Origin of the sequence: Streptomyces cyanogenus, assembly GCF_017526105.1 — a bacterium.
GTDB classification, from domain to species: Bacteria; Actinomycetota; Actinomycetes; order Streptomycetales; family Streptomycetaceae; genus Streptomyces; species Streptomyces cyanogenus.
Genome location: NZ_CP071839.1, coordinates 4975001 through 5088358, shown reverse-complemented (window position 1 = coordinate 5088358; position 113358 = coordinate 4975001). Strand labels below are relative to the sequence as shown.

The following is a 113358-nucleotide window of genomic DNA, read 5'->3' as shown; positions in this document are numbered from 1 at the left end:
GGCCAAGAAGAAGGCCCAGGAGACCGCCCGCAAGGAGGCCGCCGCCCGCGCCTCGCGCAACGCGGACCGGACCACGCTCTCCACCACGGCGAGCACCGGCTCCACCTCGACCTCCACCAGCACCTCCACGGCCACCGGTTCGGCCGCGGCCGTCATCAGCTTCGTCAAGGCGCAGGTCGGCAAGGCGTACGTCTCCGGCGCCACCGGCCCGTCCGCCTACGACTGCTCCGGCCTGGTGCAGACGGCCTTCAAGCAGGTCGGCATCAGCCTGCCGCGCGTCTCCCAGGACCAGTCGACCGCCGGCACCCAGGTCTCGCTCAGCAACCTGCAGCCGGGCGACATCCTGTACTGGGGCAGCGCGGGCAGCGCGTACCACGTCGCGGTGTACGTCGGCGACGGGATGTTCGTGGGCGCCCAGAACCCCTCCAGCGGCGTCGTGGAGCGCCCGCTGTCGTACGACCCGCCCACCGGCGCCGTGCGGGTGCTCTGAGCGCACTCCGCACCTCTTACGCACGCAGGGCCGCAGCCGCTCGGGGGCAGCGGCCCTCGCGTCGTCCCTGGAATGCTCTGCTCGGGCCGCCGTCCGGCGGCCCGACGCCGAGTGAAGGGGTTCACGCGATGCCACGCGTGTTCGTTCAGGGAACTCCCGCCGACTACTACCCGCGCCACGCCCCCGAGGCCGGGCGGGGTGCGGTGCGCCGGGTCACCGAGGTCGGCGAGCAGGTGCTGCACAAGCCGTGCCGGGACGTCACGGAGTTCGGGCCCGACCTCGCCGCGCTCATCGACGACATGTTCCGCACCATGTATGTCGCCGAGGGTGCGGGACTGGCGGCGAATCAGGTCGGGGTCGATCTGCGGATCTTCGTGTACGACTGCCCTGATGACGACGGTGTCCGACATGTCGGACACATTGTCAACCCTGTGCTGGACGCGCCCACGAGCGGGCGACGGCTGCTGGAGGAGAGCGAGGGCTGCCTGTCGGTGCCCGGCGCCGTGATGGCCGTACCGCGGCCGGACCGGGCCGTCGTCCGCGGGCAGGACAAGGACGGCCGTCCGGTCGTCGTGGAGGGCACGGGGTACTTCGCGCGGTGTCTGGTCCACGAGACCGACCACACCAACGGGTACGTCTATCTGGACCGGCTCTCCAAACGGGACAAGAAGGACGCGCTGCGGCAGATGGCGGCCCGGCGGGACGAGGTGTACGCCCGCCGGGCCGCCAACGCCGCGGCTCTCAGTGCCTAGTCACGCCTTCGGGGCCACCTTGCTCAGGCCGTTGATGATCCGGTCCATCGCGTCGCCGCCCGTGGGGTCGGTGAGGTTCGCGAGGAGCTTGAGGGTGAACTTCATCAGCAGCGGGTGGGTCAGGCCGCGCTGGGTGGCGATCTGCATGACCTTCGGGTTGCCGATGAGCTTCACGAAGGCGCGGCCGAGCGTGTAGTAGCCGCCGTAGGTGTCCTTGAGGACGCGCGGGTAGCGCTGGAGGGCGATCTCGCGCTGGGCGGGCGTCGCGCGCGCGTGGGCCTGCACGATGACGTCGGCGGCGATCTGGCCGGACTCCATGGCGTAGGCGATGCCCTCGCCGTTGAAGGGGTTCACCAGGCCGCCGGCGTCGCCGACGAGGAGCAGCCCGCGCGTGTAGTGCGGCTGGCGGTTGAAGGCCATGGGGAGGGCGGCGCCGCGGATCGGGCCGGTCATGTTCTCGGGGGTGTAGCCCCAGTCCTCCGGCATGGAGGCGCACCACGCCTTGAGGACCTCGCGCCAGTCCAGCTCCTTGAAGGAGGCGGAGGTGTTGAGCACGCCGAGGCCCACGTTCGAGGTGCCGTCGCCCATGCCGAAGATCCAGCCGTAGCCGGGCAGCAGCCGGTCCTGCGGGCCGCGCCGGTCCCACAGCTCCAGCCAGGACTCCAGGTAGTCGTCGTCGTGGCGGGGGCTCTCGAAGTACGTCCGGACCGCGACGCCCATCGGGCGGTCCTCTCGGCGGTTCAGGCCCATGGCCAGGGACAGCCGGGTGGAGTTGCCGTCGGCGGCCACCACCAGGGGTGCGTGGAAGGTGACCTCGCGCTTCTCCTCGCCGAGCTTGGCGGTGACGCCCGTGATGCGGCCGGTGCGGTCGTCGACGACGGGGCCGCTCACGTTGCAGCGCTCGTACAACCGCGCCCCCGCCTTCTGGGCGTTGCGGGCGAGCTGCTCGTCGAAGTCGTCCCGCTTGCGGACGAGCCCGTAGTTCGGGTAGGCGGCGAGGTCCGGCCAGTCCAGCTGGAGGCGGGAGCCGCCGCCGATGATGCGCAGACCCTTGTTGCGCAGCCAGCCGGCCTCCTCGGAGATGTCGATCCCCATGGCGACGAGCTGCTTCACCGCGCGCGGGGTGAGGCCGTCGCCGCAGACCTTCTCGCGCGGGAACTCGGTCTTCTCCAGGAGCAGCACATCGAGACCGGCCTTGGCGAGGTGGTACGCGGTCGTGGAGCCGGCCGGCCCCGCGCCCACGACGATCACGTCGGCGGTGTTCTCGGAGAGGGGCTCGGTCACGACGGTCACGGCGGGATCTCCCCAAGTTCGAAATCAGTGTGCCGAGCGGCACTGGACATGGGCAGTCTATTCAGCAGAATTGATCACCCGGCTGAAGGGCTGCCCTGTGAACCGACCTCTCCCCGCGGTACGGCTGCGCGTTCCCACGCACGAGGACGCGGTCGCCTGGCACCGGGTCTTCGCCGACCCGGAGGTCATGGAGTTCCACGGCGGCAGGCCCGCGGCGCTGTCCGTGTACGAGGAACTCACCGCACGCCAGCGGCGGCACGACGCGGAGCACGGTTTCTGCCTGTGGACCCTGCTGGACGAGTCCGGGGAGGTCATCGGCTTCACCGGCGCGCAGCCGTGGCCGAGGGACTGGGGCCCGGTCGGCGAGATCGAGATCGGCTGGCGGCTCGGGCGGGCGCACTGGGGGAAGGGGTACGCCACCGCGGCGGCGCGGGAGACGCTCGGGCGGGTGCGGGCGGCCGGGGTGCCGGGTGTGGTGGCGATGGTCCGGCCGGGCAACGAGCGGTCCCTGGCGGTGGTCCGGCGGCTCGGCATGGAACAGGCGGAGACCTACACGCATCCCACGCTGAACGAGCCGGCGCTCTGCTTCCGGCTCAACCTCACCAGTGACCACGGAAAGTAATCGTCTGTTGCAGAAAGACACCGGCGCCTTCCGGGCGGACCGGGTGGGAGTTACCCTGCCAGTACCGCTGGGGGTGACATCTGTGCGCATAACACCCAACACACCCGAAGTGCGCGTCCCGCGTCTGGTCGGTCTGATGGCCATGGACGCGCGCGAAACGGCCCGGGCGCGGGGCCTGTTCCTCAACGCGCCGGACCGCCCGGACTTCCACCGCGCCGTCGTCGACTACGTCGTGCGCCAGTATCCGCAGCCCGGCGCCGAGGTGCCGGCGGACTCGATGGTGTACGTGTGGTTCGACCTCGGTGAGGGCGAGGGGGGCGGAGGCGTGCGGGAGCCACGCGTGCCGCGGCCCCCGACGGGCGGACTGAAACGGGAACTGGACCAGCCCGGCGACCCTTGCGCGGTGGCCGGATTCAGCTCTCCTTGAAGCCCCGGTGCAGCGTGACCACACCGCCGGTGAGGTTGCGCCACGCGACCTTCGACCAGCCCGCCTTGCGCAGCCGTTCGGCGAGGGCGGGCTGGTCGGGCCAGGCCCGGATCGACTCGGCGAGGTAGACGTACGCGTCCGGGTTCGAGGACACCGCGCGCGCGACCGAGGGCAGCGCCCGCATCAGGTACTCGGTGTAGACGGTGCGGAAGGGCGCCCAGGTCGGGTGGGAGAACTCGCAGATCACCACGCGTCCGCCGGGCCGGGTGACCCGGTACATCTCCCGCAGGGCCGCGTCCGTGTCCTGCACGTTGCGCAGCCCGAAGGAGATCGTCACCGCGTCGAAGGTGTCGTCCTTGAAGGGCAGCTTCGTCGCGTCGCCCGCGGTGAACGGCAGCCAGGTGTGCTTCTTCTTGCCGACCTGGAGCATGCCGAGGGAGAAGTCGCAGGGGACGACGTACGCGCCCGTCCGCGCGAAGGGCAGCGAGGAGGTGGCCGTGCCGGCGGCCAGGTCCAGGACCTTCTGCGCGGGGCGCGCGTCGACCGCCTTCGCCACCTCCTTGCGCCAGCGCCGGTCCTGGCCGAGCGACAGCACGTCGTTCGTCAGGTCGTACCGTTCCGCCACGTCGTCGAACATCGAGGCGACTTCGTGCGGCTGCTTGTTCAGGGAAGCGCGGGTCACCCGCCCATTCTTGCAGCCCGCCCTCACGGCGGGAGCGTCGGCTTCCTGCGTGCCGCGACGTCCTCCACGTCGAGCGGCTGAGGGAACCGCCGAGGTGCACGGTCCGGTGTGAGATGTTCCCCCTCATGAGGAGCTCATGAGGAGACCGCCGAGGCCGATCGCCGCGTTCACCTGTGCCGTCGCCCTCGCGGTGACCGGTTGCGCCCAGGGCGCCGGGAGCACGCAGGCCGAGAACACGCGGGCCGGGAGCACGTCCCGCGCCGCCGGCCACTCCCCCGGTTACGCGCCCTACGTCAGCGCCACCGAGGCCGCCCCGACCGACTCCGCCGGTTCCCCGGGGGCGTACAACCTGGCCTTCGTCGTCTCCGGCGGCAGCGGCTGCACCCCGAAGTGGAACGGCACCGAGGCGGTCACCGACTCCGCCGTGGCCTCCCGGATATCTGCGCTGAAGAAGGACGGCGCCACCGTCCGCGTCTCCTTCGGCGGAGCCTCCGGAAAGGAGTTGGCGGCCGCCTGCGACGGCGCCGGGGAACTCGCCGCCGCCTATGCCGAGGCGCTGGACGCGGCCGGATCCACCGCCGCCGATTTCGACATCGAGGGCGACGAACTGGCCGACTCCGCGTCCGTCGACCTGCGTTCGCGGGCGATAGCCCGGCTGCAGAGGGCACGGCCGGAGCTGGACGTCTCCTTCACGCTTCCGGTGATGCCGTCCGGGCTCGACGCGGACAGCCTCGCGCTGCTGGAGTCGGCGAACACGTATGACGTCGAGGTGTCCACGGTCAATCTGATGACCATGAATTACGGCGAGTCGTACGGCGGTGACATGGGTGACTACGCGGTGACGTCCGCGAAGGCCGCGCACGCGCAGTTGAGGAAGGTGTTCGGGCTGCCGGACGCCGGGGCGTGGCGGGGGATGGCGCTCACGTCGATGATCGGCGTCAATGACGTGGCCGGTGAGACGTTCACGCTTGCCGACGCCGGTCAGGTACGGGCGTTCGCGCAGGAGACGGGGATCGCGTGGGTGTCCATGTGGTCCGCTTTCCGCGACCGGCCGTGCGAGGGCTCCTCCTCCGGGGGGCACGCGCCGACCGTGTGCAGCGGGGTGAAGCAGGAGAAGGGGGCGTTCGGAAAGGCGTTCGCGGGGTGACGTACGGGTGGTGAACCGCTGGGCGTCCGTGGCCGGGCGCGCCCACGCGGCCCAGCAGCACGGGGACACGGCCCCGCGTACCTCCTCAGCGGCGCCGGAACACCAGCCTCCCCGCCACCACCGTGGCCACGCACGTCGCCGCCCCCCGCTCGGCCAGCTCCGCCTCGTCGTGGACGTCGAAGACGGCGAAGCGGGCCGGGGAGCCCGGGGCCGGGGCGGGTGCGGTCGTGGGCGGGAGGGCGGAGGCGAGGGGGTCCAGCGCGGGGACGCCGGCGGAAACCGGCCCGCGGGGCAGGAGTTCGAGGCCGGTGCGGAGTACGGCGTCCCGCACCGCGCGGTTGCGCAGCGGTGCGCAGGCCGCCGCGACCGTGCCGTGGGCGAACATGCGCTGCACCCCGCGCCGGGCGCTCCCGCCCCAGCGGGCGTCGTCGAGGGCGAGGTCCGTCAGCGCGTCCCCGGTCAGCGGCTCGGTGCCGAGGGCCTCGGCCTCCCGCGGGTCGGGGTGGTACGCCTCCTCCAGCAGTTCGGTGCCGTGGGGGTTGACGAATCCGGGCGTGAGGATGCCGGGCCAGCTGCGCACGCGCGCGTGCGGGTGCGCGGCGGCCAGCTCCTCCAGGGGCCCCACGGCCTCGATCCGATCGCCCCTGACGAGGACGGCGTGGCCCCGGGAGTCCGCGTGAATCGTCAGCAAGGCGCCCCTAGTTCGACGCGAGCAGCTTCAGCTCGGGATGGGCGGTGCCGCCCTCGATGGCCGTGGAGGAGATGTGCGAGACCACGCGGTCGTCGACGGGGTCGTTCGCCGGGTCGTCGTGCACGACGAGGTGCTCGTACGTCGTGGAGCGCTGGGCCGGGACCCGGTCGGCCTTGCGGATCAGGTCGATGATCTCCAGGCGGTTGGAGCGGTGCTTGGCGCCGGCCGAGGAGACCACGTTCTCCTCCAGCATGATGGAGCCGAGGTCGTCGGCGCCGTAGTGCAGGGACAGCTGGCCGACCTCCTTGCCGGTGGTGAGCCAGGAGCCCTGGATGTGCTGGACGTTGTCCAGGAAGAGGCGGGCGATGGCGATCATCCTCAGGTACTCGAAGATGGTCGCCTGGGTGCGGCCCTTCAGGTGGTTGTTCTCGGGCTGGTAGGTGTACGGGATGAAGGCGCGGAAGCCGCCCGTACGGTCCTGCACGTCCCGGATCATCCGCAGATGCTCGATCCGCTCGGCGTTGGTCTCGCCGGTGCCCATCAGCATGGTGGAGGTGGACTCGACGCCCAGCCGGTGCGCGGTCTCCATGATCTCCAGCCAGCGCTCGCCGCTCTCCTTGAGGGGCGCGATGGCCTTGCGGGGGCGTTCGGGGAGCAGTTCCGCGCCGGCGCCCGCGAAGGAGTCCAGGCCCGCCTCGTGGATGCGGGTGATGGCCTCCTCGACCGACACCCCGCTGATCCGGGCCATGTGCTCGACCTCGGACGCGCCCAGGGAGTGGATCACCAGCTGCGGGAAGGCGTCCTTGATGGCCTTGAAGTGCTTCTCGTAGTACTCGACGCCGTAGTCGGGGTGGTGGCCGCCCTGGAACATGATCTGGGTGCCGCCCAGCTCGACGGTCTCCGCGCAGCGGCGCAGGATGTCGTCGAGGTCGCGGGTCCAGCCCTTCTCCATGTCCTTGGGGGCCGCGTAGAAGGCGCAGAACTTGCACGCGGTGACGCACACGTTCGTGTAGTTGATGTTCCGCTCGATGATGTACGTGGCGATGTGCTCGGTGCCCGCGTACTTGCGGCGGCGTACGGCGTCGGCGGCGGCGCCCAGGGCGTGCAGCGGGGCGTCACGGTAGAGGGCCAGCGCCTCTTCCGGGGTGATCCGCCCACCGGCAGCGGCACGGTCGAGGACAGACGTGAGGTCGGCCTTCTCGGTCACCAGGGCGTCCCTTTCGTCAAGGCAGTGGGAAGGTGTGCGCGAAGCGCTCGGTACAAGGGTGGTGGGAGACGGGTGGGCGGACCGAACCAGCCTACGCCAGCCGTTTCGGCCCAAAGACCTCAGGCCGCGTACGCGCCGATCAGCAGCCCGGCGAGGGCACCGGCCAGGAGGAACGGGCCGAACGGCACGGCCGTCTTGCGGTTCGCGCGCCGGGCCAGGACGAGCGCGCCGCCGTAGAGCGCGCCGAGCAGGAACCCGGCGAAGGTGCCGAGCAGCACGGTGGGCCAGCCGTACCAGCCGAGTACCGCGCCCATGCCCACGGCGAGTTTCACGTCGCCGAAGCCCATGCCGCCCGGGTTGAGCCGGTACAGCGCGTAGTAGCCGGCGCCGAGGGCGAGGGCGCCGTAGAGGGCGGTGCGCCAGTGGCCGGCGTGTTCGGGGAGCAGGGCGGCGAGGCCGAGCAGGGCGAGAGCGGCGGCGGCGAGCGGGAGGGTCAGCGGGTCGGGCAGCCGCTGCACGCGCAGGTCGACGGCGGCGAGCAGGACGCCGACGGGCGCGAGCAGCAGCCAGACCGCCAGTTCGGGCCGGGTGCCCGTGGCGGCGGCGAGAGCGGCGCAGACGAGGGCGCCGACGGTGGCGAGGAGGAGCGCCGAGGGGGCGTGCGGCCGGTACGACATGACAGGCACGCGCCCCTGACCACCCGCGCGTTCACCGGAACCTCCCTGATCACCCACGCGTTCACCGGAGCGCCCCTTGGCGCCCCCGCGTTCGCCGGCTTTCGCGCACTCCCCGCACCGGGCCCCGCCCAGCCAGCCCCGGACCGGATGGTGGCCGCCCGGGCAGCGGTCGCGCCAGGGTTCGCCGGACGGGACGGCGAAGCGGTAGGCGGCGCGGGGCAGCAGCGTGCCCGTCAGCGCACCCCACACCGCGGCGACGAGCACCAGCACCCCCGTGGTCACCCCGCTCACACTCCCCACCCCCATCTCCCGCCCCGTCGGGCTTGCCCCTGTCCTACCCGGTTCGGACGGCCGGCATCGCGCCGGAGTGCCCGTCCCGGGAGGAAAAGGGGAAGCAAGCGGTCAGGGCCGCAGCAACTCGACCCGCACGTCGGCCGGGAAACCGGTGGTCGGCCCGACCCGGCGGGCGAACTCCGCGACGGCCTCCAGCTGCGGGGCACCGAAGCTGAAGTCGAGGGTGGTGAAGTACCGCTCCAGGGTGGCCTCGTCGAACGCCTCCCAGCGGGCGGCCTGTTCGGCGACCTTGTGGACCTCTTCCAGGGAGAGGTTGCGGGACTCCAGGAAGGCCTCGTGCACCTTGCGGGTGATGAACGGCTCGCGTTCGAGGTAGTCGCGGCGGGCCGCCCACACCGCGAAGACGAACGGCAGGCCGGTCCACTCCTTCCAGAGCGTGCCGAGGTCGTGCACCTCGAGGCCGTAGCGGGGACCGTCGAGCAGGTTGGCGCGCAGGGCCGCGTCGCCGATGAGGACGGCGGCCTCCGCCTCCTGCATCATCAGGCTGAGGTCGGGCGGGCAGGTGTAGTACTCGGGCTGTACGCCGTAGCGGTCGGCGAGCAGGAGCTGGGCCAGCCGGACCGAGGTGCGCGAGGTCGAGCCGAGGGCGACCCGGGAGCCGTCCAGCCGGTCCAGCGGGACCTGCGAGACGATCACGCAGGACATGACCGGGCCGTCGCAGCCGACGGCGATGTCGGGGAAGGCGACGAGATCGTCCGCGTTGCGCAGGAACTCGACCAGGGTGACGGGGCCGATGTCGAGGTCCCCGCGCACGATCTGCTCGCTGAGCTTCTCCGGGGTGTCCTTGGTCAGCTCGAAGTCGAGGAGCGTGCCGGTTCTCGCGAGCCCCCAGTAGAGGGGCAGGCAGTTCAGGAACTGGATGTGGCCGACACGCGGCCGGGTGCGAGAATTGTCCACATCGCGAGACTAGACCCCGTGCGCTACGGTGCTGGGACCGGCCCTACCCCCAAACGGGCTAGCGGACGTTCAAACCTCCGGGTGAAGTGATCTTGACCTCTATTGCTTTCGGCTGCCCGGATGCTAGGCTTGCCGCAAGTTGCAGTTTGGTTTCCCTTGCAGTACAGAGCCTGCGGAGCATGTAACCGCGGGCTCTCGTCGTTTTCAGACGAATGCAGTCGTGCAGCACCGTTTCGCACTTGCAGGTTCTGGAGGCAGGGCAACCCTTTTGAGCCCAAGGAGGGCTTATGGCTACCGGAACCGTGAAGTGGTTCAACGCCGAAAAGGGCTTTGGCTTCATCGCCCAGGAGGGCGGCGGCCCCGACGTCTTCGTTCACTACTCCGCGATCAACGCCTCCGGCTTCCGCTCCCTCGAGGAGAACCAGCAGGTGAGCTTCGACGTGACGCAGGGTCCGAAGGGCCCGCAGGCGGAGAACGTCACTCCCGTCTGATCACTGCCTGATCGCAGAACCTGAGTGCAGTACCCAAGGAGCCCCGCGCCACCCGGCGACGGGGCTCCTGCCTTTCCCTGTTCATTTCGTGTTCACGCACACTCACACGTGCTGCATGATCAGTACGAACCTGGTCCCGGCCGCGAGCGCCTCGTACGCGTGAGGCACATCTCCCCGGTACGACATGTAGTCCCCGGGGCCGAGTTCCACGGCCTCTCCGTGCGGACCGGCTTTCACGGTCCCGGCGCTGACCACGATGTGCTCGACGGTCCCCGGAATGTGGGGGTCCGAGTCCCGTACGGTCCCGGGTTCCAGCCACACGTGATAAATGTCCCGGCGCGCTCCCGGCGGGCTCGCCGACAGCAGCGCGGCCACATAGCTGGACTGCTCCGAGCCGACCGTGGGCCCCTCGCCGGCCCGGATCACCTGCACGCCGGGCGCCGGTGACTCCACCAGCGCGCTGAACGGCACGCCGAGCGCGACCGCGAGCGCCCAGATGGTCTCCATGCTCGGGTTCCCGCCGGCCGCCTCCAGCTGGGACAGCGTCGACTTGGCGATTCCGGCGCGTTTGGCCAGCTCGGACAGGGACAGACCGGCGCGGGCGCGCTCGCGCTTGAGGGACGCGGCGATCCACTCCATCGGGAGCCGGGCGGGCACCTCGGACATCGGCGTTCGCTCCATCGGTACGATCGTTCGGCTTGACGGACGGTGTGCTCGCTGTCCATTGTAGAAAACATGCGTTCGGTACAACGAACACCCACGAGGGACACCCACGCCTCACTCGTCCGCGACAGCTCGCTCGTCTGGCTGGCCAGCGGTGTCGTCGGCGTCTCCTTCGGTGCCGTCTCCGTCGCCGGCGGCCTGCCGGTGTGGGTCCCGGTGCTGATGTCCCTGGTGGTGTACGCGGGCTCGGCCCAGTTCAGCGCGGTGGGCGTGCTGCTCGCCGGGGGCGGCCCGGTCGCCGCCGTGGCCACCGGGCTGCTGCTCAACACCCGGACGGCGGCCTTCAGCCTGGCCGTGGCCGAGATCCTCGGCACCGGCCGCGCGACCCGCTTCCTCGGCGCGCACCTGGTCACCGACGAGACGGTGGCCTTCGCCCTCGCCCAGCCGGACCCCGTACGGCAGCGGCGGGCGTTCTGGATATCCGGGCTCGGCCTGTTCGCCGTGTGGAACCTCGGCGTCCTGGCCGGGGCCGTGGCGGGCAGCGCGCTCGGCGACACCGCCCGCTACGGCCTGGACGCCGCCTTTCCCGCCGTCCTGGTCGCCCTGGTCCTGCCCGCCCTCCGCGCCGACGCGACGGTACGGCGGTGTGCCCTGCCCGGCGCCGCGCTGGCCCTGGCGGTCACGCCCGCCGTCCCGGCCGGTGTCCCGGTGCTGCTGGCCCTCGCCGGGCTCCTCCTCCACCGCCGCCCGGCCGCGGAGGGGGACACCGCATGAACACCACACTCGCCGTGATCCTCGCCCTGGCCGTCGGCACGTACGCCTTCCGGCTGGTCGGCCCGGTCCTGCACGGCCGGGTCACGGTCCCGCCGCGCGTCCAGGAACTGGCCGGCGCGGGCGCCGTGGTCCTCCTCGTCGCCCTGCTGGCCACCGGCGCCCTCACCGAGTCGGGCGGATTCGCCGGCTGGGCCCGCCCCGCCGGGGTGCTGGTGGGCGCCGCCCTGGCCTGGCGCCGGGCACCGTTCGCCGTGGTGGTCCTGGCCGCGGCGGCGACGACGGCGCTGCTGCGGCTGGCGGGGGTGGGTTAGGCGGCGTTCCGCCAGACGGTCAGGTCGCCGGTCAGGAAGGCGATGTCCGGCACGGCGGTGGACTTCGTCTGGATCACGTACAGCCCGATGTTCCCCTCGGTGTCCTTCACGCAGAACTCGCTCCCGGGCGCCGCCCCGGCCAGCGTCCAGCTGTGCCTGTCGGCGCTCTTCAGCAGCAGCCGGCACTGGTCCAGGGTGGTGCCGTGGGCGCCGTACATCTGGAGGAACACCACGCTGTCGCTCCTCAGTTCACAGCCGGACGCCCGGCAGTCGAAGCGGATGTCGCCCTTGCGGTCCTTCCGCGCGGGATTGCGGTCCTTGAGGCTCAGCGAAGTCTTCGCGTCCAGCCACACCTGGGCGAAGTCCTGCGGCTGCGGGGCCCGGGGCGAGGCCGAGGGCGCACTGCCACCGGCTCCCCGGTCCGACGCACGGGAGGAGCCCGGCGCGGACGCCGACGCGGACGCCGGCCCCCGTGCGGACGCCGACCCCTCGACCGGCGAGGAACCGGTCGCCGCGTCCCGCCCGCTCTTGCGGCCCTGGGCGTCCATCACCGACCACGCCAGCAGCGCCACCAGCAGCGCACCGCCCAGCACGCCGGCCACCGAGATCAGCGCGGCGCGCCGCCTGCGGGCCGTGCGCTCCTCCGGCGTCGGCTGCGGCCACCCGGTCGGTGGCTGCGGGTACGTGACGAGCGGCTGCGGGTACGCCGGGGTGGGCGCGGGCACCGGCGCCGGGACCGCGACCTCCGGCCCGGTGATCTCCCGCCACGCGGCCGGTCCACCGCCCGCGCCGGCCTCCGTCCCCAGCCGCTGCCGGCACCACTCCACGACCTCCGCCGGGGTCGCCCGCTCCGCCGGGTCGGCGGCCAGACACCGGGCGAGCAGCGGACGCAGCGGCTCGGGCAGCAGGTCCAGGTCGGGTGCGGAGTGCACGATGCGGTACAGCACGTTCACGGCCGGGCCTTCGCCGTACAGCGGCCTGCCCAGGGCGGCGAACGCGGCCGTCTGCCCGAGCGCGAAGACGTCCGTCGCCGCCGTCACCTCGTCCCCGGCCGCCTGTTCGGGCGCCATGAACGACGGCGTGCCGATCATGCTCCCGGTGGCCGTGTACGACGTTCCGTCGGCGGCCAGCGCGATACCGAAGTCGATCACCCGGGGCCCGTCGGCGGCCAGCAGCACGTTCGACGGCTTCAGGTCCCGGTGCACGATCCCCTCGGCGTGGATCGCCTGCAACGCCTCGGCCACCCCCGCCATCAGCCACAGCACCGCCGACACCGGCAACGGCCCCCGCCGGGCCACCGCCTCGGCCAGCGACGGCCCCGGCACGTAGAGCGTGGCCAGCCACGGCGGCACGCCGTCCGCGTCCGCGTCGATCAGCTCGGCCGTGTACGCTCCCCGGACCCGCCGGGCCGCCGTGATCTCCCGCCGGAACCGCCGCCGGAAGTCCGGATCGTCCGCCAGCTCCGGCCGTACGACCTTCAGCGCCACGGGCCGCCCGCCCTGCGTGTGCGACAGGTAGACCCGGCCCATACCGCCCGCGCCCAGCCTGGCGGCGAGCCGGTAACCGGCCACCACCGAAGGGTCGTCCGTCTGAAGTGGCTGGAAGACGTCCGTCGCTTGGTCCATCGACCTGTACCCCCGTTGTGATGCTTTGGCCAAGGGCAGCAGCCTAGAGGGCGGTGTCAGTGCCGCCCGCTACGGTCCCTCCATGACCGACGCCCGCACCTTCTACGACGCCATCGCCGAGGACTACGCCGCGCACTTCCGCGACCCGCTCGCCGAACGGCCCCTGGAGCGCGCGCTGCTCGCCGCGTACGCCGAGCAGGTCGGACCGGGCGGCCAGGTCGCCGACCTCGGCTGCGGGCCGGGCGCGGTCACCGCGTACCTGGCCGAACTGGGGCTGTCCGTCTTCGGCCTGGACCTCTCCGCGTCCATGGTCGCCGTCGCCCGCCGCGATTTTCCCGGGCTGCGGTTCGAGCAGGGCTCCATGCGGGAGCTGCCCCTGGCCGACGGTTCGCTGGCCGGGGTCGTGTCCTGGTACTCCAGCATCCACACGCCTGTGGACGAACTCCCGGACCTGTTCGCCGAGTTCCACCGCGTGCTGGCGCCCGGCGGGCGGCTCCTGCTCGCCTTCCAGGTGGGTGACGTGCCGCTCCGCCTCGACCGTCCGTTCGGCCACGACGTGATCCTGGACTTCCACCGGCGCCACCCCGAGCAGATGGCCGAGCTGCTGGTCCAGGCGGGTTTCACCCTCCGCTCCAGCACCGTGCGCGAACCGGAGGTGACACGCGGCGAATCCCCGGTCCCACAGGCCTTCCTCCTCGCCCAGAAGGAAGCCTGACCAGGAGGAGGGTCCCACCCCTGCCCTCAGCGCTCGTACATCGCCTCCACCTGGGGAGCGAAGTCCCGGAGGATGTGGTCGCGGCGGAGTTTCATCGACGGGGTGAGGTGGCCGGCCGTTTCCGTGAAGTCCACCGGGAGGACGGTGAAGCGGCGGATGGACTCGGGGCGGGAGACCATGCGGTTCGCCTCGTCGATCGCCCGCTGGAGGACGGCCGTCAGTTCCTCGTCGCCGACGAGGAGTTCCGGCGGTACCGGGTGTTTGCCGATCATCTGGCGCCAGTGCGTGATGCCGTCGGGGTCGAGGGTGATGAGGGCGGCCACGAACGGGCGGGCGTCGCCCACCAGCATCACCTGGGAGATCAGCGGGTGCTGGCGCAGCCAGTTCTCCAGCGGGGCCGGGGCCACCGACTTGCCGCCCGCCGTGATCAGCAGTTCCTTCTTGCGGCCGGTGATGGTGAGGTAGCCCTCGTCGTCCAGTTCGCCGATGTCGCCCGTGGGCAGCCAGCCGTCGCGGGTCGCCGGCACCACCCCGCCCGCCTGCGGGTCCCAGTAGCCGCGCAGCACATGGTCGCCGGCGAGCAGGATCTCGCCGTCCGCCGCGATCCGCACCCGCGTGCCCGGCAGCGGCCAGCCGACCGTGCCGAGGCGGGGCTTCAGGGGCGGGGTGACCGTCGAGGCGCCGGTGGTCTCCGTGAGGCCGTAGCCCTCGAAGACCTGGATGCCGGCGCCGGCGTAGAACACGGCGAGGCGCCGGCCGAGCGGGGAGCCGCCGCAGATGACGTAGCGGACACGACCGCCCATGGCGGCGCGGATGCGGCGGTAGACGAGGGGGTCGTAGAAGGTGCGCTGTGTCTTCAGGGCACGGCTCGGACCGCTGCCGGTGCCGGTCTGCCGGGCCTCCAGCGCCTCGCCGTAGCGCCGGGCCACGGCTGCCGCGCGGTCGAAGGCGGACGCCCGGCCGCCCGCCTCCGCCTGGGCGCGCGCGGAGTTGTAGATCTTCTCCAGCATGTAGGGGATGGTCAGCAGGCAGGTCGGCTTGAAGGCGGCCAGGTCGGGGAGGAGGTCGCCCGGGGCCAGGCTGGGCGCGTGGCCGAGGCGGACCCGGGCGCGGACGCAGGCGATGGCCACCATCCGGCCGAAGACGTGGGACATGGGGAGGAAGAGGAGGACCGACGGCTCCTCGTCCTTCGCCTTGAAGACGGGGTGGAGGAGTTCGACCGCGTTGTCGACCTCGGCGAAGAAGTTGCCGTGCGAGAGGGCGCAGCCCTTGGGGCGGCCGGTGGTCCCCGAGGTGTAGATCAGCGTGGCGAGCGTGTCGGGACCGAGCATGCCCCGGCGTACGCCGACCTCCCCCTCCGGCACCGGCGCGCCCGCCTCGGCGAGCCGGTCCACATGCCCCTTCTCCATCACCCACACGTGGCGCAGGTCGGGCAGGTGTGCCAGTTCCGGGCCGATGGCGGCGGCCTGGGCGGCGGTCTCGGTGACCAGGGCGACCGCGCCGGAGTCGTGCAGGATCCAGCGGGTCTGGAAGACGGAGGAGGTCGGATAGACGGGGACCGTGACCAGGCCGGCGGCCCAGGCCGCGAAGTCGAGCAGGGTCCACTCGTAGGTCGTACGGGCCATGACGGCGATCCGGTCGCCGGGCATCAGGCCCTCGGCGATCAGGCCCATGGCCACCGCCTGGACCTCGGCGGCGAACCGGGCAGCCGTCACGTCCGTCCAGCCGCCGTCGGTCCGCTTGCGGCCGAGTACGACCTTGCCGGGTGCCGCCTCCGCGTTCTCGTACGGCAGGTCGGCCAGGGAGCCGTGGGTGACCGGGGGCGCGAACGGCGGGACCGACGCCTCACGCACCACGCCGTCCAGCCGGCGTATCTCGGGTTCCACGAGGACCGGGCGGCCGTCGTAGTCGGTGGCGGAGACGTGGGCGCCGGAGGAGGCGGGCGGGGTCGGGTACGGCGTGGACACGGGCGGCTCCTCTGGCGTGCGCGCACCTGCGGTCGGCCCCGGCGGAGAAAGGGGGTTACCGCTGGTTAGGCAGGTGATCGTACGACTCCCCTGTGAGGGGGTTGTGCGGGTTCGGGGATGGTCCGGGGTCGGGGATGTGCAACCTCGCGGCTGAGGTGACGGGTGTTCAACTTCGCCTGAGAGGAGGGTGGCGGATGCGTACGGCCACCCCCTCGGCCGCGGTCGCCCACCGGCTTCACGGTGACGCACCGACCCGCCGCCGGCCATGGCCCGCCCAGACTTACCTCCGGTAACCTTACTCCCGAGTAAGCAATGTCGTCGGGACCGAGACACGCGGGAGTCGCACATGGCCGACCTCGGCTTGACCGGCACGGCATCCACCCTGAGCGCGCCCCCCGCGCTGGCTCCGCTGCTGGCCCGGGGCGCCCTGTGCTCGCCCTTCAAACGCCCCGCGCCCGACGCGGCCTTCCCGCGCACCCGTCTGGTGCTGCCCGGCGTGCGCGTGCACCTGACGAAGCTGGCCGCGTACGAACGGGTCTGCGGCTTCCCGACCGGCGAGCCCGACCTGCCGGTCACCTACCCGCACGTGCTCGGCTTCCCGCTGGCCATGCGGCTGATGAGCGGCCGGCGTTTCCCGCTGCCGCTGCTGGGCCTGGTCCACACGTCCATCGGGATCGTGCGGCGCGCCGCGCTGGCGGCCGGCGGGGAGTACGAACTGTCCGTGTGGGTGGAGGGGTTGGCTCCGCACCGGCGCGGGACGGAGGCCGTGGTGGTGACGGAGCTTCGCTCGGGCGGGACGGCGGTGTGGGAGTCCCGGAGCACGTATCTGGCCCGGCACCGCACAGGACCGGGCCCGTCACCCGAGCCGCGGCAGGACACCGGCGCGGCCCTGTCCGTCGTCGCCGAGTGGAGCCTCGCCGGGGACGTGGGGCGGCGGTACGGGGCCGCGTCCGGCGACCGCAACCCCATCCACCTCCACCCGCTCACCGCCCGCCTCTTCGGCTTCCCCCGGACCATCGCGCACGGCATGTGGACCCTGGCCCGCTGCCTGGCCGCCCACGGCACACCGGACGCCACCGAGGTACGGGCGCGGTTCCGGTCCCCCGTGCTGTTGCCGGGGACGGTGGCGTACGGGGCGGACGGTAGCGGGCGGTTCGAGTTGCGCGGTGCCGGCGGGCGCGTGTGTGTGGACGGGGACGTGCGGGGGCGGTGAGCCCGGTCACCGGTGCGGGCGGACGGGGACGTGCGGGGGCGGTGAGCGGGTGGACGGGAGTGCTCGCGCCCACGCGGCTGAGCCGCCTGTCGGATACGGCTCCGTGCCCCTAGACCGGCTCGGCCGGCGGTGTCCACACGCGGCCCTGCATCAGGTCGCCCAAGCCCGCCCACGCGAAGTTCATCAGCGTGAGCGCCGCCTGCCGGGCGGTGACCCCCGGCGTGGCGTTGGCCCACGTGGCGAGGGACTCGGCGGCGCCCACCAGCGCCTCGGCCAGCCCGGCCACCTCGTCTTCGGGCAGGTCGGGGTCCCGGTGGGCCTCCCGGGCCGCCACCGCGACCAGCCGGGTCACGAACGCGACGATCTCCGCGCGCATCGCGGCGACCTCGGCCGCGAAGGGCTCCCCGTGCGTACGCGCCTGGAGATGCAGCACCGACCAGCCGTCGGGACGCTCGGCGGTGTGCGCGAAGAACGCCTGCACGCCGTCCCAGAGTTGCCGGTCGGCGGGCAGCCCCGGCCGGACACCCGCGCGGACGGCCTCCGTGAGCGCGGCGGCCTCACGGCGGATGCAGGCGGTGAAGAGGTCTTCCTTGGAGTTCAGGTACAGGTAGACCAACGGCTTGGACACGCCCGCGAGTTCGGCGATCTCGTCCATCGAGGCGGCCATGTACCCGCGTTGCCCGAAGGTCCGTACGGCGGCGTCGAGCATCTGCTGCTCGCGCACCGCCCTCGGCATCCGTTTGGTCTTGACGGCACCCATGAGGGCAAGACTAGTTGGGCGCGGGCCCGCACTAGTGGGGCGCGGCGGCCCCGCCCTGTGCCCGCGAGGCGTCGTCGGCCCCGTCCTCCCGGCTGCGGCTGGCGTCCAGGTTGGCCTTCATCCGGTCGACCTTGCCCACGATCTGCACGGACGCCCGGTCCCGCTCCTTGCGCAGCACCACCCAGCTGATCGGCGCCGAGAGGACCAGGGCGAGCAGCAGGACCCACAGTCCGTTGGAGTCGCCGAAGCCGCGCGGGAAGATGCCCGAGTAGACGGCACCCCAGACGACCACGAGGCAGCCCGCGAAAATACCGAGGCGCATCAGCGTGTAGCGGAGCATCTCAATCCACTCGTCCGATTCCAAAAGGGGTCATCGTCCAGTGAAGCACGGACCGCAGGCGATCACGCAGGGGGGTGGGGTCAGCCGAGCGGCAGCAGCATGACCACTTCGTCACGGTCGTCGCCGGGCGCGGCCCGGATGGCGTCCGGGATGCGGCCGACCTCCTTGTAACCGCAGGAGGCGTAGAACCGCTCCAGTCCGTGGCCGCCCCGGCAGGTCAGCCGGATCGCCCGGATGCCCTCGATCCCGCGGGCCACGTCCGCGGCTGCGGCGAGCAGGTCGCGGCCGTAGCCCCGGCCCTGGTGCCGGGGGTGGACCATCGCCGTGTACAGCCACACCCAGTGCGTCATCAGCCGGTGCGTGTTGTGGGTGAGGAAGGCGGTCGCCGCGACCTCGCCGGCCTCGTCGTGGCCGACCAGCAGCCGGGTGCGCCCCTCGGCCATCTGCACGAAGTGGCGCACCAGCTCCGGCCGGATGTCCTCGCGGGTCACCGTCGGGACGAAGCCGACGGCGCCGCCCGCGTGGGAGACGTCCGTCCACAGGTCGAGGATGCCGTCGCGCAGGGTGGGGGTGATCGGCGGGTCCAGGGTGAAGGTAAGAGGCACGCGGCCAGCTTACTCATTACCCCAGGGCGCGTGCAGCCACCTTCAGGTCGTCCACCAGGCCCTGGTAGGCCGCCTTGCGGTCCTCGTCGTCCTGCGCGCGCAGCACCGAGGACGGGTGCACGGTCGGTACCAGCCGCTCCGGCCGGCCGTGGATCTCCCGTTCGAGTACGGTCCCGCGGACCTCACCCACCCGGAACGACGACCCCAGCAGGGCCTTGCCGGCCGTCGCGCCCAGGATCACGATCAGCTCCGGCTCCACCAGCGCCAGCTCCGCCGCCAGCCAGGGGCCGCAGGCCGTCATCTCCCTGAGGCTGGGCGCCTTGTGGATACGGCGCTTGCGGGGTTCGGCCTGGGTGAACTTGAAGTGCTTCACCGCGTTGGTCACGTAGGCCTCGGCGGGATCGATGCCGGCGTCCCCCAGCGCCCGGTCCAGGAGCTTGCCCGCCGGGCCGACGAACGGCCTGCCCTGCCGGTCCTCCTGATCGCCGGGCTGCTCCCCCACGAGCATCACGCGGGCGTCGGTGCTTCCGGCGCCGAAGACCGTGCGGGTGGCGGCGCGGTGGAGGGGGCAGCCGCGGCAGCCCGCGGCGGCTTGGCGCAGGGCCTGGAGGTCGGCGCCCTCGGGCACGAAGGGCTCCGCGGTGTACGCGTCCTCAGGCGCTCGGGTGGTCACCATGGCGCCCGAGTACCCGCCGCGGGGGTTCGAACGCCATGGCGTCCGCGGCTGCGTCGTGGCTTGTCGCGCGGTTCCCCGCCCCCCGGGGCCGGGACGCCGGCCCCGCGCTCCTCGGCCGGCCGAGTCGGGTGGGTGGGAGGAGTCAGACCCGCATCGGCTGCGGGGAGTCCCGGCGCGCCGGGTCGGGGCCCTCGTACTCGCGGATGATCTCGTACCGCGTGTTCCGCTCCACCGGGCGGAAGCCGGCGTCGCGGATCAGTTCCAGGAGGTCCTCGCGGGTCAGCTTGTTCGGCGTGCCGAAGTTGTCCGCGTCATGGGTGATCTTGTACTCGACGACCGAGCCGTCCATGTCGTCGGCGCCGTGCTGGAGGGCGAGCTGGGCGGTCTGCACGCCGTGCATGACCCAGAAGACCTTGACGTGCGGGACGTTGTCGAACAGGAGCCGGGAGACGGCGAAGGTCTTCAGGGCCTCGGCGCCGGTGGCCATCTGCGTCCGCGCCTGGAGGCGGTTGCGGATCTTGCCGTCCTTCATGTCCACGAAGTCGTGCTGGTAGCGCAGCGGGATGAAGACCTGGAAGCCGCCGGTCTCGTCCTGGAGCTCGCGCAGCCGCAGGACGTGGTCGACGCGGTGGCGGGGCTCCTCGATGTGGCCGTACAGCATGGTGCACGGGGTCTTCAGACCCTTCTCGTGCGCCAGGCGGTGGATGCGGGACCAGTCCTCCCAGTGGGTCCTGTGGTCCACGATGTGCTGCCGGACCTCCCAGTCGAAGATCTCCGCGCCACCGCCGGTCAGCGACTCCAGGCCCGCGTCGATCAGCTCGTCCAGGATCTCCGAGGCGGACAGACCGCTGATGGTCTCGAAGTGGTGGATCTCGGTGGCGGTGAACGCCTTGAGCGAGACGTCCGGCAGGGCCGCCTTCAGCTCGCGCAGGGACCGGGGGTAGTAGCGCCACGGCAGGTTCGGGTGCAGGCCGTTGACGATGTGCAGCTCGGTGAGGTTCTCCGACTCCATCGCCTTGGCGAGCTTGACGGCCTCCTCGATGCGCATCGTGTACGCGTCCTTCTCGCCCGGCTTGCGCTGGAACGAGCAGTAGGCGCAGGAGGCCGTGCACACGTTGGTCATGTTCAGGTGCCGGTTGACGTTGAAGTGGACGACGTCACCGTTCTTGCGGGTCCGCACCTCGTGGGCCAGCCCGCCGAGCCAGGCCAGGTCGTCCGACTCGTACAGCGCGATGCCGTCCTCGCGAGTCAGCCGCTCACCGGAGCGGACCTTCTCCTCCAGCTCGCGCTTGAGCCCGACGTCCATGCCAACACCTTTCTACGACAGCCCCGCCAACGTTACGCCCCCGCCGTCCGGGCGGGGGCACCCCCATACGGCGTTCCGCGCCTACACCTCTTCCGGCAGCTCCCCGACCCGGTTCTCCCACTTCGTGGACAGCACGATCGTGGTACGGGTGCGGGAGACGCCCTTGGTCCCGCTGAGCCGGCGGATGATCTTCTCCAGGCCGTCCACGTCCGCCGCCCGCACCTTGAGCATGAAGGAGTCGTCGCCGGCGATGAACCAGCAGTCCTCGATCTCCGGCAGGTCCCGCAGCCGCTGGGCGACGTCCTCGTGGTCGGCGGCGTCGGAGAGCGAGATGCCGATCAGCGCGGTGACGCCGAGGCCGAGGGAGGCCGCGTCCACCGTCGCGCGGTAACCGGTGATGACACCGGCCGCCTCCAGACGGTTGATGCGGTCGGTGACGCTGGGGCCCGACAGGCCGACGAGACGCCCCAGCTCCGCGTACGAGGCCCGGCCGTTCTCCCTCAGGGCCTGGATGAGCTGCCTGTCCACCGCGTCCATGCGATCGAAGCCTTCCGGTGAAAGTTCCTGAAGTGATGAGAGGTACTGCTGCTTGCCTTACTCGCCCGCCGTGCCGCCGCCGAGTTCACCCTTCCACCGCCGGTACAGGCCGTGCTCGACGCCGGCCGCGTCCAGGACCCGGCCGGCGACGAAGTCCACCAGGTCCTGGATGTGGGTGGCGCCCGCGTAGAAGGCGGGCGAGGCCGGCACGACCGTGGCGCCGGCGTCGTCCAGGGCGACGAGGTGGCGCAGCGTCTGCCCGTTCAGCGGTGTCTCCCGTACGGCCACGACCAGCGTCCGGCGCTCCTTCAGCGTGACGCTCGCCGCGCGCTGGAGCAGATCCTTGGACAGGCCGAGCGCCACACCGGCCACGCAGGCGGTGGAGGCGGGCACGATGAGCATGCCCTTCACCGGGTACGACCCCGAGGACGGACCGGCGGCGAGGTCGCCCGCGCTCCAGTACCGCACCCCGCTGACGTCCGCCTCGAAGGTGCCCGGCTTGCCGTCGGCGCCGCGGGCCAGCCATTCCCGCAGGTCGTCCTGCCAGTGGGCGTCCCGGAACGAGATACCCGTCTCGTCCAGCAGCGTCAGCCGCGAGGCCCGGCTGACCACCAGGTCCACCGCTTCCCCCGCCTCCAGCAGCGCCCGCAGCACCGCAGCGGCGTACGGCGTCCCGGAAGCTCCGGACACCCCCACGATCCAAGGCACCCGCTGCGTTTCTCCTGCGTTCACATCTTGAGCGTACCGGTGGGTCGGGCAGGGCTCAGGCCGGGTGGGGCGCCTTGGGGTCGACGGGGAGGGAGGCGGTGGGGACGGTCAGCTTGCCGAGGGGGGAGTCGACGGTCAGCTCGGGGCCGTAGGGGATCGTGTCCTGGCCTCGGTAGCCGTCGGGGCCTGGGTTCCACAGGGTGACGACGTGGCCCTTGAGCGGGTCCAGCACCAGGTCACCCTCGACGGTCGTCCAGAGGTTGGTGATCGTCCTCCCGTGGAAGGGCCGGACCGGGTTCATCACGATGCTGCCCTCGACAATCTCCGTGACACAGCCGGGGAACATGTCCTCCAGCTTGCTGAGCTGCGAGTGCAGGCGATCCATGCCCGAGACGGTCACGCCGGCCTCCCTGGGATCCTGCACCCGATGGCAGGCCGACCGTACTCAGACGGTCAGACCCCGGACCAGGAGATCGAGAAGCGCGCACACGAACAGGGCAATCCCGATGAAGCCGTTGACCGAGAAGAAGGCGCGGTCGAGACGGGACAGGTCGTGGGGGCGGACGATGCGGTGTTCGTAGACGAAGGCACCGGCGACGATCAGCAGGCCCAGCCAGAAGAACGCGCCGGCGTGGGTGGCCACGCCGTACCAGACGAACAGGGCCGTCGTGAGGGCGTGGCAGACCCGCGCGCCCCAGATCGCGGCCGGGACGCCGAAGCGGGCCGGGACCGACCTGACGCCGATCTCGCGGTCGGCCTCCACGTCCTGGCAGGCGTAGATCAGGTCGAAGCCGCCGATCCAGATGCCGACGGCCAGGCCCAGGACCACCGCCGTCCAGGACCACTCGCCGCTGATCGCCAGCCAGCCGCCGATCGGGCCCATGGCCTGGGCGAGGCCGAGGATGGCCTGCGGGAAGTTGGTGAAGCGCTTCCCGTAGGGGTAGACCACCATCGGGATCACCGCGACCGGGGCCAGGGCCAGGCAGAGCGGATTGAGCAGGGCGGCCGCGCCCAGGAAGACCACCACGGCGATCAGGGCGCCCGTCCAGGCGTGCCTGACCGACATCGCGCCGGTCACCAGCTCGCGGTGGGCGGTGCGCGGGTTCCGGGCGTCGATCTCGCGGTCGATGATCCGGTTGACGGCCATGGCGAAGGTGCGCAGGCCGACCATGCAGACCGTGACCAGCAGCAGGCGGCCCCAGTGGATGTTCCGGTCCCACTCGTACATCGCCGTCAGCGAGGCGATGTAGGCGAAGGGCAGCGCGAAGACCGAGTGCTCGATCATCACCAGGCGCAGGAAGGCTCTGGTGCGTCCCGGCTGGGGGATGGCGGCGGATGCCGACGTCACAGTCCGTACTCCTTCCAGCGGCGGTCCACCAGGGCCGCCGTATCCGGGTCCGACAGGACCATGTCCGGCCAGCCCCCGTCCCGGGTGTAACCCTCCTCCGGCCACTTCTTCGTCGCGTCGATGCCCGCCTTGCCACCCCAGAACTGCTGGTAGGAGGCGTGGTCCAGGTGGTCGACGGGGCCCTCCACGACCGTGAGGTCGCGGGCGTAGTCGGTGTTGCCGAGGGCCCGCCAGGCGACTTCGTGCAGATCGTGCACGTCACAGTCGGAGTCCACGACCACGATCAGCTTGGTCAGGGACATCATGTGCGCGCCCCAGATCGCGTGCATCACCTTCTGCGCGTGCTTCGGGTACTTCTTGTCGATCGAGACGATCGCGCAGTTGTGGAAGCCGCCGGCCTCCGGCAGGTGGTAGTCCACGATGTCCGGGACGATGATCTTGAGCAGCGGGAGGAAGAAGCGTTCCGTGGCGCGGCCGAGGGGGCCGTCCTCCGTGGGGGGCCTGCCGACGACGATCGACTGGAGCAGGGGGCGCCTGCGCATCGTCACGCAGTCGATCCTCAGGGCCGGGAAGGGCTCCTGCGGGGTGTAGAAGCCGGTGTGGTCGCCGAAGGGGCCCTCGGGCAGCATCTCGCCCGGCTCCAGCCAGCCCTCCAGGACCACCTCGGCGCCTGCCGGCACCTGGAGCGGGACGGTCTTGCAGTCGACCATCTCGATGCGCTTGCCGGCGAGGAACCCGGCGAAGAGGTACTCGTCGATGTCGCCGGGGAGGGGGGCGGTGGAGGCGTACGTCACGGCGGGCGGGCACCCGAAGGCGATGGCGACCGGCAGGCGTTCGCCCCTGCGCGCGGCCACCTGGTAGTGGTTCCGGCTGTCCTTGTGGATCTGCCAGTGCATGCCGATCGTGCGCTTGTCGTGGCGCTGCAGCCGGTACAGGCCCAGGTTCCGGATGCCGGTCTCGGGGTCCTTGGTGTGGGTCAGGCCCAGGTTGAAGAAGGAGCCGCCGTCCTTCGGCCAGGTGAACAGTGCCGGGAGCCGGTCGAGGTCGACGTCGTCGCCGCGCAGGACGACCTCCTGCACCGGCGCCTCCTTGACCTTCCGCGGCGGGACGTGGGTCATCGCGCCCAGCTTGCCGAAGGCCTCGCGCACGCCGACGAAGCCGTGCGGCAGCTCGGGCCGCAGCAGGCCGCCGATCTTCTCGGAGATATCGCCGTACGACTTCAGGCCCAGCGCCTTCAGCAGGCGGCGGTCGGTGCCGTACACGTTCATGGCGAGGGGCATGTCCGAGCCGCGCACGTTCTCGAAGAGGAGCGCCGGGCCGCCGGCCTTCTGCACCCGGTCGACGATCTCCCCCACTTCCAGATGTGGGTCGACCTCGGCCTTGATGCGTGTGAGGTCTCCCTCGCGCTCCAGCGCCCGCAGCAGGGAGCGAAGATCGTCATAAGCCATGTGTCCCAGTATCTGCCACCCGCTACTCTGGCCGGGTCACCAGGGTCGAATCACGGCGTGGGGAGTACGCGCGGCCATGCTCAGGTATCTGCCGTTCCTGCTGGTCATGGCGCTGTTGATCTACTCCGTCGGCTGGCTGTTCACCGGCCGGACCCGGCGCGGTCCGGCGGGCGGCTCCACTCCGGCCGAGTGGCACCGCAACGCCGCCGCGGGCTGGGTCGCCCCGGACGACAATCCGGAGTTCCTGAAGTCCCTGGACGAGAGGTCCCGGGGCGGGGACGACGACCCCCGGCGCGACTAGCGGCCGACCGGAGCCCGATCTGCCGGGCCGGGGTGGTGAGGATCCGTCAGATTCCTTCGTGCTCCTGCCATATCGGCTTGCCACTGCCGACCCCGGGTGGGGTTAATGGTCGGCATCGAGACACGAGGGATCTTCTGACCTCTGGGGGACCACATGGAGACCGGCCAGCCGCCCGAGCGCCCGGCCCACACACCGCCTTCCGCACCGGCCGCGCCGCCGCTCGCGCCGCCGGCCGAACCGCCCTCCGGCCCGCCGCCCGAACCGGCGGCCACGGTGTACTCCGGGCCGCCCATGCCGGACGTGCCGCCGCCGGCCCGGACCGCTCCGCCGGCCACCGTGGAACTGCGGGTCAGCAAGCGGATCCTGTGGATCGGCTCAGCCGTCTACCCGCTGCACAACATCGCCCGCGTCTACACCTTCACGATGCGCCCGAAGCGCAAGGAGGCGGTACTGCGGTTCCTGCGGTACGCCGCCGGAACCCTGGTGGTCGGGTTCATCGCCATGCTGCCGGGGCTGCCCTCGCTGACGTTCGAGGGCGCCGACTCCGGCGGGGCCAGTTACGTCGCCTGGGTCTGGCTCCTGGCGCTCGCCGCGGCCGTCTACTTCTTCATCGACATGATGTCCGTCCTGACGGCCCAGCCGCACCACGTCCTCGCCGTGGAGACGTCCGGCGCCTCCACCGGCCTGGTCACCAGCCGCGACGAACGCTATCTGGACCAGCTCGTGGGCCAGATCTCGTACGCCATCGACCACCCCGACACCGAGTTCCGGGTGACGGTGGAGCGCCTCACCGTCTCGCCGAACCACTACTACTTCGGCGACAACGTCAACATGTACGGCGGCAACGGAAACGTGGGGATCTCGGGATGACCGGCAACAACTACTACTACGGCGACAACGTGAACATGTACGGCGGCCAGGGCAACCAGGGCATCGTCAGGAACCAGGTGACCCCCGGCGCCGAACCGGACCCGGCGCTGGTCGCGGCCCTCGCCGAACTGCACCGGATGATCGTCGAGTTGCGCGCCCAGGTGCCGGCCGCCAGCGCCCGGCTGCTCGACGAGTCCCTGCCCGCCCTCGGTACCGACGCCGCCGTCCCCGCGCAGGAGCGGCACCGCGCGCTGATGGCGATCGCCGGGATCGCCGCCACCGTGGGCGCGGTCGGCCAGCCGGTGGCCCAGGCCGTCCAGGCGGTCGTCGGCCTGCTGGGCGGCTAGAAACGCCCGCCGAGGGATGGAAGCATGAGAGCAGGTACCCCGGCTCCGGGAAGAGGCCAGTGTGAGTGACGCGCGCATTCCCACCGTCGATCTTCGGGTCTGGACCGAGGGGGACGCGGTGCCGCGGGCCCGGCTCGCCCGCACCGTCGACCAGGCGCTCCAGACCGCCGGGTTCCTGCTGGTCACCGGGCACGGCGTGGCACCGCAGCTGCGGGCCGGGATCCGGTCGGCCGCGCGGGAGTTCTTCCTGCTGCCCGACCGGGTCAAGCAGCGGTACGCGGCGAAGGTCGGCGGACGCGGCTGGCTCGGCCCGGGCACCGAGGCCAACGGGTACGCGGAGGGCACCCGGACCCCGCCGGACCTGAAGGAGTCGCTCACCTTCGCGACCGCCGAGCCGTTCGGGGACCCGGCCGTCGACGCCGAGTGGTACGCGCCCAACGTGTGGCCCGCCGAGGTGCCCGCGCTGCGCGGGCTGTGCGAGGAGTACCTGGGCCGGATGGCAGCGCTGGAGAAGGAGCTGCTGTCCCTGCTGGCCTGCGCGCTCGGCCTGGGCGCCGACTTCTTCGCCCGGCACATGGACCACCCGACCTACGGCTTCAACATCAACTGGTACCCGGGGACGGACGTCGTCGGTGCGCCGCAGCCGGGGCAGTTCCGGATCGGGCCGCACACCGACTTCGGGACCGTCACCATCCTCGACCGGCAGGCCGGCCGGGGCGGCCTCCAGGTGTACACCGACGCCGACGGCTGGCAGGACGCGCCGTACGACCCGGCCGCGTTCACCGTCAACATCGGGGACCTGCTGGCCCGTTGGACCGGGGACCGGTGGCGGTCGGGCCGGCACCGGGTGCTGCCGCCGCCCGTCGACGCGCCCGCCGAGGAGCTGATGTCGCTGGTCTACTTCGGCGAGTGCACCCCGGGCACGCTGGTGGAGTCCCTGCCGGCGCCGGTGGGACGGGTGGCGTACCCGCCCGTCGACTCGCACGTGTACCTCCGCGCCAAGCTGGACTCGATCACCGTGGGCTGACCTCGGCGGCGAGGACCCGGCGGCTGTACGGGGAGCGGCTGCGGGGCCGGGCCGTCCCGGTGGCCGGCAGGAGCACCTCCGCGTCTCCCGGGCGTTCCGCCGGGCCCGGCTAGGCCCGGTCCCGTTCCAGCGCCTCGATCAGGCGTTCGAACCGATCGCGCCAGCGCTGCTCGGAGTCCTCCTCGCCCTGGAACTCGTGCGTGAAGCGGAGCACGCTGCCGTCCTCCCCCTCCCGCTCCAGGTGGAACCGGATCCGGCCGGCGCCCTCCAGCGTGTACTCCGCGACCCGGTCGACGTCCCACGCGGTCACCCGCCCGCTGCCCAGGCCGCGCAGGGTGACCGCGCCGCCCAGCCGGTGTTCGAGCACCTCGGCGGCGGTGAACCAGGACGCCAGCCCCTCGGCCGTGGCCACCGCGGCCCAGACGTCCTCCATCGGCTGCGGGAGCTGCACCACGAAGTGCAGGATGTGCATGTTCCCGTGCGTCTGGCTGGTGCCCTGTGCGATGGAACCGCTCATGACACCAGCCTGCCCCCGTCCCGGGGCACCCGCATGTGGTTGCGACGCGGCGGCTACACGCCGGCGTAGGAGTGCTTGCCGCTCACGAAGATGTTGACGCCGTAGTAGTTGAACAGCCAGCAGCCGAAGGCGATCATCGCCAGGTAGGCGGCCTTGCGGCCCTTCCAGCCGGCCGTGGCCCGGGCGTGCAGGTAGCAGGCGTAGGCGATCCAGGTGATGAAGGACCAGGTCTCCTTCGGGTCCCAGTTCCAGTACCGGCCCCAGGCGTCGCCCGCCCAGATCGCGCCCGCGATGATCGTGAACGTCCACAGCGGGAAGACCGCCGCGTTGACGCGGTAGGCGAACTTGTCCAGGGACGCGGACGCGGGCAGCCGCTCCAGCACGGAGGACGCGAACCTGCCGGGCTTGCCGCCGGCCTCCAGCTTGCTCTCGTACGAGTCCTTGAACAGGTACAGGATCGTGGCGACCGCGCCGACGTAGAACACCGCGCCGCAGAAGATCGCGGTGGAGACGTGGATGTACAGCCAGTACGAGTGCAGGGCCGGCACCAGCTGGTCGCTGGCCGTGTACAGGACGGTGACCGCGAGACCCAGGTCCAGCAGGACCGTCGTGACGAGGAACAGGCCGAGCCAGCGCACGTTCTTCTTCAGGCCCAGCAGCCCGAGGTACACGCCGACGGCGACCGTGGAGAAGGTGATGTTGAACTCGTACATGTTGCCCCACGGCGCCCGCTCCACGGAGGCCGCGCGGGTGACGACGCCGCCCAGCTCCACGAGGAACGCGAGCACGGTGAGGGAGATGGCGATCCGGCCGTACAGGTCGCCCTGCTCGTCGCCGCCGTGCGCGCCCGGCCCGTCCGGCACGTCCCGCGCACCCGACGCCGAGCGGACGACGACCTTGGGCCGCTCCAGCACGGCGGTGCCGCCGGCCTGCCGCACGGTGACGGCGGGGGCGCTCGCCGTGCGCCCGCGGTCGGCGGTGAGCGCGGCGGCCGTACGGGCCACCTTGCTGCGGCTGCCGAACAGCCACTCGGCGATGTAGGCGAAGAAGGCCAGGGTGTAGACGGCCATCGACGAGTAGATCAGCGTGTTGCTGATGCTCGCGAGGTGTTCGTTGGTTGCGGCGGCGAGAGTCACTTCTCAGCCCCTTCGGCAGGTACGACTGGGGATTCGGAGGCGTCGTCGTCGGGGTCGGGGGCCCCCGGCGCCTGGTCGTAGAGGATTCCGGCGAGGTCGCCGAGCTCCTCGGGCACCTTCGCGGACTCGCTGCGGCCGAGCCCGGCCATCTCGACCACCGTGACACCGTCGGCACCGCGCACCGCGCGCACCCACACGCGGCGGCGCTGGATGAACAGGGACGCGGCCAGGCCGAGGATCGCGGCGAGGGCACCGCCGAGCGCCCAGCCGCCGCCCGGCTCCTGGACGACCTCGAAGCCGGCCCACTCCTTGATGTCCTTCTCGAAGGTGATGGATCCGGCGCCGTTCGGCAGCGTGAGCGTGTCGCCCGGCTTCAGCAGCTTCTTCAGCAGCTGGCCCTTGCCGTCCTGGAACGCCTTCATGTGCTTCTTGTCGAGCTGGTACACGCTCTGCGGGACGCCGGAGTTCACGCCGAGGTCGCCGTGGTAGGCGTTCACCGCGAGGAGCGGGTTCACCAGCGCCGGGAACTGGGAGAGCATCGTGCCGCTGCGCGCGTCGAACGTCGGCACGAAGAAGGCCTGGAAGCCGAGCTGCTCCTTGTTGCCCTTCGCGTCGCGGTAGCCGTCCATCACCTTCACCACGCCGTTGGAGGTGACGTTGCCGTCGAGCGGCAGCAGCGGTACGGCGTCGTGGTAGACGACCCTGCCCTTGCCGTCGCGGACGGTGACGACGGGGGCGTAGCCGTGGCTGACCAGGTAGACCTTGGCGTCGTCGATCTTCAGCGGCTCGTTGACCTTGACGGTGGTCGTCCGGTCCTTGCCGTACGCGCCCGCGCTGTAGCGGATCCGCGCCTCGAAGGTGCGCGGCGTGCCCTTGTTGGGCCCGGTCAGCTCGTAGGTGCCCTTGAAGTCCTTCAGGTCGAAGCTGAACGGGACCAGGTCGTCGCTCTGGAACAGGCTGCCGGACTTGAAGTCGTCGTACATGGGCAGCGCGTTGGAGAAGCCGTCGCCCTCCACCATCAGCTTGGTGCCGTCGGACTTGTACAGCTGGCCCGAGGCGAAGGCGACGAGCAGCACGATCAGGGCGATGTGGAAGACCAGGTTGCCCAGCTCGCGCAGGTAGCCCTTCTCGGCCGCCACGGCGTCATCTGCGAGGTGCGCGCGGAAGCGGCGCTTCCGCAGCAGGGCGAGCGCGGCCTCGCGGACCTGCTCCGGGTCGGCCTCGGTCCGCCACGTCGTGTACGCGGGCAGCCGGGTCAGCCGCTTGGGCGCGCCCGGCGGACGACCGCGCAGCTGGCCGGCGAACTGCCAGGTGCGCGGGACGATGCAGCCGATCAGGGAGACGAACAGCAGGATGTAGATCGCGGAGAACCACACCGAGCTGTAGACGTGGAACAGGCCGAGCTTGTCGTAGACCGGCGCCAGCGTCCTGTGCGCGGCGCGGAAGTCCTCGACCTTGCCCGCGTCCGCGCCGGTCTGCGGGATCAGCGAGCCGGGGATGGCGGCCAGCGAGAGCAGCAGGAGCAGCAGCAGCGCGACCCGCATGGAGGTCAGCTGCCGCCAGAACCAGCGCACCCAGCCGGTGACGCCGAGGGACGGGGGGGCGGAGATCTCCTCCTGCGGGGCCGTGGACAGCTGGGAGCCTGCGGCCCCGAGGTCCTCCTGGTCCCGGCCGGTGTCGGTTTCGGTCTTGCTCATCGATCAGATCCCCACAGTGAAGCCGTCGGACCAGGTCTGCATCTGCTGGATCAGACCGCTCCAGGCGCCCGTCAGCAGCAGCACACCGGTCACGATCATCATCGAGCCGCCGATGCGCATCACCCACACATAGTGGCGCTTGACCCAGGCGAAGGCACCGAGCGCCTTGCGGAAGGCGAGCGCGGTGATGACGAAAGGGACACCGAGACCGAGGCAGTAGACGACCATCAGCAGCGAGCCGCGCGCGGCGCTCGACTCCTGGAAGGAGAGGAAGTTCACCGCGGAGAGCGTCGGGCCCATGCAGGGCGTCCAGCCGACGCCGAAGAGGGCGCCGAGGACGGGGGCACCCAGCAGGCCGCCCGTCGGCCGCTTGTGGAAGCGGAACTCGCGCATGGTGAACCAGGGCAGCAGCCCCATGAAGAAGACGCCCATGACGATCATGAGCAGGCCGAGCACCCTGGACAGGGTCTCCTGGTACTCCAGCAGGTTGGAGCCGAAGTAGCCGAAGAGCGCGCCGGTGGAGACGAACACGGTGCTGAAGCCGAGCACGAACAGGGAGGCGCCGGTGATCATCCGGCCCCGTCTGGCCTCGGCGAGGTCGGTGCCTGCGACGCCCGTCACATAGGAGAGGTAGCCGGGGACCAGCGGCAGCACGCAGGGCGAGAAGAACGAGACGAGCCCGGCGAGCAGCGCGATCGGCAGGGAGACCAGCAGCGCTCCGTGCAGGACCGTCTGGTTCCGTCCCGGCCCCGTCTCCGCGGCCAGCGTCAGCAGTGCGCTCACGTCACTTCTCCGCCAGGACCGGCTCGACCATCTTCAGCAGGGTCGTGTCGTCGAGCGCCTCAAGGGCCCGTGCGGCGACCTTCCCGTGCTTGTCGATGACGAGGGTGGAGGGGATGAGCTGCGGGTTGAGCGTGCCCTTCTCGAAGCGGAGCATCAGCTTGCCCGTGGGGTCGTACAGGCTCGGGAACCCGACGCCGTGCTCCTTCTCGAAGGCGACCGCGGGGATGGTGCTGGAGTCCCGGGTGTTGACGCCGACGAACTGCACGCCCTTGCCCTGGTACTGCTGGGAGACCATGGCGAAGTACTGCGCCTCCTCCCGGCAGGGCCCGCACCACGAGCCCCAGAAGTTGAGGACGACGACCTTGCCCCTGTAGTCGGCGACGTCGAGGGCCTTGCCGTCGATGGTCTTGCCGGACAGGTCCGGGGCGGTGGCGCGCTTGCCCGCCGGCACGGTGTCGATGCCGAGCTTGCCGGTGACGAAGTTGGTGTCGCCACCGCCACCGGAGATGCCGCCCTTTCCGCACGCGGACAGGGAGAGGGCCGCGACGGCGGCCACAGCGGTGAGCAGGACGGCGCGGCTGCGGGTACTCATGTGAAAAGTTTCGCATGCCTGTTCCGGGAATCTCGCGCGCCCCCCTGCCGGGCGGAAAACCCCATTTCAGGGCGTATTTACACGGGACATTCCGGACATCGGTGGGGATCAGGCCGCATCGGAGGAGGCGGACTTCGTGCCCCGCAGGAACTCCTTCCAGCCCCCCGTCGGCTGCTGCCCCACACCGAGCGTGCGCAGCTTCGCGAGCACCTCGGGCTTCTGCACGTCCATCCAGTCCACGAACTGCCGGAAGGAGACCAGCCGTACGTCGCCGCCCTTCTCCTTCTCGCGCGCGATGTGCTTGAAGGCCTCCTCGACGGCGTCCATGTAGATGCCGCCGTTCCACTGCTCGAAGTGGTTGCCGATGAAGAACGGCGCCCGATTCGTCTCGTATGCCCGCTGGAATCCCTGGATGTAGGCCTGCGCGGACTGCTTGCGCCAGCCCGGGTAGTTGTAGGCGGGCGCCTTGGTGGAGTTCACGGACTGGTTGGCGAGCATGTTGTAGTCCATGGACAGCACCTCGAAGGAACGTCCGGGGAAAGGTATCTGCTGCAAGGGCAGGTCCCAGATCCCCAGCTTCTTGTCCGGCCACGTCTGACGGCCGCCCGGCGAGGAGGCGTCGTAGCGCCAGCCCAGCTTGCGGGCGGTGGGCAGCAGGTTGTTCTGGCCGAGCAGACAGGGCGTACGGCCGCCGACCAGTTCCTTGTCGTAGTCGAACGGCAGCGAGGGCAGGTTCGTCCACCCGGTGTTGGTCCGCCACTCCTTCACGAACGCCTTGGCCTGCCGGATCTCGCTCGCCCACTGCTGCGGGGTCCAGTTGCCGACCGTGCCGGTGCCGCCGCAGAAGTGCCCGTTGAAGTGGGTGCCGATCTCGTGGCCCTCCAGCCAGGCCCGGCGCACGTTCGTCAGCGTGGCCTTGATGTGCGGGTCGCTGAGGTAGCCGATGTCGGAGGCGCCGCGCGGGTTGTTCGGGGGCTCGTACAGCCGCTTCTTCGACTCGGGCAGCAGGTACAGCCCCGAGAGGAAGAAGGTCATGCTCGCGCCGTGCTCCTTGGCCAGGTCCAGGAAGCGCGGGAAGAGGCCGTTGCCGACCTCGCCGGCGCCGTCCCAGGAGAAGATCACGAACTGCGGCGGGGTCTGCCCCGGCTCCAGCGGCTCGGGCTTGCGCGGCTGGTGCGGCTGCTTGCCGGTGAAGGAGGTCGAGCCGTCGCCGATGGGCCGCGCGGGGCGCGCACCGCTCCCCTTCCCATCCCCGTGACCGGGCTTGCCCCGGCCGGAACCGTTCGGGTGCCCGTCGCCGTCCGAGGACGTGAGGCTTCCGCAGCCGGCGAGCGAGGCGGCGGCGGCCGCGCCCGCGCCGAGGCCGAGAACTCCCCGCCGGGAGAGGGTCCGGGAGAAGGTGCGCATGGAAATCCCCGATTCGTCGCGCCTGCTGTTCGTCACCCAGACAGAGGGCACGGCGATCGGGGAGGTTCCGCTCATTCTTATGTTTTTCGCAAGGTTTCCGGCAAAGGCACCCTAAGTCACGCCAAACGGACTGTCAGTGCACCGGAGTCCGGCCGGTCAGGCGCCGAAGGCCTTTCCCTGCGCGGTTCCCTTGCCCTTCTGGGGCTTGGCGCCGGCCCGCAGATGGACCGGGACCAGATCGATGGCGGGCTCGCTGTAGCCCACGGACACGATCTTGTCACCCAGATATGTGAAAGTCGTCAGGGAGGCGAGCGTGCACTGCCGCTTGCGCGGGTCGTGCCACAGCCGCCGCCGCTCGACGTACGACCGCACGATCCAGATCGGCAGCTGATGGCTGACCAGCACCGCCTCGTGCCCGCGCGCCCGGTCCCTGGCCGCGTTCAGCGCGCCCATCATCCGCACGACCTGGTCCACGTACGGCTCGCCCCACGACGGCCGGAACGGGTTGACGAGGTGCTTCCAGTTGTCCGGCTTGCGCAGCGCGCCGTCGCCGACGCCGAACGTCTTGCCCTGGAACACGTTCTCGGCCTCGATCAGCCGCGCGTCGGTGTCCAGGTCCAGCCCGTGCGCCTTGGCGATCGGGGTGGCCGTCTCCTGCGCCCGCTCCAGCGGGGAGGAGCACACATAGGTGACGTCCCGTGAGGCGAGGTGCTCGGCGACCCGCTCGGCCATCTGCCGGCCCAGCTCGGACAGGTGGTAGCCGGGCAGCCGCCCGTACAGGACGCCGTCCGGGTTGTCCACCTCGCCGTGCCGCATGAGGTGGACGACGGTGATGTCCTTGTTCTCGGGTGAGGTGCTCATTCCGCCGTGGCCTCCGCAGCCGCCCGGGCCGCCGCCGGAAGGGCGTCGGCGATCTTCTGAACGGCCCGCTCGTCATGGGCCGTGGACACGAACCAGGACTCGAAGGACGACGGCGGCAGGTACACGCCGTTCGCCAGCAGCGAGTGGAAGAACGCGGTGAAGCGGTACGACTCCTGCCGCTTGGCGTCCTCGTAGGTGCGCACCTGCCGGTCCGTGAAGAACACGGAGAACATGTTGGACGCGGTCTGCACCCGGTGCGCGACTCCCTCCTTCGACAGCGCCTCGCCGACGAGGGTGCGGATCTGCTCGGAGACGGCGTCGATCCTGTCGTAGGCCGCGTCGTCGAGCAGCCGCAGCTGGGCGAGACCGGCCGCGGTGGCGACGGGGTTGCCGGAGAGGGTGCCGGCCTGGTACACGGGCCCGGCGGGGGCGAGGTGCGCCATGACGTCGGCGCGACCGCCGAAGGCCGCGGCGGGGAACCCGCCGCCCATGACCTTCCCGAAGGTCATGAGGTCCGGCTTCACGCCCTCCACGCCGTACCACCCGGCGCGGCTGGTGCGGAACCCGGTCATCACCTCGTCGGAGATGAACAGGGCGCCGTTCTTCTGGCAGGCGTCCTTCAGGCCCTGGTTGAACCCGGGGTCCGGCGGCACGACGCCCATGTTCCCGGGCGACGCCTCGGTGATCACACAGGCGATCTCGCCGGGGTGCCGGTGGAAGGCCTCCTGCACGGCCTCCAGGTCGTTGTACGGCAGCACGATCGTGTCGCCGGCCTGGGCCCCGGTGACACCGGGGGTGTCCGGCAGCGCGAAGGTGGCGACACCGCTGCCGGCCGCGGCGAGCAGCGAGTCCACGTGTCCGTGGTAGCAGCCGGCGAACTTGATCACCTTGGACCGCCGGGTGAACCCGCGGGCGAGCCGGATCGCGGACATGGTCGCCTCGGTGCCGCTGCTGACGAGCCGTACCTGCTCGACGGGCTCGACCCGGGCGACGATCTCCTCGGCGAGCGCGACCTCGCCCTCGCCGGGCGTGCCGAAGGACGTACCGCGGGCGACGGCCTCCTGGACGGCGGCGATGACCTCGGGGTGGGAGTGCCCGAGGATCATGGGCCCCCAGGAGCAGACCAGGTCGACGTACTCGCGGCCGTCGGCGTCGGTGAGGTAGGCCCCCTTGCCCGACACCATGAACCGGGGCGTGCCGCCGACGGCGCGGAAGGCGCGCACCGGGGAGTTCACTCCGCCCGGGGTGACGACGGAGGCGCGGTCGAAGAGCGCCTGTGAGGCGGGCGCGTCGTAGGGATAGGGCGTTTCGCTCATGGCACTCATGACGTGCGGCTTCTCCGGCTTCTCGGACTCCGGTTGCGGGGTGACCTCCTCAGGGTAGGCCGCGGCCCGGGCGGACCGCGGTCGGCCTCGGTATCAGAGCGGCGCCATTCCTCATCTGCGAGACTGAGACCTGATACACACAGCGCATACGCACGTAATGATCAGAGGCCGGGAATTTCCCGCGCGGACTGTTGTTCCACCGTACGTTTCGGCGGGCGGCCGTGGGGGAGGTCACTGACACGATGATCGGGTTGCGTGGCGGGGGCCACGCGTCCTAGAAAAGCAGTCGGGTGGAGATATGCATCGCGGTGGCGGACTGGGCGAGGGGACTGATGACCTGGGTCCTCGACGTGCCCGGCGGGGAAGGCACCGGCGCGACGCGGAGGAAACCGAAGCACGTCAGACACAGGGTGTACCGAGTGAGCCCGAGCGGTACGACCGGCAGATCGACAGCCGGCTCGACCACCGGGCCGACCGCCTCCGGGCGGGGAGCAGGAATGGTGGTCGGGTGGGGGTGACGTACAAATACTTCGGCGCGCCGGACGGCGCGACCGCGGCCCGCGTCCCCATCTCGATGCGTCCCGAGGAACTCGGCGGCGACGAGCTGGGCATGAACGGCATGTTCACCAAGATCAAGCCGGAGACGATGGCCGCGATGGTCCTGACCGGCATCGAGGGCGTCCCCCTGCACAAGGTGCCGCCCCTGGAACTGGTCGTCCTGCACCCCGACTACGCGGTCGTCAAACTCCCCATGACGGTCGTCGACCCCCTCCGCGGCATCGGCGAGGAAGCGGTGGGCGCGGCGGCGTTCATCTGGTCGACGGTCCCGGACCGGGGCGGCCCGCGGGACGCGTTCAACGTGTACCAGCTGCTGCACGAGTGGCAGGACTTCAGCCATCGGCTGCATGAGGCGGGGCATCAGCCTTATTGCCTTGTGTGGCCCTGAGCTGCGGCTTCGTGGGGTTTGGGCGAGGTTTTCGGTCCCGCTCTCGCCCCGGCCCAGCCCGCAGCCGAGGTGAGTTCGCCGCCGGCCTGAAGCGTTTCGGCAGTCCGGCTATGACGGCGCGGACGCGCTTCAGCGACCAAGGGTGATCTTCCTCTTGGTCGCGGTCAGCAGCTCGGTGCCGCGCAGGCGCGTAGCGGAGCACGGCGCCGAGACGGTTCCGGCCACGGGGCAGCAACGCCGGTGACTCCACAACCGCCGCAAGCACGGCGGCGGTGATCACGATCCGCAACGAGCCACGCGTCGCCGGCCGTCACGGTCGGCGACGCCAATGCCGCCTCCTACGGTGCGGCCCTGCTACGCGGCTTCGGCTTCACAGGCGACGCACAAGGCATCAGCCCGTGCGACCCAGGCCAGCACCTCGACCAGGTGCTCGGCCAACAGCCCGACCTGGGGATCAGGCTGAACAAGGGCGGTCTCCTGACCGCGAGCGGTGCGCTCCCTCGCCCACTCGTGATCGAGGTCGGTGAAGTCGTCGTCGATCCAGACGGCTGGTGCATCGCCGAGCCAGGCGTCGACGTGGTCGCGTTTCCACAGGTAGCCGTTTGGGTGGCTGGTCGTGATCTGCGGACGCGGCAGGTCGACGTGAGGCAGGGGCGGGATACCGAGGAGCGGGCCGAGGAGCGTGGTGGCGTCCTGGCGCCAACTGGTGCACCAGACAGGGATGACCAGGCCGGTCCGGATCACGTGCATGAGCAGGGGGCCGTGCGCAGGATTGAGCCAGATGGTGACCGGGTTGTCGGCGGTCCGGCCGGTGGGTACCACGTCGTGGCGCGTATGGGTCTCGGGGCCGGCTCCTTCCGCGTCCGGGAAGGGGATGAAGACACCGTCGACGTCGAGAAGCAGGTAGGGCGGGCGCATCGGGTTCTCCCAGGGGGCCGGGGGCTGGGGGCTGGGGTCAGAGCTTGCGCGCGGTGATCAGCAGGGTGGTGGGCCGGAGGCCGTGACGGGCGTCGTGGAATTCCTTGGCCGAGGCGAGCCAGAGACCCGCTCGCCCGAGGTGTTCCTCCCACCGTTCGGCGTCGAACTCCCAGCGCGCGATGGGCAGGCGCGTGCGGTCGGGGAGGGTGAGGTGGTCCCGGCTCGGCCGGTCATCGGTGGAAGGGCGCCTGCCGCCCCGCTGAGGGTGGGGGACGGAGAAGGCGAGGGTGCATCCGGGTTTGAGGTGCTGGGCGATGGCCGGGAGCAGAAGCTCAGGGGCAACGAGACCGATCGCTCCGAAGACGGAGTAGATCGCGTCGAAGAGCTCGTCGGAGGCTTGCAGGTAGTGCAGGGCGTGGCCGGCGACGAAGGTCAGGTTGTTCAGCCGGCCGTAGTGCGAGCGGGCTCGGCGGACCTGAAGGCCGACGAGGTCGACGCCGGTGACGTGGGCACCGTAGCGGGTGGCGAGGTGGGCGGCGTTGTGACCGGGGCCGCAGCCGAGTTCCAGCAGTCGCTTGCGGCGCAGATCCGGTCCGAGGATCTCGGCGCCGGGTCCGCTGCCGGGCCGTGTGGTCCATGCCATCCGCGCGGGGACGGACAGGGGCTCGGCGGGGCTGGCCGTAGTGCGCTGGAGCGCGTGGACGTACCAGGGGGATGCCTGGGCGAGCACGTCAGACCTCCAGGAGGTGCAGCACGTCAGTGAGGTGTCGGCGCACGGCCTTGATGTAGGCGGGGTCGGTGGCCGGGTCGTTGATCCAGCGAACGGACTGCTCCATGAACCACTCGACGGCCCAGACGCGATGCCAGCCCAGCGCCCACTTCTCCGCCGGAAGCCCGCCACGCTCGGCGAGGGCGTCAGGGGTGCCGCCCTCGGTGACGTACGTCTCCAGGAAGACGCGCAGACGTACGGGGTCGGGGTCGTCGATGGTGCCGTGCCAGCTGGCGAGGTCGAGCAGGCCGGGGCCGGTGAAGGCGCGGGCGAAGTCCAGCAGACGCCAGCCGCGCCGGCCGATGTGGAGGCTGGTGGGGTGGAACTCGGAGTGCACCCAGCCGAACGGGCCGACCGTGGCGCCGGCCGAGCGCGCTTCGGCGGCTTGGGCGATGCGGTCGAGAGCGCCCTCGATGTCGTGGGTGTCCTCCCACCGGTCGGCCTTGCGCAGGTGGCCGAGGTGTTCCAAGGCTCGCGCCGGGAGGTCGCGCAGACCTTCGTGATCGAGGACAGGCAGGGCCGCGGCCGGGCGGGTGCGGTGCAGGACCATGGCTGTGGCGGCGCCGTCGAGGTCGTCGGCTTCGCGGATGGGAGCGCCGAGGTCTTCCAGCAGCATCCCGAGCCAGCCGTCCAGGACTGCGGAGGCGTGAACGGAAGGGACGGGGACGCCGACCGTTTTTGCCAACCGGAGTGCCTGGTCCTCCCTGTCGAAGGGCCTCCTGGCGTACTTGAAGATGGCGGTGCTGCCGTCGGTGAAGGTCAGGCGCTCGACGGCGGACATGGACCAGACGCGCACCTCCTCACGCGATGCGCAGGTCTGGTTGGCGAGGGTCAGGAGGTTGTCCAGGAGTTCGGCATTGAGGGTCGCGTCCATGAAGGGCTCTCCAGTGTGGTGGTGGCGTCCGGGGCGGGCGAGAAGTGCTGGCCCGCCCCGGAGCCGGGTGCGTGCGGTGTGCTGCTACGCGGCAGGGCTGACGCGGTGGGCGTAGACCTGCTCGATCCAGCCGGCCTTGAAGGCCGCGAGGTCGTCGCGGAAGGCGGCCATCGAAGCACCGTAGGGCGCGACGACGCCGCCGGACTGGTCCGGCACGGACTGGCAGCCGTGCACGAGCCGGCCGCCGAGGGCGGCGTGGGCCTTGATGGACTCGATGCGGCGGTGCTCGTTGAACCAGCCGCCGTGGTAGACCTCGTCCAGCATCCCGCCCATCTCGTCGTCCAGGTCGAAGACGACCGAGGTGGCGGCCGGGAAGAACCAGCACGGGCCGACGTTGGAGATGTGTCCGTCCAGCTCGACCTTGTTGAGCGCCATCAGCGTGGCTGCCTCGCGGAGCATCCGAAGGTGATCGGCGGTGATCTGCGGCAGGCCGAGGCCGGCGAGGTGCTCGTCGCGGAACAGGTAGGCGTACACCTCGTAAGCGGTGGCCAGCACGCGGGCGGCGTCCGGGGTGGACTCGCCGTGAGCCTTGATGAAGTCCAGCGCAAGCTGCTCGACCGCGCTTTCGGTCGTCTCCTCCACGTCCAGGAGCTGGGACTTGACCAGCCCCCACTCGGCGACGAGCCAGGTGTGGGACTCGAAGCGGAAGAAGTACTCGGCCGGGTCGATGGTGATGCGCCGGCCGTCGACCTGGATGCCCGGCAGTCGGCTCCAGCGCTCGTCGAACGCCTGGGGCAGCTCGACCGTGATGGCCGTGGTGTCGATGGTGGTCACCGTGTCTCCGTCTCTGATCGGCCGGGTTCGGGCACAGGCATGCCCGAACCCGGATCGGGCGTACGGAACTTCAGGGAGCCGCCCGGCCGAAGGGGGAGCCTGGTCTCGGTGTCGGACCGGGCCGGGCGGCTGATATTCAGTGAACACGCCGTCACGCACAGTGGGTACGGTGAGAGGCGGTCGAGGCGGTATACGCGGTTTACAGCTCTGGAGCGGAGGCGATCGTGGCAGCGCAGAGAGAACCCAACTCCCGCCTGCGCGAGACCATCGGAGCGATGGGCTGCACCTACGAGGCTCTGGCGAGGGATATCCGACGCATCGCCGCAGAGAACGGCGACACCCTCCAGACCAACAAGTCGGCTGTCTCCCATTGGGTGAACGGCATCCGCCAACCGACCGTCCGGACCGCCCGGTACCTTGCCGAGGCACTGTCCCGGCGAGCAGGCCGCACGGTCACCGAGACGGAGATTGGTCTCCGCGGAGGCGAGGCACCGACCGAGCAGGCGGATCCAGTCCTCGCCGCGACCGACCTGGGCCGTGCCGACGTCGAACGCCGACGCTTCCTGGCCGTGGCCGCTTTCACCGCAGCCGGCGTCGCCATGCCCCTTGCCTATGACCACGAAGCCACAGCGCGCATGCTCCGAGCCCGCACCGGCAGCTCCCTGGTCGGTGCGGAGGACGTGGACGTCGTACGCCAGATCACAGCAGCTTTCAGTGCCGCCGACGAACGTCTCGGCGGCGGCCATGGACTCACCACCGTCACCGCGTATCTCGCCGACACCGCTGCCCCCATGCTCCGCGGACGGTTCCCGAACGAAGCCTTACGCGAGGCAGCCTTCGGAGCGGTCGCAGAACTCGCCTACCTCGCAGGGTGGAAGCACCACGACCTCGGCCAGGAAGGCGCCGCCCAGCGTTACTACCAGGTTGGCTACCAACTCGCCTGCGCCGACCCGCACGGCCACGCCGCCTGGATGATGCGCGCCCTCGCCCACCAAGCCCTCAGCCTCAAGCAGCCCCACCACTGCGTCGACCTCGTCGAGGGCGCACTGATGCGCGGCCTGGGCCGCGTCGACGGCCAGACCGAGGCGCTGCTCCACATCACCCGTGCCCGCGCGTACGCCGCTGTGGGCGAGAAGCCGGCAGCGGCCCGCGCCCTGCTCGCCGCCGAAGATGCCCTCCTACGCGAAGACGGCCCACAGCCCAGTTACTCCCGCGTCAGCGGCCCGGCAGCCGGCACCGTCGCCAGCCACACCGCCCGCACCCTGACCGACCTTGCCGACCACGTCGGCACCCAGCAACAACACCGCGACGCCCTGGTGCGCTGGGATCCCGAGAAGTACAAGAGGGTCCACGCGCTCACCTACGCCGACCTCGGCGACAGTCTCGCCGCCCAAGCCCGAGCCGACGAAGCCGTCGCCGCCTGGTCCCAGGCCATGTCCCTCATGGAGGGCATGACCTCAGACCGCACCCGCAAGGCGATCACCTCACTCCGTTCCACCCTCGCCATCTACCAGCGTCGCAGAGTGCCCGGAGCTGGCGAACTCGCCCGTCGCGCACGCGAAGCACTGGCCTAAGCTGCCCATCAACCGGCCGACGAAGGGACACAACCCGTGGCTCAGCGGACAACCGACGACCAGCCCACAGCTCTCAAGCCCGCCCTCGAATCCATGACTCTGCTGGTCGCCGCCGTCATCGTCCACGACAAGGCCACCAACCGCGTCGTCCTCCTCCAGCGCAGCCAGAACGCCAAGTTCGCACAGGGTATGTGGGACCTGCCCGTCGGCAAGAGCGAGCCCGGCGAGCCGATCACCGAGACCGCCGTACGCGAGCTGTACGAGGAAACCGGCCTCACTGTGAAGCCTGAAGCCCTGCAGGTCGCCCACATCATCCATGGCGCCTGGGGAGTCGAGGCACCCAACGGCTTTCTCACCGTCGTCTTCGCCGCCCACGAATGGACCGGCGAACCAGAAAACCGCGAGTCGGGCAAGCACGCCCAGGTCTGCTGGGTTGACGCCGGTGCCATCCCGGAGGAATTCGTGGACACCACCGCCAGCGCTCTGCACCGATATCTCGCCGATGGTCCGCAGGTGTCGCTGAACGGCTGGAAGTAAGCACTCGAGGCCCCCCCACGCCGACTGGCTTCGTACTTCATGCCTGGCTGCCACGGCGAACCGCTTCAATGTGCCGCGCCTGCGCGGCAGCTGGTATGTCGGCCTGACCGTCTCCCTCCAGATGCGCTATCACCGCCCGGTCCCGCTGGAAACACCCCTGCGCATCCTCGCGCGCGTCACCGGCACAGCCGACCGCAAGATCTCGGTGAGCGGTTCGTTCACCAGCCGGGCAGCCCCTGACACAAGCCTCGTCACGGCTGACGGAACCTTCGTCGGCCCCGACCCGCACCGCGCCCGTGCACCCTCTGGTGAACCGGTCCACCAGGGCACACCCAGGGCACATGAGCACGGGAAACGGCGTTGACCCGTGAAAACTGCCGAGGAGAGTTCGCGCAGGTCAACGCACATTTCACCGAGAAGCCCCAGGTCAGCATCCTGCCCCTCCCATTCACGAGGCAGGACTTCAGTCATCGGCTGCATGAGGCGGGGCATCAGCCCTATTGCCTTGTGTGGCCCTGAGCCGCGCCTGGGGCGTCGCGTCCTCGGCTGAGGAGGGTGGCGATCGGGAGGGCCGCCGTCAGGCCGCTCAGGAGGATCGCGGCGAGGGCGCCCAGGACGGCGGGCTGGTCGGCGAAGGCCAGGCCGATGGCGGCCAGAGCGGGGCCCGCGTTGCGCACCGAGGCGACGCCTCCCATGGTGGTGCGGCGTGCCATCGGGCCGCTGGCCAGCAGCGTGCCCGCGGCGAACGCGAGCACCGCGAGCAGGAATCCCGCGAGCAGGGCCAGTGAGCCGAAGAGGGCGGCGACGTCCTGCCAGCTGCCCAGCAGCATGCCCGCCAGCACGATCAGGAACGTGACGTTGGAGACCGCGGTCGCCCCGGGCTGCCACGACTGGGCGGTGGGCTCGGCGTAGCGGCGCAGGAGCAGGCCGACGGCGAACGGGACGAGTTGCAGCAGCGCCACCGTCCGTACCAGTGCGCCGACGTCGAGGGAGACCTCGGTGCCGATGTCGGCGGCGGCGAGGATGGCGTTGGCGGTGGGCGCGAAGGTGAGGCTGCCGACGGAGGCGAGCAGTACCTGCATGGCCGCGCCCGCGACGAGGTCGCCCTGCTGCACCGCCGCCAGCTTCGCCCCGAAGGGGCCGCCCGGGGACGAGGCGATCAGGACGAGGGCCACGAAGGAGGCCGAGGGGAGACCGAACAGCGCGCCGATGCCCCAGCCGAGCAGCGGGACGACCACCATGTTGGCGATCAGTGCCGGCAGCAGGAGGGGGACGTCGGTGAAGACGCCGCGCAGTGCCGGGACGGTGGCTCGCAGACCGGCGGCGAACATCGTGGCCGCGATGAAGACGACGGTGACCGCGTTGAGGACGAGATGCAGGGTGTCCATGGCGCTTCCCCTCAGGCGACAGCCCGCCTCGCGGGCGTACCACGGCCCGCGCCGCCGCGCCGTTCAGTCGCGCAGGTCCCCGAGCCAGCGCAGGGCGGTGAGACCGGGCAGGAAGCAGTACTCGCCTCCTCGGGTGGTGACGAACCGGGGCAGCGCGGCCAGTCGGCGCCGCACCGGCCGCCGGGGAATGGTGTAGCCGGTCTCCTCGTCGGCGGCTCCGACGACGGGGTCCCTCACGTTGCCGGCTCCGAAGAAGACGCCGTCGTTCATCCACTCCGACTGGACGAACTCGAACTGCCGGCCCAGGTGGGCGCCGATGAACGCGAACATCAGGCCGCGGTCCACACCGTCGTCCTCCAGTACCCCCTCGGGCAGCGGCGGGCCGTAGACGGCGCCGCGCCGGATCATGCGGTGGAGCCGGACCTCCCCGGCCACCGAGGCGTCGCGCGGGTTGGCCCGGCGGATGTGGCAGCCGCCGGGGGTGAGGAATCCGGTCGGGTCGTTCTCCTCGTACAGGAAGGTGTTGCGGCGGTGCGGGTCGGTGCCGAGGGCCGGGTCGTCGTGCCGCGGGGCGAGGGCCAGCGGGGCACCGCTGCGCCAGCGGCCCATGATCTTGGCCGCGATCAGTTCCTCGTCCTCGGGCCCCGTGGCGTTGTCCCGCAGGTAACGCCTGAACGCGGCGGCGTTCTGGTGGAGTTTGCGGAAGACCGCGTAACTGCCGTTGCGTCCCAGCACATCCGGCTGCGGCGCCTGGACACCGCCGAGCTCGTCCGGGTAGCCGAGGACGAACTCCCCGCTCTTCAGGGGCACCTCCAGCTCGTTGGACCCCGGGATGCCGCTGCCTTCGACGGCCGGATGGCTGACGCCGTCGAGGTAACCGAAGTGTTCCTTCTCGGTGGGCAGCGCGTAGCAGTCCTGCCGCCAGATCGCCGTCACGCCGGGGAGGCGGTCGTAGGCGGGGCGGGCGCGGTCGATGGCCGCCTCCAGGCGCGGGGGGTCGGGGGCGACCGCCGTGATCACCACATGGACGTCGTGCGTGCCGAGCGGTGCCTCCCACTGCTGCGGACTGCTCGCTCCCTCGTCGCGCAGCGCCCGTGCCCGGGCCGCCATGCCCTGCCGGAACTCCCAGGCGAAGGTGTCCAGCGAGGAGCGTGGCACCCCCAGTGCCGCCAGGCCCCAGTACGTGACGGCGACACTGACCCAGGTGTCCCCGAGGGGGCTGGCGGTGTCGGCGGCGGAGGTCGCCACCGCGCTCGTCCGCCGCATCAGCTCCCGGCCCTGGGAGCGGTCGTCGATGCGGAAGACCAGGTACGTCGCCGCGTAGGGGGTCGGCCGGGAACTGAGGACCCCGCGCTGGATGTCGTCCAGCTCCAGTGTGACGTCCGCGGGTGCGCTCACCTCGGCCTCCCTGGGGCATCGCTACGAGACGAGGTTGCGCCAGAAGTTGCGCAGGCTGTCGTCGGCGCCGAAGAGCGTGCTGAAGATCGTCGAGTCGGCCAGCAGCACGTCCGCCGCGCGGTCTCCGCTCGGCGGCATCCACAGGAACATGTTGAACTCGGTGTTCCCCTCCTCGGTGAACGGATGGGGCCGGGACAGGTCGATCGGCTGCCGGGCCAGCACGTGGATGTCCTTCGGCTGGTCGGTCGTCACCGCGTAGTGCGGCAGGTGCATGTGGAAGTTGAAGTTCGTGACACCGTTCAGCCATCCCCTCTCGTCCAGGTCCCCGACGGTCGACAGAGGGGCGATCCGCTTGTCCTCACCGGTGGCGGGGCGCAGTCCGTACCGGTTGACGACCGGCACCCCCAGGCCCTTCATCACGTCCCTGACGTAGGTCGCGAACCGCTGCTGGCGAGGGACCAGGGGGTCGCCGTGGTGGCGGTGCTCCACCTCGCGCACGGACAGGTCGTCCGACGCGCCGACGTCGTGGTGGGGCCCCAGCACGAGGCGGGCGTCCTCCCGGGCGAGGAAGGACCGCAGCGCCTCGATCTCGCCGGGCTCGGCCTCCTGGCCGGTGACCATGTGGTCGAGTCCGAAGACGAACAGCACGTCCGTGTCGGCCAGCACCCGTTCGTCGAGCGGTGTGCGGAAGCCCGCCTGGTCGATGCGCTGGTAGACCGGGACGGTATGTCCCGTCACCTCCTCGACGAAGTCCTGGAACGGCACCCAGGCCCAGAAGAACAGCTCCAGGGAGCCCGCGATGGTCTGCTGGAACCGGTACGGGTCGGACCACTGCGGGTCCTCGTAGGCCGGCCACGCCACCCGCCTCACCTCGGTCAGCGTGGAGAACCGGTTGTCCAGCTCGGCCGGGTTCCGGCCCGCCTCGGCGGGATAACTCCACGAGACGTAGATGCTCACGCGTCGCCCCGCGGGGGTGTACGTCCGGGGAACGTGCCTCTGGTTGTAGGTCCGCGCGGTTTCGGCCCCGCTCATCGCCCAGCCCTCACTGCATCTGATCGAGCATCTCCGACAGAGCGCCCCTGATCCGCAAAGCCTTCTTGATCTCGTCCGCCGTCACGTACGGGTACTCGCCGTACTCGATGAAACTCGGACAGTGGTGTGCCCGGACGAACCTGACGAACGCCTCCGGGTTGGTCCGCCAGTCCTCCGGGAAACCTTCCAGGTGCTCGAACGCCGTGCTCACGCCTGCTTTCGAGAAGAGCGCGACGGCGTCCTCGGTGTACTTGTCGAAGTCGGTGTCGAAGATCCCCTGGTACATGAAGCGCGTGTCGTCGTCGAAGAGGACCCAGCGCAGGTAGTGCAGCTTCAGGGGCGCGAGAAGGTACGGATCCTGTTCCAGCGCCTCGGCCAGCGCATAGCCGTACTGGCGCATCGCGTCGGCGTGGCCGGGCTTGACCGGTGCGACGATGGTGAACCCGTAGCACGCCGGAGTCCTGGGAAAGACCGGCCCGTACTTCCCCTGTTCGAGATGGTCCGTCTCCTTGGGGAGGACGACCGCCTGAGGCTTGATCTCCATGCCCGCTCCTCCCGCCATCGAGTGGCCGGTACGGATCCATTCTGCTGCCCGGCCGGGGGGCGCGCCCGCTGGGCGGGAGGAGATCAGGTCCTGCGCGGCGGCGGCTGCTCAGGCGGTCCGCTCGCCTGTTCCGGGTGAGGGGCGCACCCGGCGTGGCCGCCCCTCCCGGCCTGGCTCAGTTCGCGTGGGGCCGGCCGTCCCGCACCCACGCCACCAGGACCAGGGCGGCGGTGACGTACATGACGACGCTGAAGGTGGCCACGGACTCCACGTACTGCTCATAGCCCGCCGAGCGCAGTTGCAGCGCGAGCGAGCCGAGCGCCGTCCCCAGCGCGGCGGTGGCGGCGGACACGGCCACGAACGGTGCCTTGGTCATGGGCACTTCCTTCCTCACCTGACAAGTGATCAGGCCCGAGCGTACTCCTTCGTCACTGGTCGGCCACGATGAGCCGGTAACCGACGTCGAGGGATGCGAGCGTGAGCAGCTCGGCGTAGCGGGTGTGCCAGCGGCCGGTCCTCACGTCGTCCGCGAGCCGGGTCAGGCCCGGCGCGAGTGCGGCGTCGCCGGTCTGGGCCAGCATGGAGATCCCCGCACGCACGTGGGGGTCGAGGTAGGCGTGTGGGCGGCGCCAGTACGCGGCACCGAAGCCGTCGACGCAGTCGTGCGGGACGTGGACCGCTTCCTGGCGGCCCCCGCCGAGCAGGTCGATCAGCCGGTCGGTGGGGACGGCCCGGCTGTCGTCGAACGCGGCTGCCTCCGGGAGGTAGTCCCGTACGAGCCAGAACCGCTCGCGGAAGACGTGCTGGTCCCACGTGAGGACGACGACGCGGCGGCGGGCGACCCTGCGCAGCTCTCCGATGCCGGCCGCCAGGTCGGCCCAGTGGTGCACGGTCAGCAGCGCCATGACGGCATCGGTGGCGTCGTCGCGCAGCGGAAGGTGCTCCGCGACGGCCTGCACCGCGGGAGCGGAACCCGGCGGACGCTGGCCGATCATGACCCGGCTGGGTTCGACCGCGAGGACCGTCTGCGGCGGTTCGTACGAACCGGTGCCCGCTCCGACGTTGAGCACGTCCGCCGCGTCCCCGATCGCCGCGCTGATCCGGGCGGCGATCCGCGGATCGGGCCGGCGCGTCCGGGCGTACGTCGCGCCGAGTGTGTCGTAGACGGCCATGGCGGTCAGTATGCAGGGCGCCCGCGGTCGGCGTCGGCCCAACAGCCCTGTCAGGGCTCACCGTTCGGGCGGCGTGTCAGCGCACGCGGTCGAGCAGTTCCAGGGCCTCCTCCCAGCGGAAGCGGTCGCCCGTCCCGGAGTCGTACGGTTCCTGGGAGCCGATCAGGACGCCCATCGACCGCAGCCGCTCCAGGCTCTGCCGGTAGGCGGGGTGGGCGGCCTGGGCGGCGTTCAGGCAGGGCAGGGCGACCGTCGGGATGCCCATGCCGTACGCCTCGCACAGGATGCCCAGCGCGAGGGTGTCGGAGATCCCGGCGGCCCACTTGTTGAGGGTGTTGAAGGTGGCCGGGGCGACCGCGATGGCGTCCGCGGGCGGCAGCGGGCGCGGGTCCCCCGGCCTGCGCCAGGCGGAGCGGATCGGGTAACCGGTCTGTGCCTCGACCGCCTTGGCGTCGATGAAGCCGAGGCCCTGGGGTGTGGCGACGACACCGACGTCCCAGTTCGCCTCCTGGGCGACGGTGATCAGTTTGCCGACGTCGGGGGCGATGCCGCTCGCGCAGACGACGACGTACAGGAAGGGTTTCTTGTCCGGGGCGGTCGGCTCGGTCACGCGGGCACTCCCAGTCGGCGGCTGATGCGGCGAGGTTCCGGCAGGTTACGTCGGCGGTGCCGGCAAGGGGAGCCGGGTGCGTGCTCACCACCGCGGGCCCTTCACGTGCCCTCGGGCACCGCACGGCGGCCGGCGGCTCCCGCGGCTCAGGCCTCGGCGGCGTGGGCGACCGTGATGTGGTGGTCCCGGCCGGGGGTCTCCAACTCGTCCACGGCCGCAACCGCCAGGTCCTCCGCGCTGATCCAGGAACGGCCGTCGGGCGCGGTCAGGAGGGTGGTCGTACCGCGGCGGTAGCGGGCGGTGCGCGGGCCGGGTTCCAGGACGGCCGGGGGGCTGAGGTAGACCCAGTCGGTGTGGGGGTGGGTCCGGCAGGTGCGGAGCTGGGCCACTCCCGCCGCCGCGACCGGCTGCCACTGCGCCGGAACGTAGACGGGGTTGTCGGCCACGAGGACGTCGGGGGCGCCGGGGCTGCGCAGGGCACCGGCGCCGCCGATCACCAGGACGCGGATGCCCAGCCGTGCGGCCGCGTCCAGAACCGTCCGGGTGGTGGCGAGCAGGAAGTCCTCGTCCACGGGATGGGTGCGTACGGTCAGCACGGCGGCGTCCGCGCCCGAACCCGCCAGCGCCCTGTGGACGGCGTCCGGGTCGTTCGCGTCGACCGGGACAGGCGTCACGCACGGATGCTCGCTCGTCGGCTTGCGGGACAGGGCCAGGACCTGGTGTCCACGGGCGGCGGCCTCGGCGGTCACCCGGCCGCCGACCATGCCGGTGGCGCCGAGGACGGCGATGGTCAGGCGTGGGCTCATCGGTGTCGATCCCCTTGTCTTCGTGGGCTTCTTCGGTGGGTCCAGTTGTGCGGCGAGCATGGCTGTGAGGGCCAGGGCGAAGCCGGCCGTCCGGAGCGGGCTCAGGGACTCGCCCCGGAGCGTGCCGATGACCGTGGCGACCAGCGGCGAGAGCAGGACGAGCGGGGCGGAGGCGCCGACCGGGAGGCGGGCTATCCCACGGAACCAGAGCGTGTACGCGATCAGGCCGCCCATGCTGCCGAGCCACAGGTAGCCGACGGCCGCACCGGCGTCGATCCGCGGCGGCAGCCCCTCGACCGTCAGTGCCGGCAGGAGCAGGAGCAGTCCGCCGGCCGTGAGTTGCCAGGCGGCCAGGGTGAGCGGGCCCGCGCCCGGGGGACGGCCCCAGCGCTTGGTGAGGACGACCCCGGTGGCCATGGCGGCCGTGCCACCGAGGCCGGCGAGTACGCCGACGGCGTCCAGGCGGGCCTGCGGGCCGAGGACGACCAGTCCGACGCCGGCCACGCCGAGCACGCCCCAGGCCCAGCGCCGGACGGTCGGCCGGTCCTGGAGCACCGGGACCGCGAGGGCGGCGACCAGCAGTGGCTGCGTGGCACCGAGGGTGGCGGCGACCCCGCCGGGGAGTCGTTCGGCCGCCAGGAACAGCAGCGGGAAGAGGACGCCGATGTTGAGCGCGCCGAGGACGCCCGCCTTCCACCACCAGGCGCCCTGCGGGAGGGCACGGGTGAGCACCAGGCCGAGCAGCCCGGCGGGCAGGGCGCGCATGAGGCCGGCGAACAGGGGGTGGCCGGGCGGGAGGAGCGCGGTGGTGACGACGTAGGTCGTGCCCCATGCCGCGGGGGCGAGGGCGGTCAGGAGGACGGTTGCCGCTCTGTCGGCGTAGGCAGGCATGTGACGAGTCTCGGCAGTGAACCGGTCATGCGTCCAAGACATGCTTGCCATCGCAGCCATGCACGAGAACGATGGATGGGTGGACCTCCAGCAGATGCGGTACGTCGTCGCCGTCGCCGAGACCCGTAACTTCACCCGTGCCGCCGAGCGGTGCTTCGTGGTGCAGTCCTCGCTCAGCCACCGGATCGCCAATCTGGAGCGGGAGTTGGGGGTACGGCTGTTCGCGCGGTCCAGCCGGCGGGTGGAACTCACCGGTGCGGGCGAGGCGTTCGTGGCCCGGGCGCGGGAGGCCCTGGCCGCCGCGGACCTCGCCGTGGCCGACGCGGCCGCCGCGAACGGGGTGGTACGGGGGCGGCTTTCCGTCGGCGTGATCGTGACCGCAGCCGCCGTGGACGTACCGGAGCTGTTGCAGCGGTACCGGGCCCGGCACCCGGAGGTCCGGGTCATGCTCCGCTCCGGGCGCAGTGACGAACTGGCGGCGGGCATCCGGAACGGGGACGTGGACATCGCCTTCCTCGGGCTGCCGGAGGGCGAGCTGCCCTCCGGGGTGGAGAGCGTGGTGCTCGACCGCGACGAGCATGTGCTGGTGGCGGCGGCCGGACACCGGCTGGCCGGGGCGGACCGGGTCACGCTGGAGGACATCGCCGGCGAGACATTCGTGGACTTCGTGGCCGGGACGCCGGCCCGGGCCCAGTCGGACCGGGCGTTCGCCGCGGCCGGCCTGGCCCGGGACGTCGCGTACGAGGCCGGGGTCGTCGAGCTGATCACCCGGCTGATCGCGCGCGGACTCGGCATCGCGCTGCTCCCCTCGGCGTTCATCCGCCCGCTGGCCGCCGCCGACCCCGGCCTGGCGCTGGTCCCGGTGGTCGACGGACCGCGCCGAGCCGAGCACCTGGCCTGGAGCCGCTTCGACCCGAGCCCGGCCACCCGCGCGATGCTCGACGTCCTCGGGGTGCGGCCGGGGGCGTAGGCCGCCGGACGACGCGGGTGGTCAGTGCGCGTCCAGGGTGGGCCGTTCCGGCTCGGTGGGGGCCGTGGTGGCGGCCAGGAGACGCAGGGCCGCGTCGGAGGGGGTGCCCGGCTCGGCGGTGTAGGCGATGAGGCGCTGGTCCGCGGTGCCGGGCAGGCACAGGTTCTCGAAGCTCAGCTCCAGGGTGCCGACGGCCGGGTGGTGCAGGGACTTGGTCCCGGAGGTGCAGGTGCGGACCGGGTGCCGGGCCCACAGGGCGGTGAACTCGTCGCTCTGGATGGACAGGTGGCCGATCAGTTCGGCCAGGGCGCGGTCGTCGGGGTGCCGGCCGGCGACCAGGCGCAGGGAGGCGACCGCGAGGTGGGCCTCCTCCTGCCAGTCGGTGTACCGGGCCCGGTAGCGCTCGTCCAGGAACAGCATGCGGACGAGGTTGGGGCGGGCGGCGGGGGTGTCCGGGCCGTCCCACGGCAGGTGCGGGGCGAGCAGGGCGTGGCCGAGCCGGTTCCAGGCCAGGACGTCGCTCCGCCGGTCCAGGAGGAGTGCGGGTACGTCCGTCATGGCGGCGAGCAACTGGCGGGCCGACCGTGTCGCGTGGGCGGCGCGGGTCGCGGGCGGGCGGCGCCGGGCGGCGGGCCGGGCCAGGTCCCTGAGGTGGGCGGTCTCGTCCTCGGTGAGCCGGAGGGTGCGGGCGATGGCGTCCAGCACGGAGTCGGAGACGCCGGCCGCGCGGCCCTGTTCCAGGCGGGTGTAGTGGGTGATGCTGACGCCCGCGAGCAGGGCCAGTTCCTCGCGGCGCAGTCCGGCGACCCGGCGGCGGGCCGGCGCGGCCGGGAGGCCGACGTCCTGCGGCCGCAGCGCGGCACGGCGGGACTTCAGGAAGTCTCCCAGCTCGGACGACGCGTCCATGTCTGCCTCCGGGGAAAGGGGCGTACGCCCTCCGGGTGTGCGGCGGTCGTCGTCCATCCTGCCCGGCGGACGGCGGGAACGGGATGCCCGAGGGTGGTCGTGCGATGACCACCCTCGCGGGGGCCGGTCGCACGGGGGTGCTGGCTGGGGCGGCCGGCACGGAGGAGGTTCATGACCGTCAGCTTCGCCGTACGCCGGTGACGTGGCCGCACGCCGACCGCTTCGCCGCACGCCGGTGACCTGGCCGTACGCCGGCCGCCAGCCGCACGCCGGTGACTTCCGCCGAACAGAGGGGACCGTCTCGTCATGTCCGTCGCAACCGCCCGCCCGGACGGCGCATCCGCCGCCCTGACCCCCCGGCTCCGCCTGGTGCTGGTGCTGCTGCTCGCGGCCCAGTTCATGCTGGCCGTGGACTTCTCCATCCTGAACGTGGCCCTGCCGGTGATCGGTGCGGGCCTCGGTTTCCCGCTCGCCCGTCTGCAGTGGATCGGCACGGCGTTCGCCCTGTGCGCGGCCGGGTTCACGCTGCTGTTCGGCCGGGTCGCCGACCTCTTCGGCCGCCGCCGGCTGTTCCTGGGCGGTCTGGTCGTCCTCGGTGCGGCCTCGCTGGCGGGCGGGCTGGCGCGGAGCCCGGAGGTGCTGATCACGGCCCGGGTGTTCCAGGGGCTGGCCACCGCCGCGGTCACCCCGGCCGGTCTGTCGCTGCTGACGACGGCCTTCCCGGAGGGCCCGCTGCGGGAGAAGGCGCTCGGCCTCAACGGGGCGCTGATGTCGGCCGGTTTCACCACGGGCGCGATCCTCGGCGGGCTGCTGACCGACCTGCTGTCCTGGCGCTGGGCGTTCTTCGTCAACGTACCAGTGGCGCTCGCCGTGCTCCTGGTCGCGCCCGCGGTCATCGCCGAGTCCCGGCCCGCCGAGCGGCCGCGGCTGGACGTGCCGGGGGCGGTCACGGTGACGCTCGGGCTGCTGGCGGTGGTCCTCGGGCTGACGCAGGCCGGTGAGCGGGGCTGGGGCGCGCCGGTCGCGCTGCTGCCGCTGGCGGCCGGGCTGGTGCTGCTGCTGGTGTTCGGGGCGGTGGAGCGCCGGGTGTCCGCGCCGCTGGTGCCGCCGCACGTGCTGGGCAGGCGGTCGGTGGCGTGGGGCAACCTCGCCGGTCTGGTCGCGTTCCTCACCGAGACGTCGCTGGTGTTCCTGCTGACCCTGTACCTGCAGGAGGTGCTCGGCTTCTCCCCGCTGGCCGCCGGGTTGTCCTTCGGTGTGCTGGGTGCGGGGACGGTGGCCGGCGGTGCCCTCGCCCCGCGGTGGATCGGCAGGTTCGGCGCCACCCGTGCGCTCCTGGCCGGCGGGCTCGGCCAGGCCCTGTTCACGGCGGCCCTGCTCGGGCTCGGCACCGGCCGTTCCTCGCTGTGGCTGCTGCTGGCCGCGACCTTCGCCGGCGGTGTGGGCAACATGCTGGTCATCGTCGGGTTCATGGTGACCGCCACCTCGGGTCTCGCCGACCACGAGCAGGGTCTGGCGACCGGGCTCGCGACGATGACCCAGCAGATCGGCATCACCATGGGCACGCCGGTGATGAGCGCGGTGGCCACCGCCGCGATGACCGGTACGGGGGCCCTGGCCGTCCTCGGCGGCCTGAAGACGGCGATCGCGCTGAACGCGGCCCTGGTGCTCCTCGGCACCCTGACCAGCGCGCTGTTCCTGCGGGAAAAGGCCCGCTGACCGGCAGATCGGCGGGTCCGGGAGGCAGTGGCCCGCCGATTCGGTCGAAGGGTTCGAAGTCGGCCCGGTCGCCCGTGGCCGAGGTCGTAGGGGTGCACGAAGGCGGCGGCGGGCGCGGCCGGGAAGCCGCGGCCGCCGACGGTGTGGGTCACGCGCGCAGCCGAGCCGCGGGCACCGACGACGCCCGCCGACGGACGTCAGCAGTACGGCGGCTGGTTGGTGAGGGAGGCCGCCACCCGCATCCACACCCCGAACTGCCGGTACAGCGCGGGCAGCGGGCCGGTCGCCCGGACCGTCCGGGCGTCCTCGGCGGTCACACCGGGGATGCCGAGCAGGGTGGCGGCGACCGAGGCGGACTGCCAGCGGACGGTGAGGGTCGCCTCGGCGGCGGGCGGTGCGGGGCGGGCCGGGGACGGGGTCAGCGCGCGGGTGACCGCCTCCGCGATGGCCTCCCGCGCCTCCGCCTCCGGCCGCAGCTCGGCCGCGAACCGGTCGTGGGCGTACTTCACCGGGACGGTCTCGACCGAGGGGTCCCACTCCGTCATCTCCGCGCACGCCGCGTCGTCACCCGTGAGGGCCACGACCGGCACGCCGAGGGCCGCCGCCGTGGCGTGGGCGAGGCCGATCTCGCCGACCGGGCGGCCGTCCAGCCACATGTCCTCGATCTCGTGGCCCATGAAGCTGTGGCTGAGCACGCCCAGCGCGCCGGCCCGGGCGTGGTAGCCGACGCACAGCGCCGCGTCGTACTCCCCGGTCAGGCCCTCCAGCATGCCGAGTCGCTTGGGCCTGCCGCGCACCAGGCGGGCCGCCGGGTGCAGTGCCTCGGGGAGCAGGTTGCGCATCGGCCCGTGGGCGTCGTTGACCAGGACGCCGGTCGCGCCGGCAGCCAGCGCGCCGCGTACGGCGGCGTTGACGTCCTCGGCCATCATGGCGCGGCCCCGCTCGTAGTCCCGGCCGCCCGGCTGGACGTCGTCGGCGTCCACCAGCCCGGTGACGCCTTCCATGTCGACGCTCACGTATATCCGCACGGCGTCGACCCTAACCGACCCTACGTATTGTAGGTTCCCAACCGCCGTCGGCCACCGGGCGGTTACACGTCTGTTCAACGGGGGACCCATGCAGGACACCACTCAAGCGGAGCCCGGTACGCAGGTGTGCGCGCGCAGTCTGGCACCGACGCTGACCCTGCTCGTCGTCAGCCTGGCCATCGCCGCCGTCGGCGTGTACGAGCTGTGCGGCTTCGGACTGCACAGCCTGGACCGGCGCCCCCACCTGTTCAGCGACGGCCTCGCGACCGGCGGGGTGATCGCGGCCACGGTGGCCGCCGGCGCGGCGGTGGGCAACCTGGCCTGGCACCTGGCCGCGGCCCGCCGGGGACACGGCGACTGAGCACGGACGGCGGTGGGCCGAACCGGTGACCGAGCGGACGCGGTGACGAGCGGATCCGGTGACCGAGGCCGGTGACCGGGCGGGGCCGGCGGATGAGAAGCTGTGCGGCGGCTGTGCAGAACTCCACCCCCGGTTTACCCTACAAGCTGTAGGGTCTGCGATGCCCCGTCCCCGTCCCCAAGGGTGACCCGTCAGCATGCCCGCACAAGAGACGACCCTGATCCCGCCACCGGTTCCCGCTCCCCGCACCCCCCGCCGTGGCATCCGCTTCCTCCCGACCCCGCTGCGCGACCACCCCGGCGGCCGGCGGCTGCGCACCCGCGCCGCCACGGCCACCGTCTGGTACCTGCGACTGCTCGCCGTACTGAACATCGCGGCGGTGGTGTCCCTGCCGTTCCGCGAGGAGGTGCACGAGCACAACGCGGGCCAGTACTTCACCCCGTACCTGGCCACCGCCGGCCTGGTCTCGGCGGCCCTCGCCCTGTTCCTCGCGGTGGTGATGCGCCGCCGCAAACGCGCCGCCTGGCTCTTCAACCTCCTCCTCGCCGGCCCCCTCCTCGGCCTCTACGCCGTCGCCCTGACCCACGCCCCCTACCGCGAGCACGCCTTCAACTGGGTCTCCACGGCCTTGACCGGCCTGTTCGTCGCCGCCCTGCTGCTCGGCCGCCGTGAGTTCGACGCCATCGGCGACCGCTCCAACCCGCGCCTGGCGCTCGCCGTCGGCGTGGGCGGCACCCTCGTCAGCGGCGGCCTCGGCACCCTGCTGGTGCACACGACGAACAAGGTCACCGGGGCCGCCCTGAAGGACGAGATCGCCTACACCCTGCTGCGCGGCATCAGCGTCGGCCCGCTCGCCGACCGCGTCCCCGCCGTCCACGCACCCCGCTGGGCGGACATGACCGTCAACGTCCTCATGGCCGCCACCTTCCTGCTGGTCCTGTACGCCTGCTTCCGCGCCCCGCGCGGCGCCCGCCTGCTGGCCGAGGAGGACGAGCGCAGGCTGCGCGACCTGCTGGACCGGCACGGCGAGCGCGACTCCCTCGGCTACTTCGCGCTGCGCCGCGACAAGTCCGTCATCTTCTCCCCCAGCGGCAAGGCGGCCATCGCCTACCGCGTCGTCGGCGGGGTCAGCCTCGCCTCCGGCGACCCGCTCGGCGACCTGGAGGCCTGGCCGGGCGCCATCGACGCCTGGCTCGCCGAGGCCCGCCGGCACGCCTGGACCCCGGCCGTGATGGGCGCGAGCGAGGAAGCGGGCACGGTCTACGCCCGGCACGGCCTGGACGCGCTCGAACTGGGCGACGAGGCGATCGTGGACCTCGCCGACTTCACCCTGGAGGGCCGGGCCATGCGCGTGGTCCGCCAGGCCCACAACCGGGTCCGCCGGGCCGGCTACACGGTCCGCGTCCGTCGCCACGAGGACATCCCCGCCGAGGAGATGGCGGTCCTCGTGGAGCGCGCCGACCACTGGCGCGACGGTGCCACCGAACGCGGCTTCTCCATGGCCCTCGGCCGCCTCGGCGACCCCTCCGACGGCCGCTGCGTGATGCTGGAGTGCCGGGACGCGAACGGCGAACCCCGCGCCCTGCTCAGCTTCGTCCCCTGGGGGGAGCGCGGCCTCTCCCTGGACCTGATGCGCCGCGACCGCGCCTGCGAGAACGGCCTGATGGAGTACATGGTCGTCGAACTCCTCTGCCAGGCGAAGGAGTTGGGCATCGACCGGGTCTCGCTCAACTTCGCGATGTTCCGCTCGGTCTTCGAGCGCGGTGCCCGCCTCGGCGCGGGCCCGGTGCTGCGCCTGTGGCGCTCGGTCCTCACCTTCTTCTCCCGCTGGTGGCAGATCGAGTCCCTGTACCGCGCCAACGCCAAGTACCGGCCCGTGTGGGAACCCCGTTTCCTGCTGTTCGCCAAGAGCAGCGACATCCCGAGGATCGGCCTGGCGAGCGCCCGCGCGGAGGGCTTCCTCACCCTGCCGGGCCGCTCATAACCTCCCGGGCCGGAGGACCGGCGGCGTCACGGAGCGGGCGGCGTCACTGGGGAAGTAGGTGTCGCCGCTGCCGTCCGTCCACCCGGAGTCGTAGGCGCAGGGCGCGGTGGCGTCGCCGGTGAAGTACTGCCGGTCCGGGAACCAGGTGAAGGACATCCGCTCCGTCCCGCCGTCCCGCTGCACGTACAGCGACCAGTCCGTGTCCCTCCCGCCCTTCCCGCCCTTCCCGCCCTCGCGGTACGACGACACCTCCCAGCCGTCCTCCTCCAGCCGCCGGTGCAGCCGGCGCAGACCGGGGACGGCCTGGCTCGCGGGCACCTCGTCCAGCGCCCAGTCGTGACTCATCCGGTAGGCGCCGTCGATGGTCTTGTCCTCCAGGCCCAGCAGCCCTCCGTCGTAGCAGTACCCGGCGTCCAGCGAGTTCCTCGCGTCGACGCCGATGCGTCCGCCCCCCGGCGGCACGGTCCGGGTGAACCCCAGGACCCCGTACGCCTCCTGGGAGTGCCGGACGGCGCGGTCCGCCATCTCCTCGGGCGCGGCCCGGGGCAGGTCCCGCGGGGAGTCCCAGGTGAGCCGGATGAGCAGTGCGACGACGGCGACGAACACGAGCCCGGCGCAGCCGAGGCAGCCGAGGCCCAGGGCACGGGCCCCGGACGCGGCGGGTGGAGCGGTGGGTGCGGTCTGCTCGGACATACGGCGACGGTAGGACGGCAAGGGCCCCGGCCGGATGCGCACACCTACGGCCACCGGGTAGGTACCCCTACTCAACGTCGGGCGTCGCGCGTACCCGGTCAGGTGCCGGTGCCGCCGCCCGGGACGTATCCGCCGCCCACCGTGAACCCGATGACCGCGCCGCCGCCCTCCCGGCGGAAGGCGAAGGGGGCGCCGCCATGGGCCATGGCGATCTCCCGGACGATGGACAGGCCGAGGCCGGAGCCGGGCAGGGAGCGGGCGTCGGCGGCGCGGTAGAAGCGGTCGAAGATGCGGACGAGGTCGCCCTCGGCGATCCCGGGCCCCCGGTCCAGCACTTCCACCCGTACCGTGCCCGGCCGGGCCGGCCCGGTGACGCTGACCTCGATCGGCGCCTTGCCGTCCCGGTCGAACTTGGCCGCGTTCTCCACCAGGTTGGAGATGGCCCGCTGGAGCATCCCGGGCCGTCCGTCGGTGGTCGTGTCACCGGCGGCGTGCAGCACGACGTCCCGCCCGGTACGGCGCCGGGCCAGCCCGACGACGTCCTCGGCGAGGTCGGCGAGGTCCACCCGCTGGGGCGGCTCGTTGTCGGACTGTCCGGCTGCGAGGTCCACCAGCTCGTTGACGAGGTCGGTCAGCTCCCGGGCCTCCTGGGAGAGGTCGGCGACGAGCTCCTCCCGGGTGGCGGGCGGGAGTTCGTCGATCCGCCGCAGCAGCGAGATGTTCGTGCGCAGCGAGGTGAGCGGCGTCCGCAGCTCGTGGCCGGCGTCCTGCACCAGCCTGCGCTGGTCCTCCTCCGACTGCGCGAGCCGTCCCAGCATCCGGTCGAAGGCGCGGCCCAGCCGCCCCACCTCGTCCAGCCCGGCCACCGGGACCTGGATGCCCAGCTGCCGGGTGCGGGCGACGTCCTCGGCGGCGGAGGTGAGGATCACCAGGCGCCGGGTGATCCGCCGGGCCAGCCACCACCCGAACAGCCCGGCCGCCACCACGACCGCCGACATCACGATCAGCGTCCGCTGCTGCAGCGCCCGCAGCAGGTCCTCGGTGTCGCTGAACTCCTGCGCGACCTGGACGGCGCCCCGCCCCTGGCCGAGCGAGACGGTGGCGATGCGGAACAGGTCCGCGTCCACCCGTACGTCCTTGTGCTCCACCACGCTCCCGGCCGTCCACGCGAGGGCCATGGCCCGGTCCCGGGAGGTGACCGGCAGCACCGGGCTGCCGTGGTCCATGATCTGCCCCTGCGCGCCCAGCACCTGCACGTCGGTGCGGGCGGGGCGGACCAGGTCGTGCCCGGGGCGGGAGGAGGAGAAGTCGTCGGGGCCCATCGGGTGCTGCCGCACCTCGTCCTGCACGTCCTGCACGACCTGCGTGAACACCGACTGCTGGTCCACGCGGACGAGCCGGGCGGCGGAGTTGTACGACAGGATGCCGACCAGGATGGTGACGGCGGCGGTGACGGCCGCGAAGGAGACGGCGAAGGTCGTGCGCAGGGAGACCAGCTTCGGCCGGGGCCCGGCCGGCAGCCGCCAGCGGCGGCCCACCTAGTCCTCCCGCAGCACGTAACCCACGCCCCGCACGGTGTGGATCAGCTGCGGAGCGCCCGGCTCGTCCAGCTTGCGGCGGAGGTAGCCGACGTAGACGGCGAGGTTCTTGGAGCCGGGGCCGAAGTCGTACCCCCAGATCCGGTCGTAGATCGTGGAGTGGTCGAGGACGATGCCCGCGTTGCGGGCCAGCAGTTCCAGCAGCTCGAACTCGGTGCGGGTCAGTTCCAGCTCGCGCCGGCCGCGCCAGGCCCGGCGGGCCTGGAGGTCCATGCGGATACCGGCGGCCTCCACCTGCCGGTCGGAGACCTGTGCCTCGCGGACCGGTCCCTCGGGGGCGGCGGCGCCGGCGGGCACCGGGCTGGTGCGGCGCAGCAGCGCGCGCAGCCGCGCGAAGACCTCCTCGACGTCGAACGGCTTGACCACGTAGTCGTCGGCGCCGGCGTCCAGGCCCGCGATGCGGTCGGCGGTCTCCACGAGGGCGGTGAGCATGAGGATCGGGGTGCGGTCGCCCTCGGCGCGCAGCACCCGGCAGACCTGGAGGCCGTCGATGCCCGGCATCATCACGTCCAGGACGAGGACGTCCGGCGGGTTCTTGTGCGCCTGCGCCAGCGCTTCCACGCCGTCGGCGACCGCCGTCACCTGGTACCCCTCCAGCGTCAGGGCCCGCTCCAGGGCATGACGGATGGCGCGGTCGTCTTCAGCGAGCAGCACAGTCTGGGGCACGCCCCCAGTGTGCCAAGCCCTCCGGCGGTCCGACCGGCCCCGATGGACCTGCGATCACCCTTTTTACCGCCCTCTCACCGTCACAGGCCCGACCCCACCCACCCGCGAGCCGGGTGGGTGGGTGGACGGGGTCAGCGCTGTAGCGCCGCCAGCTGTTCGGCGAAGGGCACCACCGTGTCCTCGTCCCCGCGCGGGGCCAACGGCATGAGCGCGGCCAGCTCGGCCGCCGCCCGTTCGATCCGCGCGGCCAGCCCGTCCGCGCCCCAGTCCTGGGACGCCGCGTACACCCCGGTCGGCACGACCACGGCCCGCAGGTAGGCGAACAGCGGCCGCAGCGCGTGCTCCAGCACCAGCGAGTGCCGCCCCGTACCCCCGGTCGCACCGATCAGCACCGGCTTCCCGGCCAGCGCGTCCTTGTCCAGCACGTCGAAGAACGACTTGAACAGCCCGCTGTACGACGCGCTGAACACGGGCGTGACGACGATCAGTCCGTCGGCCCCCGCCACCGCGTCCTGCGCGGCGGCGAGATGCTTGCCCGCGAACCCGTTGGTGAAGTTGTGCGCGATCTCGACGGCGAGCTCACGCAGCTCCACCACCTCGAGGGCCACCGGCGTCTGCCGGCCGACGGCGGCGGCCAGCCGGTCGGCGAGCAGCCGGGTGGAGGACGGGATGCTCAGTCCCGCCGACACGACGACGAGCTTCATGCGGTCGTTCATGCGGTCGTTCATACGGTGGCCGCCTCCTTCTCCTTCGCGGCGAGCAGCGACTGGTGGGTCGGCGCCTCCGGCACGTCCGCCGGGCGCCCCTTCGCGAACTCCTCGCGCAGCACGGGCACGACCTCCTCGCCGAGCAGGTCGAGCTGTTCCAGCACGGTCTTCAGCGGCAGCCCCGCGTGGTCCATGAGGAACAGCTGGCGCTGGTAGTCACCGGCGTACTCGCGGAAGGACAGGGTCTTGTCGATCACCTGCTGCGGGGACCCCACCGTCAGCGGGGTCTGCTCGGTGAAGTCCTCCAGTGAGGGCCCGTGGCCGTACACCGGCGCGTTGTCGAAGTACGGCCGGAACTCCTTCACGGCGTCCTGCGAGTTCTTCCGCATGAACACCTGGCCGCCCAGGCCGACGATCGCCTGCTCGGGCGTGCCGTGCCCGTAGTGGGCGTACCGCCTGCGGTAGAACTCCACCATCCGCTTGGTGTGGTCGGCGGGCCAGAAGATGTTGTTGTGGAAGAAGCCGTCGCCGTAGTACGCGGCCTGCTCGGCGATCTCCGGCGAGCGGATCGAGCCGTGCCACACGAACGGCGCCACGTCGTCCAGCGGACGCGGGGTGGAGGTGAAGCCCTGCAACGGCGTGCGGAACCTGCCCTCCCAGTCCACGACGTCCTCGGTCCACAGGCGGCGCAGCAGGGCGTAGTTCTCGACGGCGAGGTTGATGCCCTCCCGGATGTCCTTCCCGAACCAGGGGTAGACCGGCCCGGTGTTGCCGCGGCCCATCATCAGGTCGACGCGCCCGTCGGCCAGGTGCTGGAGCATCGCGTAGTCCTCCGCGATCTTCACCGGGTCGTTGGTGGTGATCAGCGTGGTGGACGTGGAGAGGATCAGCTTCTCCGTCCGCGCGGCTATGTAGCCGAGCATGGTGGTCGGGGACGACGGCACGAACGGCGGGTTGTGGTGCTCACCGGTCGCGAAGACGTCGAGCCCGACCTCCTCGGCCTTCAGCGCGATGGCGACCATGGCCTTGATCCGCTCGCGCTCGGTCGGGGTCCGCCCCGTGGTGGGGTCCGGCGTGACGTCGCCGACCGTGAAGATCCCGAACTGCATGGTCGCTCACCCTCCAGGTTGTTGACCGTTCAACTACACCCCTCCAACGGTCACCCCACCCCGGGTATTCCGCCCCCTCCCCACCCCTTCCACCGGCGCCTTCCGGGGACTTTCCGGCCGCTACGGCACCAGCACCAGCCGTCCCCGCACGCCGCCCTCACCCAGCCGGGCGTGCGCCTTCGCCGCCTCCTCCAGGGCATAGGTCTCGGCCACCCGAAGGGTCAGCACCCCCTCGTCCACCAGCCGCACCAGCTCCGCCAGCTGCACCCCGTGCGCGGCCACCTCCACGGCCCCGGTCCGCACCCCGCGCACCGACCCGGGCTCCGCCCCAGGGTGGACCCCGACGTACGCGCCCCCGTCCCGGACCCACTCCAGGGCCGCCTCGCCGAGCACCGCCGCGTCCAGCACCGCGTCCACACTCCCCGGCGGCACCCCCTCGGATGTGAAGTGCGCGGCACCCAGCGAACGCACCAGTTCCTCGTCGCCCGCGCGGCCCTGCCCGGTCACCTCGATCCCCCGGTGCGCCGCCAGCTGCACCGCGAACCCGCCGACCGCCCCCGCCGCCCCGGTCACCAGCAGCGACCCGCCCGGCGCGAGAACCAGCAGGTCCAGCGCCTGGAGCGCGGTCAGCCCGTTCAGCGGCAGCGTGCCCGCGTGCACGGCGTCCACCACGGCCGGCGCCTTCGCCACCGCGTCCGTGTCCACCACGACGTACTCCGCGTGCGCCCCCAGCGGGCCGGCCACCCCCGCCACCAGCGCCACCACCGGGTCGCCGACCTGCCAGGCCGCGGCCGCACCGACCGCGTCCACCGTCCCGGCCGCGTCCCAGCCGAGCCCGAGCGTCTTGCCGGCCCCGCCGAAGAAACCGGCGCGCACCCCCGCGTCCACGGGGTTCAGCGCCCCCGCGGCCACCTTGATCCGCACCTGCCGCGCCCCCGGCTCCGGCACCGGCACCTCCGCGATCTCCACCGCTTCCGGCCCGCCGAACGTCCTCACCACAGCAGCACGCATGACAACTCTCCCTGAATGAACGGCACTTGCAGATGCAGCGGCCCGTTTCCGGCCGCGACACCAACCGTAGGAGAGGTACTATCCATTCGTAAGTAGTTACCTGAGAGTGCGTAGCTGCCCCGAAGGGAAGAGCCCATGGCCACCATGACCGCCGCCCAGCGCCGCGAACAGGCCCGCGCCGACTACGACGCCTTCCTGCGCAGCTGCCCCACCAACCAGCTCCTCGGACGGCTGAGCGACAAGTGGGTCAGCCTCGTCGTCGCCGCCCTGACTCCCGGCCCCCTGCGCTACAGCGACCTCAGCCGCAAGATCGCCGGCGTCAGCCCCAAGATGCTCACCCAGACCCTGCGCGCCCTCGAACGGGACGGCATCGTCAGCCGCACCGTCACCCCCAGCGTCCCGGTCCGCGTCGACTACGCCCTCACCCCCCTCGGCGCCAGCCTCGCCGGCCTGCTCACCGCCGTGAAGGACTGGGCGGAGACCCACTTCGACGAGGTCCGCACGGCCCGCGAACGCTACGACGCCGACAACCCCGCCTGACCGGCACCGAGGGACGGCTCAGAAGGCGTACTCGTCCCCGGTGTCCAGCACCAGCACCGCCATCCGGTCGTTCGACCGGTCCTGGTCCACCGCACCCGCGCTCCACGCGGTGTCGATCTCCAGCGTCACCTCCGGCGACCGCTCCCGCAGCCGCACCGGCACCCGCATCCGCTCCCCCACCGCGTCCACCGCCAGCGCCCCCGTCCCGCACACCACCGTCCGCTCGTCCTCCCGGGCACACCGGGCCGGCAGCTCCTGCTCGTCGGCCAGCTCCACCGACCAGCGCAGCCGGACCGTGGCGTCCGCGACGGCGGCCGGCCCGTTGTTCTGCGGAGTCAGCCGCACCTCCACCCGGTCCCCGTTCATCACCGCGGTCCCGTGGAAGGCCAGATCGGCCTCCGGAACCGGAGCGGCCACCGCGGTCCCCGGCACCAGGACGGCACCGGCACACACCCCGGACAACACCCACGCCCGCATCCGCACGCCCTCACCACTCCTCGCTCGCGCCGGCACCGCCGTACACCCGGCCGCCGCCCTGCGGCCGCCGTACGGATGTATGCCACGCAAACCGGCCGCCAGGCGCCCTCCAACAAGGTGACACCGCCGCCACGTGCGAGGCTGCGCCCATGCCGATCCTCCGCTCCGCCGCCCTCTTCGTCGTCGCCGCCCTGTTCGAGATCGGCGGCGCCTGGCTGGTCTGGCAAGGCGTACGCGAACACCGCGGCTGGCTGTGGGCAGTCGGCGGCGTCCTCTCCCTCGGCGCCTACGGCTTCGTCGCCACCTTCCAGCCCGACGCCCACTTCGGCCGCGTCCTCGCCGCCTACGGCGGGATCTTCGTGGCCGGCTCCCTCCTGTGGGGCGTGATCGCCGACGGCTACCGCCCCGACCGCTGGGACCTCACCGGAGCGCTGGTCTGCCTCGCCGGGATGGCCGTGATCATGTGGGCGCCACGGAACGGCGGCTGAGGCTCACTTACGCTGGACCCGACCACCCGAGCGCACCACCCCGACGCAGCCCCAGGAGCAGCCATGGCCACCGCCGCCCCGTCCGCCGCCTCCCGCATCGCCGTCGTCACCGGCGCGAGCAGCGGCATCGGCGCCGCCACGGCCCGGCAACTGGCCACGGCCGGCTACCGCGTCGTCCTCACCGCCCGCCGCAAGGACCGCATCGAAGCCCTCGCCGAGGAACTCACCAAGGCCGGCCACTCCGCCGTCGCCTACCAGCTGGACGTGACGGACCGCGCCGCCGTGGACGAGTTCGCCACCGCCTTCAAGACCATCGGCGTCCTCGTCAACAACGCGGGCGGCGCCCTCGGCGCGGACCCGGTGGCCACCGGCGACCCCGCCGACTGGCGCACGATGTACGAGACCAACGTCATCGGCACCCTCAACCTCACCCAGGCCCTGCTGCCCAAGCTCGTCGCCGGCGGCGACGGCGTGATCGTGGTCGTCTCCTCCACCGCCGGCCACGGCACCTACGAGGGCGGCGGCGGCTACGTGGCCGCCAAGCACGGCGCCCACGTCCTCGCCGAGACCCTGCGCCTGGAGATCGTCGGCCAGCCGGTCCGCGTCATCGAGATCGCCCCCGGCATGGTCAAGACCGACGAGTTCGCCCTCACCCGCTTCGGCGGGGACACGGAGAAGGCCGCCAAGGTCTACGAGGGCGTCGCCGAGCCCCTCACCGCCGACGACGTGGCCGAGACCATCACCTGGGCGGTGACCCGCCCCAGCCACGTCAACGTCGACCTCCTGGTCCTGCGCCCGCGCGCCCAGGCGTCCAACACCAAGATCCACCGGGAGCCGTGATGGACGAGAACTCCCCGACCGAGGACACCCCGGAGAAGCGGCGGCTGGCCCAGGAGACGAAGAACGAACGCCAGGTCTGGTACTTCCTGGCCTACTTCCTCTTCGGCATCCACTTCGTCGCGTTCATCATGATCTACGCCGTACGGCACGCGAAGTAGCCCGCCGGACGGGCCCGGGGTCCTTCGCACGGATCACACCGGACCGGCCCGGCATGATCCACACGGCAGGCGCTGGACGAACGCCGGCAGGTTCCGCGCGACCCACGCGGCGACAACGATCACGCCCCCTCCTTCTGAGTCAGTCGACTGACTTAAAAGGAGCCGGCATGCGGCCACCCTCGCTTGTCTATAGTCAGTCAGGTGACAAACTCAGTGGATCGGCGAGCACGGGCGTCACAGAAGCGCCGACGGCTCGCGGCGGCGGCGGCCCGCGTCCTGCACCAGCAGGGCGTCGAGCGCACCACCCTCGCCGACATCGCCCGCGAGGCCGACGTCCCGGTGGGCAACGTCTACTACTACTTCAAGACCAAGGACGAACTGGTCCAGGCGGCACTGGCGGAACACCAGGCCCACCTCGACGAACTCACCGACGCCCTGGACCGGTTGCCGACCCCCCGCGACCGCCTCAGGGCCCTCGTCGAAGCCTGGGTCGCCCAGCGCGACACCGCCGCCCGCCACGGCTGCCCCACCGGCACGCTCGCCGTCGAACTCGACAAACGCGCCGACGGCACCCTGGACGCGGAGGCCGGCGCGGTCATCCGCCGCCTGCTGGACTGGACAGCCACCCAGTTCCGCCAGTGGGGCCTGCCCGACCCGGACGACCACGCCCTCACCCTGGTCTGCGCCTACCAGGGCATGTCACTCCTGACCAACGCCCTCCGCGACCCGGCCATCATGACCCGCGAGGGCGAACGCCTGCTGCGCTGGCTGGACTCGCTGGCACCAGAGGGCGAGTAACCCACAAGGGCGAACCTCATCGATCACCCGATCACCGCACGAACATCCGCCCTAGGCTCGCGCCACACGATCAACTCGACGGCCCTCGCCCGGGATGCCGCCCGGCCGAGGGCCTGACCAGCATGGAAGTGGAGGCTTCCTGTGGCTGAATGCGAGCCTAATGCCCACCGGTTCATGGACCTCACGGTCCCCGAGTACGCGTACATGTTCGGGTTCTTACAGGCGGATGGGCACTTGTACCGAGGAACGGGACAGAAAGGCCGCCTTACGGTCGAACTCAAGGCCAGGGACATTGACCTGCTGTATAGGTTCAAGCACCTGACGCCGTACAACAGCAGCGTCACCGAGCGGACACGGTCCACGAACTATGCCGACAACTACCATTCGGCAACCTGGACGCTGAGTTCTCTGGAAGCCAGGACCAAGCTCAATGAACTGGGCCTACCCTACGGCCGAAAGTCCAAGACGATCGCTCCCCCGAGGAGCAGCTTCGCAGAGCGCGACTATCTTCGCGGACTTATCGATGCTGACGGATCAGTCGGCTACACGGGCCAGGGCTGGCCCCTTCTCTCTCTGACCACGTCAAGCGCAGCCATCGGCACCTACCTGTGCTCCTACGCCCGAGAGACCACCGGCACGGAACGCACGATCAAACGGAACGCACGCGATGGGGTCTTCAACATCTCGTACGAGAAGGAGGTGGCTCAGACACTGACAGCCTTGTTGTACTACCCCGGCTGCATGTCGCTCGGACGCAAACAAGTCAAGGCAGACGCGATCGCCTCATGGCGGCGACCGCTTGACATGCGTGCCGCACACTCGCGGCGCAGCTGGACAGCCCGGGAAGACCTCACATTGCTTGAGGCTCCAGACATCACGGCCGTCGCCGACGAACTCGGCCGCACCGAGCGGAGCTGCCGTCTGCGCCTGTGGAGGCTGCGCAACGGCCGATTGCTGACGCCCGGCCAGTGATCGGATGAGCCAGACCCCCGGGGTCAGCCGGGGGTCTCTCACGTCAGCCCTTGACGCAGACGACCTGCTTGAGCTTCGCCACGACCTGGACCAGGTCCCGCTGCTGGTCGATGACCTGGTCGATCGACTTGTAGGCGCCCGGGATCTCGTCCACGACGCCGGAGTCCTTGCGGCACTCCACGCCCCGGGTCTGGTCCTCCAGGTCCTGGGTGGAGAAACGCCGCTTGGCCGCGTTCCGGCTCATCCGCCGGCCCGCGCCGTGCGAGGCCGAGTTGAAGGCCAGCTCGTTGCCGAGGCCCTTCACGATGTACGACCCCGTACCCATCGAGCCGGGGATGATCCCGTAGTCGCCGGAGCCGGCCCGGATCGCTCCCTTGCGGGTGACGAGCAGGTCCATGCCCTCGTACCGCTCCTCCGCCACGTAGTTGTGGTGGCAGGAGATCTCCGTCTCGAAGGTCGGCTTCGCCTTCTTGAACTCCTTGCGGATCACGTCCTTCAGGAGCGCCATCATGAGCGTGCGGTTGTACTTGGCGTACTCCTGCGCCCAGAACAGGTCGTTGCGGTAGGCCGCCATCTGCGGGGTGTCCGACACGAAGACGGCGAGGTCACGGTCGACCAAGCCCTGGTTGTGCGGAAGCTTCTGGGCCACGCCGATGTGGTGCTCGGCGAGTTCCTTGCCGATGTTCCGGGATCCGGAGTGGAGCATCAACCACACCGAACCGGACACATCAATGCAAATTTCAATAAAATGATTGCCCCCGCCAAGCGTTCCCATTTGCGAGACGGCCCGCTCCCGCCGGAACTGCACGGCATCGGCAATCCCGTCGAACCGGTCCCAGAAGTCGCCCCATCCCGCGGTCGCCAGCCCATGGAACCGCCCCGGCTCGACAGGATCCTCATGCGCGCCCCGCCCCACCGGTATCGCCTGCTCGATCTTCGACCGCAGCCGCGACAGGTCACCGGGGAGATCGTTCGCCGTCAGGGACGTCCGTACCGCCGACATCCCGCAGCCGATGTCCACGCCCACCGCCGCCGGGCACACCGCGCCCTGCATCGCGATGACCGAGCCGACCGTGGCGCCCTTTCCGTAGTGCACGTCCGGCATCACGGCCAGGCCCTTGATCCAGGGAAGGGTGGCCACGTTCTGGAGCTGGCGCAGGGCCACGTCCTCGACCGTCGCCGGGTCGGTCCACATCCGGATCGGGACCTTGGCGCCCGGCATCTCCACGTACGACATATGTTCCTCGTTCCCCGAAATCAACGACAAAGGGCTCAAATACAGCAAAACGCAAAAGCGGCGCCAAGGTCGACGAAAAGGGACAAGGGACCGGCGTCCACGGCAGTGCGTGCGATACACATTGTCTCCAGGGGGCGCCCCGCTGCGGCAAGCGAATAACCAGCGGGGACACTGGAGCACCGAGCGAGCACACACCGTCGAGAGGAGCCCGACCGTGCTGCGGAAGGCGTACGTATCCGGCACCGCCGCCCTCCTCGCGGCGCTGCTGGCCGGCTGCACGAGCGGCTCCGGGGACGACGGCGCGACGGACAACGCCAATCCGGGCGACGCCGGAACGGCGACGGTGGCCGCCCAGCCGGGCAAGTACCGCACGCTCCCCGAGCCCTGCGGCGCGGTCGGCCACGACACGCTGGACACCCTGCTGCCGGGCATCCGGCAGATCACCGACCCGGACCAGCGGGACAAGGCGTACCAGGGCGAGGCCGCGCTCACCTACGACACGGATCGCAAGGTCGGCTGCCGGTGGAAGGTGGAGTCCGCCGACGCCACGGACCGGCTGTCGGTGGACTTCGAGCGTGTGGTGTCGTACGACAACACCGTCAGCGACGACGACCAGGCGCAGAAGCTGTTCCAGGAGAAGGAGACGGCCGCCGATCTGCCGGCGCCGAGCACTTCGTCGGCGCCGCCGCAGTCCCCGACGCCCACCTCCTCGGCGTCCGCGTCCCCGGCCTCCTCCTCGGCCCCGTCCGCGTCCTCGCAGGGTTCCGAGAGCGGCGGCGCCTCCTCGTCCGCGTCCCCGGGCGCCTCCTCCTCCGGTGCGACGCCCACCGATCTGCAGCCCCGTACGCTCTCCGATCTCGGTGACGAGGCGTATGTGGACGACCAGCTGAACACGTCCGGTTCGACGGCCGAACAGCGGACGGTGACTGTGGTGTTCCGCACGTCCAACGTCATCGTCACCCTCCAGTACGAGGAGCAGCCGATGGCCTTGGGAACGGTCCCGGACAGCAAGGAAATGCAGGACAGGGCCCTGGATCTGGCCTCTCGGCTGGATGACACGCTGGGCGGCTGAGGGTCCCGCCGGTCTCGTCCGGCCCGGTCCGCAAAGCGCGGGAAGGCAAGCCCCCCGGCTCGGTCACCGCGTACCGTGGCCTCGCAGGAACCCGCACGAACACCGAGCGTCATGAGTGAAGGAACCATGCAGCGAGCAGACCAGCGAGACGACCGTGCCCAGCCCAGCCAGCGAGCCAAGCGCCTTCGCCGCGCTCTTGTCTGCGCGGCAGCCGTTCCCGCGGTTCTGATCACGGCGGCCTGTTCCTCGGATTCGGGTGACTCCAAGGCCAAGTCCGGTGCCGAGAGCACGCAGTCGGCGGGTGGCGGCAGTACGCAGCCGTCGGCGAGTGCGTCGCCGACCGTGCAGGCCGCCGCGTACCAGAAGCTTCCCGACGCGTGTGGGGCGCTGGGGAAGAAGACCCTGGAGGATCTGGTCCCGAAGGGTGTGAAGTCGGCGAAGAAGGGCACTTCGGACGATCCGTCGACGCGTGCGTCCTGCTCGTGGAGCAGCCTGGACAACAACGGCGTGAAGGGGTCGCAGTTCCGCTGGCTGACGGTGTCCCTGCTGCGTTTCGACTCGGATGCCACGCGCGGTTCCGGTGCGGACCAGGCGCACACGTACTTCACGCGGCAGTCCAAGGACGTCCAGTCGGTGGACGGCGCCAAGAACACCAAGGTCGTGCCGTTGTCGGGCACGGGTGCGGAGGCGACGGCGGTGCGGTACGACCTGAAGAAGAAGGAAGGCCTCTTCAAGCAGCAGACGGTCGTCGCCCGGGTGGAGAACGTCGTCGTGACGGTCGACTACAACGGTGCCGGTCTCGCGGGTGAGAAGACTCCGGACGCGGATGACCTGACGAAGGCGGCGGAGAAGGCGCTCAAGGAGGTCGTGGCGTCGGTGTCGTCGGCCAACGGTGCGGGTGGTGCGGCGAGTTCGCCGTCCGGGTCGTCGGAGCCGTCGAAGCCGGCGTCGCCTTCGAAGTCGCCGTCCAAGTCGTCCTCCTCCAGCGCATCTCCGTCCAAGTCGGCCGCGCGGGAGAGCTGACCGGAAGGCCGTAGCGGCTGACCGGCATCACGTTCGCCGCACACGTGTGCCACTCTGTTGCGCGCAACAACACGCAATGGGAGGGGAGTACGAGTGGCCGCGCCACTGCAGCTGACTCGGATGCACCGCGTTCTCATCGGCGTGGTCGTGACCGGCGCCTTGATCATCGCCGGCATCGGCTTCGCCGGTTCGTACGCGGCCGTCCGGGAACTGGCCATCAAGAAGGGCTTCGGGAACTTCTCCTATGTGTTCCCGGTGGGTATCGACGCAGGTATCTGTGTTCTCCTCGCCCTTGATCTGTTGCTGACCTGGATCCGGATCCCCTTCCCGCTGCTCCGCCAGACGGCGTGGTTGCTGACGGCGGCGACGATCGCGTTCAACGGTGCGGCCGCCTGGCCGGATCCGCTGGGTGTGGGCATGCACGCGGTGATCCCGGTGCTGTTCGTCGTCGCGGTCGAGGCGGCGCGGCATGCGATCGGCCGTATCGCCGACATCACGGCGGACAAGCACATGGAGGGTGTCCGGCTCACCCGCTGGCTGCTCTCCCCGGTGCCCACGTTCCTGCTGTGGCGCCGTATGAAGCTGTGGGAGCTGCGTTCCTACGACCAGGTGATCAAGCTGGAGCAGGAACGTCTCGTCTACCAGGCGCGGCTGCGCAGCCGCTTCGGCCGGGCGTGGCGCAGGAAGGCTCCGGTGGAGTCCCTGATGCCGCTGAGGCTGGCGCGCTACGGCGTACCGCTGGCGGAGACGGCTCCGGCGGGCCTGGCGGCGGCGGGCATCGAGCCGGTGCTGCTCCCTCCGGTTCCGCAGCAGCCGCGGTTGGCGGCGGGCGCCGCGGTCGCGGGCGTTCCCGCCGCGGCGGCGGGCCGTGCCGGGGCCGGCGCGGCGGTCCCGAGGCAGGCGCCACCGGCCGGCGGGCAGCGTCCGGAGGGTCCCGCGGTGGACGAGGAGAGCCCCTGGTTCCAGGCCCCGCGGGAGATCGAGTACCACGGCGGCTACGACCCGACGTACGACCCGATGATGCAGGAGCCGCAGTACGCCCCCGAAGAGGAGTACGGGGAGTGGTACGAGGAGCAGCCGCCGGAGCAGTTCCAGCAGCCCTCTCCCGAGGAGACCGGCAGTTTCCCCATCCCGGTGAGCGCGACGCGGACCCGCGAGCTGGGCGAGGGCGGCGGCACGCCCGAGCCGGAGCCGACGGAGGAGGACTACTACCAGGTCTTCCGCAAGTCGATCGACGGCAGCTATCCCACCGGCCCGCAGCTCCGGGAGGACGTGGAGGCGACCTACGGCGTGTCGCTCCCCCGGGGCGAGGCCGAACGCCTGGCCAAGGTCTTCGCCGAGCGGCACTACCAGGAGATGCAGGACGAGCACATCGCATGACGGCATGAGAAAGGGGCCCTCCGCCGAAGAGGGCCCCTTTTCCGTTGCCGCTTACTCGCCGAGCAGGCGCCGTACCCGCTCCTGCCCGACCGCGAGCAGCAGGGTGGGCAGCCGGGGGCCGGTGTCCCGGCCGACGAGCAGGTGGTACAGCAGGGCGAAGAACGTCCGCTGGGCCGTCTTGATCTCGGGCGGGAGTTCCTTCGGCGTGGCGTCGGCGGCGAAGCCGGCCTGGACCTTGGGGACGCCGTAGACGAGGTGGGTGAGTCCGTCGAGCGACCAGTGGTCGGCGAGTCCGTCGAGGAGCAGTCGCAGGGACTGCTGGGAGGCCTCGTCGAGGGACTTGAGCAGGTCGACGTCGGGCTCGTCGCGCACGATGGTCCGCTGGTCGGCGGGGACGTGCGTGTTGATCCAGGCCTCGGCCCTGTCGTACCGGGGCCGTACCTCGTCCAGGGAGGCCAGCGGCTGCTCCGGGTCGAGCTCGGAGAGGATCCGCAGGGCCTGGTCCTCGTGTCCGGCGGTGATGTCGGCGACGGACGCGAGCGTGCGGTACGGCAGCGGGCGCGGCGTCTTCGGCAGCTCACCGGCGGCGGTGCCGACGGCGCGGGTGTAGGCGGCCACGTCGCCGGGCAGCGCGGAGCCGTCGGCGACCTTGGCGGCGAGCTTGTCCCACTCGTCGTAGAGCCGCTGGATCTCCTGGTCGAAGGCGATCTTGAAGGACTGGTTGGGCTTGCGGCGGGCGTAGAGCCAGCGCAGCAGCTGGGGCTCCATGATCTTCAGCGCGTCGGCCGGGGTCGGGACCCCGCCCCGCGAGGACGACATCTTGGCCATGCCGGAGATGCCGACGAACGCGTACATGGGGCCGATGGGCTGCTGCCCGCCGAAGATGCCGACGATCTGGCCGCCGACCTGGAAGCTGGACCCGGGGGAGGAGTGGTCGACGCCGCTCGGCTCGAAGATCACGCCCTCGTACGCCCAGCGCATCGGCCAGTCGACCTTCCAGACCAGCTTGCCGCGGTTGAACTCGCTCAGCCGGACGGTCTCGGCGAAGCCGCACGCGGTGCAGGTGTACGCCAGCTCGGTGCTGTCGTCGTCGTAGGAGGTGACGGTGGTCAGGTCCTTGCCGCAGTCGCCGCAGTACGGCTTGTACGGGAAGTACCCGGCGGAGCCGGAGCTGCCGTCGTCCTCGGACGCGGCGCCGGAGCCCTCCTCGGCCTCCAGCTCGGCCGCGTCGACCGGCTTCTGCTGCTTCTTCGGGGCCTTCTTCGTGCGGTACTGCGCCAGGATGGCGTCGATGTCGTTCCGGTGCCTCATGGCGTGCAGGATCTGCTCGCGGTAGGCGCCGGAGGTGTACTGCTGGGTCTGGCTGATCCCGTCGAACTCGACGCCGAGCTGGGCCAGCGACTCGATCATCGCGGCCTTGAAGTGCTCGGCCCAGTTCGGGTGGGGCGATCCCTTCGGGGCCGGGACGGAGGTCAGCGGCTTGCCGATGTGCTCCGCCCAGGACTCGTCGATGCCGGCGACGCCGGCCGGGACCTTGCGGTACCGGTCGTAGTCGTCCCAGGAGATCAGGTGCCGGACCTGGTGGCCACGGCGGCGGACCTCGTCGGCGACGAGGTGCGGGGTCATGACCTCGCGGAGGTTGCCGAGGTGGATCGGCCCGGAGGGGGAGAGTCCGGACGCGACGACGACCGGTTTGCCCGGGGCCCGGCGCTCCGACTCCTCGATGACCTCATCCGCGAAACGGGAGACCCAGTCGGTGGTCTCGGTGCTCTGAGCCACGATCGGCACGTCCTTCTTTCTGAACGGGGTGACACCCCATTCTCACAGACGGACTCGCGGCCGGGAAAACGGCTTTACCCCCCATGGGATACTGGGTGGGTCTATCCATCCCCACGAGGAGAACGGCACCCCTTCCTATGGCCTCGGTCACGTCCCTCAGCGACAACGTCCAGCAGCACCTCGCGTCCGCCCTCTCGGCCACCCTGCCGGAGGCCGCCGGCGCGGACCCGCTGCTGCGACGAAGCGACCGGGCCGACTTCCAGGCCAACGGCATCCTGGCCCTGGCGAAGAAGGCGAAGGCGAACCCGCGGGAGCTGGCGACCCAGGTCGTCTCCCGGGTGGTGACGGGTGACGTGATCCAGGACGTCGAGGTCTCCGGGCCCGGCTTCCTCAACATCACGATCGCGGACAAGGCGATCACCGGGAACCTGGCCGCGCGGTACGCGGACGAGACGGGCCGGCTGGGCGTGCCGTACGCCGAGCACCCGGGTACGACGGTGATCGACTACGCGCAGCCGAACGTGGCGAAGGAGATGCACGTCGGCCACCTGCGGTCCGCGGTGATCGGTGACTCGGTGGTGCAGCTGCTGGAGTTCACCGGCGAGAACGTGGTCCGGCGTCACCACATCGGCGACTGGGGCACCCAGTTCGGCATGCTCATCCAGTACCTGGACGAGCACCCGCACGAACTGGACCACAAGGCCGCCGAGGTGACGGGTGAGGAGGCGATGTCGAACCTCGACCGCCTCTACAAGGCCGCGCGGAAGAAGTTCGACTCCGACGAGGAGTTCAAGACGCGGGCCCGCCGCCGGGTGGTCGACCTCCAGGCCGGGGACGAGCACACGCTCGCCATGTGGCAGAAGTTCGTGGACGAGTCGAAGATCTACTTCTTCTCCGTCTTCGAGAAGCTGGACATGGAGATCCGGGACGCGGACATCGTCGGCGAGTCGGGTTACAACGACATGCTGGCCGAGACCTGCCGCCTGCTGGAGGAGTCGGGTGTCGCGGTCCGCTCCGAGGGCGCCCTGTGCGTGTTCTTCGACGACATCAAGGGCCCGGACGGCAACCCGGTCCCGCTGATCGTGCAGAAGTCGGACGGCGGTTACGGCTACGCGGCCACCGACCTGTCCGCGATCCGCGACCGCGTCTTCAACCTCAAGGCGAACACCCTGCTGTACGTGGTGGACGCGCGGCAGGCCCTGCACTTCCGGATGGTCTTCGAGACCGCCCGCCGGGCCGGCTGGCTGAACGACGACGTGACCGCGGTGCAGCTGGCCTTCGGCACGGTCCTCGGCAAGGACGGCAAGCCGTTCAAGACCCGTGAGGGCGAGACGGTCCGCCTGGTCGACCTGCTGGACGAGGCGATCGACCGCGCGTCGGCCGTGGTCCGGGAGAAGGCGCAGGACCTGTCCGAGGAGGAGATCGCCGAGCGGGGCGCCCAGGTGGGCATCGGCGCGGTGAAGTACGCGGACCTGTCGACGTCGGCGAACCGGGACTACAAGTTCGACCTGGACCAGATGGTCTCGCTGAACGGCGACACGTCCGTCTACCTCCAGTACGCCTACGCCCGTATCCGGTCCATCCTCCGCAAGGCCGGCGAGGTCTCCCCGGCGGCCCACCCGGAGCTGGCCCTGGCCGACGCCGAGCGCGCCCTCGGCCTGCACCTGGACTCCTTCGCGGAGACGGTCCGGGAGGCGGCGGCGGAGTACGCCCCGCACAAGCTGGCGGCGTACCTGTACCAGCTGGCGTCCCTGTACACGTCGTTCTACGACAAGTGCCCGGTGCTGCGCGCCGAGACCCCGGCGCAGGTGGAGAACCGCCTCTTCCTGTGCGACGTCACGGCCCGCACCCTGCACCAGGGGATGGCCCTGCTGGGCATCCGCACGCCCGAGAAGCTCTGACCGAGCGCGCCCGCACGACGCCGACGGCCCGCCCTCACTCCGGGGGCGGGCCGTCGGCCGTCTGCGCGGCCAGGAGTTCCCGCACGCGGCGCACGTAGGCCTCCCGTACCGCCTCCGGGCCGAGGACGCACAACGGAGTGGCGAGGCCCAGCAGGTAGCGGGCGAGTCCGTCCGGGTCGGGGCCGCCGATGTCCACGATCGTGGCGCCGGGCCCGTCGGCGCGGTGGGTGCCGACGGTGGCGGGTACGACGCGCAGCGCGTCCGCCATGGGCAGCGGGAGCCGAACGGTGGCGGCCAGCGGGTAGGGGCCGACGGCGGTGTTGCGCGAGACGAGCCGGGCGGGATCCGGGGGATCACCGATCTCCACCGGGTGCCCGGTGGGCTGGAGCCGCTCGACGCGGTCGGCCCGGAACGTCCGCCACCCGTGTGCCGTGTCCCGGGCGACGAAGTACCAGCGCCGTCCGGCGTGGACGAGCCGGTACGGATCGACGTCCCGGACCGTGTGCCGGCCCTGCCCGTCGCGGTACGACAGCCGGGCGCGCTCGCCCCGCCGGCAGGCGGCGGCCAGCTCCAGCAGCATGCCGGGCCGCAGCTGCGGCCCTTCGGACCCGGGCAGCCGTACCAGGGCGTCGTCCCACTCCCCGAGCCGCTCGGCGATCCGGGGCGGCAGCACCTGGCGCAGCTTGAGCAGCGCCGACAGCGCGGCCTGGTCCCCGCCGAGGGCTCCGCCGAGCGCGGCCCCGCGCAGCCCCACGGCCACGGCGAGCGCCTCCTCGTCGTCCAGGATCAGGGGCGGGACGCGTGCACCGGCCCTCAGCCGGTAACCACCCCAGGGTCCGGCCTCGGAGTCGACGGTGTAGCCGAGTTCCCGCAGCCTGGCGATGTCCCGCCGCACGGTGCGGTCGGTGACGGCCATCCGGCCGGCCAGTTCGGCGCAGGTCCAGGAGGGCCGGGCGGCGAGCAGCGAGAGCAGGCGCAGCAGGCGGGCGGAGGCGCTGAGCACGGCGGAAGTTTTTCACACGGGCCGGCACGACCAGGACCGTACCTGTCCGGGTTGCGTCCTACGGTCGTCCTCATGAGCACAGACACCGCTTCCGCACCCGTCTTCCGCTACGCCGCCGTCACCTTCGACTGCGCCGATCCGGTCGAACTGTCCCGTTTCTACGGCGAGATGTTCGGCCTGTCCGTCGCCTACACCTCCGACGAGTTCGTGTTCCTGGGCGGCAAGGACGGCGCGCCGGGCCTGGGCTTCAACCGCCTGGCCGACTACCGCCGCCCCACCTGGCCGGATCCGGCCCAGGAGAAGCAGGCCCACATCGAGGTGGGCGTGGACGACCTGGACGAGTCCGAGGCCCACCTGCTCGCCCTGGGCGCGACCAAGCCGGAGCACCAGCCGCAGCCGGACCGGTGGCGGGTGCTGCTGGACCCGGCGGGGCATCCGTTCTGCATCACGACGCTGGTCTGAGACCGGGCCGGACACTGCGCACGGGACGCCCCCTCCGGCACGGTCGCGCCTCCACCGGCCAAGCGGGTCAAGGGCGTTGTCAGTGGCCGGCCCTACAGTCATCGGTATGGCGACTCTTCCCAACCCGCTGCCCAGGCTGGCCACCGATCCCAGTGGACGTTCCCTGGGGCTGCAACTGCCGCCCGGCAGGCTGGTGGACGAAACGGACGACGGCTCCTGGCACGAGCCCTTGCTGTGGCTGGCGGACAAGCCCGCCGCGCCGGGCACCTGGAAGGTGCTCGGCGCCCCGGCCAGACGTGCGGGGCTGTTGCCGGTGCTCGTCGACGTGGGCGGGGCCATGGCCGGGCCCGAGCAGTGGGAGCTGAGTCCGGGGCTCATGTCGTACCCCGGGGACCACGACGCCGAGGAGGTCCTCGCGGAGTACTGGCAGGAGGTCGCGGAGGACGAGGCGGGTGTGCAGCCCTTCGGGAGCAGTTGGCCGGGGCTGGCCGGCGCCTGTTCCCTCGCCGCCGATCCGGACACCCGGGCCGCCCAGGTGGCGGACGGGCTGACGGACGGTGCGCGGCCTCGGCTGAAGGAGCCGCGTCTCGCGCTGGTCCCGGCCCGCAGGTCCGCCGACATACCGGCGGTGATCGGGTGGCCGGGGCCGCTGAACTACGACAGCGACGTGGCCCGGCTGAGTGCGGTGCTGCGCTCCTGGGAGGACCGCTTCGGCATACGGGTCACGGCGCTCGGCTACGACACACTGGCCCTGTCGGTCGCGGCTCCGCCGACCAGCACGGCTCAGGCCGAGGCGGTGGCGGTGGAGCACTTCGCGTTCTGCCCGACGGACGGCACCACCACGTTGCGGGCGTACGCCGAGGAGCTGGTCGGCGCCACGAGTTGGTCCTTCTGGTGGGACTGAGCCGGAAGGGTCAGTGCTGCTCCGACGCCGGTTGCCACTTCTCGCCGCCGAGGGGGAAGGCGTACGCCGGACGGCCGTTGTTGCCGCTGGTGCGGAACGGCCGGCCGGCGTCGTCGATCAGCAGTGTGCCGTGCCGGTCCCCGCTGGACCAGGACAACTCCAGGTACCAGCTGACGTCGTACGCGGACGCGTCGGCCGTGACGTAGAAGACCTCCGGGTCCGACCGGCTCACCTTGAACGGGAAGTCCCGGCTCCCCGCCTCCGGTACGGGGGCGGGGCGCATCGCGTCCAGGGCGACGGTGAAGGAGTGGGTCGGCACACCGCCGCCGCAGCCGACGTCGGGATAGCCCATGGCGTAGTCGTTCCAGGCGAGCGGTGACCGCTTGCCCGCCATGCGCACGGACAGCTTCTCCAGGACGACGGTCTGCTCACCGGTGCCCTGCACGGTGAAGGTGACGAACTGCTCCCCCGCCGAGACCGCCTTGTGCACGTCCACCCAGGCGGGTGCGTCCTGTTCCAGCGGCGGCGGGGCGACGGCGGTGGGCGGCCGGTCGATCAGGTAGTGCTGGTCGCAGGGGCTCTCCCAGCTGAAGGGGTGCGTGGTGACCGTGAGGGGCGGGGCGGTCGTCGCCCGCTGGGGCGGGGCGGCACCCGAGCCGTCCGCCGGGGTGCCGCTGCGGGCGGCGGAGGCCTTGGGTGAGGGCGAGGCCGGGCGGGCGGCGGACCGGTGCGGCGCCGGGCTCGCGGCCGTCGGCGCCGGCGACGCGCTGTCCCGGGCGGCGGCCTCCCAGGTGGCCGTGGTGCCCTTGCCGTCCCGGGCGTCCCGCTTTCCGTCGCCGGGGTGCCCGGTGGGCAGGTTCAGCGCGACCGCAGCGGTGCCGAGCAGCGCGGTGACGGTCAGGGCGGCGAGGAGGACGGCGGGGCGGCGACTCCGGCGCCGGGGCGCGGCCGGCACCGGCTCCGACGCCGGCTCGGGTCCGGCTGCGGCCACCGGGGCCGGCACCGGCTCGGGTTCCGCCGCGGCCACCGGCTCGGACTCGGCCACGGGCACCAGCTCGGCCCGGGCCTCGGGCTCGGACTCGGGCGCGGCCACCGGCTCGGGTTCCGCCGCGGCCACCGGTTCGGGTTCGGTCACCGTCACCGGCGACGGCTCCTTCCGCCCGCGCCACGCGTCCGCCAGCACCCACCGCCGGTGCAGCTCCACGAGTTCCCCGGGCGTGGCCCTGCACAGCCGGGCGAACCGCTCCACCGGTGCGTAGTCCGCCGGTACGGCGTCCCCGTTGCAGTACCGGTGGAGCGTCGACGTACTCATGTGCAGCCGCTTGGCGAGCGTGCCGTAGCTGTGCCCGGAGCGGTTCTTCAACTCCCGCAGCAGCTCCGCGAAGCCGCTTTCGGGCATGCCTTCCGACACCGTTTCTCCGTTCCCCCTCGTCCCACCCCGGCGTTCCAGGGAGGGACTGTTCCCGCAGGTCAAAGCCGGTGTGAGCGTTCCAGCGTCCCGGATCCGCGGCCGCTGCTGGCCGCCGGGACGGCCCCGCCCACAGGCTGTGGTCATCCAAGCACGCCAACCGGCCCAGCCCGAAAGAGGACTTGCCATGCGAATGCGCCATATCCGTCTGCTCGCCGCCACCGGCACCGCCGTCACCGCCCTCGCGCTCACGGCGTGCGGCACCGCGGGCGGCACCAGGGACGAGGGCGCCTCCCGGCCGACGACCCCGGCGGCGTCGGCGGAGAAGGCCGCGTCGGGGAAGGCCGCGGCGGAGACGTCCCAGGCCGCCACCGGCGGCCGTACGGGGAACGGCAGGCCCGTGGCCCGCACCCACGCACCCGACGCGCGGCCGAGCGCCTCCCCCACCGCGCGCGGCACCCGCACCGGCACCGCCGGCGGCTCCGTGGTGCTGTGCAACGGCGCGAACACAACCGTCACCGCGCAGCCGCTCGCCCGGCCCCTCAACCACCTGCTGATCACCGTGAAGAACACCGGCGGCAAGACGTGCGAGCTGCCGTACTACCCCGTGCTCCGCTTCGACCAGATGCAGTGGGTGCCGCAGGCGGACCGGGACACCCAGCCGCAGGCCGTGGTCTCCCTGGCGCCCGGCGAGTCGGGGTACGCGGGCGTGCTGCTGTCGTCCGCCGACGGCAGCGGCACCGGCGGGATGACGGCCCGCAAGCTGACGGTGGGCTTCCAGGGCCTCACCCCGAACAGCAGCGGCGGCCCGTCCGCGACCCCGTCCCTGCCGGCCAAGGGCGTCTACTACGACAGCTCGCTGAAGGTGACCTACTGGCAGCAGGACCTGGACGCCATCGCCGGCTGGTGACGGCTCGCGGCTAGCGCAGCTTCTGGGCCGCCTCGGTGGCCCAGTAGGTGAGGATGTTCCGGGCCCCGGCCCGCTTGATACCGGTGAGGGTCTCGAAGATCGCCTGGTCCCGGTCGATCCAGCCCTTCTCGGCGGCGGCCTCTACCATCGCGTACTCGCCGGAGATCTGGTAGGCGGCGACGGGCACGTCCACGGCGTCCGCGACCCGGGCGAGGATGTCGAGGTAGGGGCCGGCCGGCTTGACCATGACCATGTCGGCGCCCTCGGCCAGGTCCAGCTCCAGCTCCCGCAGGGACTCGCGCCAGTTGGCGGGGTCCTGCTGGTACGTCTTGCGGTCGCCCTGGAGGGAGGAGGCGACGGCCTCGCGGAAGGGGCCGAAGAAGGCGGAGGAGTACTTGACGGTGTAGGCGAGGATCGCGACGTCCTCGCGGCCGATCTGGTCGAGCGCGTCGCGGATGACGCCGATCTGGCCGTCCATCATGCCGCTCGGCCCGACGACGTGGGCGCCGGCGTCGGCCTGCACCTGCGCCATCTCGGCGTACCGCTCCAGGGTGGCGTCGTTGTCGACACGGCCCTCGGCGTCCAGGACCCCGCAGTGCCCGTGGTCGGTGAACTCGTCCAGGCACAGGTCGGACATGACGAGCAGGTCGTCGCCGACCTCGGCGCGGACGTCCCGCAGGGCGAGCTGGAGGATCCCGTCCGGGTCGGTGCCGGCCGTGCCCCGGGCGTCCTTCTTCCCGTCCTCCGGCACGCCGAACAGCATGATCCCGGAGACCCCGGCCTGAACGGCCTCCAGCGCGGCCTTCTTCAGGCTGTCCCGGGTGTGCTGCACGACCCCGGGCATCGCCCCGATCGGCACCGGCTCACTGACGCCTTCCCGGACGAACGCCGGGAGGATGAAGTCGGCGGGGTTCAGCCGGGTCTCGGCGACCATGCGGCGCATGACGGGCGAGGTCCGCAGCCGCCTCGGACGCGTACCGGGAAAGGATCCGTACTTCGTCATGCCCTCTACGCTACGCCCGCCCGGCCTGCTCCTTTGCCGACGCCCTGTCGACGCGGGCCCTCCCCTCCCGCGCACCGTCCCCCTCTTCGCGCTCCCCTCTTTCGCACCCCTCCCCACTCTTCGCGCTCCGCGCATCCCGGGGCGCCCCTTGCCGTCCGTGCGCCCCGCGTGCGCCTTCCCCGTCCCGCCTTACGGTGTTAGAGTCTCTCTAACGGTGTTAGACAGCCGGCTGTGCGGCAGCCGGAGAACGCGACGACAGGACGGTGCACGATGACGGCGGACACACCCGCCCCGACCGGTCCCAGCCCCTACCGCACGCTGCCGGCACTGTGCGTCCCGCTGGCGCTGACGATGCTCCAGTCCACGGTGCTCAGCACGGCGTTACCGGACATCCAGGACGACCTGAGCGGCGGCATCCAGGACATCCAGTGGGTCATCAGCGGCTATTCGCTGGCGTTCGCCGCGCTGATGCTGACGGGCGGCGCGTGCGGCGACCGCTTCGGACGCAAGCGGACCTTCCTCACCGGCCTCGCGGTGTTCCTCGCGGGCTCGGTCTTCTCCGCGCTCGCCGGGTCCGTGTGGGTGCTCGTGGCCGGGCAGGCCGTGCTCGGGGTGGGCGCGGCCCTGCTGATGCCCAACACGCTGTCGATCATCAGGCACGTCTTCACCGACAGCGGCGAGCGTGGCACCGCGATCGGCATCTGGGCCGCCGTCGCCGGCGCGGCCGTCGCCTTCGGGCCGGTGGCGGGCGGACCACTGGTGGAGAACTTCGGCTGGGCGGGCATCTTCTGGATGTACGTCCCCGTCGCCGTGATCGGCCTGCTGCTGGGCATGTGGACGGTGCCGGAGTCGGCCAGTCCCGAGCGGCGCCTGGACCTGGCCGGTCTGGTGCTGTCCGTGGCGGCCGTGGCGGCGCTGGTGTACGCCACGATCGAGGGCGGTTCACGCGGCTGGAGCGACCGGCTGGTGATCGGTGCGTTCGTCGCGGGCGGAGTGCTCCTGGTGGCGTTCGTGGTCACCGAGAAGCTGGTGCGCGAACCGATGCTCGACCTGTCGTTCTTCCGCGATCCCGTCTTCACCGGCGCGGTGCTGGCCGGATTCGTTCTCTACTTCGGCCTGTTCGCCATCACCTACTTCCTGATGCTCTGGCTCCAGACGGTCCTCGGCTGGTCCGCCGTGGGCGCCGGCCTCGCCATCCTGCCGGGCATGCTGCTGGCCATGGTCGCGGCGCCGCCCGCGGGCTGGATGACCGGGCGGATGGGCGGCGCCGTGCCGCTGACGCTGGGCATCCTGTGCTCGGCGCTGACGATGTTCGGGGCCTCGCTGTACGGCGTCGGTGCGCACTACTCGTCGTACTGGTGGGTCGTCCTGCTGGTGGGCCTCGGTATCGGGCTGACCCTCACGCCGATCTCCACGCTGGTGATGATGCGGGTCCCGGCGAACCGCTCCGGCATGGCGTCCGGCGCGAGCAACGCGACCCGGCAGCTGGGCAGCGTCTTCGGGGTGGCCGTCCTCGGCACGCTGCTGACGACCCGGATGACGGACGGCGTCCGCGACCGCCTCACCGACGCCCACGTCCCGGCGGAGGTGCGCGACGAGGTCGTACGTGCGGTGGCGGCCGGCGGTGCGCAGAGCGCCGGCGGCGGCGGGGACCGGCGGATCGGCGCCCTGGTGAACGCGGCGTTCGTGGACGGCCTGCACCTGGCGGAGCGGGTGGGCGCGGCCCTGCTGCTGGTCACGGCGGTGGTGGTGTTCCTGCTGGTGCGCGGGCGTGACCGGGACGACGTCGACACCGATCCCGCGGCCGCCCCGGCGCGCGAGAAGAGCCCCGCCGACCGCACCTCATGAGACTGCCGGGCGGATCTCGTCTGGAATCCCCCGTCAGCGGGATCCGTCCGGCGCCCGGCTTCGCAAGGCCCTGTTCATGCACCGCGCGTCCCGTCCCTCACCCCACCCGGACGGGCAGCTCGCAGACCCCGCGCATCATCAGGTTGTCCCGCCAGCGCAGTCGCTCCGGCGGTACGGCCAGACGCAGCTCCGGGAAGCGCTGGAACAGCCGGCCGACGGCGACCTGGCCCTCCATACGGCCGACGGCCGCGCCCATGCAGTGGTGGATGCCGTGGCTGAAGGCGAGGTGCTGCTGGACGGCTGTCCGCCCGGTGTCGAAGCGGTCGGGGTCGGGGAAGCGACGGGGGTCGCGGCCGGCCGCGCCGAGCAGGACGAGGACCGGCTCGCCCGCCCGCAGGCGCACCCCGGCCAGATCGACGTCCCGGACCGGGAAGCGCCAGGTGGGCACCTTGACCGGCCCGTCGATGCGCAGCACCTCCTCGATCAGCGACTCGATCCGCTCCGGCTCGCGGGCGAGTGCGGCCCGCTCGTCGGGGTGGGCGAGCAGCCGCAGGGTGGCGTTGGCGATCAGGTAGGCGCTGGACTCATGGCCGGCGAAGAACAGCTGGTAGACGAGGGAGATCAGCTCGTAGTCGTCCAGCCGCTCCTCGTCGTGGGCGGCGACCAGCGCGCTGACCAGGTCGTCGGCGGGTTCGGCCCGGCGGGCGGCGACCAGCGGGACGAGGTATCCGGCCATCTCGTCGGAGACCCGGTCGAAGGAGGCGTCGTCCTGCAGCTCGGAGCGGACCAGCAGGCTTCCCCAGCGCTGGAAGGCGGCCCGGTCCTCGGGCGGGATGCCGATGAGTTCGCAGATCACCCGCACGGCCAGGGGCAGGGCGTAGTCGCCCAGGACGTCGAACTCCCGACGTCCGGTCAGTGCGTCCAGCAGCTCCGTGGCGAAGGTGCCGACCGGCCCCCGCAGCTGCTGCATCCGGCGGGCGGTCAGGGCCCGGGACATCAGCCGGCGCATCCGGGTGTGGTCGGGCGGGTCCACGCTCAGCAGGTGCCGGCCGAGCAGCGCCGTCTTCTCCTCGGCGCGGCCGGCCGCGATCGCCTCGCGCACGCCGGGCCGGGTGCGGGCCGGGTCCACGCTGAACACCGGGTCGGACAGGACGGTGCGCGCCTCCTCGTAGCCGCTGATCAGCCACGGGGACAGGCCCGGCCGTAACCGGATCCGGGTGACGGGGGCCGTGCTGCGCAGCCGCTCGTAGGCCGGGCCCGGGTCGGCCATGAATGCCGGGTCGAGCAGGTCGACCGGGGCGTTGTCTTCGACGGTCATGGAGCCTTGCTAACAGCGGGAACCCGGTCCCGCAATACCCCTGAAATAATCTGGCTGGATCCCTGCGCAAAACGGAATCCAGTCTCTTGCTTTTTGCCTTTACTTGACGACTGTTTACCCTTGTGAGCTTTCCTCGAATGGTGTTAGGTTGCGTCCTCGTGAGCCTCGGAGAATGGGCCCGCCGAGCTCACCGGAATGCATTCCTCACTATCCCGATCCAGCGAAAGGAGGCTGCCGTGAAGCTGCAGTCCGAGAAGGTCACCGAACACCGCAACAGCACCCCGCAGGCCGCGCTCGAGCCCTTCGGGGCCGGTCGCGACGAGGCCGTTCTGGTGCCCGGCGCCTGTTCCTGCTGCTGCGGCGCCGTCGTCCGCAAGTAAGTGAGCCCGGCCGGCCCGCCGAGCTTCCGGCGCACCGGGAGCCACGGCGGGCCGGCCCCTTGACGCAAGGAGCGTACATGGGTGAGGCAGGCCCTCCGAATAATGCACGGGTCATTCAGGCGTCGGTGGCCGCGAGCGCCTACCGTACACTGAGCCCACAGGTCGACGGAGTCGCCCTGCAAACGCATTCAATGCGTTTTGAAAACCTCTCGTCCGGACGCTTTCGCCGGATTGCCGAAGAATTCCTCCTGGCCACCAGAATGCGGCGGTGGGACCGCGCTTCCCTGCTCTCGATCGGCTATTACTTCTCCGATGTGATGGCGGTCGTGCAGTCCCGTCAGGACCGGCTCCCCCGACGTGGCGCGCCACGGACCGCGCTGCCCGAGGGCGCGCAGCCGTCGGCCGGCCTGGTCGAAACGATCCTTCAGCGGCGCAGCGACCGTGACTTCACCGGCGCGCCGCTCCCTCTGGACGAGCTGGCCACCGTGGTCAGGCTGGCCGGTTCGGTCACCGCCGAGGCCGACCTCGAACTGACCGACGGCACCCCGCTGACCATGGGCTTCCGTGCCGTGCCCAGCGCCGGCGGCCTGTACCCGGTCGAGCTGTGGCTGGCGGCCCTGCGGGTCGACGGGCTGGAGCCCGGACTGCACCGCTACCTGCCCGTGGAGGACGCCCTCGCCCGCCGGGCCGGCCCCGACGCCCTGACCTCGCTCCTCGCCTCCTTCGACCCGCAGGACGGCCAGATCGACTTCGAGCGCGCCGCGGCGATCGTCCTGCTGGTCGGCACCCCCTGGCGCGCGATGCGCAAGTACGGGCCGCGCGGCATGCGGTCGATGTTCCACGAGGCCGGCGGCATCGCGCAGAACACCCACCTGGCGGCCACGGCGCTCGGCCTGCGCAGCGTGGACTTCTCCGGTTTCTACGACGACGAGGCGCACGAGGCGATGGGCCTGGACGGCACCCACCGCGTGCTGCTGCACACGGTCCTGCTCGGCGCCGGCTGAGCCACGGCCCGGCCCGCCCCCTGACTCCGTACGCCTCACCGGACCACCCGTAACAGAGAGGCTCTCCCCGAATGTCTGACAACCGGCAGCCGCGCGTGCGCCGTACCTTCTCGGTCATCGGCCACAGCCCGGACGTCGTGGAACTGCGCACCGGCGTGTGGAACGCCCGCTCCTACACACTCACCGACGACTCCCGCTCCGGCAAGCTGTTCAACCTGGTCAGCGGCCTCGACGGGACCCTCTCACGGCGCGACCTGGCCAAGCGCGAGGGCGTCTCGCGGGTCGAGGTGGAGGCCCTGGTCGACCACCTCTACGGGCTCGACGCGATCGAGGAGGAGCCGCGCAGCGCCCTGGACGCCTACCTGGACGACATGGCCGCCCTGGGCGGGCCCGGCGAGCGGCCGGCCGCCGAGGGCGTCGTCCTGCTCGGCGACGCCGAGCTGTGCGAGCGCACGGCCGCCCTGCTGCCCGCCGAACTCGCCCCGGACATCCGGATACCCGGCCCCGACCACCCGGTGCGCGCGCGTCTGGAGAGCCTGCCGCCGTCCGTGCTGCACGACGGGCTGGCCTTCGGTGAGGCCGCCGAGGTCTTGCGCCCCTGGGCCGGCCGGCACCTTCTGCTGGCCGAGCGGACCATCGACCCGGTCCGCGCCCAGCTCCTCAACCGGCTGACCCGCGCGGCCGGGATCAGCTGGACGTACGCGGCCATCGACGGACCGTTCCTGTTCGTCGGCCCCACGATGATCGCCGGACGCTCGTCCTGCTTCGAGTGCTTCGAGACCCGCGTGACGATGAACCTCCGCGAGAGCGCCTCCTACCAGCGCTACAAGGAGGCCCTCGCGCGCTCCGCCGTGCTGGCCGGCGAGCCGCCCCTGTACGGTCCGGTGGCCTCGCTGCTCTGCTCGCACCTGGCGATGGAGGCCACCAACTACCTCGCCTGCGGCACCACGTTCACCGTCGAGAAGGTCCTCGGCTGCTATCTGCCGAGCATGGAACTCTCCTACCAGGAGGTCCTGCCGCTGCCCGGCTGCCCCGGCTGCGGTGCCGTACCCGAACGGGACGACCAGACGCTGCACTTCGACCCGCGCACCTGGCTGGAGGACTGATGCGGCTCCGCCTCCACCAGGACGAGGAGGTGCGCGTCCACCGGCTGCGCGAGCGGATGCACGGCCCGCTCTGCGGCCTGACCACCTCCATGGGGTTCCTCACCCGCTACCCGGACGGCCCCCGGCTGCTGGTCGGCACCGCCGACATGACCGGCGTGCACGTCCGCCAGAACCAGCCGGCACCGAAGGCCGGCAGCTACCACATCGGCGGCTACGGCATCTTTCCGTTCGAAAGCCACATCCGTTCCCTCGCCGAGACCCTGGAGCGCTACGCGGGCTACGCCGCCGCGCTCGACGGCCGCTTCACACAGCGGCACACCAGCCGCACCGCGCTCGCGCAGGCGGGTGAACCGGTCCTGCCGGAGTCCGCGTTCCGGCTCTTCACCGAGGAGCAGTACGCCCGCGAGGGTTTCCCGTTCCAGCCGTTCCACACCGACGCGCCCTTCGGCTGGCTGCTCGTCGACTCCCTGACCGGCGACGGACCGTGCTGGGTGCCCGCGCAACGGTTCCTGCTCGGCTACGTCCGCGAGGCCGACGAGCCCTGGACGCTGCCGGCGGTCACCACCGGCACCGCCACCCACACCACCCCGCAGGCCGCGCTGCGCGCGGCGCTGGAAGAGGTGGTGCAGGTGGACGCGGCGATGGGCCACTGGTACGGCCGTACCGAGAGCGTGCTGATCCGTCCCGACGCCCGCACCCGGCACCTCGACGCCCTGGTGGACACCTACTTCCCGGACTCCGCGCCCCGGCCGGAGTTCCACCTCCTGCCCAGCCCCGACCTGCCCGGCTTCACCATCGCCTGCCTGCTGCGCCAGCCGTCCGGACTCGTCCCGCGCACCGCCATCGGCCTGGGCAGCGGCGCCTCGCTGCCCCGGGCGATGTACCGGGCGCTGCTGGAGGCGGCGGGCGTGCAGTGGCTCGCCGCCTGGGTCGCCGTGGAACAGGCGGTGACGGGCGCCGCACCGGACGAGGCGATCTACGACCTGGAGGGCAACGTCGGCCGGTACGCCACCGAAGAGGGCGCGCGGATCGTGGAGGAACGCTTCGCCCGGCACACCGAGCAGCCGGCGTCCCAGCTGCCGCCCGACGACGACCGCGAGGTCCGGGAGGCGGTCCGCACCCTCGTCGACGCCTTCGCCTCCTCGGGCAAGCGGCTCTACTTCGGCGATCTGACCACCCGTGACCTGCGCGCGCTCGGTTTCCACGCGATGCGCGTGTGGTCGCCGGACACCGTGAGCCTGCCGCTGCCCAGCGCCGTACCGGCCGCCCATCCCCGGTTCGCCGACTACGGGGGCTTCACCGATGACGTCCCTCATCCATATCCCTGAGCTGCGTGCGGCGTCGGCGGTGGCGCTGGCGCTGTGCGCGCTGTCGAGCCTGGCGCTCGCCTCCCACCTGCACGTGCGGTTCCTCGACCGGCGGGGCGTGCACACCCTGCACGTGTACGCGGCTGTGCTCGCCGTGGTCACCGGCTACGGGCTGCTGGTCCTCGGGCCGGCGGCGCTGTACCGGGGGCCCGTCTGGGGGCTGGCCGCCGGACCGCTCGCCGGAGCCGTGCTCGCGGCGCCGGTGGCGGCCGCCGACACGGCGATCACCCGGCGGCTCGGGCGCCGCGCCGCCCGGTCCGCGCCACCGGCCGGACCGCCCCGGGCCGTCCGGACCACCCGGGCGGTGGGCCTGGCCGCGCGGGTCGCCGGTGCCCGGACGGCCGGCACCACCGAGCGGCGGTGGACTCCCAGCCACCGCGACACCGACGTGGCGCTGCCACCGGGGTGGCTGGTGGCCGTGGGGGCACTGGAGGAGTGCGTGTTCCGCGGGGTGCTCACCGGGGAGGCCATGGCCCTGACCGGATGGGCCGTGCGGATCGCGGTCCTCACACTGGCCACGGCCGCCTTCGCGCTGTCCCACCTGTTCTTCGGCTGGACCCAGGTGGCGGCGAAGCTCCCGCTGGCACTCGCCGGCCTCGCCCTCACCCTGGCCACCGGTGACGTCCTCGGCGCGATCACCGTGCACGCCCTGTTCAACCTGCGGATCTGGCGCTACCAGAACACCGTGCGCTCCGCCGGGAGCCGGGCGGTGACGCCGTGAGCGGGGCGGTCACGGCAGGGGTCCTGGCGGTGGTGACGGCGGGTGCGTACGGCGTCCTTGTCCCCTGCCTCACCCGGCTGCGGCGCCGCTGGGCACCTGGCCGGCGCTCCTGGCCGCATCCGCTCGCCCGGGCCGCCGCCGGCTGCGCCGCCGGGTGCGCCGTCCTCGTCGCGGCCGTCTGTCTGGGCCTGCTGCGCCCGCCGTCGGCCCTGCCGAACGGCACCGGCCTCGCCCTCGCCGCCTCCGGGATCGCCCTGGGGTGCGGCGAGTTCGCCACCGCGGCCTTCGCGGCGAGCGTGGCGGCGGACACCGCGGACGCACTGCGCGGGACACGGCTGGCGACCCTCGCGGGACGGCTCGGCGCGGGCGTCACGACGATCCTGACACGCCTCGGCGCGGGCGCCGGGACGGCCCTGGCACGTCTCGGCGCGGGCGTCGCCCGGACGGGCGGGCGGCGGGGCCGTCGCCTCGAAACGCCCTCTTTCTCCGCCGGCCGTGGCCCCGCGGACCGCGCCGGCCGTGCGCACGGGGACCGGCCGGGCGGTCGCCCGGCGCGGCTGCGGCCCGCCGGCGCGGCAGCGGCACGGACCGTGGACCGCCGGCCCGCCGGTGCGGTGACGGCACGGGCCGCGGAGCGCCGGCCCGCCAGTGCCGTCGGCCGCACGCACTGGCTGGGGCTCGCCCGGGGACACGCGGCCGAGGAGGCGCGGGCCTCCGTGCGGGCCGTCCCGTGGTGGGGTGCCGGCGTGCTGGTCGCGGTCGCGGTGTGCGACGAGCTGTCCTTCCGGGCCGCACTCGTCCCCGCCCTCGCCGGCGCCGGTGCCGTGACCGCCGTGACCGCGGCCGCCGCCGCCCACACGGCCGTACGGCTGCGCGACGCCCCGGCCGGACGGCGCCGGGCGCCGGAGACCTGGGTGCCCGCCGTGCTGGTCCCAGCCGTGCACGCCGCTCTGTTCTGGCGCACCGGCTCGGTGGCGCCCCTGCTGACCGCCGACGCCGCCTACCTCGCCCTGCTGATACCGACCGAGAGGAGCCGCCGACCGTGAAACACGGCATCTCACTGCTGCCCGACTGCCGCCCCGCCACCCGCCCGGCCCAGGAGTACTACACCGACGTCCTGCGCCTGTCCCGGCTCGCGGACGAGGCCGGTCTGGACTACGTCAAGATCACCGAGCACTACCTGAAGGAGTACGGCGGCTACTGTCCCAGTCCGCTGACCTTCCTCGCCGCGGTGGCCGCGCAGACCTCGCGGATCCGGCTGATGACCGGATGCGTCCTGCCCGCCTTCCACCACCCGATCCAAATCGCCGCGCACACCGGCATGGTGGACGCGCTCAGCGGCGGCCGGCTGGAGGTGGGGTTCGCCCGGGCCTGGCTGCCGTACGAGTTCGCCGCGTTCGGCGTCCCGATGGACGAGAGCCGGGACCGGTTCACCGACACCATCGCCGCCGTACGGCGCCTGTGGACCGAGGAGAAGGTCACCGTCGACAGCCCGTTCTTCTCCTTCCGCGAGGTCACCTCCCTGCCGGCGCCCGTGCAGCGGCCGCACCCGCCCGTGTGGGGTGCCGCGGTGCGCTCCCGGCAGAGCTTCGCCTGGCTCGCCGAGCAGGGGTTCGGACTGCTGGTGACCCCGCCGCCGCGCAGCGAGGACCTCGCGGGCGTGCGGGACCTGGTGGACGTCTACCTGGACACCTTCGCGGATGTGCACGGCGACGCCCCCGGCGCCCCACGCCCGCGGGTCGCGGTGTCGATCCCGCTGTACGTGGCGGAGACCGACGACGAGGCGTACCGGGTCGCCGACCCGCTGCTGCGGGAGTACCTGGCGGTGTGGGCGGAGGCCGCCGAGGCCTGGATGAACACCTCGTCCAAGGACTACCCGACGTACTCGCAGATGGCGCTGACGCTGCGCAACCTCGACATCGCCGACTTCCGCAGCCTCGGCACGGCCGTCGTCGGCTCGCCGGCGACCGTACTCGAACGAGCCCGGCGGCTGAAGGAGTTCCTGTCCGTCGACACCTTCCTGTGGCAGGTGGACTTCGGCGGGCAGGACGGGCCGACGATGGAACGCAGCTTCCGTCTGTTCACCGAGGAGGTCCTCCCGCATCTGCGGTGACGCCGCGGACTTCCGTCGACTTTCCGCCAACCGCGTCCTCTACCATTCTCTAACATTATTAGGGACGCACGAGAGGCGTCAGCACAGGGCGCTCGGCCCGTTCCGGGCCGCACAGGAGGGAGTCGGCGCATGGCAGGTCAGCGCGCCGGACGCACGGCCGGACGGGCCTCCCGTCCGTCGATCACGCTCGACGCCGTCACCGCCGCCGCGCTGCGCACTCTCCAGCGCGACGGGCTGGAAGCACTGTCGATGCGCCGGCTCGCCGACGAACTGTCCATCCAGGCACCGTCCTTGTACTGGTACGTGCGCAACAAGGAGGAGCTGCTCGACCTGCTCGCCGACGCGCTCCTGGCCGATCTGCGGCTGGACCCGCTGGTGCGCGAGGACGGCGACTGGCAGACCGAGCTGCGGGACATGATGCGGGCCTACCGCAAGTACCTGCTGGGCAAGCGGGACTCGGGCAAGGTGCTGGCCGGCCGGCTCCAGCTCGGGCCGCACTTCCTGCACCACGCCGAGGTCATCCTGGGCCCGCTGCGCCGGGCGGGCTTCAGCGGGCAGGACACCGCCTACTCGCTGTACGTGCTGACCCAGTACGTACAGGGTTTCGTGCTGCACGAGACGTCCCCGCTGTCGGCGGACGTGGCCCGCGGCACGGACCGGATGGAGTTCCTGGAGGAGGTCCGGGAGCGGCTCGCGAAGCTGCCCGCGGAGGAGTACCCGAACGTCGTCGCGGTCGGCGACCAGCTGGCCCGCCCCGACATCGAGGCCCGCTTCGACTACGGCCTGGACCGCCTCCTGGACGGTCTTCGGGCCCGCCTGGACAGCGCGGGCGGCGCCGCGGCGGCGCCCGGCGACTCCCCCGCCGGCTGAGCCGGCCCGGAGCCACCGGACGCGCCGGGGAGCCGCGGGCCGGTCAGTCCTCGTCCCGGACGGCGTTCTCAGACGCCGTCTCAGTCGTCGTCCGAGCGGGACTGCTGCCGCCGCTGGCGTTCGTCCCGCTCGGCCTGCTGTCGTTCCTGGCGTTCGCGGTTGCGGGCCTGCTCGGCGTCCTGCTGCTCCTGCAGCACGCGCTGCCGGGCACGGTTGCGGGCGCGTTCGACGGGGTCGCCCTTCCAGGGTGCGCGCATGACGGGTCCTCCTCGTGTCGGATCGGACGGTGGTGCGGGGATGCCGGACCGGGTGGCCGGGCGATCAGCCGGGCAGCGGCCGGGCTATCAGCACCGACTGCGGCGGGGTGGTGGCGCACACGCGGTCCAGGGCGAATCCGGCCGCGTGCAGCAGCTCCCGCCACTCCTCCTCGGTGCGCTCACGCCCGTCGTTGTCGGCGAGCATCTCGATGTCGATGAGCTTGGCCCAGTGGAAGTCGTTGCCGGGCGGTACGACCGCCTCGACGACGAAGAGCGTGGCGTCCGCGCCGCCCGCCGCGCGCACCCGGCGCAGCACGGCGAGGGCCGTGTCGTCGTCGAAGCAGTGCAGCATGTTCTTCACCAGGTAGGCGTCGCCTCCGGCGGGCACCTCGGCGGTGGCGTCACCGGGCACCAGCCGGACCCGGTCGGCGACCCCGAGCGCGGTCAGCCGAGGGCGGGCGAGTTCGATCACCCGGGGCCGCTCGACCAGGACCCCCCGGCAGTCCGGGTACCGGGCGAGCAGGTTCCCGAGGAGGGCGCCGTCGCCGCCGCCGAGGTCGACCAGGGTGCCGTAGCGGCCGAAGTCGACGACGTCGGCCAGCTCCGCCGCGAGTTCACCGGTCAGCTCGCCCATGGCCGACTCGTAGACCTCGCGGAACGCGTCGTCCTTGTCGAGGTAGTCGAACAACGGCGTGCCGTGGGCGACCTCGAAGGCGGACCGGCCGGTGCGCACGGTCTCGGCCAGCTTGCCGAAGGAGTCCCACATGGGACCCCGGGTGAGCATGAGCACCCAGTTGCGGATCGGGGTGGCCGCGTCGCGGCGCAGACAGTCCGCCATCGGGGTCAGGCTCCAGCGCCCGTCCTCCTGCTCGGCGAAGACGCCCACACAGGCCGCCGCGCGCAGGCACCGCCGTAACGCGGACGGCTGGGCCTCGACGGCGGCCGCCAGGTCCGCCAGGGTCCGCGGGCCGTCGGCCAGGGCGTCGGCGATGCCCATTTCGGCGAGGACCGCGATGGGCTGGGCCGCCCACTTGGCGGCCGCGAGGGCGAGCAGCCGGGCGTGCGGCGGGTCGTACGGCCCGCCCGGCAGGCCGATCGGAGCGGAAGCCTCAAGCGTCACCGGTCCCCCTTCGTCGGTGCCGGCCACACGCCGGTCACTAACACTGTTAGACAGATGCCAGGCTAGTTCCGCCGTCCGGACTCCCGCAACAGCCGCGGAAAAGCGGCGGAAAACAGACGGAGCGCCCCGCACGGGGCGCTCCGTCTCTCGTCAGCCGCGCTACGGCCGTACCCTCACGTCGTGGTCCGCCGCCGCCGGGCCCCCGGCCGCCGCTCGCTCGGCCGGGTCACCGGGTCCCCCGCCTCCAGCGCGGCGGCCCGTCGCTTCATGCCGAAGTCGGCCAGGGCCTCGGCCAGCTTGTGCACGGACGGCTCCGGAGCCATCACGTCCACCCGCAGACCGTGTTCCTCGGCCGTCTTGGCCGTGGCCGGGCCGATGCACGCGATCACCGTCACGTTGTGCGGCTTGCCCGCGATGCCGACCAGGTTCCGGACCGTGGACGACGAGGTGAAGAGGACCGCGTCGAAGCCGCCGCCCTTGATCGCCTCCCGGGTCTCCGCCGGCGGCGGCGACGCGCGCACGGTCCGGTAGGCCGTGACGTCGTCGACCTCCCAGCCCAGCTCGATCAGACCGGCGACCAGGGTCTCGGTGGCGATGTCGGCCCGGGGCAGGAAGACGCGGTCGATCGGGTCGAACACCGGGTCGTAGGGGGGCCAGTCCTCCAGGAGGCCGGCCGCCGACTGCTCGCCGCTCGGCACCAGGTCGGGCTTCACACCGAAGGCGATCAGCGCCTTGGCGGTCTGCTCGCCCACCGCGGCCACCTTGATGCCCGCGAAGGCGCGGGCGTCCAGGCCGTACTCCTCGAACTTCTCCCGGACCGCCTTCACCGCGTTGACGGAGGTGAACGCGATCCACTCGTACCGGCCCGTCACCAGGCCCTTGACCGCCCGCTCCATCTGCTGGGGCGTCCGCGGGGGCTCCACCGCGATCGTCGGGACCTCGTGCGGCACGGCACCGTAGGACCGCAGCTGGTCGGAGAGCGATGCCGCCTGCTCCTTCGTGCGCGGCACGAGCACCTTCCAGCCGAACAGCGGCTTGGACTCGAACCACGACAGCTGGTCGCGCCGGGCGGCGGCGCTGCGCTCGCCGACCACGGCTATCACCGGCCGGCCGCCGTCGGGGGACGGCAGCACCTTCGCCTGCTTCAGGGTCTGGGCGATCGTGCCGAGGGTCGCGGTCCAGGTCCGCTGCCGGGTCGTCGTACCGGCGACCGTCACCGTCAGCGGGGTGTCGGGCTTGCGGCCCGCCGAGACCAGTTCGCCCGCCGCCGCGGCCACCGAGTCCAGGGTGGTGGACACGACGACCGTGCCGTCGGAGGCGCCGACCTCCGTCCAGCAGCGGTCCGAGGCCGTACGGGCGTCCACGAACCGGACGTCCGCACCCTGCGCGTCCCGCAGCGGCACACCGGCGTACGCGGGCACGCCGACCGCCGCCGCGACACCGGGGACGACCTCGAAGGGCACCCCGGCGGCGGCGCAGGCGAGCATTTCCTCCGCCGCGTACGTATCAAGTCCCGGGTCCCCGGACACCGCACGGACCACCCGCCTGCCGCCCCGCGCAGCCTCCATGACAAGATGAGCGGCATCCCGGGCAGCAGCCGGGACAGCGGCGGGTGTTGACGTGCCGTCAACGACCGTCAGCTGGGGCGTGCCCGTGCCCGGCGGGGACACCGCTGAGGAGTCCGCGTCCGTCGGCACCACGGAGACGCCCTGTCGGGCGTGCGTCCGGATCACGTCGAGCACCTCGTGCTCGGCGACCAGGACGTCCGCGTGCGACAGCGCCTCCACGGCGCGCAGAGTCAGCAGTCCCGGATCTCCGGGTCCGGCACCGAGGAAGGTGACGTGCCCGTGTTCCGGACCGGCGGCAGGAAGGGCGGTGGGGCTCAATGTGCTCGCTCCCCCATCAGACCGGCCGCGCCCTGGGCGAGCATCTCGGTGGCGAGTTCGCGACCGAGTGCCCACGCCTGGTCGTGCGTCTGGGGCACGGGACCGGTGGTGGACAGCTGCACCATGCGGGTGCCGTCGGTGGTGCCGACGACGCCGCGCAGGCGCATTTCCTTGACAATCTGCCTGTCGGCCTGGGGGTCCCCCCGCTCGAACGGAGCCGAGAGTGGGGGAAGGTCGGCCAGCGCGCCCACAGGGGCGCTGCAACCGGCCTCCAGGGCGGCGAGCAGTGACCGTTCGGCGGTCACGGCGGCCCGCGTGAACGGGTCGTCGAGTTCGCCGAGCGCGGCGATCAGTTCCGCGTTGCCCGCGGCACACTCGATCGCCAGTGCCCCCTGGCCGGGGGCGGGCAGAACCGTGTCGACCGACAGGAAGTCGGTCGCCTCGTCGATCCGGCCGATCCGGTTGAGGCCGGCGGCGGCCAGCACGACCGCGTCCAGCTCGCCGTCACGGACGTACCCGATGCGGGTGTCGACGTTGCCCCGTATCGGGACCGTCTCGATGTCCAGGCCGTGGGCGCGGGCGTACGCGTTCAGCTGCGCCATGCGGCGCGGCGCACCGGTGCCGATGCGCGCCCCGCGCGGCAGGTCGGTGAACTTCAGCGCGTCCCGCGCGACGATCACGTCCCTGGGGTCCTCGCGCACCGGTACGGCGGCCAGGACCAGTTCCTCGGGCTGCGCGGTCGGCAGGTCCTTGAGCGAATGAACCGCGAAGTCCACCTCGCCCCTGAGGAGCGCGTCGCGCAGCGCCGTGACGAACACGCCGGTGCCGCCGATCTGCGCGAGCGCCTCCCGGGAGACATCGCCGTACGTGGTGATCTCGACCAGCTCGACGGGCCGCCCGGTCACCCGGTGGACGGCCTCCGCCACCTGGCCGGACTGGGCCATGGCGAGCTTGCTCCGCCTGGTCCCCAGCCTCAAAGCCTTCTCAGTCATGCCGGTCGGTCCTTCGTCTGTGTGCTGTCCACGGCCCGGGAGACGGCGGCGACCGTCTCGGGGTCGAGGTCGAACAGGGTGCGCAGCGCGTCCGCGTACCCCGCGCCGCCGGGCTCGGCCGCGAGTTGCTTGACCCGTACGGTCGGCGCGTGCAGCAGCTTGTCGACGACCCGGTGCACGGCCTGGCGGATCTCGCCGCGCTGGCGTTCGTCCAGGTCGGGCAGGCGGCCGTCGAGGCGGGCGATCTCACTGGCGACGACGTCGGCGGCCATGGTGCGCAGCGCCACCACGGTCGGCGTGATGTGCGCCGCCCGCTGTGCCGCGCCGAAGGCCGCGACCTCGTCGGAGACGATACGCCGGACCTGGTCGACGTCGGCCGCCATCGGCGCGTCGGCGGAGGCCTCCGCGAGCGACTCGATGTCCACCAGGCGGACCCCGGCCAGCCGGTGCACGGCCGCGTCGATGTCGCGGGGCATGGCGAGGTCGAGCAGGAAGAAGCTGGGCGCGGGCCGCTCGGCGACCGGCTCGGGCTTGCGCCGCTCGGGGATCCGGCCGACGGTGGCCACGGTCGCGGCGAGCGCGGTGATCAGCTCGGCGTCCGCCTCGGGCGTACGGCGCTCCCGGCGGTCCACCGTCGTGCCCTTGTCCACCCAGGCCGCGTGCTGCTCCAGGGTGGCCGCGTCCATGCCGGCCACGGCCGCCTCGCCCATGACGGAGAAGCCGGGCTGTACGGCGGCCAGGTCCAGCGGGCAGTTCTCGTCGGCCCCGACGCCGGTGGACCGCGGCGGGCTCGCGGGCCGCACGGCCGTGACGCCGGTGTCGGCGACGGGCCGCCCGGTGCGGCCCTCGACCGCCTGCGCGACCGCCTCCGCCGTGAGCACCAGACCCGTCGCCCCGGTACAGGAGACGACGACGTCGGCACGTGTCAGCTCGGCGGCAACGGCGTCCATCCGCACCGCGCGGGCGGTCACCTCGGTGTCCCCTTCCTCGGTGAGGATTCGGGCGAGCCGCTCGGCGCGGTCGAAGGTGCGGTTGGCGACGACGACCTCGGCGACCCCGGCGCGGGCGAGGGTCGCGGCGGCCAGGGACGACATCGACCCCGCGCCGATGACCAGCGCCGTGCGGCCGCTCGCCCAGTCCTGGACGTCCCCGCCCGCGGCCAGCTGCTCCAGGCCGAAGGTGACCAGGGACTGGCCGGCGCGGTCGATGCCGGTCTCGGAGTGGGCGCGCTTGCCGACCCTGAGGGCCTGCTGGAACAGGTCGTTCAGCAGCTTGCCGGCGGAGTGCAGGTCCTGGGCACGGGCCAGGGAGTCCTTGATCTGGCCGAGGATCTGCCCCTCGCCGACGACCATCGAGTCCAGCCCGCAGGCCACCGAGAACAGGTGGTGGACGGCCCGGTCCTCGTAGTGCACGTACAGGTAGGGAGTCAGCTCTTCCAGGCCGACGCCGCTGTGCCGGGCGAGCAGCGTGGACAGCTCGGCGACACCGGCGTGGAACTTGTCCACGTCGGCGTACAGCTCGATGCGGTTGCAGGTGGCGAGTACCGCTGCCTCGGTGGCGGGCTCGGCAGCGACCGTGTCCTGCACCAGCTTGACCTGGGCGTCCGCGCTCAGCGTGGCCCGCTCCAGCACGCTGACCGGTGCGCTGCGGTGGCTCAGTCCGACGACGAGGAGGCTCATGCCGGCATCACGGCGGGGACGTCCCCGTCCGGTCCCTGGTCGGCGGACTCCTCGCGGGTGGTGGCGGGCAGCGCGCCGTCGCCCGCGGCGGTCTCCTCACCGGCCTTGCGCTGCTCGTGGAAGGCGAGGATCTGGAGTTCGATCGAGAGGTCGACCTTGCGCACGTCCACGCCGTCCGGGACGGACAGCACGGTGGGCGCGAAGTTCAGGATGGAGGTCACACCGGCGGCCACGAGCCGGTCGCAGACCTGCTGGGCGGCACCGGCGGGGGTCGCGATCACGCCGATCGAGACGCCGTTGTCCTTGATGATCTTTTCGAGGTCGTCCGTGTGCTGGACGGGGATGCCGGCGACCGGCTTGCCGGCCATCGCCGGGTCGGCGTCGATCAGCGCGGCGACCCGGAAGCCACGGGAGGCGAAACCGCCGTAGTTGGCCAGGGCGGCGCCGAGGTTACCGATACCGACGATCACAACCGGCCAGTCCTGGGTCAGGCCGAGTTCGCGGGAGATCTGGTAGACGAGATACTCCACGTCGTAGCCGACACCGCGCGTTCCGTAGGAGCCCAGGTAGGAGAAGTCCTTGCGCAGCTTGGCGGAGTTGACCCCCGCCGCCGCGGCCAGCTCCTCGGAGGAGACCGTGGGGACCGAGCGCTCCGACAGTGCGGTCAGGGCTCGGAGGTACAGCGGAAGCCGGGCGACGGTGGCCTCGGGAATCCCTCGGCTACGGGTCGCCGGTCGGTGTGTTCGGCCAGTTGCCACGGTGCTCCTGCGGGTAGAGCGGGGCTGCAGGCGGTCATACGTCCCCAGACCGCCCCGTCGACAGCAGGCTATGTCTTTGTGAACGCGTGCACAAAGATGGTGTCCGATTTGCCCGGCAGAAGTGACCGGGGTCACGCGGGTTTCGCACCCTTGGCAGGAACCGGTGCATACGCACCGCCGTTCCTTCGTTACTGGGGGCAAAACCGCACACACTCCTCACGAATCCCGCCCCCGAGACCAAACCGCCGTCGATCCTAAGCGACTTTCCGGCCAGTTTGGACTACTCGGTCAGTGCCCGCCGCAGCCGCTCCTCGTTCACGCGCCAGAAGGTGTGCTGCTCGCCGTCGATCAGCACGACCGGGATCTGCTCCCAGTAGCGGTCGTACAGCTCCCGGTCCTCGGTGATGTCCTTCGGCTCCCACGGCACACCGAGGTCACCGCACACCTTCTCGACCACCACCTGCGCGTCGTCGCACAGATGACAGCCGGGCTTGCGGACGAGCGTGACGAGCCGCGCGCGCGGCTCGGACCTGCGTCGGAAGAGGGGACTCATGCCGGCCATTCTCGCGCGCTCCGCGCCCGTTCCGGATCGCTCCTTTAACGACCCGGTCGTGCAGAGTTCACACCGCGCCAACCTCACGACGCCGGAACCACCGAACAGACTGGCTATGCTCACGTCATGGCCGCTCTCGGATGGCTCACTCCCCGTAGGCGCTCCGCCACGGCGCGGAGCGTGTTGGCAGGCGAGGCCTCGGCGGAGGCCGCACGCAAGTCCTCGCAGGAGGCGCCGCGCGCCACGCCGGAGGAACCGCAGTTCCCGGTGATCGGCGACGACAGGGCCGCCGCCTTCTTCGACCTCGACAACACGGTCATGCAGGGCGCCGCGCTGTTCCACTTCGGCCGGGGACTGTACAAGCGGAAGTTCTTCGAGACCCGCGACCTCGCCAGGTTCGCCTGGCAGCAGGCGTGGTTCCGGCTGGCCGGTGTCGAGGACCCCGAGCACATGCAGGACGCCCGCGACTCGGCGCTGTCGATCGTCAAGGGCCACCGGGTCGCCGAGCTGGAGTCGATCGGCGAGGAGATCTACGACGAGTACATGGCCGACCGCATCTGGCCCGGCACCCGCGCCCTCGCCCAGGCCCACCTGGACGCCGGGCAGAAGGTGTGGCTGGTCACCGCGGCCCCGGTCGAGATCGCCCAGGTGATCGCCCGCCGCCTCGGCCTGACCGGCGCGCTCGGCACGGTCGCCGAGTCCGTCGACGGCGTCTACACCGGCCGGCTGGTCGGCGAGCCGCTGCACGGGCCGGCCAAGGCGGAGGCGGTGCGCGCCCTGGCCGCCGGGGAGGGCCTGGACCTCTCTCGCTGCGCGGCCTACAGCGACAGCCACAACGACATCCCCATGCTGTCCCTGGTCGGCCACCCCTACGCCATCAACCCGGACGCCAAGCTGCGCAGGCACGCCCGCGAGAAGGACTGGCGCCTGCGCGACTACCGCACCGGCCGCAAGGCCGCGAAGGTCGGCATTCCGGCCGCGGCGGGCGTGGGCGCGGTCGCCGGCGGGACCGCGGCGGCCATCGCCCTGAGCCGGCGCCGCCGGTAGCCGCACGGCCGCATCCCGCCACACCGCTCCGTCCGATCCCCGTCCCGCGCGCCCGAATTATGCCGCGGCCATTTCAACACGGCCCGTTACTCACCGAAACCGGCATCGTTCCGGTCAACAACCGATCAGTTTGCGAAACTTGACTCGGCATCAAACGGCTACAGATGCGACGCAATCGGTGATTTGAGCAACTCGGTGTAGCAGCACCTGTACGAAGCGTTATTCTCCTCAGACGCAAACCGGTACCCCTCCGTCGCTACGACGGGTGAAAGGTCCCGTACTGCACGTGATGGAAGCTCTGCCTCTGGGAGTCCCGTGTACCCACACGTCGGGGTTGACGCCTCGGGCCTGGCTACGCTGCGCGCATGGATCGCGGCGGTCAAAGAGACGCTGCGCGGCTTCGTCCCCACCGCGTACGCCGTCCCGGCCTTCGCCGGCGCCGCGCCCGCAGGCCCGTGCTACGCACTGGCCGAGGGCAGCGCCGCCGTCGGCAGACGAGGGCGTGCCACCGGCGCGGCCACCGCCCGCCGTCCGGCCGCCGACAGCGACAGCGCCCGGATGATGGACCTCGTCGAACGCGCCCAGGCGGGGGAGGCCGAGGCCTTCGGGCGGCTCTACGACCAGTACAGCGACACCGTCTACCGCTACATCTACTACCGCGTGGGCGGCCGGGCCACCGCCGAGGACCTCACCAGCGAGACCTTTCTGCGGGCTCTCAGGAGGATCGGCACCTTCACCTGGCAGGGCCGCGACTTCGGGGCGTGGCTGGTGACGATCGCCCGGAACCTGGTCGCCGACCACTTCAAGTCCAGCCGCTTCCGGCTGGAGGTCACCACCGGCGAGATGCTCGACGCCAACGAGGTCGAACGCTCCCCGGAGGACTCCGTCCTGGAGTCCCTGTCGAACGCCGCCCTGCTGGAGGCCGTACGGCGACTCAACCCGCAGCAGCAGGAGTGCGTGACGCTCCGCTTCCTCCAGGGCCTCTCGGTCGCCGAGACCGCCCGGGTCATGGGCAAGAACGAGGGCGCCATCAAGACGCTCCAGTACCGGGCCGTACGCACCCTCGCCCGGCTGCTGCCGGACGACGCCCGCTGACCACCCACCGGGCGGCACCCGACTCACCGGCGGTGAGCCCGCGCTGCCTTTCCGATCCGTTCATCCGCCGTCCGTAACCCAAGTGCCGCGCCAGTCGTTGTGCGGGATACAGGCTCCCTGTGGTCACGTCCTGGCCAACCGATCGCTCGATCGTGTGAAGTGGTCGTGGGCGTGCAACCCTCAGGACCCCCTGGGGAGTCGACCGTCATGACGAGAGGAGGTGCCGCCAGTGATCGCGAACGTATCGGCGCACCGGCGGGCGAACGCCTTCGCCCAGGCCCTGGAGGAGCAGTCCGACCGGGACACGGCGGCCGAGCAGTCCGCAGCACCGGCGGAATCGCCGCCGACCGCCGAGGAACACACCGAACGGGGCGCGCTGCTGGCCCTGGCGGCGGGTCTCGGCGCACTGCCCAAGCCGCAGCTCGACCCGGAGGTGAAGGTCGTCCAGCGGGCCCAACTGGTGGCCGCGATGGAGGCCATGCTCCAGGAGGGAACCGGGGCGGCGGACGCGTCGGTACCGGGACAGCGGTCCCACCGGGCCAGGGGCGCGCACCGGGCGAGCCCGCTGGGCAAACTCCGCCCGCGCACCAGACTGACCAAGGGCCTCGCGGCCGGCGGGCTGAGCGTGGGCGTGGCCGCCGGGGCCTTCGGCGGGGTCGCCGCCGCCAGCTCCGACGCCCTGCCCGGCGACTCGCTGTACGGCCTGAAACGCGGCATCGAGGACTTCAAGCTCAACTACCTGACCGACGGCGACGACCAGCGCGGCCAGACCTACCTCGACCAGGCCTCCACCCGGCTGAGCGAGGCCCGCCGGCTGCTCGAGCGCGGCCGGGGCGGCCACCTGGACCACGAGTCCATCGGCGAGATCCGCCGCACCCTGTCCGGGATGCAGCACGACGTCACCGAGGGCCACCGGCTGCTCCACGCGGCCTACGCGGCCGATCCGGACTCCCTCGGTCCCATCCAGGCGCTGTCCACGTTCTCCAGATCCCACCGCGAGGCCTGGAGCGCGCTCAGCAGCAAGCTGCCGGTGCAGCTGGGCGACGTGAAACAGCAGGTGTCCTCGGTCTTCGACGCCATAGACGAAGAGGTCGCCCCGCTGCAGTCCAGACTGCCGCAACCACCGGCCCGGCCGGGCGACAGCAGGCACCCGGGCGGCTCCGGACCGGCGTCCACCGGCTCCTCCGGCGGCCACCGGTCCACCGAGCCCAGCTCCTCCGGCAACACCCCGTCCGCCGGCAAGCACAGCGGTACGGGCACGCCGAGCGGGCCGGCCACCGGCAGCAGCGGCGACGGCCTCATCGGCGGCGACACGGGCGGCCTGCTCGACCCGCCGAAGACCGGGTCCGAGGGCAGCTCCCCGTCCGCCGGCAAGTCCCCCACGGGCCAGCCGGACGTCACCATCCCGCCGCTCATCCCGGACCTGCTCCCAGGCCTGGGCGTCGACGGACAGGACGCGGACTAGCGCGGTACGGCCACGGCACCGGGGGCGCCCCTTTCCGAGCAGGGGCGCCCCCGGTGCCGTACGTACGCGGATGTCAGAAGAACACCGACCGGCGCTGCACCAGCAGCTTGTACAGCGTGTGCTGGATCTGCTCCCGCACCTGGTCGGTCAGGTTGAACATCAGCATCGGATCCTCCGCCGCCTCCGGCGGATAGCCCTCCGTCGGGATCGGCTCGCCGAACTGGATCGTCCACTTCGTCGGCAGCGGGATCGCGCCCAGCGGGCCCAGCCACGGGAAGGTCGGCGTCAGCGGGAAGTACGGGAAGCCCAGCAGCCGGGCCAGCGTCTTGGCGTTGCCGATCATCGGGTAGATCTCCTCGGCCCCGACGATCGAGCAGGGAATGATCGGCGCGCCCTGCCGCAGGGCCGTGGACACGAAGCCGCCCCGGCCGAACCGCTGGAGCTTGTACCGCTCGCCGAACGGCTTCCCGATGCCCTTGAAGCCCTCCGGCATCACCCCGACCAGCTCGCCCTGGCCCAGCAGCCCTTCCGCGTCCTCCGCGCAGGCCAGCGTGTGCCCCAGCTTGCGGGCCAGCTCGTTCACGACCGGCAGCACGAAGACCAGGTCGGCCGCCAGCAACCGCAGGTGCCGGCCGGCCGGATGGTGGTCGTGCACCGCCACCTGCATCATCAGGCCGTCCAGCGGCACCGTCCCGGAGTGGTTGGCGACGATCAGCGCCCCGCCCTCGGCCGGGATGTTCTCGACGCCCTTCACCTCGACCCGGAAGTACTTCTCGTACACCGGCCGCAGCAAAGACATCAGGACCTGGTCGGTCAGCTCCTCGTCGTACCCGAAGTCGTCGACCTCGTAGTCCCCGGTGAGCCGGCGCCGCAGGAAGGCCAGCCCGGCCGCCACCCGCCGCTCCAGGCCACCGTCCCGGCCGCCGTCCTGCGACGGCCCCGACGGCTCCTCCTCGCGGCTCACAGGGCCATCATCCTGCCCCCGCTCCCGGCCCGGCAGGGGCTGCACGGCCCCCATCTCGCCCGGCTCCCCGAGCGCGCCGCGCCGGCTCCCCGCGCTCCGGCGCCGCGCCGGGCGCTGTGCGGCGCTCCCGCGGGACCGGTCGTCGTCGAACGGAATGACCTTGGCGTCCGCCATCGTTGCCGCTCTCCTCAGTTGGCGCCGTGCGTCTGGGGGTGGCCGCCTGCCTTCGCGGTCAGCGCGGCGAGCCGGTCCACGGCCCCCGCGAGGGTCTGCGGCGGCAGCAGCCCGGGGGCCTGGCCGCGCGCGAAGTCCGCGAAGGCCTCGGCCGTCGTGTAGCGGGGGGTGAAGCCCAGCGTCTCGCGCATCTGGACGGTGTCCACCACCCGCCCGTGGGTGAGCAGCCGGATCTGCTCCGGTGAGAAGTCCGTCATACCGAGCGTACGGACCAGGGAGCCGGTCCAGGTGACCGCGGGCAGCAGCAGCGGCACGGTGGGCCGCCCGAGCCGCCGGGAGCACTGCGAGAGCAGCAGCACGCCGTCCCCGGCGATGTTGAAGGTGCCGCTGTTGAGGGTGCCCCGGCGCGGCTCGTGGGAGGCGATCCGCAGCACCTCGATCACGTCGTCCTCGTGCACGAACTGCAGCCGCGGGTCGTAGCCGAACACGGTCGGCAGCACGGGCAGCGCGAAGTACGAGGCGAGCGGGGTGTCCGCGGCCGGTCCGAGGATGTTGGCGAACCGCAGCACGCACACGGCGACGTCCGGCCGCCGCCGCGCGAATCCGCGCACGTACCCCTCCACCTCGACGGCGTCCTTCGCGAAGCCGCCGCTGGGCAGCGACTTGGGCGGGGTCGTCTCGGTGAACACGGCCGGATCACGCGGCGCCGAGCCGTAGACGTTCGTGCTGGACTTCACCACCAGCCGCCGCACGGTCGGCGACTTCTGGCAGGCGCCGAGCAGCTGCATGGTGCCGATGACGTTGGTCTCCTTGACCGTGGCCCGGCTGCCGCCGCCCAGCGCCGTGCCCGTCACGTCCATGTGGACGACCGTGTCGGCGCCCGTCTCGGCGAGCACCCGGGCGATCGTCGGCAGCCGGATGTCGGCCTGGATGAAGTCGGCCCCGCCCAAATGGTGCGCCGGGGGTACCGCGTCCACCGCGATGACACGGTCGACCTCCGGGTCCCGCTGGATCCGCCGTACGAACCGGCCGCCCAGCTGCCGGGCCACTCCGGTGACGAGCACGATCCTTCCCAAGATCAGCGCCTTCCTTCCGCGTAACCGGTATCCCGCGTTCCCATCTGCGGCCAACCTAGCCGGTCGATGTTGCGCTGTGATGACCCCGGGTGCGTGAGGTGACTGAATTTCCCCCATCGGAATATGCCGGGGCACCCCGGAACATGCCTGTGGCCCCCCACCGGTACCCGGTGGGGGGCCACAGCTGTCACGCTCTCGCGGCGCCGCTTACTTCTTGTTACGGCGCTGAACGCGCGTGCGCTTGAGCAGCTTGCGGTGCTTCTTCTTGGCCATCCGCTTGCGCCGCTTCTTGATAACAGAGCCCACGACTACCCTCGCTCACTTCTCATCACTCGGTTGTTTGGGCGCCATGGGCCCACACGACCTACGAGGGGCTAGCCTACCCAACCGAGCGCCGAGGTCGTAATCGAGGGCCACCCCCGGCTCACCCGGGGGCAGTCGTCAGGCCGTCTCCACCCCCACGTAGCTGTCGCGGAGGTACTCGTGTACCGCTTGCTCCGGGACGCGGAACGACCGTCCCACCCGGATCGCGGGCAGATGACCGCTGTGCACCAGGCGGTACACGGTCATCTTCGACACTCGCATCACCGAGGCGACTTCCGCCACGGTAAGGAACTGAACCTCGTTCAGAGGCCTCTCGCCAGCTGCAGCCATGACACACCTGAACCTTCCGCACTCGACGGCCACCGGCTTCCCCTTCCGGTGACTCTTCGTCGCTGCGTGCTCACTCCCCAGACTAGGGGCGGGTGATGCGAGTGGGGAAGAGGTGCACCCATCGGCGGCCTACTGTGACAGACATGCCCGATTGAGCACGTAGCGGGTCAGCGGCCAGTAGTGAGCAGACCGCACTGCGTCATCAACCGGAACGACGACGGACACCCGCCCCTCGGCCTCCCCCACGAACAGCGCGGGATCGTCGGTGTCGGCCAGCCCGATGGTCTCGAACCCCAGCTGACCTGCACCGCAGACCCAGCCGTGGTCACCGACGACGAGCTCGGGCAGCGGCCCGCCGGCCTCCGCCGCGGCGTCGAGCGCGACGCGAACCGGGAGCGGCGAGTGGCTGTGGACACCCGGCTCACAACCGGGGCGCTCGCTCGCCGGTTCCCGCACCAGGGCAACCCCTCGTACGTAGTCGAGGCGATGAGTGCGTAGACCGAACCGGGTCAATATGTCGACACAGCGACCCTGCGCTGGGGTGAGGACCTCACATCCCGCCGCCGACAACGCGTCCGCAAGTCCGGCGTAGAAACCCAGCAGCCGGTGGGGGTGCCCGGTGCCCAGCAGCACGGGCGCACCGCGCCGGGCCGCCTCCCGGATCCGCCCCGCGAAGGCGTCCAGCGCGGCGAGCGTCCGGTCCGGATCGATCGCGTCGGGCCCGGAGGTGTACAGCGGATCGGCCGAAACCCCGCACCTCTCCGCCATCAACCCGAGCAAGTCCCGGGCCTCCCAGGCGCCTTCGGGATCGATCCCGATCAGCACACGCGGGTCCCGCGCGGCGAACAGCCGATAACTCCGCAGGCTCGCCTCCCGCGACGTCGCCACGACCCCGGCCAGCCGAGCAGCCACCAGATGCGCACGGAGACGAGCGGCGGTCCACACGGATGCGATGGTGGCCGAGGAGGAGCGGGGCAGGGGCGGAAACGGGGGAATCCCGCACGGTTGGCCTAATGACACCCTCATGACGGCATGCCTGCCGGGCACCCACGGAACCACGGAAAGTCGTGCCCCGGGGCGGCCAGACAGGCACAGCCTCGACGGGCACGGCGGCGCCACTCCGAACCGGACGCCCCGCCGGCGCGGGCGAGCGGCCCGCCCCGGACGGCAGCGGCGGGCGGCGCTAGGCGAGCAGCCCCCGCAGCGGGAACACCGCTCGCCGTGTCGCCAGTACGGCCTGGTCCACGCGGTCGGCGGGATCGTAGCCGTCCTCCCACGCCCCGTACCCCACCGGCCACCGCCCGTCCGTCATCCGCTGCGGCCCCAACTGCCGGGTCCGCGCGAACACTTCCCGGCGCCACCCCTCCGGGATCACCGCCTCCGGCGCCACCGGCTTCCCCGCCGCGATCCCCACCAGATGCGTCCAGGACCGCGGTACGACGTCCACCACCGCGTAACCGCCGCCGCCCAGCGCGACCCACCGGCCGCCGGCGTACTCGTGCGCCAGCTCGTGGCACGCCACCTGCACCGCCCGCTGCGCGTCCAGCGAGACCGCCAGATGCGCGAGCGGGTCCTCGAAGTGCGTGTCGGCCCCGTGCTGGGAGACCAGGACCTGCGGCCGGAACTCCGCGAGCAGCTCCGGCACCACGGCGTGGAAGGCCCGTACCCACCCCGCGTCCCCGGTCCCGGCCGGCAGCGCCACGTTGACCGCGGCTCCCTCCCCCGCGCCCGCCCCGGTCTCCTGCGGCCACCCGGTCTGCGGGAACAGCGTCCGGGGATGTTCGTGCAGCGAGATCGTCAGCACCCGCGGGTCCTCCCAGAACGCGGCCTGCACCCCGTCCCCGTGATGCACGTCGACGTCCACGTAGGCGACCCGTTCGGCCCCCAGCTCCAGCAGCCGGGCGATCGCCAGCGAGGCGTCGTTGTAGACGCAGAACCCGGCCGCCCCGCCCGGCATCGCGTGGTGCAGCCCGCCCGCGAAGTTCACGGCGTGCTGGACGTCCCCCCGCCAGACCGCCTCGGCCGCGCCCACCGACTGGCCCGCGATCAGCGCGGACACCTCGTGCATACCGGCGAACGCGGGATCGTCGACCGTACCGAGCCCGTACGACACGTCCGCCGCCGCCGGATCCGCGGACGCGGCCTTCACGGCGTCGATGTAGTCCTGCCGGTGGACCAGCCGGAGCGTCGACTCGCCGGCCGGCTTCGCCGCGACGACCTGCAGTTCCCGGTCGAGCCCGAAGGCACCGACCAGCCGTCGGGTCAGCTCCAGCCGAACCGGATCCATCGGATGGCTCGGACCGAAGTCATAGCCCGTTACTCCCTCGTCCCACATCAGCTGTGCGCGGCCGCTCATGCCCGCCACCGTATCGGTCCGGTTGAGCGGCGAACGACCTGGCGTACCCCAGTGTCACCAGGACCAACACCATCGGCACGAGCACGGCCCCCCGGTAGCTCCAGGCGTCCCCGAGCGCCCCCACCAACGGCGAACCGATCAGGAAACCCACGTAGTTGAAGATGTTCAGCCGCGCGATCGCCGCATCGGAGGCATGCGGGAACAGCCGCCCGGCCGCCGCGAAGGTCTGCGGTACCAGCACGCACAATCCCAGCCCCAACAGGGTGAACCCGAGCATCCCCACCCACGCGCCGGGCGCCACGGCCACCACCGCGAACCCGCCGGCCGCGACCAGCGCCCCCAGCCGTACGACCGCCACCGCCCCGAACCGCCGTACCCCGAGGTCCCCGAGCGACCGCCCCACCAGCGTGGTCACCATGTACACGTTGTACGGCACGGTCGCCAGCTGCTCCGAGCTGCCCAGCACGTCCTTCAGGTACTTCGCGCTCCAGTTGGAGACGGTCGAGTCCCCGATGTAGGCGAAGGTCATCACCAGGCACAGCGGCAGCAGCAGCCTGAAGACGACCGTCCCGCGCTCCCCGCTGCGCTCCGCCGCCGGCGCGGGCTCCGCGTCGACGTACCACCGGCTCCCCACCAGCGTCGCCGGCAGCAGCACGGCCACCACCGGCAGGTACGACACCCACAGCGCCAGGTGCCAGTGCGCCCCGGCCCAGGCCAGCGAGGCCCCGAGGATCCCGCCCAGGCTGTAGGCGGCGTGGAAGCCGAGCATGATGCTGCGCCCGTACGACCGCTGGAGACTGACCCCGAGCATGTTCATGGACGCGTCCAGCGCCCCCACCGCCAGGCCGAACACGCCCAGCGCCACCGCGAGCGCGGCCACCTGCCCGTGGCCGCCCGCCCCGACGCCGAGCAGCGCCAGCAGCACCACCGGCTGGGACCAGCGCAGCAGCCGGCTGGGCCGGATCCGCTTCACCAGCTGCTCGGTGGTCACGCTGCCCACACCGGCGAGGACCGGCACGGCGGCCAGGAAGACCGGCAGCAGCGCGTCGGAGACGCCGTACCGGTCCTGGACGGCCGGGATGCGCGTCACGAGCAGGGCGAAGGCGACGCCCTGGGCGAAGAAGCCGAACGCGAGCGAGGCCCTGCCGCGCCGCAGCACATCAGTCATGGCGGCGAGAGTAGGGCCCCGGGCTACCTGTGGGTAGATCCAGCCAAAGATGAATTTCCCTCAGCTTCGGCGCGCCTGATCGGTGCTCAGGCGGCGAGGGCCGGCGCGGGCTGCTCCGTCCGGCAGGCCTCCACCTCGGCCGCGAGCATCCGCTCCATCGGCCCGACGGCCAGCCCCCCGCTGACCACGACACCGATCGCCATCGCAGCGACCAGGATGACGGAGCCCAGCCACACCATGGTGTCCACAGGAATGGTGTACGCGCCCACGGCCCGCACCACGCACTCGGCGAGCAGGGCCAGACCCCACACCAGGGAGAACGCCCGCTCCCTGGAGCGGAAGGCCGCCGACCCGGCCGCCGACCCGGACATCAGCCGCTGCCAGGCCGCTTCCTTGGCCGCGTCTCCCTTCACCAGGAAGGGCTTCATGCCGGCGGTCATCATCGGCTTGCCGAACCGGACGGAGAACAGGATCGCGATGGCCACCGTGCTGCTGACGCCGCTGTCCTTGGCCAGCATCAGCCGCGGGTCGCCCGACACGAAGCTCAGCAGCAGCGAGACGACGTTCACGACGAGGATGAGACCCGCCAGCGCGTTGGTCGTGCGCTCCTTGACGAGGCCCCACACCGTCCGCACCGCGGGTACCACGCTGCTCCAGGCGAGCGCCGCGAAGGTGCTCATGCCGAAGGCGTCCTTGAACAGGTAGTAGGAGCCGAGTGGCACCGCCACATCGATGAGCAGCGGCTTGAAGTTGTCCAGCGCGCCCGGCTGCCGGTCCTGGTTCCCCGTGTTCTTCGTCATGCCCCCAAGCTTCGCGCCCGGGCGGGGTCCCGCAGTAGAAACGATCGTCCGGTGCTCCGCATGACAAATGTCAGCACGGACCCGCCGACCGGGGTCATACCAGCAGGTCAGCCAACTCATCCATGGCCGGGAAGAGTTGGCCGGCGGCAGCGAGCTTCGCCGCCGGTGTCATGGCGGTGAACCCGTACACGTCCATCCCGGCCGCCACGGCCGCCTGGACGCCCAGCGGGGAGTCCTCCACGACCACGCACCGCTCGGGGGCCACCCCCATCCGCTCGGCCGCGTACAGGAACAGATCCGGCGCCGGCTTGCCCCGCCCCACGTCCTCCGAGCTGAAGATCCGTTCCTCGGCGAACCACCGGTCGAGGCCGGTCACCCGATGCCCGGCCCGGATGCGCGCATGACTCCCCGAGGAGGCCACGCAGTACGGCACTCCGTCCGCGGCCAGCTTCGCCAGTACGCCGGGCACGCCGGGCACGGGCTGCAACTCCCGCTCGAACGCGGCGAACACCCGCCGGTGGAAGACCTCGTCGAACTCCACCGGCAGCCGCTGTCCCGTCCGCTCCAGAATCAGCTCATGGATCCGGTGCATCGCCGACCCCATGTAGTCGCGGATGGAGTCCTCGTAGGAGGTGGGATGCCCCAACTCGGTCAGATAGGCGGCCAGGAGCCGGTTGGATATGGGCTCGCTGTCCACGAGGACACCGTCGTTGTCGAAGATGACGAGGTCATAGCGCATGGGGTCACCCTAAACGCAGAAAACCCCCGCATCTTGCGATGCGGGGGTTTTCTCAAAAATTGTTCGGCGGCGTCCTACTCTCCCACAGGGTCCCCCCTGCAGTACCATCGGCGCTGTGAGGCTTAGCTTCCGGGTTCGGTATGTAACCGGGCGTTTCCCTCACGCTATGACCACCGAAACACTATGAAACAATCAACAACCGTTGGCTGTTCGTGGTTTCAGAACCAACACAGTGGACGCGAGCAACTGAGGACAAGCCCTCGGCCTATTAGTACCGGTCACCTCCACACGTTACCGTGCTTCCAGATCCGGCCTATCAACCCAGTCGTCTACTGGGAGCCTTACCCCATCAAGTGGGTGGGAGTCCTCATCTCGAAGCAGGCTTCCCGCTTAGATGCTTTCAGCGGTTATCCCTCCCGAACGTAGCCAACCAGCCATGCCCTTGGCAGAACAACTGGCACACCAGAGGTTCGTCCGTCCCGGTCCTCTCGTACTAGGGACAGCCCTTCTCAAGACTCCTACGCGCACAGCGGATAGGGACCGAACTGTCTCACGACGTTCTAAACCCAGCTCGCGTACCGCTTTAATGGGCGAACAGCCCAACCCTTGGGACCGACTCCAGCCCCAGGATGCGACGAGCCGACATCGAGGTGCCAAACCATCCCGTCGATATGGACTCTTGGGGAAGATCAGCCTGTTATCCCCGGGGTACCTTTTATCCGTTGAGCGACGGCGCTTCCACAAGCCACCGCCGGATCACTAGTCCCGACTTTCGTCCCTGCTCGACCCGTCGGTCTCACAGTCAAGCTCCCTTGTGCACTTACACTCAACACCTGATTGCCAACCAGGCTGAGGGAACCTTTGGGCGCCTCCGTTACCCTTTAGGAGGCAACCGCCCCAGTTAAACTACCCATCAGACACTGTCCCTGATCCGGATCACGGACCCAGGTTAGACATCCAGCACGACCAGACTGGTATTTCAACGACGACTCCACAAACACTGGCGTGCCTGCTTCACAGTCTCCCAGCTATCCTACACAAGCCGAACCGAACACCAATATCAAACTGTAGTAAAGGTCCCGGGGTCTTTCCGTCCTGCTGCGCGAAACGAGCATCTTTACTCGTAGTGCAATTTCACCGGGCCTATGGTTGAGACAGTCGAGAAGTCGTTACGCCATTCGTGCAGGTCGGAACTTACCCGACAAGGAATTTCGCTACCTTAGGATGGTTATAGTTACCACCGCCGTTTACTGGCGCTTAAGTTCTCAGCTTCGCCCACCCGAAAGTGAGCTAACCGGTCCCCTTAACGTTCCAGCACCGGGCAGGCGTCAGTCCGTATACATCGCCTTACGGCTTCGCACGGACCTGTGTTTTTAGTAAACAGTCGCTTCTCGCTGGTCTCTGCGGCCACCCCCAGCTCACGGAGTAAATCCGATCACCAGGCGTGGCCCCCCTTCTCCCGAAGTTACGGGGGCATTTTGCCGAGTTCCTTAACCATAGTTCACCCGAACGCCTCGGTATTCTCTACCTGACCACCTGAGTCGGTTTAGGGTACGGGCCGCCATGAAACTCGCTAGAGGCTTTTCTCGACAGCATAGGATCATCCACTTCACCACAATCGGCTCGGCATCAGGTCTCAGACTATTGCCAGGCGGATTTACCTACCTGACGTCCTACACCCTTACCCCGGGACAACCACCGCCCGGGATGGACTACCTTCCTGCGTCACCCCATCACTCACCTACTAACCGCTTGGTTCGGCGGCTCCACCACTTTCCTTTCCCCGAAGGGTCCGGAACGGCTTCACGGCCTTAGCATCACGATGCTCGATGTTTGACGCTTCACAGCGGGTACCGGAATATCAACCGGTTATCCATCGACTACGCCTGTCGGCCTCGCCTTAGGTCCCGACTTACCCTGGGCAGATCAGCTTGACCCAGGAACCCTTAGTCAATCGGCGCAAACGTTTCTCACGTTTGTATCGCTACTCATGCCTGCATTCTCACTCGTCAACCGTCCACGACTACCTTCCAGTGCCGCTTCACCCGGCAGACGACGCTCCCCTACCCATCACAACACCCGTTGGGGCTTATGCTGCAATGACACGACTTCGGCGGTACGCTTGAGCCCCGCTACATTGTCGGCGCGGAATCACTAGACCAGTGAGCTATTACGCACTCTTTCAAGGGTGGCTGCTTCTAAGCCAACCTCCTGGTTGTCTGTGCGACTCCACATCCTTTCCCACTTAGCGTACGCTTAGGGGCCTTAGTCGATGCTCTGGGCTGTTTCCCTCTCGACCATGGAGCTTATCCCCCACAGTCTCACTGCCGCGCTCTCACTTACCGGCATTCGGAGTTTGGCTAAGGTCAGTAACCCGGTAGGGCCCATCGCCTATCCAGTGCTCTACCTCCGGCAAGAAACACACGACGCTGCACCTAAATGCATTTCGGGGAGAACCAGCTATCACGGAGTTTGATTGGCCTTTCACCCCTAACCACAGGTCATCCCCCAGGTTTTCAACCCTGGTGGGTTCGGTCCTCCACGAAGTCTTACCTCCGCTTCAACCTGCCCATGGCTAGATCACTCCGCTTCGGGTCTTGAGCGTGCTACTAAAATCGCCCTATTCGGACTCGCTTTCGCTACGGCTTCCCCACCCGGGTTAACCTCGCAACACACCGCAAACTCGCAGGCTCATTCTTCAAAAGGCACGCAGTCACGAGACACCAGCAAGCTGATGTCCGACGCTCCCACGGCTTGTAGGCACACGGTTTCAGGTACTATTTCACTCCGCTCCCGCGGTACTTTTCACCATTCCCTCACGGTACTATCCGCTATCGGTCACCAGGGAATATTTAGGCT

The 113358-nt window shown here is 71.4% G+C and carries 117 protein-coding genes and 2 rRNA genes (2 of these 119 only partly in view); 47 read left to right on the top strand and 72 right to left on the bottom strand.

Annotated elements, in window-relative coordinates:
• Together S1361_RS22950 and def are read left to right on the top strand one after the other, a co-directional pair.
• On the top strand, positions 1–490 hold the 3' portion of the coding sequence (locus tag S1361_RS22950) for a C40 family peptidase (RefSeq protein ID WP_208033681.1). Its footprint begins 329 nt before the window's first position; only the last 490 of its 819 coding nucleotides appear in the window; its start codon lies beyond the left edge, outside the window; it ends in the stop codon at positions 488–490.
• 128 nt (positions 491–618) lie between these two features.
• Positions 619–1242, top strand: coding sequence for a peptide deformylase (gene def, locus S1361_RS22945; RefSeq protein WP_208033680.1), 624 nt, complete (start codon positions 619–621; stop codon positions 1240–1242).
• Here def and S1361_RS22940 read toward each other — a convergent pair whose 3' ends face one another.
• Positions 1243–2535, bottom strand: a complete 1293-nt coding sequence (locus tag S1361_RS22940; RefSeq protein ID WP_208033679.1) for a geranylgeranyl reductase family protein — start codon at positions 2533–2535, stop codon at positions 1243–1245.
• A gap of 97 nt (positions 2536–2632) precedes the next feature.
• Between S1361_RS22940 and S1361_RS22935 the strand changes: the two genes are divergently transcribed.
• Positions 2633–3157, top strand: coding sequence for a GNAT family N-acetyltransferase (locus tag S1361_RS22935; RefSeq protein ID WP_208033678.1), 525 nt, complete (start codon positions 2633–2635; stop codon positions 3155–3157).
• Positions 3158–3266: 109 nt separating this feature from the next.
• A complete protein-coding gene (locus tag S1361_RS22930; protein WP_208033677.1) occupies positions 3267–3584 on the top strand; it encodes a PASTA domain-containing protein in 318 nt (105 codons plus the stop codon).
• On the opposite strand, the gene S1361_RS22925 is transcribed toward S1361_RS22930, so the two are convergent.
• Complete coding sequence (locus S1361_RS22925) at positions 3571–4266, bottom strand: demethylmenaquinone methyltransferase (RefSeq protein WP_208033676.1); 696 nt, start codon at positions 4264–4266, stop codon at positions 3571–3573. The two genes, S1361_RS22930 and S1361_RS22925, sit on opposite strands and share 14 nt — an antisense overlap.
• Before the next feature lie 136 nt (positions 4267–4402).
• Here S1361_RS22925 and S1361_RS22920 point away from each other — a divergent pair, with 136 nt between their 5' ends.
• Positions 4403–5413 carry a chitinase gene (locus S1361_RS22920; protein WP_208033675.1) on the top strand — a complete coding sequence of 337 codons (1011 nt, stop codon included), beginning with the start codon at positions 4403–4405 and terminating at the stop codon, positions 5411–5413.
• Positions 5414–5498: 85 nt separating this feature from the next.
• On the opposite strand, the gene S1361_RS22915 is transcribed toward S1361_RS22920, so the two are convergent.
• The 4 genes from S1361_RS22915 to S1361_RS22900 form a co-directional block, all read right to left on the bottom strand.
• Positions 5499–6104 carry an imidazolonepropionase-like domain-containing protein gene (locus S1361_RS22915; RefSeq protein WP_208033674.1) on the bottom strand — a complete coding sequence of 202 codons (606 nt, stop codon included), beginning with the start codon at positions 6102–6104 and terminating at the stop codon, positions 5499–5501.
• Between the two features lie 7 nt (positions 6105–6111).
• Positions 6112–7311, bottom strand: a complete 1200-nt coding sequence (gene mqnC / locus S1361_RS22910; RefSeq protein ID WP_208033673.1) for a cyclic dehypoxanthinyl futalosine synthase — start codon at positions 7309–7311, stop codon at positions 6112–6114.
• A 119-nt stretch (positions 7312–7430) separates the two neighbouring features.
• A complete protein-coding gene (locus S1361_RS22905; protein ID WP_208036727.1) occupies positions 7431–8270 on the bottom strand; it encodes a prepilin peptidase in 840 nt (279 codons plus the stop codon).
• A gap of 120 nt (positions 8271–8390) precedes the next feature.
• A complete protein-coding gene (locus S1361_RS22900; protein ID WP_208033672.1) occupies positions 8391–9239 on the bottom strand; it encodes a menaquinone biosynthetic enzyme MqnA/MqnD family protein in 849 nt (282 codons plus the stop codon).
• A gap of 287 nt (positions 9240–9526) precedes the next feature.
• Between S1361_RS22900 and S1361_RS22895 the strand changes: the two genes are divergently transcribed.
• Complete coding sequence (locus tag S1361_RS22895; protein ID WP_003992177.1) at positions 9527–9730, top strand: cold-shock protein; 204 nt, start codon at positions 9527–9529, stop codon at positions 9728–9730.
• Positions 9731–9832: 102 nt separating this feature from the next.
• On the opposite strand, the gene S1361_RS22890 is transcribed toward S1361_RS22895, so the two are convergent.
• A complete protein-coding gene (locus tag S1361_RS22890; RefSeq protein ID WP_208033671.1) occupies positions 9833–10396 on the bottom strand; it encodes a helix-turn-helix domain-containing protein in 564 nt (187 codons plus the stop codon).
• A 69-nt stretch (positions 10397–10465) separates the two neighbouring features.
• On the opposite strand from S1361_RS22890, the gene S1361_RS22885 reads away from it, so the two are divergent.
• Complete coding sequence (locus S1361_RS22885; protein ID WP_208033670.1) at positions 10466–11167, top strand: AzlC family ABC transporter permease; 702 nt, start codon at positions 10466–10468, stop codon at positions 11165–11167.
• Positions 11164–11478: an AzlD domain-containing protein gene (locus S1361_RS22880; protein ID WP_208033669.1), complete on the top strand. Its 315-nt coding sequence runs from the start codon at positions 11164–11166 to the stop codon at positions 11476–11478. The genes S1361_RS22885 and S1361_RS22880 overlap by 4 nt, the downstream gene beginning before the upstream one ends.
• On the opposite strand, the gene S1361_RS22875 is transcribed toward S1361_RS22880, so the two are convergent.
• Positions 11475–13103, bottom strand: a complete 1629-nt coding sequence (locus S1361_RS22875) for a serine/threonine-protein kinase (protein WP_208033668.1) — start codon at positions 13101–13103, stop codon at positions 11475–11477. The genes S1361_RS22880 and S1361_RS22875 overlap by 4 nt on opposite strands.
• An 82-nt stretch (positions 13104–13185) precedes the next feature.
• Here S1361_RS22875 and S1361_RS22870 point away from each other — a divergent pair, with 82 nt between their 5' ends.
• The gene (locus tag S1361_RS22870) at positions 13186–13818 is read left to right on the top strand and encodes a class I SAM-dependent methyltransferase (protein WP_208033667.1); all 633 of its coding nucleotides are present in this window, start codon (positions 13186–13188) and stop codon (positions 13816–13818) included.
• A gap of 26 nt (positions 13819–13844) precedes the next feature.
• Here S1361_RS22870 and S1361_RS22865 read toward each other — a convergent pair whose 3' ends face one another.
• Entirely contained in the window at positions 13845–15785 is a 1941-nt protein-coding gene (locus S1361_RS22865; RefSeq protein WP_208033666.1) for an AMP-dependent synthetase/ligase, read from the bottom strand.
• A 346-nt stretch (positions 15786–16131) separates the two neighbouring features.
• Between S1361_RS22865 and S1361_RS22860 the strand changes: the two genes are divergently transcribed.
• On the top strand, positions 16132–16998 hold the full coding sequence (locus S1361_RS22860) for a MaoC family dehydratase (protein WP_208033665.1): 867 nt from the start codon (positions 16132–16134) through the stop codon (positions 16996–16998).
• Positions 16999–17107: 109 nt separating this feature from the next.
• On the opposite strand, the gene S1361_RS22855 is transcribed toward S1361_RS22860, so the two are convergent.
• The 10 genes from S1361_RS22855 to S1361_RS22810 all read right to left on the bottom strand — a co-directional run bounded on the left by S1361_RS22855 (position 17108) and on the right by S1361_RS22810 (position 24726).
• Positions 17108–17758: a TetR/AcrR family transcriptional regulator gene (locus S1361_RS22855; RefSeq protein ID WP_208033664.1), complete on the bottom strand. Its 651-nt coding sequence runs from the start codon at positions 17756–17758 to the stop codon at positions 17108–17110.
• A 31-nt stretch (positions 17759–17789) separates the two neighbouring features.
• The gene (locus S1361_RS22850) at positions 17790–18098 is read right to left on the bottom strand and encodes a DUF4229 domain-containing protein (RefSeq protein ID WP_208033663.1); all 309 of its coding nucleotides are present in this window, start codon (positions 18096–18098) and stop codon (positions 17790–17792) included.
• An 80-nt stretch (positions 18099–18178) separates the two neighbouring features.
• A complete protein-coding gene (locus S1361_RS22845; protein ID WP_208033662.1) occupies positions 18179–18703 on the bottom strand; it encodes a GNAT family N-acetyltransferase in 525 nt (174 codons plus the stop codon).
• A gap of 16 nt (positions 18704–18719) precedes the next feature.
• Positions 18720–19379 (bottom strand): UdgX family uracil-DNA binding protein, encoded by a 660-nt coding sequence (locus S1361_RS22840; protein WP_208033661.1) that lies wholly within the window; start codon positions 19377–19379, stop codon positions 18720–18722.
• A gap of 142 nt (positions 19380–19521) precedes the next feature.
• A complete protein-coding gene (gene mqnE, locus S1361_RS22835) occupies positions 19522–20685 on the bottom strand; it encodes an aminofutalosine synthase MqnE (protein WP_208033660.1) in 1164 nt (387 codons plus the stop codon).
• 81 nt (positions 20686–20766) lie between these two features.
• Positions 20767–21222, bottom strand: coding sequence for an Lrp/AsnC family transcriptional regulator (locus tag S1361_RS22830; protein WP_208033659.1), 456 nt, complete (start codon positions 21220–21222; stop codon positions 20767–20769).
• A gap of 57 nt (positions 21223–21279) precedes the next feature.
• Complete coding sequence (locus S1361_RS22825) at positions 21280–21930, bottom strand: UbiX family flavin prenyltransferase (protein ID WP_208036726.1); 651 nt, start codon at positions 21928–21930, stop codon at positions 21280–21282.
• Positions 21931–21985: 55 nt separating this feature from the next.
• Positions 21986–22315 (bottom strand): hypothetical protein, encoded by a 330-nt coding sequence (locus S1361_RS22820; RefSeq protein ID WP_425087078.1) that lies wholly within the window; start codon positions 22313–22315, stop codon positions 21986–21988.
• Positions 22316–22375: 60 nt separating this feature from the next.
• The gene (gene mqnP / locus S1361_RS22815) at positions 22376–23278 is read right to left on the bottom strand and encodes a menaquinone biosynthesis prenyltransferase MqnP (RefSeq protein ID WP_208033657.1); all 903 of its coding nucleotides are present in this window, start codon (positions 23276–23278) and stop codon (positions 22376–22378) included.
• Positions 23275–24726 (bottom strand): menaquinone biosynthesis decarboxylase, encoded by a 1452-nt coding sequence (locus S1361_RS22810; protein ID WP_208033656.1) that lies wholly within the window; start codon positions 24724–24726, stop codon positions 23275–23277. Before S1361_RS22810 ends, mqnP begins: the two co-directional genes overlap by 4 nt.
• 76 nt (positions 24727–24802) lie before the next feature.
• Here S1361_RS22810 and S1361_RS22805 point away from each other — a divergent pair, with 76 nt between their 5' ends.
• From S1361_RS22805 to S1361_RS22790, 4 genes are all read left to right on the top strand, one after another.
• Complete coding sequence (locus S1361_RS22805) at positions 24803–25027, top strand: hypothetical protein (protein WP_208033655.1); 225 nt, start codon at positions 24803–24805, stop codon at positions 25025–25027.
• A gap of 153 nt (positions 25028–25180) precedes the next feature.
• Positions 25181–25897: a DUF6232 family protein gene (locus tag S1361_RS22800; RefSeq protein ID WP_243769268.1), complete on the top strand. Its 717-nt coding sequence runs from the start codon at positions 25181–25183 to the stop codon at positions 25895–25897.
• Positions 25894–26244 (top strand): hypothetical protein, encoded by a 351-nt coding sequence (locus S1361_RS22795; protein ID WP_208033654.1) that lies wholly within the window; start codon positions 25894–25896, stop codon positions 26242–26244. The genes S1361_RS22800 and S1361_RS22795 overlap by 4 nt, the downstream gene beginning before the upstream one ends.
• A gap of 61 nt (positions 26245–26305) precedes the next feature.
• A complete protein-coding gene (locus S1361_RS22790; protein ID WP_208033653.1) occupies positions 26306–27271 on the top strand; it encodes an isopenicillin N synthase family dioxygenase in 966 nt (321 codons plus the stop codon).
• A gap of 109 nt (positions 27272–27380) precedes the next feature.
• Here the strand turns inward: S1361_RS22790 and S1361_RS22785 are convergent, their stop codons facing one another.
• The 8 genes from S1361_RS22785 to hemL all read right to left on the bottom strand — a co-directional run bounded on the left by S1361_RS22785 (position 27381) and on the right by hemL (position 35580).
• Positions 27381–27788 (bottom strand): SRPBCC domain-containing protein, encoded by a 408-nt coding sequence (locus S1361_RS22785; protein WP_208033652.1) that lies wholly within the window; start codon positions 27786–27788, stop codon positions 27381–27383.
• Between the two features lie 53 nt (positions 27789–27841).
• Positions 27842–28924 carry a c-type cytochrome biogenesis protein CcsB gene (ccsB, locus tag S1361_RS22780; protein ID WP_208033651.1) on the bottom strand — a complete coding sequence of 361 codons (1083 nt, stop codon included), beginning with the start codon at positions 28922–28924 and terminating at the stop codon, positions 27842–27844.
• Positions 28921–30621 carry a cytochrome c biogenesis protein ResB gene (gene resB, locus S1361_RS22775; protein ID WP_208033650.1) on the bottom strand — a complete coding sequence of 567 codons (1701 nt, stop codon included), beginning with the start codon at positions 30619–30621 and terminating at the stop codon, positions 28921–28923. The genes ccsB and resB overlap by 4 nt, the downstream gene beginning before the upstream one ends.
• A 3-nt stretch (positions 30622–30624) precedes the next feature.
• Positions 30625–31404, bottom strand: coding sequence for a cytochrome c biogenesis CcdA family protein (locus tag S1361_RS22770; RefSeq protein ID WP_208033649.1), 780 nt, complete (start codon positions 31402–31404; stop codon positions 30625–30627).
• Between the two features lies 1 nt (position 31405).
• The gene (locus S1361_RS22765) at positions 31406–31996 is read right to left on the bottom strand and encodes a TlpA family protein disulfide reductase (protein ID WP_208033648.1); all 591 of its coding nucleotides are present in this window, start codon (positions 31994–31996) and stop codon (positions 31406–31408) included.
• Between the two features lie 108 nt (positions 31997–32104).
• Positions 32105–33403 (bottom strand): polysaccharide deacetylase family protein, encoded by a 1299-nt coding sequence (locus S1361_RS22760; RefSeq protein ID WP_208033647.1) that lies wholly within the window; start codon positions 33401–33403, stop codon positions 32105–32107.
• A 156-nt stretch (positions 33404–33559) separates the two neighbouring features.
• On the bottom strand, positions 33560–34264 hold the full coding sequence (locus tag S1361_RS22755) for a histidine phosphatase family protein (protein WP_208033646.1): 705 nt from the start codon (positions 34262–34264) through the stop codon (positions 33560–33562).
• The gene (gene hemL / locus S1361_RS22750; RefSeq protein ID WP_208033645.1) at positions 34261–35580 is read right to left on the bottom strand and encodes a glutamate-1-semialdehyde 2,1-aminomutase; all 1320 of its coding nucleotides are present in this window, start codon (positions 35578–35580) and stop codon (positions 34261–34263) included. The genes S1361_RS22755 and hemL overlap by 4 nt, the downstream gene beginning before the upstream one ends.
• Positions 35581–36097: 517 nt before the next feature.
• Here hemL and S1361_RS22745 point away from each other — a divergent pair.
• Positions 36098–36535: a hypothetical protein gene (locus S1361_RS22745; RefSeq protein ID WP_003974483.1), complete on the top strand. Its 438-nt coding sequence runs from the start codon at positions 36098–36100 to the stop codon at positions 36533–36535.
• A gap of 354 nt (positions 36536–36889) precedes the next feature.
• On the opposite strand, the gene S1361_RS22740 is transcribed toward S1361_RS22745, so the two are convergent.
• From S1361_RS22740 to S1361_RS22725, 4 genes are all read right to left on the bottom strand, one after another.
• Positions 36890–37453, bottom strand: a complete 564-nt coding sequence (locus S1361_RS22740) for an HAD domain-containing protein (protein ID WP_208033644.1) — start codon at positions 37451–37453, stop codon at positions 36890–36892.
• Between the two features lie 37 nt (positions 37454–37490).
• On the bottom strand, positions 37491–38183 hold the full coding sequence (locus tag S1361_RS22735) for a class I SAM-dependent methyltransferase (RefSeq protein WP_208033643.1): 693 nt from the start codon (positions 38181–38183) through the stop codon (positions 37491–37493).
• A gap of 1 nt (position 38184) precedes the next feature.
• Positions 38185–39096 (bottom strand): phosphotransferase family protein, encoded by a 912-nt coding sequence (locus S1361_RS22730; protein ID WP_208033642.1) that lies wholly within the window; start codon positions 39094–39096, stop codon positions 38185–38187.
• Positions 39097–39180: 84 nt separating this feature from the next.
• Positions 39181–39930, bottom strand: a complete 750-nt coding sequence (locus S1361_RS22725) for a hypothetical protein (protein WP_208033641.1) — start codon at positions 39928–39930, stop codon at positions 39181–39183.
• 224 nt (positions 39931–40154) lie between these two features.
• Between S1361_RS22725 and S1361_RS22720 the strand changes: the two genes are divergently transcribed.
• From S1361_RS22720 to S1361_RS40365, 3 genes are all read left to right on the top strand, one after another.
• Entirely contained in the window at positions 40155–41504 is a 1350-nt protein-coding gene (locus S1361_RS22720) for an NsdA family TPR-like regulatory protein (RefSeq protein WP_208033640.1), read from the top strand.
• A gap of 36 nt (positions 41505–41540) precedes the next feature.
• Complete coding sequence (locus S1361_RS22715; protein ID WP_208033639.1) at positions 41541–42041, top strand: NUDIX domain-containing protein; 501 nt, start codon at positions 41541–41543, stop codon at positions 42039–42041.
• A gap of 70 nt (positions 42042–42111) precedes the next feature.
• Positions 42112–42405, top strand: coding sequence for a hotdog domain-containing protein (locus S1361_RS40365; RefSeq protein WP_208033638.1), 294 nt, complete (start codon positions 42112–42114; stop codon positions 42403–42405).
• 133 nt (positions 42406–42538) lie between these two features.
• On the opposite strand, the gene S1361_RS22705 is transcribed toward S1361_RS40365, so the two are convergent.
• From S1361_RS22705 to S1361_RS40360, 8 genes are all read right to left on the bottom strand, one after another.
• Positions 42539–43429, bottom strand: coding sequence for a bile acid:sodium symporter family protein (locus S1361_RS22705; protein WP_208033637.1), 891 nt, complete (start codon positions 43427–43429; stop codon positions 42539–42541).
• Between the two features lie 63 nt (positions 43430–43492).
• Positions 43493–44827: a Dyp-type peroxidase gene (locus tag S1361_RS22700; protein ID WP_208033636.1), complete on the bottom strand. Its 1335-nt coding sequence runs from the start codon at positions 44825–44827 to the stop codon at positions 43493–43495.
• A 21-nt stretch (positions 44828–44848) separates the two neighbouring features.
• The gene (locus tag S1361_RS22695) at positions 44849–45784 is read right to left on the bottom strand and encodes a hypothetical protein (RefSeq protein ID WP_243769267.1); all 936 of its coding nucleotides are present in this window, start codon (positions 45782–45784) and stop codon (positions 44849–44851) included.
• Between the two features lie 85 nt (positions 45785–45869).
• Positions 45870–46403, bottom strand: a complete 534-nt coding sequence (locus S1361_RS22690) for a hypothetical protein (RefSeq protein WP_208033634.1) — start codon at positions 46401–46403, stop codon at positions 45870–45872.
• A gap of 175 nt (positions 46404–46578) precedes the next feature.
• On the bottom strand, positions 46579–46779 hold the full coding sequence (locus S1361_RS22685; protein WP_208033633.1) for an SCO3870 family protein: 201 nt from the start codon (positions 46777–46779) through the stop codon (positions 46579–46581).
• Between the two features lie 52 nt (positions 46780–46831).
• Complete coding sequence (locus S1361_RS22680; protein WP_208033632.1) at positions 46832–47575, bottom strand: class I SAM-dependent methyltransferase; 744 nt, start codon at positions 47573–47575, stop codon at positions 46832–46834.
• A 76-nt stretch (positions 47576–47651) separates the two neighbouring features.
• On the bottom strand, positions 47652–48185 hold the full coding sequence (locus tag S1361_RS22675; RefSeq protein WP_208033631.1) for a flavoprotein: 534 nt from the start codon (positions 48183–48185) through the stop codon (positions 47652–47654).
• Positions 48186–48331: 146 nt separating this feature from the next.
• Positions 48332–49882, bottom strand: coding sequence for an EamA family transporter (locus S1361_RS40360; RefSeq protein ID WP_425087064.1), 1551 nt, complete (start codon positions 49880–49882; stop codon positions 48332–48334).
• Positions 49883–49961: 79 nt separating this feature from the next.
• Here S1361_RS40360 and S1361_RS22660 point away from each other — a divergent pair, with 79 nt between their 5' ends.
• Positions 49962–50852, top strand: a complete 891-nt coding sequence (locus tag S1361_RS22660; RefSeq protein WP_208036723.1) for a LysR family transcriptional regulator — start codon at positions 49962–49964, stop codon at positions 50850–50852.
• Positions 50853–50873: 21 nt separating this feature from the next.
• Here the strand turns inward: S1361_RS22660 and S1361_RS22655 are convergent, their stop codons facing one another.
• Positions 50874–51758, bottom strand: a complete 885-nt coding sequence (locus S1361_RS22655; RefSeq protein WP_208033630.1) for a helix-turn-helix transcriptional regulator — start codon at positions 51756–51758, stop codon at positions 50874–50876.
• 306 nt (positions 51759–52064) lie between these two features.
• Between S1361_RS22655 and S1361_RS22650 the strand changes: the two genes are divergently transcribed.
• Positions 52065–53477, top strand: coding sequence for an MFS transporter (locus S1361_RS22650; RefSeq protein ID WP_208033629.1), 1413 nt, complete (start codon positions 52065–52067; stop codon positions 53475–53477).
• 197 nt (positions 53478–53674) lie between these two features.
• On the opposite strand, the gene S1361_RS22645 is transcribed toward S1361_RS22650, so the two are convergent.
• The gene (locus tag S1361_RS22645; protein ID WP_208033628.1) at positions 53675–54505 is read right to left on the bottom strand and encodes a M55 family metallopeptidase; all 831 of its coding nucleotides are present in this window, start codon (positions 54503–54505) and stop codon (positions 53675–53677) included.
• A gap of 88 nt (positions 54506–54593) precedes the next feature.
• Between S1361_RS22645 and S1361_RS22640 the strand changes: the two genes are divergently transcribed.
• The gene (locus S1361_RS22640; RefSeq protein WP_208033627.1) at positions 54594–54866 is read left to right on the top strand and encodes a hypothetical protein; all 273 of its coding nucleotides are present in this window, start codon (positions 54594–54596) and stop codon (positions 54864–54866) included.
• 196 nt (positions 54867–55062) lie between these two features.
• Positions 55063–56850, top strand: coding sequence for a phosphatidylglycerol lysyltransferase domain-containing protein (locus S1361_RS22635; protein WP_208033626.1), 1788 nt, complete (start codon positions 55063–55065; stop codon positions 56848–56850).
• Here S1361_RS22635 and S1361_RS22630 read toward each other — a convergent pair.
• The 6 genes from S1361_RS22630 to S1361_RS22605 form a co-directional block, all read right to left on the bottom strand.
• Entirely contained in the window at positions 56845–57543 is a 699-nt protein-coding gene (locus tag S1361_RS22630) for a hypothetical protein (RefSeq protein ID WP_208033625.1), read from the bottom strand. The genes S1361_RS22635 and S1361_RS22630 overlap by 6 nt on opposite strands.
• Positions 57544–57641: 98 nt before the next feature.
• Positions 57642–59081: a sensor histidine kinase gene (locus S1361_RS22625; RefSeq protein WP_208033624.1), complete on the bottom strand. Its 1440-nt coding sequence runs from the start codon at positions 59079–59081 to the stop codon at positions 57642–57644.
• Positions 59082–59807 (bottom strand): response regulator transcription factor, encoded by a 726-nt coding sequence (locus S1361_RS22620; RefSeq protein WP_208033623.1) that lies wholly within the window; start codon positions 59805–59807, stop codon positions 59082–59084.
• Between the two features lie 131 nt (positions 59808–59938).
• A complete protein-coding gene (locus S1361_RS22615; RefSeq protein WP_208036722.1) occupies positions 59939–60511 on the bottom strand; it encodes a CE1759 family FMN reductase in 573 nt (190 codons plus the stop codon).
• Between the two features lie 20 nt (positions 60512–60531).
• Positions 60532–61623 (bottom strand): LLM class flavin-dependent oxidoreductase, encoded by a 1092-nt coding sequence (locus S1361_RS22610; protein WP_208033622.1) that lies wholly within the window; start codon positions 61621–61623, stop codon positions 60532–60534.
• 120 nt (positions 61624–61743) lie between these two features.
• Entirely contained in the window at positions 61744–62634 is an 891-nt protein-coding gene (locus S1361_RS22605; RefSeq protein ID WP_208033621.1) for an NADP-dependent oxidoreductase, read from the bottom strand.
• A 135-nt stretch (positions 62635–62769) separates the two neighbouring features.
• Between S1361_RS22605 and S1361_RS22600 the strand changes: the two genes are divergently transcribed.
• On the top strand, positions 62770–63174 hold the full coding sequence (locus S1361_RS22600; protein WP_208033620.1) for a winged helix-turn-helix transcriptional regulator: 405 nt from the start codon (positions 62770–62772) through the stop codon (positions 63172–63174).
• An 18-nt stretch (positions 63175–63192) separates the two neighbouring features.
• Here the strand turns inward: S1361_RS22600 and S1361_RS22595 are convergent, their stop codons facing one another.
• Positions 63193–63651, bottom strand: coding sequence for a hypothetical protein (locus S1361_RS22595; protein ID WP_208036721.1), 459 nt, complete (start codon positions 63649–63651; stop codon positions 63193–63195).
• Between the two features lie 149 nt (positions 63652–63800).
• On the opposite strand from S1361_RS22595, the gene S1361_RS22590 reads away from it, so the two are divergent.
• The 5 genes from S1361_RS22590 (at position 63801) to S1361_RS22570 (ending at position 66907) form a co-directional block, all read left to right on the top strand.
• Positions 63801–64139 (top strand): YnfA family protein, encoded by a 339-nt coding sequence (locus S1361_RS22590; RefSeq protein ID WP_208033619.1) that lies wholly within the window; start codon positions 63801–63803, stop codon positions 64137–64139.
• Between the two features lie 63 nt (positions 64140–64202).
• Positions 64203–64979: an SDR family NAD(P)-dependent oxidoreductase gene (locus S1361_RS22585; RefSeq protein ID WP_208033618.1), complete on the top strand. Its 777-nt coding sequence runs from the start codon at positions 64203–64205 to the stop codon at positions 64977–64979.
• Positions 64979–65137, top strand: a complete 159-nt coding sequence (locus S1361_RS22580) for a hypothetical protein (RefSeq protein WP_208033617.1) — start codon at positions 64979–64981, stop codon at positions 65135–65137. The genes S1361_RS22585 and S1361_RS22580 overlap by 1 nt, the downstream gene beginning before the upstream one ends.
• Before the next feature lie 201 nt (positions 65138–65338).
• Positions 65339–65935, top strand: coding sequence for a TetR/AcrR family transcriptional regulator (locus S1361_RS22575; protein WP_243769266.1), 597 nt, complete (start codon positions 65339–65341; stop codon positions 65933–65935).
• Positions 65936–66109: 174 nt separating this feature from the next.
• Positions 66110–66907, top strand: coding sequence for an LAGLIDADG family homing endonuclease (locus tag S1361_RS22570; protein ID WP_208033616.1), 798 nt, complete (start codon positions 66110–66112; stop codon positions 66905–66907).
• A 43-nt stretch (positions 66908–66950) separates the two neighbouring features.
• Here the strand turns inward: S1361_RS22570 and S1361_RS22565 are convergent, their stop codons facing one another.
• Positions 66951–68144: an RtcB family protein gene (locus S1361_RS22565; protein ID WP_208033615.1), complete on the bottom strand. Its 1194-nt coding sequence runs from the start codon at positions 68142–68144 to the stop codon at positions 66951–66953.
• 214 nt (positions 68145–68358) lie between these two features.
• Here S1361_RS22565 and S1361_RS22560 point away from each other — a divergent pair, with 214 nt between their 5' ends.
• The 3 genes from S1361_RS22560 (at position 68359) to S1361_RS22550 (ending at position 71619) form a co-directional block, all read left to right on the top strand.
• Entirely contained in the window at positions 68359–69216 is an 858-nt protein-coding gene (locus tag S1361_RS22560; RefSeq protein WP_208033614.1) for a DUF3558 domain-containing protein, read from the top strand.
• Between the two features lie 126 nt (positions 69217–69342).
• A complete protein-coding gene (locus S1361_RS22555) occupies positions 69343–70239 on the top strand; it encodes a DUF3558 domain-containing protein (protein ID WP_243769265.1) in 897 nt (298 codons plus the stop codon).
• A gap of 93 nt (positions 70240–70332) precedes the next feature.
• Positions 70333–71619: a DUF2637 domain-containing protein gene (locus S1361_RS22550; protein WP_243769264.1), complete on the top strand. Its 1287-nt coding sequence runs from the start codon at positions 70333–70335 to the stop codon at positions 71617–71619.
• A 51-nt stretch (positions 71620–71670) separates the two neighbouring features.
• Here S1361_RS22550 and lysS read toward each other — a convergent pair whose 3' ends face one another.
• Entirely contained in the window at positions 71671–73407 is a 1737-nt protein-coding gene (gene lysS / locus S1361_RS22545) for a lysine--tRNA ligase (protein WP_208033612.1), read from the bottom strand.
• 128 nt (positions 73408–73535) lie between these two features.
• Here lysS and argS point away from each other — a divergent pair, with 128 nt between their 5' ends.
• Complete coding sequence (gene argS, locus S1361_RS22540; RefSeq protein ID WP_208033611.1) at positions 73536–75299, top strand: arginine--tRNA ligase; 1764 nt, start codon at positions 73536–73538, stop codon at positions 75297–75299.
• Between the two features lie 34 nt (positions 75300–75333).
• Here the strand turns inward: argS and S1361_RS22535 are convergent, their stop codons facing one another.
• Positions 75334–76302, bottom strand: a complete 969-nt coding sequence (locus S1361_RS22535; RefSeq protein WP_208033610.1) for a helix-turn-helix transcriptional regulator — start codon at positions 76300–76302, stop codon at positions 75334–75336.
• A gap of 72 nt (positions 76303–76374) precedes the next feature.
• Between S1361_RS22535 and S1361_RS22530 the strand changes: the two genes are divergently transcribed.
• Together S1361_RS22530 and S1361_RS22525 are read left to right on the top strand one after the other, a co-directional pair.
• Positions 76375–76764 carry a VOC family protein gene (locus tag S1361_RS22530; RefSeq protein ID WP_208033609.1) on the top strand — a complete coding sequence of 130 codons (390 nt, stop codon included), beginning with the start codon at positions 76375–76377 and terminating at the stop codon, positions 76762–76764.
• A 106-nt stretch (positions 76765–76870) separates the two neighbouring features.
• Positions 76871–77668, top strand: a complete 798-nt coding sequence (locus S1361_RS22525) for a DUF4253 domain-containing protein (protein WP_208033608.1) — start codon at positions 76871–76873, stop codon at positions 77666–77668.
• Between the two features lie 10 nt (positions 77669–77678).
• Here S1361_RS22525 and S1361_RS22520 read toward each other — a convergent pair whose 3' ends face one another.
• Positions 77679–79067 (bottom strand): transcriptional regulator, encoded by a 1389-nt coding sequence (locus tag S1361_RS22520; protein ID WP_208033607.1) that lies wholly within the window; start codon positions 79065–79067, stop codon positions 77679–77681.
• A 202-nt stretch (positions 79068–79269) separates the two neighbouring features.
• Between S1361_RS22520 and S1361_RS22515 the strand changes: the two genes are divergently transcribed.
• Positions 79270–79986, top strand: coding sequence for a DUF4232 domain-containing protein (locus S1361_RS22515; RefSeq protein WP_208033606.1), 717 nt, complete (start codon positions 79270–79272; stop codon positions 79984–79986).
• 10 nt (positions 79987–79996) lie between these two features.
• On the opposite strand, the gene hemB is transcribed toward S1361_RS22515, so the two are convergent.
• Positions 79997–80989: a porphobilinogen synthase gene (gene hemB, locus S1361_RS22510; protein WP_208033605.1), complete on the bottom strand. Its 993-nt coding sequence runs from the start codon at positions 80987–80989 to the stop codon at positions 79997–79999.
• A gap of 270 nt (positions 80990–81259) precedes the next feature.
• On the opposite strand from hemB, the gene S1361_RS22505 reads away from it, so the two are divergent.
• Positions 81260–82837: an MFS transporter gene (locus S1361_RS22505; protein ID WP_208033604.1), complete on the top strand. Its 1578-nt coding sequence runs from the start codon at positions 81260–81262 to the stop codon at positions 82835–82837.
• A gap of 97 nt (positions 82838–82934) precedes the next feature.
• Here the strand turns inward: S1361_RS22505 and S1361_RS22500 are convergent, their stop codons facing one another.
• A complete protein-coding gene (locus S1361_RS22500) occupies positions 82935–84155 on the bottom strand; it encodes a cytochrome P450 family protein (RefSeq protein ID WP_208033603.1) in 1221 nt (406 codons plus the stop codon).
• 236 nt (positions 84156–84391) lie between these two features.
• On the opposite strand from S1361_RS22500, the gene S1361_RS22495 reads away from it, so the two are divergent.
• The 8 genes from S1361_RS22495 to S1361_RS22460 all read left to right on the top strand — a co-directional run bounded on the left by S1361_RS22495 (position 84392) and on the right by S1361_RS22460 (position 91716).
• Positions 84392–84535, top strand: coding sequence for a hypothetical protein (locus S1361_RS22495; protein WP_208033602.1), 144 nt, complete (start codon positions 84392–84394; stop codon positions 84533–84535).
• A gap of 260 nt (positions 84536–84795) precedes the next feature.
• Entirely contained in the window at positions 84796–85539 is a 744-nt protein-coding gene (locus tag S1361_RS22490; RefSeq protein WP_208033601.1) for a SagB/ThcOx family dehydrogenase, read from the top strand.
• 71 nt (positions 85540–85610) lie between these two features.
• Positions 85611–86645 (top strand): TOMM precursor leader peptide-binding protein, encoded by a 1035-nt coding sequence (locus S1361_RS22485; protein ID WP_208033600.1) that lies wholly within the window; start codon positions 85611–85613, stop codon positions 86643–86645.
• Complete coding sequence (locus S1361_RS22480; RefSeq protein ID WP_208033599.1) at positions 86645–87973, top strand: YcaO-like family protein; 1329 nt, start codon at positions 86645–86647, stop codon at positions 87971–87973. The genes S1361_RS22485 and S1361_RS22480 overlap by 1 nt, the downstream gene beginning before the upstream one ends.
• Positions 87948–88733 carry a CPBP family intramembrane glutamic endopeptidase gene (locus S1361_RS22475; RefSeq protein ID WP_208033598.1) on the top strand — a complete coding sequence of 262 codons (786 nt, stop codon included), beginning with the start codon at positions 87948–87950 and terminating at the stop codon, positions 88731–88733. Before S1361_RS22480 ends, S1361_RS22475 begins: the two co-directional genes overlap by 26 nt.
• The gene (locus tag S1361_RS22470; protein WP_208033597.1) at positions 88730–89779 is read left to right on the top strand and encodes a CPBP family glutamic-type intramembrane protease; all 1050 of its coding nucleotides are present in this window, start codon (positions 88730–88732) and stop codon (positions 89777–89779) included. The genes S1361_RS22475 and S1361_RS22470 overlap by 4 nt, the downstream gene beginning before the upstream one ends.
• On the top strand, positions 89776–90846 hold the full coding sequence (locus tag S1361_RS22465) for an LLM class flavin-dependent oxidoreductase (protein ID WP_208033596.1): 1071 nt from the start codon (positions 89776–89778) through the stop codon (positions 90844–90846). The genes S1361_RS22470 and S1361_RS22465 overlap by 4 nt, the downstream gene beginning before the upstream one ends.
• Positions 90847–90975: 129 nt before the next feature.
• Positions 90976–91716, top strand: coding sequence for a TetR/AcrR family transcriptional regulator C-terminal domain-containing protein (locus S1361_RS22460; RefSeq protein ID WP_208033595.1), 741 nt, complete (start codon positions 90976–90978; stop codon positions 91714–91716).
• An 80-nt stretch (positions 91717–91796) separates the two neighbouring features.
• Here the strand turns inward: S1361_RS22460 and S1361_RS22455 are convergent, their stop codons facing one another.
• From S1361_RS22455 to S1361_RS22425, 7 genes are all read right to left on the bottom strand, one after another.
• Positions 91797–91973: a hypothetical protein gene (locus tag S1361_RS22455; RefSeq protein ID WP_208033594.1), complete on the bottom strand. Its 177-nt coding sequence runs from the start codon at positions 91971–91973 to the stop codon at positions 91797–91799.
• Positions 91974–92037: 64 nt separating this feature from the next.
• On the bottom strand, positions 92038–93093 hold the full coding sequence (locus S1361_RS22450; RefSeq protein WP_208033593.1) for a methyltransferase: 1056 nt from the start codon (positions 93091–93093) through the stop codon (positions 92038–92040).
• Between the two features lie 173 nt (positions 93094–93266).
• Positions 93267–94979 (bottom strand): bifunctional uroporphyrinogen-III C-methyltransferase/uroporphyrinogen-III synthase, encoded by a 1713-nt coding sequence (locus tag S1361_RS22445; RefSeq protein ID WP_208033592.1) that lies wholly within the window; start codon positions 94977–94979, stop codon positions 93267–93269.
• Positions 94976–95971, bottom strand: coding sequence for a hydroxymethylbilane synthase (gene hemC, locus S1361_RS22440; protein WP_208033591.1), 996 nt, complete (start codon positions 95969–95971; stop codon positions 94976–94978). The genes S1361_RS22445 and hemC overlap by 4 nt, the downstream gene beginning before the upstream one ends.
• The gene (locus S1361_RS22435; RefSeq protein WP_208033590.1) at positions 95968–97650 is read right to left on the bottom strand and encodes a glutamyl-tRNA reductase; all 1683 of its coding nucleotides are present in this window, start codon (positions 97648–97650) and stop codon (positions 95968–95970) included. Before S1361_RS22435 ends, hemC begins: the two co-directional genes overlap by 4 nt.
• Entirely contained in the window at positions 97647–98408 is a 762-nt protein-coding gene (locus S1361_RS22430) for a redox-sensing transcriptional repressor Rex (RefSeq protein ID WP_208033589.1), read from the bottom strand. The genes S1361_RS22435 and S1361_RS22430 overlap by 4 nt, the downstream gene beginning before the upstream one ends.
• A gap of 280 nt (positions 98409–98688) precedes the next feature.
• Positions 98689–98961, bottom strand: a complete 273-nt coding sequence (locus tag S1361_RS22425; RefSeq protein ID WP_208033588.1) for a glutaredoxin family protein — start codon at positions 98959–98961, stop codon at positions 98689–98691.
• Positions 98962–99087: 126 nt separating this feature from the next.
• Here S1361_RS22425 and S1361_RS22420 point away from each other — a divergent pair, with 126 nt between their 5' ends.
• From S1361_RS22420 to S1361_RS22410, 3 genes are all read left to right on the top strand, one after another.
• Entirely contained in the window at positions 99088–100008 is a 921-nt protein-coding gene (locus S1361_RS22420) for an HAD family hydrolase (RefSeq protein WP_208033587.1), read from the top strand.
• 315 nt (positions 100009–100323) lie between these two features.
• Positions 100324–101103: an ECF subfamily RNA polymerase sigma factor, BldN family gene (locus S1361_RS22415; RefSeq protein WP_208033586.1), complete on the top strand. Its 780-nt coding sequence runs from the start codon at positions 100324–100326 to the stop codon at positions 101101–101103.
• Positions 101104–101332: 229 nt separating this feature from the next.
• Positions 101333–102568 (top strand): DUF5667 domain-containing protein, encoded by a 1236-nt coding sequence (locus tag S1361_RS22410; protein ID WP_208033585.1) that lies wholly within the window; start codon positions 101333–101335, stop codon positions 102566–102568.
• 73 nt (positions 102569–102641) lie between these two features.
• Here S1361_RS22410 and S1361_RS22405 read toward each other — a convergent pair whose 3' ends face one another.
• The 11 genes from S1361_RS22405 to S1361_RS22355 form a co-directional block, all read right to left on the bottom strand.
• The gene (locus S1361_RS22405) at positions 102642–103706 is read right to left on the bottom strand and encodes a lysophospholipid acyltransferase family protein (protein WP_208033584.1); all 1065 of its coding nucleotides are present in this window, start codon (positions 103704–103706) and stop codon (positions 102642–102644) included.
• A 14-nt stretch (positions 103707–103720) separates the two neighbouring features.
• Positions 103721–104782, bottom strand: a complete 1062-nt coding sequence (locus tag S1361_RS22400) for an NAD-dependent epimerase/dehydratase family protein (protein WP_208033583.1) — start codon at positions 104780–104782, stop codon at positions 103721–103723.
• A 207-nt stretch (positions 104783–104989) separates the two neighbouring features.
• Positions 104990–105088, bottom strand: a complete 99-nt coding sequence (locus S1361_RS22395) for a 30S ribosomal protein bS22 (protein ID WP_003948845.1) — start codon at positions 105086–105088, stop codon at positions 104990–104992.
• Positions 105089–105223: 135 nt separating this feature from the next.
• Positions 105224–105436 carry a helix-turn-helix domain-containing protein gene (locus S1361_RS22390; protein WP_121791081.1) on the bottom strand — a complete coding sequence of 71 codons (213 nt, stop codon included), beginning with the start codon at positions 105434–105436 and terminating at the stop codon, positions 105224–105226.
• Between the two features lie 129 nt (positions 105437–105565).
• Positions 105566–106381 (bottom strand): phosphatase, encoded by an 816-nt coding sequence (locus tag S1361_RS22385; protein ID WP_243769263.1) that lies wholly within the window; start codon positions 106379–106381, stop codon positions 105566–105568.
• A 238-nt stretch (positions 106382–106619) separates the two neighbouring features.
• Positions 106620–107792, bottom strand: coding sequence for an acetoin utilization protein AcuC (locus tag S1361_RS22380; protein ID WP_208033582.1), 1173 nt, complete (start codon positions 107790–107792; stop codon positions 106620–106622).
• Positions 107743–108960: an MFS transporter gene (locus S1361_RS22375; RefSeq protein WP_208033581.1), complete on the bottom strand. Its 1218-nt coding sequence runs from the start codon at positions 108958–108960 to the stop codon at positions 107743–107745. The genes S1361_RS22380 and S1361_RS22375 overlap by 50 nt, the downstream gene beginning before the upstream one ends.
• Positions 108961–109046: 86 nt before the next feature.
• A complete protein-coding gene (locus tag S1361_RS22370; protein ID WP_208033580.1) occupies positions 109047–109760 on the bottom strand; it encodes a VC0807 family protein in 714 nt (237 codons plus the stop codon).
• 94 nt (positions 109761–109854) lie between these two features.
• Entirely contained in the window at positions 109855–110499 is a 645-nt protein-coding gene (locus S1361_RS22365; RefSeq protein ID WP_208033579.1) for an HAD family hydrolase, read from the bottom strand.
• A gap of 61 nt (positions 110500–110560) precedes the next feature.
• Positions 110561–110677 (bottom strand): 5S ribosomal RNA (gene rrf, locus S1361_RS22360).
• A 70-nt stretch (positions 110678–110747) separates the two neighbouring features.
• A 23S ribosomal RNA gene (locus S1361_RS22355) occupies positions 110748–113358 on the bottom strand (it continues 510 nt past the right edge of the window).

Coding starts and splice junctions, on each gene's coding strand:
- def (WP_208033680.1), top strand. CDS start 619: ATGCCACGCGTGTTCGTTCAGGGAACTCCCGCCGACTACTACCCGCGC.
- S1361_RS22920 (WP_208033675.1), top strand. CDS start 4,403: ATGAGGAGACCGCCGAGGCCGATCGCCGCGTTCACCTGTGCCGTCGCC.
- S1361_RS22895 (WP_003992177.1), top strand. CDS start 9,527: ATGGCTACCGGAACCGTGAAGTGGTTCAACGCCGAAAAGGGCTTTGGC.
- S1361_RS22890 (WP_208033671.1), bottom strand. CDS start 10,396: ATGTCCGAGGTGCCCGCCCGGCTCCCGATGGAGTGGATCGCCGCGTCC.
- S1361_RS22885 (WP_208033670.1), top strand. CDS start 10,466: ATGCGTTCGGTACAACGAACACCCACGAGGGACACCCACGCCTCACTC.
- S1361_RS22880 (WP_208033669.1), top strand. CDS start 11,164: ATGAACACCACACTCGCCGTGATCCTCGCCCTGGCCGTCGGCACGTAC.
- S1361_RS22875 (WP_208033668.1), bottom strand. CDS start 13,103: ATGGACCAAGCGACGGACGTCTTCCAGCCACTTCAGACGGACGACCCT.
- S1361_RS22870 (WP_208033667.1), top strand. CDS start 13,186: ATGACCGACGCCCGCACCTTCTACGACGCCATCGCCGAGGACTACGCC.
- S1361_RS22860 (WP_208033665.1), top strand. CDS start 16,132: ATGGCCGACCTCGGCTTGACCGGCACGGCATCCACCCTGAGCGCGCCC.
- S1361_RS22855 (WP_208033664.1), bottom strand. CDS start 17,758: ATGGGTGCCGTCAAGACCAAACGGATGCCGAGGGCGGTGCGCGAGCAG.
- S1361_RS22850 (WP_208033663.1), bottom strand. CDS start 18,098: ATGCTCCGCTACACGCTGATGCGCCTCGGTATTTTCGCGGGCTGCCTC.
- S1361_RS22840 (WP_208033661.1), bottom strand. CDS start 19,379: ATGGTGACCACCCGAGCGCCTGAGGACGCGTACACCGCGGAGCCCTTC.
- mqnE (WP_208033660.1), bottom strand. CDS start 20,685: ATGGACGTCGGGCTCAAGCGCGAGCTGGAGGAGAAGGTCCGCTCCGGT.
- S1361_RS22830 (WP_208033659.1), bottom strand. CDS start 21,222: ATGGACGCGGTGGACAGGCAGCTCATCCAGGCCCTGAGGGAGAACGGC.
- S1361_RS22820 (WP_425087078.1), bottom strand. CDS start 22,315: ATGGATCGCCTGCACTCGCAGCTCAGCAAGCTGGAGGACATGTTCCCC.
- S1361_RS22810 (WP_208033656.1), bottom strand. CDS start 24,726: ATGGCTTATGACGATCTTCGCTCCCTGCTGCGGGCGCTGGAGCGCGAG.
- S1361_RS22805 (WP_208033655.1), top strand. CDS start 24,803: ATGCTCAGGTATCTGCCGTTCCTGCTGGTCATGGCGCTGTTGATCTAC.
- S1361_RS22800 (WP_243769268.1), top strand. CDS start 25,181: ATGGAGACCGGCCAGCCGCCCGAGCGCCCGGCCCACACACCGCCTTCC.
- S1361_RS22795 (WP_208033654.1), top strand. CDS start 25,894: ATGACCGGCAACAACTACTACTACGGCGACAACGTGAACATGTACGGC.
- S1361_RS22785 (WP_208033652.1), bottom strand. CDS start 27,788: ATGAGCGGTTCCATCGCACAGGGCACCAGCCAGACGCACGGGAACATG.
- resB (WP_208033650.1), bottom strand. CDS start 30,621: ATGAGCAAGACCGAAACCGACACCGGCCGGGACCAGGAGGACCTCGGG.
- S1361_RS22765 (WP_208033648.1), bottom strand. CDS start 31,996: ATGAGTACCCGCAGCCGCGCCGTCCTGCTCACCGCTGTGGCCGCCGTC.
- S1361_RS22760 (WP_208033647.1), bottom strand. CDS start 33,403: ATGCGCACCTTCTCCCGGACCCTCTCCCGGCGGGGAGTTCTCGGCCTC.
- S1361_RS22755 (WP_208033646.1), bottom strand. CDS start 34,264: ATGAGCACCTCACCCGAGAACAAGGACATCACCGTCGTCCACCTCATG.
- hemL (WP_208033645.1), bottom strand. CDS start 35,580: ATGAGCGAAACGCCCTATCCCTACGACGCGCCCGCCTCACAGGCGCTC.
- S1361_RS22740 (WP_208033644.1), bottom strand. CDS start 37,453: ATGCGCCCGCCCTACCTGCTTCTCGACGTCGACGGTGTCTTCATCCCC.
- S1361_RS22730 (WP_208033642.1), bottom strand. CDS start 39,096: ATGGACGCGACCCTCAATGCCGAACTCCTGGACAACCTCCTGACCCTC.
- S1361_RS22705 (WP_208033637.1), bottom strand. CDS start 43,429: ATGGACACCCTGCATCTCGTCCTCAACGCGGTCACCGTCGTCTTCATC.
- S1361_RS22690 (WP_208033634.1), bottom strand. CDS start 46,403: ATGGAGATCAAGCCTCAGGCGGTCGTCCTCCCCAAGGAGACGGACCAT.
- S1361_RS22685 (WP_208033633.1), bottom strand. CDS start 46,779: ATGACCAAGGCACCGTTCGTGGCCGTGTCCGCCGCCACCGCCGCGCTG.
- S1361_RS22680 (WP_208033632.1), bottom strand. CDS start 47,575: ATGGCCGTCTACGACACACTCGGCGCGACGTACGCCCGGACGCGCCGG.
- S1361_RS40360 (WP_425087064.1), bottom strand. CDS start 49,882: ATGCCTGCCTACGCCGACAGAGCGGCAACCGTCCTCCTGACCGCCCTC.
- S1361_RS22655 (WP_208033630.1), bottom strand. CDS start 51,758: ATGGACGCGTCGTCCGAGCTGGGAGACTTCCTGAAGTCCCGCCGTGCC.
- S1361_RS22650 (WP_208033629.1), top strand. CDS start 52,065: ATGTCCGTCGCAACCGCCCGCCCGGACGGCGCATCCGCCGCCCTGACC.
- S1361_RS22640 (WP_208033627.1), top strand. CDS start 54,594: ATGCAGGACACCACTCAAGCGGAGCCCGGTACGCAGGTGTGCGCGCGC.
- S1361_RS22635 (WP_208033626.1), top strand. CDS start 55,063: ATGCCCGCACAAGAGACGACCCTGATCCCGCCACCGGTTCCCGCTCCC.
- S1361_RS22630 (WP_208033625.1), bottom strand. CDS start 57,543: ATGTCCGAGCAGACCGCACCCACCGCTCCACCCGCCGCGTCCGGGGCC.
- S1361_RS22615 (WP_208036722.1), bottom strand. CDS start 60,511: ATGAAGCTCGTCGTCGTGTCGGCGGGACTGAGCATCCCGTCCTCCACC.
- S1361_RS22610 (WP_208033622.1), bottom strand. CDS start 61,623: ATGCAGTTCGGGATCTTCACGGTCGGCGACGTCACGCCGGACCCCACC.
- S1361_RS22605 (WP_208033621.1), bottom strand. CDS start 62,634: ATGCGTGCTGCTGTGGTGAGGACGTTCGGCGGGCCGGAAGCGGTGGAG.
- S1361_RS22600 (WP_208033620.1), top strand. CDS start 62,770: ATGGCCACCATGACCGCCGCCCAGCGCCGCGAACAGGCCCGCGCCGAC.
- S1361_RS22595 (WP_208036721.1), bottom strand. CDS start 63,651: ATGCGGGCGTGGGTGTTGTCCGGGGTGTGTGCCGGTGCCGTCCTGGTG.
- S1361_RS22590 (WP_208033619.1), top strand. CDS start 63,801: ATGCCGATCCTCCGCTCCGCCGCCCTCTTCGTCGTCGCCGCCCTGTTC.
- S1361_RS22585 (WP_208033618.1), top strand. CDS start 64,203: ATGGCCACCGCCGCCCCGTCCGCCGCCTCCCGCATCGCCGTCGTCACC.
- S1361_RS22580 (WP_208033617.1), top strand. CDS start 64,979: ATGGACGAGAACTCCCCGACCGAGGACACCCCGGAGAAGCGGCGGCTG.
- S1361_RS22570 (WP_208033616.1), top strand. CDS start 66,110: ATGGACCTCACGGTCCCCGAGTACGCGTACATGTTCGGGTTCTTACAG.
- S1361_RS22565 (WP_208033615.1), bottom strand. CDS start 68,144: ATGTCGTACGTGGAGATGCCGGGCGCCAAGGTCCCGATCCGGATGTGG.
- S1361_RS22555 (WP_243769265.1), top strand. CDS start 69,343: ATGCAGCGAGCAGACCAGCGAGACGACCGTGCCCAGCCCAGCCAGCGA.
- argS (WP_208033611.1), top strand. CDS start 73,536: ATGGCCTCGGTCACGTCCCTCAGCGACAACGTCCAGCAGCACCTCGCG.
- S1361_RS22530 (WP_208033609.1), top strand. CDS start 76,375: ATGAGCACAGACACCGCTTCCGCACCCGTCTTCCGCTACGCCGCCGTC.
- S1361_RS22525 (WP_208033608.1), top strand. CDS start 76,871: ATGGCGACTCTTCCCAACCCGCTGCCCAGGCTGGCCACCGATCCCAGT.
- S1361_RS22520 (WP_208033607.1), bottom strand. CDS start 79,067: ATGCCCGAAAGCGGCTTCGCGGAGCTGCTGCGGGAGTTGAAGAACCGC.
- S1361_RS22515 (WP_208033606.1), top strand. CDS start 79,270: ATGCGCCATATCCGTCTGCTCGCCGCCACCGGCACCGCCGTCACCGCC.
- hemB (WP_208033605.1), bottom strand. CDS start 80,989: ATGACGAAGTACGGATCCTTTCCCGGTACGCGTCCGAGGCGGCTGCGG.
- S1361_RS22505 (WP_208033604.1), top strand. CDS start 81,260: ATGACGGCGGACACACCCGCCCCGACCGGTCCCAGCCCCTACCGCACG.
- S1361_RS22500 (WP_208033603.1), bottom strand. CDS start 84,155: ATGACCGTCGAAGACAACGCCCCGGTCGACCTGCTCGACCCGGCATTC.
- S1361_RS22490 (WP_208033601.1), top strand. CDS start 84,796: ATGCGGCGGTGGGACCGCGCTTCCCTGCTCTCGATCGGCTATTACTTC.
- S1361_RS22485 (WP_208033600.1), top strand. CDS start 85,611: ATGTCTGACAACCGGCAGCCGCGCGTGCGCCGTACCTTCTCGGTCATC.
- S1361_RS22480 (WP_208033599.1), top strand. CDS start 86,645: ATGCGGCTCCGCCTCCACCAGGACGAGGAGGTGCGCGTCCACCGGCTG.
- S1361_RS22475 (WP_208033598.1), top strand. CDS start 87,948: ATGACGTCCCTCATCCATATCCCTGAGCTGCGTGCGGCGTCGGCGGTG.
- S1361_RS22460 (WP_208033595.1), top strand. CDS start 90,976: ATGGCAGGTCAGCGCGCCGGACGCACGGCCGGACGGGCCTCCCGTCCG.
- S1361_RS22455 (WP_208033594.1), bottom strand. CDS start 91,973: ATGCGCGCACCCTGGAAGGGCGACCCCGTCGAACGCGCCCGCAACCGT.
- hemC (WP_208033591.1), bottom strand. CDS start 95,971: ATGACTGAGAAGGCTTTGAGGCTGGGGACCAGGCGGAGCAAGCTCGCC.
- S1361_RS22435 (WP_208033590.1), bottom strand. CDS start 97,650: ATGAGCCTCCTCGTCGTCGGACTGAGCCACCGCAGCGCACCGGTCAGC.
- S1361_RS22425 (WP_208033588.1), bottom strand. CDS start 98,961: ATGAGTCCCCTCTTCCGACGCAGGTCCGAGCCGCGCGCGCGGCTCGTC.
- S1361_RS22420 (WP_208033587.1), top strand. CDS start 99,088: ATGGCCGCTCTCGGATGGCTCACTCCCCGTAGGCGCTCCGCCACGGCG.
- S1361_RS22405 (WP_208033584.1), bottom strand. CDS start 103,706: ATGGCGGACGCCAAGGTCATTCCGTTCGACGACGACCGGTCCCGCGGG.
- S1361_RS22390 (WP_121791081.1), bottom strand. CDS start 105,436: ATGGCTGCAGCTGGCGAGAGGCCTCTGAACGAGGTTCAGTTCCTTACC.
- S1361_RS22380 (WP_208033582.1), bottom strand. CDS start 107,792: ATGAGCGGCCGCGCACAGCTGATGTGGGACGAGGGAGTAACGGGCTAT.
- S1361_RS22375 (WP_208033581.1), bottom strand. CDS start 108,960: ATGACTGATGTGCTGCGGCGCGGCAGGGCCTCGCTCGCGTTCGGCTTC.
- S1361_RS22370 (WP_208033580.1), bottom strand. CDS start 109,760: ATGACGAAGAACACGGGGAACCAGGACCGGCAGCCGGGCGCGCTGGAC.
- S1361_RS22365 (WP_208033579.1), bottom strand. CDS start 110,499: ATGCGCTATGACCTCGTCATCTTCGACAACGACGGTGTCCTCGTGGAC.